This is a genomic window from Leptospira levettii, assembly GCF_002812085.1.
Classification (GTDB): domain Bacteria; phylum Spirochaetota; class Leptospiria; order Leptospirales; family Leptospiraceae; genus Leptospira_A; species Leptospira_A levettii.
On sequence record NZ_NPDM01000004.1, the window covers coordinates 1 to 115,343 of the forward strand.

The window sequence follows — 115,343 nt, forward strand, 5'->3', positions numbered from 1 at the left end:
AATCGCTCGATCGGCTTGACCATATTACAATATACACGATTACGATCGTGTATGTCATTGAAAGCGTTGTTTGTTAACTTACATGTCGTATACAAATGTTGGGAAAAGCCTTACCTCGAAAGATGTGAGGCTTTTTTTATGCCCTGGGGTTTGACTTATAAATTCCGTGGTTACCAAAGCGGAATGTATTTCCATCGGAGGCGTAGCAGGATTGCGAAGCTCGCGAGTCTGGGCAGGAAGCCCAGTCGAGCAGGAGATGGGAAAACATGAAGCCATGGCCAAAGCTCGCCAGTCTGAACAGGAAGTTCAGCTGGCAGGAGTCAGGAATAAATTCTACTGCTTTTTTTATGCCTATTTTTTCTTTTTAAAGGCGACTATGCTTTATGATTCCATATTGATAAAACAAATTCGTGTCCTTTTTGGATTTCTAAATACAGCAGAAGGGCTATGGCCATATGCAGATCGAAACGTTCTACTGAAATGGGCTGAATCAGAGAATCCAGCAAGGTGGGCGACTTCCGTAAAATTTGCACTTGTATGGTAATTTCGTGCTGCTATTTTTAATCGCAAACTTAGTATAAATTTCCTAACAGAAGTTAAAAGTGTTTCTTTGAATATATGTCGAAATCTATCTTCAGATAAATTTACTATATCTGCTAAAATTTTTAGTTTAACTTCTTCTGGTTGTGGTAGGTATGTTTGTGAACGAAGGTATTTTGCAACTGTGAAAATCCTTGGATCCAATTCTTCCGGTGGTTTTTGTTGTAAAAGTGAACCAAACACAGAATCTACGAGTAATTTTAAACAGCCTAATACTTCCTCATTTGGTGATTTTTCATCTAATAATACATCTAGTATTTTTTTTAAATAGGGAATCTTTGTAGAATCAAAAAATTGAACACCGTCTTTAATATTGCCAGAAAAACGTTCAAACAAAAATGAGTCCGGATCAATATAAATATTTATTATATGTGTATTCTTTGAAATTTGATAATAATTTGTATTAGGTGGTAGAAATACTCCTGTATATTCAACATAATTTTCATTTGATAGAAATATTTTTGAAGGTAGATCAACCGAAAAACAAAGCGATGCTGAATAAAGGCTATGCATCGTAGTGGTTTCTTCCCATGCCGCATAAAGAACCTGGGTGTCCCAAACGTATAATGAGTTTCTCCTTTTCATTGAATGTGGTGCAGTTTCCAAATCTAAACTAAGATATGATTATGTAAGTGTAAAATAAAGCCAAATTGGTATAGTTATGAATTAAATTTACATAAATAGCCGAAACATTCAAAAATAATCAACAATTTAAAGCCGAAACATTCAAGCCGAAACACCTAAATTTCTGTAACCTTCAACAATCGATTTATGTTCACTTTGCTTTTTCATAAAATTTGAAATCAGTCAGAGTTTGTTCTTAAATGAATAGGAAAGGTTAAATGATCAGGAATAGAAAATTGAACAAACACCCGATAGGTTCTATCTTTCAGTACAAATCTCTTTGATCCAACATCGAAGTCGTAAATTAAAAAAGTTCATGAAACGAAATTATAGGAAGTTAACAGTATGAAAAATTCAATAGGTATAAATATAGATTCAAATGGAAATGGTACATCGAAAACATTTGGAGTTGGACCATATTCAATCCTTAAGGAAGAGGAAGTTTTCGTAAGTGCACTATTTGCTGGTCAAGGAAACGATCCAATGGTTGAACTTCTTGCAAGTTTTGAGGAAGAAAGTGAATCATCAGATTTTTTTGTAACTTTATTCAAAACAATTGATAATTGTATGGACTTAGTAAGGAAAGATGGTGACACCACTTACTTTTCTAATGGTTTTGCATTAAAAGAATGGATGTTAGATCCAACTTTGATTCCTACCGAAACGATTTTAAAATCTTCTTATTATAGTGGGCCTTTGATCTTCGCAGCCCAAGCATCGCACTTATATCGTTTTATAAAAGAAGGACATTGGAATCTACTTAGAAATTCTATAGGTGGAATTTATGGTCATTCCCAAGGAATATTTGCGGGATTATTGTTTTCCTCATCTCCAAATAAAGAAATCTTTTTAGATAATTTTCAAAAAACTTTTTCAGCTTTATTCTTTCTGTTATTCCGCAGCCAACAAATCTTTCCTGAGTTAGATATTGACCCAAATACACTTCGCCTTTTTGTAAAAAAAGGAGAAAAACCTTCACCTATGGCCCAAATCATTTTTAATGATGGGGATGTTGAAATCACTGAAATTTTAAATGAATTCAACAAAAATCAATCTAAGTCAGAAGAAGTTCATATTGGATTAATGAACACACCTAACAGTAAAGTTTTTTGTGGATCACCTGAATCTTTACTTAAATTTAGAGACGAATTGACACAGTCCGGAGTTGATGCTGTGAAAACCTGGAATTTCATAACATCCTCAACTGCATTTCATTCACCTTTGTTAGAATCTGTAGTAAACCTTGTACAAACTGATTTTAAAAAAGTAGGATTCGCTCCCAAAACAAATGAGATAGAAATTCCTTTGTATGATACCCGAGATGGATCAGACCTACGCGATTCAAAAAAAGATTTAAAAACTGATTTAGTAGCTATGGTTTGCACAGACCAACTGAATTGGAAATTAACATTGTCATCTCTTTTAAAAAAAGATGGTAAACATATACTTCTATCTTTTGGGCCGGGTGAGTTTATAGAAAAAATAACAAAGAGATTTTTAAGAGATAAATCCTATTTAATTCAGAATCTAACACATAAAAGTCGGTTTATTCAGTTCGCAAAAACTAACAACTTTGAATTTCCTAAAGCTTGGAAAAATTATGCACCAGAATTAGTAAACCTTCCTAATGGGGCAAAATTTGTTAAAAACAAATACTCGCTTTGGACTGGTCGACCGCCTGTGTTTGGTGGTGGAATGACGCCAAGTACTGTCGAAGCAGACATTGTGATTGCAGCAGCTAAAGAAGGATATGTAGTTGAGTTAGCTGGTGGAGGGCAAGTCTCCGAAGGTATTTTTAGATCAAGGGTAGAAAAAATAACCAAAGAACTTCCGTTGGGAAAAGGTTTTGTCATCAATCTTTTATATCTCGATCCTTATTTATGGAATTTGCATATACCTCTAATAAAAAAATTCAAATTGGAAGGTGCTCCGATCGAGGGTATTACCATCTCTGCAGGTATACCAGAACTCAATGAGGCTGTAACCTTACTTACAGAATGGGCAAAAATTGGTATTTGGTTGAATTCATTCAAACCTGGCACAATCGATCAAATTAAAAGAGTACTATCAATAGCTGATGCACTTCCTAATTATAATATACTGATGCAGATTGAAGGTGGTGCTGCAGGTGGACATCATAGTTGGGAAGATCTAAACACTTTAGTTTCTAAAACATACGAGGATATTCGTAAACGTTCCAATATCATCTTGGCTGTGGGAGGAGGCATCGCATCCCCTAATGATGCTAAATTATGGTTATCTGGTGACTGGAATCAAAATACAAAAATGCCAGTGGATGCAGTATTTTTAGGTACTCGTCTTATGGCTGCATTAGAATGCAAAACTTCATTACCCATTAAAGAGAAGTTAAAGGAAATGGTTGGTGGAAATGATTGGATGAAATCCAAGGATGGAAATGAAGTAGGTGGAATCATTTCTGGAAAATCTTCACTTGGTGCGGATATTTATTATGCATCCAACACTTGGACAAAACTCTCAGAATTAGTAGAAGGTTTAACGAAAGGAAAAGATCCGGTTTTCGCTAGAGAAAGTATTACAGAAAAGAAAGCTGAAATCATCTCACTATTAAATTCCACTGCTAAACCATACTTTGGAGATCTTTCAAACCTTAGTTATACAGAAGTATTGGAAAGGTTTCTATTTTTAACTTGCCCTGGCGATAGATTGTTACCTAGCGAAGGAAAATGGCCAGACGATCCTTACATTGACAAGAGTTATAGGGTTAGACTTGAACAGCTCGTCTTAAAATTTGAAGGTAGATTAATAGATTCTGATACAAAATTATCCATTTTAAACAATGATTCCGTTTTGGACGATCCATATGAATTTCTAAAAATTTGGAAGAATCTTTTTCCAAATGGACAATTCACAATCCTTTTGCCCGAAGACCAAGACTTTTTCTTGGAGGTATGCAAACAACCAGGTAAACCAGTAAATTTCATTCCTCTGTTAGATGAAAATTTACTTCGATGGATCAAATCCGATTCATTATGGTATTCTCATTGTGTTGGAATGGATCCTGATCGTTGTGCATGGATCCCCGGGCCTTTGGCTATTCAAGGTATCAAAAAAATAAATGAACCAGTCGTTTCAATTTTTTATGAATTTATTTCTGAGTTAGGTGATAAAGATAGTCCAACTAAAAATATCGAATGGTCTGAATTTACAAAAATAACCAACCCATTAACACAGGAAAATAGAATACAAATTGAACATAATGATTCAGTCACTGAGTTTTGCATACCTACAAGTGAGGAGATAACTGGGAGTGATTGGGTAAAATATCTATCACACCAAGGTGGGGGTTTTTTATCCATTTTACTTGCATCAAACAGGATCTATGGAGGTGTGGCTGACCAAGATATGTGGTTCTCACCCAATGAATCTAAAAAATTTACAATTGAAAAGGGAGCTATCGGTGAACTAATACAAATTCGTTCATTTTCTCATGATGGAAAGTTTATCAATGTTTCCCTAGACTTAATTAACCAGAATACAGCAGAACTCAGTTTATATTTCCAACATCCAAAAGAACAAAATCAAATTCCATTCAAAAGGAGATTCTTGTTTGGTGGTGGCCCCAAAACATTAGTGATTGAAGATCAAATTTTTGCGAACGAGGAGATGAGAAAATTTTATGCGAACGTATGGGGTATAAAATCAGTTCCAAATGTGATCGAAGACTTCCATTCATTTGAAAGTATGAGAACTTTTGAAAAGGAGTGGTTTACTGAATATAAAGTCACAGAAGAAAACATAATTGAGTTTAGAAAGGCAACAAAGGATCTATTTCGTAAGGATCTAATCGATTCTAACAAAAAACTTTCTCCTATTTCGATGGGAGTGGTTTTTTCATGGGAAAGTACCGTACTTCCATTGTTATCTTATTCGTCTGCGGATCTTTTTAAACTCCTTCATTTTTCACAAGAATTTCATTGGAAACCTGAAGCTTCATTGGTTGCGGTGGATGATGTTATCAAAACTAATTCAAAAATTTCACGAGTTAAAAAATTAGGAGAATCAATCATTCTTTATGTAACAGGAGTGATGTGGAATTATGAAAATGAAATAGGATCCTTCGAAACTGGGTTTCTATTAAGAAATCAGAATGAAAAATTTGTCCAATTTGATACAACTCCACTTGAACAATCCATAGAATTTATTTCACAGGCTGAGATTGATGTCTTTCAACAACTCATTTGGATTAACTTAAATATTAAACCCGATACTCTTCGAGTCGGAGATAAAATTAGGTTTGTCACTTCAGAACGAAGGATCATCGCAAACGGAACCGAAACCTTTCACTACATCATTGGAAATATCTTCCAATCGAATGGCCAAATGAATGAGGTTCTTCTGGGAAGTTTCAAAATCGATGAAAGAAGAAATCTAAATGAAGATTCAAGTTTGGATCGATTTTTTAAAGTATTCCGCGAGGCAGAAGGTCTTGTCGCGCTTCCAAAAAAATACAGAATTCTATCGGAAGTTTTTACTGCCCCTGATTCTATGTTTCCCTATTCTAAAGCTTCGAAAGATGCAAATCCAATTCACACGGACATTCGATTTGCGAAAAAAGCAGGTTGGGTGAGTCCGATTGTCCATGGACTTTGGACATCTTCCCAGGTCGTCAATTCTCTAGTTCGGAATGTTTGTGAAGGAGACTCATCACGTTTTGTCTCTTTGAAAGAAAGTTTTGAAGCACCTGTCTTACTTGGCGAAGAACTTCGATTAACTGCATTTCATATTGGCCAGAAATCTGGGAATATGGCATTAGAAATTACTTTGGAAAATAAAAATGGAGAAACAAAACTTCGTGCTGAAGCCTTATTAAAACCTCTTAACACAGCGTATGTGTTTACAGGTCAAGGTTCACAATCCCAAGGAATGGGAATGAAACTATTGGAAGAGTTTACTGAAGCTCGCGATGTTTGGTCTTTAGCGGAAAGAGTTGCTACAAATGAACTAGATTTCTCCCTTTTGGAAGTTGTTCAAAATAATCCTACATCACTTCATTGTGGAGGGAAAAATTGGGTTCATCCTAAGGGAGTTTTAAATCTCACACAATTCACTCAAGTTGCCCTTGTCGCAAAATCGCTTGCAGATTGGGCAATTCTAAAGAAACGAGGATTTTTAAATATAGAATCCCCATTCGCAGGTCATTCGTTAGGTGAATTCTCTGCACTTGCAGCACGAGAATTTATTTTGCCTGAGAATGTATTTAAAATCGTTTTTAACCGTGGTTTGAATATGCAAAGTTTAGTGGCTCGTGATGAGGAAGGAAAAAGTTCCTATGCAATGAGTGTTGTGCTAGGCAATAGGCATGTTGGTTTAAATGAGGAAAAAATCCTAGAGCTAGTTGATGAAGCAAAGTCTGAATCTGGCCTCCATTTAGAAGTGGTAAATTACAATATTCGAGACAAACAATATTCAGTAACAGGGAATATTCAAGCTTTAGAGTTACTAGAAGAAAAATGTAAAAAATTTGTTCGTGGGAAAAAAACAACAATACGATTAGAAGGTATTGATGTGCCTTTCCATTCTCGAATTCTTATTAACGGTGTTGATGAGTTCAGAAAAACATTACAATCCAATATAGGAAGCGAATCGCCGTTAACTGAACTTGACGGGCGTTACATTCCAAACTTAATTGCAAAACCATTTTCTCTTTCAGATGAATTTTTACATGCAATACTTTCTAAAACAGGAAGTCCCGTTGTCGAAAGTTTACTCAAACCTTCATACAATGATCGAAATACCAATGAAAGTAGACGGCTTGTTCTGATTGAGTTACTTGCGTTTCAATTTGCAATGCCAGTCCAGTGGATCGAAACGCAAGAAGCCCTTTTTGGACCATTGGCAACCAAACGTTTGATCGACATTGGTGCAAGGGGAGATCTTGCGGGAATGGCTAGGCAGAGCCTCAAAGAGAGACGGGATTCGTCTACCTTCCAAATCCTTCATGTAGAAGAAAACCGAAATGAAGTTTTTTATGAAAAGGAAGATGTGCCAGAAGCAGAATGGAGTGAAGCTCCTTCCGTTGGAAAGGAGGACATTGAAGTTCCCGTAGCCATCCAAAAACAAAATACGGAATCTGTTGTCGGAAACAGTCCGACGCTCGAAATTCCGAAGCAGAATGTTAACAATCAAATACATTCACCTGTCATAAAATTTTCGAAAAAGGATGCCTTGTATTCGATTTTGGCATTGAAGGCAAATGTTCGGTTTGATGAAATAGCAGACTCTGAAACGATTGATGATTTGTTAGGTGGGAATTCATCTAAACGTAACCAAACTTTGGCCGATATTGGTGTTGAGTTTAAATCGACTTCACTTGATGGAGGACATGAAAAATCTTTAAAAGATTTAGTAAAACTTTTAGAAGAACAAACTTCCTATCACCAACCAGGACCTTACCTTCGTGCAGCATTTGATGAAAGCATAAAAAAATTCTTTCCAAGTGATTTTGGTAGAAAAGAAATTTTTCAATTCTTAAAAGACGAAAGAATGTTAGATGAAGAAGGTGTATTTTTATTTTCCATATACCTTCCTTTTTTCATTCGCTCAGGAGATTCTCTCCGAAATGGAAATTTGAGTTCTATCGGTCTCAAAAATCGGCTTTCTAACGCAGCGGAAGTGACAAAGTGGTTAGACCAAGCCGTTGATTTATTCGCAAACTTAAAAAACGTTCAAATTCCTAGAAAAAAATCTGAGTCTTCGCATTCGGCTGGTTCTATGGTGGATTCATTGGCTCTCGAAGCCTTGGAACGGAAATATTTTGGAATTGAAGGCCTTTTTTCAAAGTCCATTTCAGATCTCCGCCGGCATTTGCTCGATGATGATCCATATTCAGAATACTTGGTTAAAGATTTAAAAACCATTGAAGAAGCTCGAACTCTCGTTTCGGATGATATCCAACCAATCTTTTCTGAAAGTAAAATAGTAATTTTTAAAAACTCAAAACAGTGGGCTAAAAAGTATTTATTGAAACAGACTGCAGCATTTTTAAGAAGGGATTCAAAAGAGTTTTCAAAAGAGGATCTCGTCTATTTACAAAATCACAATTCAAAAGAACTTTGTGATCATATTGTATATTGGCGTTCGCAGTTTTTAGAAAAAGCTTCTAAGGCGAATTTAAAATCAGATACTGAGTATTTTAAATCTGTAGGTTTAGAATATACCAAACTTCTGGATAACCTCAGTTCACAATCAAATCCAAATCCAGTTTACCAAGCTCCAAACACAACATTAACACCTTACCTCAAAGTAGGACTCGATGGAAATTTTATTTGCGAGGAAAAAATAAACCAAATCGATCCAGAAGATTTTCCAAATGAGCGCCTAACGCTAAGTGGAAGTGATGATTTTGGTTCTTCTTTTGCAGAAAATGAAACTGTCACAAATGAGTTCAAAGAAGTACTGAAGACAATTTTAAAATCAGGAATATCTTTTGAGAACCAAAAGGTTTTGGTAACAGGTGCAGGCCCAGGTTCGATTGCTTGGGAAGTGGTGAAAGCTTTTTTAATGGGCGGGGCAGATGTTGTGCTCACAACAACATCTTATTCGACAAAACGAGTCAAACAGTTCAAAGAATTATACCAAATGTACGGTGCAAAAACCTCAAGATTAGAAATAGTTCCATTTTCACAAGGTTCATTCGAGGACATCCGGTCACTTGTAGGTTACTTAAAAGCTAAAAATTGGCATCCAGATTTTTTAATTCCTTTTGCTGCGGTGGGTGAAGAAAACGCGGCTTCCAATTTGGACCAATCTTCGTTAGTTTCTGTTCGAGTCATGCTTATTGGTGTTCAAAAACTAATCGGTGAGTTAGGTGCACAGAGAAAAAATCAAAAGGAATCGAATTCGAAACTCAAAGTAATTTTACCTCTTTCCCCAAACCATGGCATTTTTGGGAAAGATGGACTCTATGCTGAAACGAAACTGGGACTTGAAACTTTATACCGAAAAAAATTCTCTGAGGCAAATGAATGGGGAAATTCCGTTCGTATCCTCGGTGCAGTGATCGGATGGGTTAGAGGAACAGGGCTTATGGGAGCAAACGATTTATCTGCTCCACTACTGGAAGCAGAATGCAATATAAAAACATACTCACGATCGGAGATGGGTTTGTTACTCACAGGATTTGCAGCCTGGAGTCTACGCAATGAAACATTAGAAGTGGTGAAGGCTGACCTCACTGGAGGGCTTGGTAAGGTAAAAAATTTAGTATCAACTTTATCAAAGATACGTACCTTTCTAAATTCACAAACCAAACAAAACATTGAAGTACAAAGTCTTAAACAAAAATTGAGTTTGGAAACAGATTCTAAAAAACTAACAAATGTTTTACCAAAACATGGGCTAAAATTTCCAGAGATTCCAACGGAGGAAGATCTCTCTAGTTACCAAACAAATAGAACTACTGAAGTTAAAGATTTAGTATGTGTTGTTGGTTATGCGGAGGTTGGTCCTTTTGGAGGCTCCATGACCCGTTGGGAACTTGAAAAGTCAGGAGTTTTATCGCTAGAGGCTTGTGCCGAACTCGCATGGAGTTTGGGTTATATCCAATACCAGATGGGACCAAATGGAAAGGTTTGGACAGATACAAAAACTGGGGAACCAGTATTGGAATGGCAAATTAAAGAGAAGTATGAAGGGGAAATTTTAAGTAGTACTGGTATTCGCATAGTAGATTCTGAAACCTCACCGTTTGATCCAACAGAAATATCAGTATATGCAGATGTAGTGTTAGAAGATGATCTAATATTTCCAATCGCTAGTAAAGAAGAAGCTTTAGAATATAAAAATGCTGATCCAGAAAAAACTGAAATTTATTTCAATCCAACTTCAGAAAAGTGGACAATCAAACGAAAAAAAGGTTCGGTCTTAAAAGTAAAAAAATCTGTTGGAATCAAGCGACGGATAGCAGGTCAAATCCCTGACGGTTGGAATCCTGAAAGGTATGGCATCCCTAAAGATCTCATCCACCAAGTGGATCCGATTACAATCTATAACTTGTACTGTACATGTGAAGCTTACCTCAGAGCAGGTATGGATCCATTTGAATTATTTGACTACATTCATCCAAGCCAAGCTGGGTCTAGTGTTGGTTCAGGTATGGGTGGGATGCAAAAAATCAAACGAATGTTTCTAAACTTTCGACTTGGTGAAGATAGGCAACATGATGCACTTCAAGAATCGTTGATCAATGTTGCTGCAGCATGGGCTATCACCTCTTATGCGGGACTGTATGGCACTGTGATCACACCTGTTGCCGCATGTGCAACTGGGGGAGTTTCACTTGAGATGGCTCGGGATAATATACTTTCAGGAAAGGCAAAGTTTATGATCGCTGGTGCCTTTGACGATACCCTCGAGGAAAGTATGATTGGTTTTGGGGATATGAACGCAACTGCAAACAGTTTCGAAATGGAAAACCAAGGCATTGAAGCATCAGAAGTATCAAGGCCTAACGACAGCCGAAGGAATGGGTTTGTGGAAGCACAAGGCGGAGGAATTTTACTTTTGGCAAGGGGAGATGTGGCCTTAGAAATGGGGCTTCCCGTCTACGGAATCTTAGGTTTTGCAGGGTCTCGTACGGATGGAATTCACACATCAATCCCTGCGCCAGGAATAGGTCTTCTTTCTCTTGCTGCTGACTCAAATGAAGAAAGTTCTCCGATACAATCTGCTTTGGCTTCCTTTGGATTGTCAGGTGATGACATTGGATTTGCTTACAAACATGACACATCAACCAAAGCAAATGATAAAAATGAAAACAACCTCTTACAAAAGATGATGTTGAAACTAAATAGAACTCCAGGTAACAACCTTCCTGTAGTTTCGCAAAAATACCTGACAGGACATTCCAAGGGTGGAGCAGCTATGTGGCAGTCGATTGGGGTGCTACAAACACTTGAAGAAGGAATCATTTCAGGTAACAGAAATTTGACGGATGTAGATACTGACATGGATCCGTATACTTTCATCAACTTCACTGATGAGGCGATTCAATTTGGGAAGGGGCATTTTAAGGCGGGTATATTAACCTCCCTTGGGTTTGGTCATATTGCAGCACTTTGTCTCTTTTTACACAGGAACTTCTTTTGGGTTCATTTGTCACCGGAAGAAAAAGTAAGTTATGTTAACAAATGTATCGAAAGAGGTAGGTTTGCGATCACACGTTACCATGAAATTCGTTTGGGTAATGGAACTACTTTGTACAAACGTAAAACCCAATCATTCATTCCACAGGAAGACGAAGAAACTGCCTTATTAGATGCAACATACAGAAAAACTACCAAGAATGTTACGGTCGGTAGTGTAAAATGAAAAGTTCCTATTCGATTGGTATGGATATGGTGTACATTCCAGAATTTGAATCTTACTTAAAAGATCCTGGGACAGCTTTTTTTGACCAAACATTTACCGATTGGGAGAAACAAGCAGCAAATTTGAAACAAACAAAACAGCGGGCAACATTTTATTCAGGTAGATATGCCGCTAAGGAAGCATTTCTAAAAGCTCTGGATGGTAGTTGGTTGCATACCAAACCAACGATTTCATTTAAGTATTCTGAATTGGAGATTCGAAACGATGATTTTGGTAGGCCATATTTCCGTTATTATGGCTCACTTTTAAAGACTATTTCGGATCTCCAAATGGAATCTGTTAAACTATCAATAACGCATGTACATGAGTACGCAGCATCCCAAGTTTTAATTGAATTTTAGGAAAATAAAATGGTTCATAAAAATATTATATTCAATAACAATAATACATTAGATTTAACACATTTTGAAGACATAGAAAGAGTTAGATCAGAACTTAAGAAAAGTGATCCAAATTTAGGATTGAATGTTGCCAAACAAACTTCCGAAAGAAATGGTGTTTTAAAAAAAGTACTCATCGCAAATAGAGGAGAGATCGCGAAACGATTTATACTCGCCTTACAGGAAGAAGGCATACAATCAGTTGCGGTAGTTGCTGATCAAGATAGAGGTCAATCTTGGTTTGAATTTGCAAACCAAGTGATCTACATAGGTGAAGCAAGGAACTATGCTAGTATACCAGTGATCTGCGCTGCCATTTTAGAATCCGGTGCAAATGCAGTGTATCCCGGTTATGGATTTTTATCAGAAAATTTTTTATTCGTAGAACGCCTTCTGGAAGTAGAAAAATTCTACGATCACCGTATCACTTTTATGGGCCCAAAATCTTCCGTTATGCGAAGAGTGGGTAATAAATTAGATGCGCGCCGATTAGCAGTAGAAAATGGGATTCCACTTTTTTTAGGTTCAGGTTCTATCGAAAGTGTGGAAGAAGCGGAAGTGGAAGCCAAACGCATTGGATTTCCTGTCATCATAAAATTGGATGCTGGTGGTGGTGGAAAAGGTATGTTAGTTGTTCGTTCCGTGGAAGAATTACCCCAAGCAATAGAAAGTGCAAAACGGATTGGTCTAAATTCTTATGAGAATGATACCTTCTATCTTGAAAAGTATATAGAAACACCAGCACATTTTGAAGTTCAAATTTTTAATGGAGTTGCCATTGGAATTCGGAAATGTGCCGTACAAAGGAGAAACCAGAAAATTATAGAAGAATCTGGAGAATCTTTTTTAGATGATCATGTCCAGTTACAATTACTTTCCAACGCAGAAAAGTTTTCTGAAATTTCTGGATACTCAGATGGTTGTGGTGCGGGCACTGTAGAATTTTTATTAGACCGAAACTCAGGTCAATTTGGATTTTTGGAGATGAACACTCGCCTCCAAGTTGAATACACTGTAACAGACCAATCCTTAGGAATCGATTTAGCTAAGTGGCAAATCTTTTTATTCGATGAAAGATTCAACCAAATCCAATATGATACGGTAAAAAGAAAACGGTTTGGAGATAGAAACCATTCTGTCCAATGCCGTATTTATGCAGAAGACCCTTTCCAAAACTATTCACCGTCTCCTGGAAAAATCAAAGAGTTAGAATTGCCAACGTTTAATGGGATTCGTTGCGATTTTGGATTCAAGTCAGGGGATAAAATTCCTGGAGATTTTGATCCGATGGTTGGGAAATTAATTTCTTACGGACGTGATCGGAATGAAGCCATCCAAAGAATGGAAAGAGCCTTGAGTGAACTTTTCATCCGAGGTATCACCACTAATATTGAACAACTTCTAATGATCATCAGGCACGATTTATTTGGAGCCGGTGACTATGACAATCGACTCCTTGATGACAATAAGGAATTAACAATATCTAACACTGATTATCTGGAAGAGGCTATCATCTATGCTTGTTTAGGCGAAACTTTACGGTTATCAGGTAAAAATGTTTCCGAAACATTTCGTGAAAGAGATTTAGTTAAAATACTTTATTCAAATGAAACTTTAAATTCACCATTCCAATTTAAAATAACATCCCAAGACAAAATCATTAAGTTAACAGTACTTAGAACTGGTCTAGGTGAATTTTTAGTAAGTGGGAATACAATTTTGTCAAAAAAAATTCGCATCACACGTTATAGTTCTGATGGGAACCAATTTTTAGCGGAATCAGAAAGTAGATCTATCTCTGTACGAATCGATGTAAAACCTAGTTTTCATTTGATTCGATTTACAAGTAAACTTGATGGGAAATTACATTATGCGAGGATTCAACTCCAGTTTGAATCCGGAAATGTATCAGCAAATGAAATTGGTTTTTTACGTTCACCATTCCAAGGAACATTTGTCAAAATATTCAATGATCCAAAAACTGTTCGTCCTTGGACTGTCGGGAGTAAGATTAAAAAGGATGAACCTTTACTCATGATTTCAGCGATGAAGATGGAAACTGTCTTAAAATCGCCAGTTGATGGGTTTATTGAACACATCGTTGAAGACGGAAATCTAAATAAATTGGTCAGAGGAAAAACCGCATCAGGTCAAATTTTGGGTAAAAGTTTTTCGGAAGGCGAAGTACTTGTGAGAGTAACCCCAAATGAATCCGCAAATCCAAATGGTGATTTGTTCATTGAAGAAACTTCTAGTGAAATTTCAAAGTTTTCCATTCTGAATCATTGGAATTCCATCCCTACTGGGAAAGATACAAATCAAAACTTTAAATTTGATTCTGAATTCAATTCAATCGAATCCCGAAATGAAATTTTGCAGTTTTTTTATTCATGGATTTTGGGTTTTATAAAAGGTGAAAATTCGCATATTAGGATTCATTACTTATTAGATCATCTTAATATAGATTCTATATTAAAATCAACTGAAGAGAGCAAAAATTGGACTTCATTTATAAAATTTGTTATAAAATTTAATGTATCACTCCGGAGTTTATTTTCTTCAGAAATAGGATCTGTACATTCACATCTAGGTGAAATGCAAAGGTCTCTTTTACATTGGGATACAGAAGGATTTGTTCCAAACAAATCCACTTCAAGGTTATTGACCAAAGTCTTTCACCACTATGGAGTTAAGGCACTGACAACCTTTCGGAAAAGACCTGACCAAGGGGAAGCCTTTTATTATATGGTGTCTGCATTTAAAACTCAAAAAGAACAAAGGGAATTATTCGCAAAAATTTTAGAAAAATTAAGTCCACTTGTTCCAGAGTCCAAGTCCACAAGTTTAAATTTGCGAGTTCTTTTGTACTTTGAAGAAAGGGAACAAGAACCAAAATTAGAATCCATCATTCGGGTTATCCTTGGTAGGAGGAGAAATTTTAATTTCGATATTCCAGAAGGCATTAAAACTCTTTCACGTCGTCACCATGAAAGTTTTGCCAAATTTAAAAAGAATCCGTGGTCTCTATTTGAACAACCAAAGTTGGAAGAGTCGGAGTTCATACAATCATTGGATCAGTCTGATCCAAACCTTGGATCGGATTTTCCAAAACAGGTGCAAAACTTAATCCAAAAGAAATTAAATTATTGGAAGAACATGGGAGAAATTCGAAGACTCCATTCACCATTGAAGCATCAAATTTTATTTCATATCCAAGGACAGGGAACATCCACCTATCTTTTGTTTGTGGTTATGAATACTAATTTTTTAATTCCAATTCCGGATAGCGAAGAAAAATTCCATTGTCCTAAATTGGAACAAGAAGCAATTTTTGGGGCTTCGGTTTTACAAGGTGCGAACAATGCCAAAAAGGCTGATTTTTTAAGATTAGAAATGATTTCGTATTCTAACAAAATTCCAAACGCTGATGATAAAAATATAAACAAGGTAATTGAATATGAAAAATTATACAATAGTGCTCATTCTATTTTAGAATTTTTTTTCCATGCAGCATTCTCTAGTTTAACAATTGATATTGAAAGAAATATAAACAAAAAAAGTTTCTTTCAAACCTATTCATTTTTCACTAGAGATGGAAAACTTAGAATTGATAAAATAGGAAAGAATGATATAAAATTTCCTTACTCATCTGAGGCAGATAAAAACGATTCCAAACTATATGAAAAAGGCAAATGGCCTGTAGAAAGGTGGGTCGAAGAAACGTTAGATGCAAACAGTTTCCAAGAAATTTTAATACCAGGTTTGGATTTTTTAGAGAACGACAGCTCCACTGAAAAAAAACAAATCCAAAAGGTAGGAGCTAAAATTTATCTAGGAAAACTCGCTTCTGGTGATGTTTTATTTTTTCTAAAAGACTCTCGTATCGCAGGTGGTGCAACAGGGGATAAAGAAGGAAAAAAATATTTGAGTGCTGCCTACATTGCATATAGAAAAGATATACCTCTTTATGTTTGGAATGATGGTGCTGGAGCGAACATAAAAGAAGGTATGGTTGCTCTCAATCGTGCAGCGGAAGGTTTTTTTATCACTGCACTTCTTACACATAGGGTAAAATCAAAAGAGTTTCGTTCCGCAATTGAATCACATAACGATTCCATAATATCAAATTTTTTGCTTCATTTAGAAACTCTTCCTAATTTGAATTTTAAAAAATATGCGCCAGATGATAACCCTAGCCAGTGTTATGTTGTTGCCGTTGGAGTTGGGTCTTCCACTGGTCTCGATGTTTACGGGTCTTCTCAGGCTTCCATCCAAGTGATTTTAGATGAAGAACAATCTTACCGCGTGCTCACTGGTGCCTCTGTCATTGAATCTGTCACGGGGGAATCTTTGACAAATTATGAAATTGGTGGTGCGAGAGTGATGGGGCATGGAACAGGAACCGTAGATTTTGTCGCTAACGACAAACCCCACTTGATCGCAATACTCTATAAAATACAATCCATACTATGTAACAAAACGGAAAGTCCTTCTTTATATTCGCTTACAAATCAGAATCGAGATGGATCCAAAAATATTTTTTCAGAAAGAAAAATCCAACAAATTGCGGACTCGGGCGAATACCTTTCCATTAAGGCAAATTATTCAGGTTCGGAATCATTGGTTTCTGGACTTTTTTCAATGGCGGGTAATCCGATTATCGCACTTGGACCCCGGACTGAATTTGGTTTTCATTCCATCCAAGCATTAGTCAAAGCAAAAGAATCGGTAAGGATAGCACAGAAAATAAATTCAGGTTTACTCTTAGTTTATGGTTCAAAATGGTTTCGAAGTTCTTATGCTGAAAATAACCAGTCGCTAAGAGTCAGGCGAGACTTCCAAAAACAATTACAAAAGTTTAGTAGGGCACTTATCCATATTGTCAAAGATAGAGAAGGTCTTGCTATACCAGAATTATCTTCCGTTGGTGATGTATGGATTTGGGTAAAATCAGAGGATCTCGAGGAAAATAAATTTCCATCGTCAAAAATTTCTAACCCAGAACATTGTTCAACGATTACGGTGCAATCGGACGAAGAAGCATATTTGAAAGCATCTCAAATATTCAATCTTTTGCATATAAGAGAACTAGAAAATTTTTCGAATCGCCATTCTTATCCACAAATTCCCATTGATTCTTCTGTTGCCTATGATATGGAAAAATTGGTGATTCGTGAAATTTTAGATGATCTTAGTTTCGTTGAATTTTATAAAGAAGACCCAGGTAAAAGTTTGGTAACAGGGATTGGTCGTATCGGCGGAAAAACCATTGGTGTCATCGCTGACCAACCAAAAGACGGCGGAGCACCTGATGCCCAGGGAACAGAAAAATTTAGAATATTTATGGAATTTTTAAACAAACACAAAATCCCCTTACTTATGTTATCCGATTCACCTGGTTTTGTTCCTGGAACCAAACAAGAACGACTACGCATTCAACAAATAGGTGGTGAGTCGTTGGATGTAAATGTCCTCTCCACAAATCCTATCGTGTCAATTGTTCTCAGACAAAATTATGGTGGACGCCAGATCCATGCTTTTAGTGGTTTTTTAAGACCAGCAGTGTCATACCATGCATGGGAGGAAGGAACCCTTGCCGTAATGGGAGCTCATTCAGCCTTCGATTTATTCCAAGGTGCTAAAGTGGCTCAGTTACGAAAGGAAAACAAAGAGGATGAAATTAATTCACTCAGAAAGGACTTTTTAGATTCTTATAAAGAAAAAGCCAAAGCAAAAAATGATGCTCATCGTACAAAGGTTTTGGATGGTGTATTTGGATCAATTATAGATTTACGTTCTATTGTTTTGGATGCATTGAAGACAGCAGAAAAGAAACAAAGTTTATGGATGGAGGGGCTTAGTCACACTTCCAAATGAAAAGGAAGTAACAATGATAAGGCGGCAATATTCATTTATAATCTGATTCCCGAGTAATGGCTGCTTTATCAAGTAGGAAGACCGGGACGTTCGAACCATTCTGCTAGATCACCCGTATCCCATACTTCCGAAACACTTCCACCATTTCCAAAAATACTTCTGTCGATTGTTGTTTGAGAATTTTAATCAGTAACATTAACGCTCGTTCCTGGTTTGTCACTCTTTTGTAAGCGATAAAAAAGGCAATGAGGTCAAGCGGATTCAATTGATTGGCATTTGATTGCCATTTTGTATTCCATTCCTTGCCAAAGTTTGACCGATTCAAACGAAATCTTTCCTTTAGGAATTGGAATAAAAAGGGGATGACTTCTTTTGCACTGAGAGAATTCCAAATGACTTGTAAAGTCAACCATTGGACACGGTTGTAAAAAGGAAGGGAACTCTTTTGGGAAGTCATAGAATAAACTTGTATCTTCTAACGATTCATGACAATGAAAATAGATTAGAGAATCTTTTCTGTTTCCAGTTTTGATCTTAAAACAATTTTACTGCCTTGTTTGATTTTTTGATAAATGGACCAAAACAATTCATTGGGAACAAGTCCGTCTTTGGAAAACTTTGGTTTGATGTGTTTCAAAAGATACATATCTCGCCTTTCCCCGTTTTTATCGACGATTTTTCCTCTATGTTCACATTGGAATAAAAATCGTACTTTGTCATAGGTAGATTGTGAGATATTGATTTCACCAACAATCCCCGAACTTTCCATACGAGAAGCGGTGTTGACACTACTGCCCCAAATGTCATACGCAAACTTAAAACGACCAACAACTCCAGCAATCACAGAGCCTGTGTGAATTCCAATTCGTAGTTCCCAATAGGGAAGATTTAGTTGGGTTTTGATGTCTTTCATTTGGTCCATAAAGGATCTGATCTCAAGAGCTGCAAGGCATGCGTCGATTGGATTTGTGTAGTTTGGATCTGGTAATCCGCCAGCGCACATATAAGAGTCACCAATGGTTTTGAGTTTTTCCAATTGGTTTCTTGATATGATTTCATCAAATTGGGTGAAACATGCATCGAGTTCTGTGATGAGTTCGTTTGACTCCATGTTTTTTGCAACTTCTGTGAAACCTCGAAAATCAGTGAAGAGGATGGTAGCTTCTTCGAAAGATTTTGGTTCACAATACCCATTGATTTTAATTTCTTCAGCGACGGACTTAGGAAGGATATTTAATAAAAGTTTTTCTGATTCTTCGCCTGCAAGTTCTGCTTCCTTTTTTGCTTGCTCCAAGAGGATATAACTTCTATCTAATTCTTCCGCGAGAGGCCTTGCAAAAACATAAACAAGCAGGTAATTGAATAACACCAATGGAAGTGTAACTAGTGTTATGTGAAATAGGCTTTCTCCAAATGCTAATTTTTCTAAAAACTTTGGCATTTGTAATAAGCTAGCAAATAAGATAGAAAAGATTCCTAAATTGGCTAGTTTTTGACTGAATCGAATGGTTCTCCCTGGCAATGAAAATGCACCTAATTTCAATACAGCAAATCCAAGTAAGGTGGTTGGAATGAACAAATAATCAGAAATAGGTGGAATTACAAACCCATGCGAAGGAAAAAATGCAGTTAATAAAAATACTCCTGAAAGTAACACCGATCCTAATGCAACCTTTGATTCCTTTGGTAAGAATATCCATCGTTTGCGGATTTCTCTTCCTACAATGATAAACGCGAAAAATCCAGCGACACCGAGTAGATACGGCACTATGGAACTTTTATGGATGATTCCATAGTCGTAATGGTAGTAACCATTGTGTAGGTAAGGTGTGATCGATAAAACAGAACATAGAATTGAAATTAAATCTACAACTCGTAAAGACTTGGGTCTTTCACTTCCAATTGCTTTTAAAACAAATCGTGATAATATACTTGGTGCAAGTGAAAATATTAAAAAACTAACCTGTGATATACGAAGAAGGATTAAATAATTGAGCTCTAGTTTCGTAGGGATGGATTGTAAATTATAAAAAGCTGTGATGATGAGAGAAAATGCACATAATTGATTGATCTTTGCTTGTGGGTTACTACCTGCTACAATGATTGCCATAAAAATAGCGACAAAAAAAGAAATAGTAGGAGGAAGGGCATGAGGAAACCAATTGTCGTTCAAATAGGCACTATGACTTAAGCCCAATGCCACTGTTCCACTGAGAACAATCAGTGAAAAAGAAACCACACCGAACAAAATGTAAAATAATCCATTTCGATCAAACAGAAGTTCATTTACATCGAGAAAATCGGAACGGAAAATTCCGTAAGCAATTAAGATCAGAGGGATAAAGATAAAAAAGGAACCGGGATACACATTGTACCCAAGTAAAACAGGAGCATTGGAAATTGTCATTAAAAACAGAACATTATAGCCAATGAATAATGATTTATGAATTCGTTTTAATAATATTTTCCATTGGAATGTAAAAAAAGGCAAAACTAAAACAAAGTAACCAACGAGTGGTATGATTCCAAATGGTTTTATGAAATTTGTTGCTTTTGGATACTTTCCAAATTGGTAATCAAACCACTCATTATGAAAACCGAGTCCTTGGAAAAGTCCCACATAACCAAAGATCACACTGATCCAACAAAGATATGTATAATACAAAAATACTTTTTTTCGAGAAAGCGCATAACAAATGTAAAAGTTAGAAGGCAAAATGAGTAGGATAAAGAGATACAACCAATTGTTCAGTGCCAGTAAGAGTTCACGGTCCATGATCCAAGCTCTAAGCGAGAGTACAAGACCAAGAATTCCATATCCAAAAAAGGAAATGGCTACATTGAGAGAAAGAATTCTGTCTTCACCACTGGTATGAAATATCCTACGAAAACTGAAAGCGCTTAAAAAGAAACCAACGACTAGTGAGATAATCCCTGGAATTCCATACGGTAGTTGTAACCAAAAATAGGTCCAGGTGTCTCCAATGGATTCGATATTAGGCAATTGGTAGGTATATTCCATCTATGTATCATCTTTTTGCCTGGTGAAGTCTTTCGTAAAGAAATAATTGACAAATAGAGGTTAACTGTGGCAGAACCTAACCAATTGGAAGTTAAGGAGTTGTCCGTATACAAAACAACCATTTGTTATCTTCATTCTCTAACTGGTGTAATAAGGTTGGACTTAGACTCATCCGATTGTTTTGTTCCTGCAATTCTAAAAACTTTTATGGAAATGGAAATTCCATTTGAAGTGAAACAAATTCCATTGTTGTTTCTCCATACCTTTTCTGGATGGTATCATAGGTTTCCTTAAGTAAGGAAAATGATTTCCCATCCTTTGGAATCAAAACCTTTACATTGATTCCATCACTCTCTGGATTGGTAATATCCGGATAAATGGAAAGGCCAGACTTCGATTTGATCTGTTTTGTTTGGGAAGCGATCGAAGTTACATCTGATCGATACGTTCGTGCATATGCATCCGCCACTAATGCTAAAGAAACCTCATCGATTCCTTCATAAATTGGAATTCCGATTGTTTCATGATTCCAGAAAGACAAATAGTTCTTTGTTGCAAGTAGATAATGATTCCATTTGAATTCGAACTTATCACTGTTATGATTCGGATCCCAGGATTCAACACCGTACAATACAGCAGTTTCAGTGGCTTTTTTCTTTCCAACTAATGTTTCGATTAATGCCAAGGAGATTGGGATGGATGCTGTGACTCCTGAAGTCGTAATCATACGATCGTCATGTACATACCTTTTGTTTTTGGTCCAATTTGTATTTGGAAATGTTTTGATTAATTTATCTTTTGCATACCAATGTCCTGTTGCTTCTCTTCTATCCAACAATCCAGAATATGCAAGTGTCCAAACCCCATCACAGATTCCAATGAATGTGGCACCCATTTCATTTTGTTTTTTTAACCATTTAAGAATGTTTGGATTTTGTGAATTATGAAGAGCAGGAACTATCACAATGTCTGCTCCTTCAGGATGTTCTTTGTCAAATGCGTCAAAAGAAGTTTCCACCTCTACCGACAATGCTGGGAATAGTTGGACCTTTCCACTTACAGGTGCTATAGCGTATAGTTCAGAAATATCTGCTCGTTTCAAAATCCCATACGGAACCAGAAAGTCAGTGAGTTCGGTAAACTCGTTGTCACTTATGATCGTGATGATGGGTTTTTTGTGTTGTGATTTGATTGGAATTTGATTTAAATACTTTTGTTTGGTATGAAAAGGATTGGCAAAGAGGTGAGTGTAAAAAATTCCAAACATAAATATACACAATAGAAATCGCCTTGTGATAGATTGGAATTGTTTTGTTTTACGATTGTTGAATTGGTTTTGTAAAAGGTTTTGGTTCATACAATTCATTATCGCAAAAAATAAATCTTCGGTCGTCCTTCTGGATACAGATGGACTCAGAAATGGATGAAATTTTTTTAAAAAAAATAGACATTCGGAAAATGAAGGAGAAAAAGACCTTATGTTTTTAATTCCTTTTGCTGGTGCAATCGTATCCTTCCTCCTCTTTTTATCCCACTGGCTCGAAACTTACCAAGTGAGAGGAAAACAAAATAACAAGAACAGAAATCCTTCCTATGTTTCTCTTTCCAATTTAGAGAAATTTAATGCAAATCTTCTCTATGACTATTCTTCTGCTCTTTTATTTTTAATTGTATCCTTGGTCCAGTTTCATATGACAGCAGAATTTGCTAATAGCTTTTCATTGTTTCCATATCTATTTGGATTTCATATCCCACTCTTATTACTCATTGGTCCACTTTGTTACCTCTACTTTGAAAAAATGAGTAACGGATCTATTGATAAGGTCCCTTTCATTCATTTGGTACCATCAATTCTGTCAATTGGATTCATCCTACTCCTAAGAGCAACTAACGGAAACGATATAATGAATCTAGGACAATCGAAATTTTGGGGACAAAGTTCGGAAAAATGGATCTTTCTTTTGTTAGGACTCGGTGTTGTTTCCATTTTCTTTTATACGTCTCAAATCTTATTCCAATTCGTCAAATGGAGGATACAATCTAAAGAAGATCTAAAAACTTCATTCCCACCTTTTTTACGATTAATCGTTTATACCACTTCGATCACATTTTTGTTTTTAATTGCTCAAATCTTTTATATGGAAGTATTTTTACTCGCTTGTAGTGGATTATTTCTACTTTTGATTTATATTTTTTTGCAGAGAACAAATCGTTTCGAGATGATTCCGAATTTCGAAACGGAAACTAGTGTTGCCCGTTATAAAGAAAGCAGAACCAAAGGAATCGATATACAACATGTTATCAAACGATTGGATTATTTGATGAATACTGAACATTTATACACTAACGAAGAATTGACATTACAAACTTTGGCGAGTCGTTTAGACTTAGATTCCCATCAACTGTCTGAAATTTTGAATCATAACTTAGGGATTGGCTTTCGAAATTATATCAATGAATTTCGATTAGAAACAGCGGCAAAACTTTTAAAGGAGAATCCTGGAATGACAATCATAAGTATCATTTATGCTTCCGGATTTAATTCTAAATCGGCATTTCATACTCTTTTCCAAAAAAAATATGGAGTCACTCCACAGGTTTATCGCAAGAATTTTCTTTAATCAAAACCAAATTTGAATTGCAAAATTGATCTTTTCGGAGGCAATCATTACCGCTAACAAAGTAGGAGATCTCTCTATGGAAACACGGTTTTTAAAATGGGCTGAAATACTTGATTTTCTGATTTTAATTGGTTCAAGTGTAACGTTGGTAGCTTGGATCTTCGGTGTTCCCTTATTTTACCATGCAGACGGACCAGTGCTTTCCATTTTTACTTCAATTTCCCTTCTTGTCATTGTTAGTTTGCGATTAGCAACTCGGCATTTTCAACTTTGGCCATTTACAGCAAATTTGGCATTTCTCATGATCGTTGGGGGAGGGAATATCTCTTCCATATTGATGTTGTTGTCTGCACCTGCCGTACACATCAACCCTAAGTCAACACTTGTTATGACCTCAATTTCCACTTCCATTGGACTCATTTTTTTTAGTTTTTACGAGATTCTTTTGTATTTAAGGAGAACACCAAATCGATTTTGGATTTTGGATGATATTCTGATTCACCTAGCGCTTGTTCCTGGAGGACTTAGTTTAATTGGTCATTTATTTCAGAATCCAAACTATTTAAGTATGTCAATCGACCCAAGGGTTGGGATCTCTTTATTAGAAATGGCTTTTATGGCTCTACTAGCTCTCTCCACAGTACTTTCGAATCCAAATTTGTTTCTTTGGAAATTTTTAAAATCTGGCACTGCAAACCAACTCATATTTGTTGGGTTGTTTGTGAATCAATATATAGCTCCAATCATTTATCTAGTGTTAATGCATGATGATTGGAAATCGGGAGATTTTGGGCCAGAACTTTTTATCTTTTTTGGTGGAGTGATTGCAACGTTAGGATTTTTGTTATTCCAGGCAAAATTAGAGGAAAACAATTCTTTGCTAAGAAGTGGAATCAATTGAATCGATGATTCCAAAGTATGGGTTGTCAAAATGTGTGAGCGTGATTATAGCTAACCCCTTTATCCAGTAGGCATTTGGTCTTTTTGTAACATTTGTTCAAAAAATCGTTTGAGCCCAAATAAGAACAAAAACATAAACATCCATGAAATGAACCCCGTAACGAGCCTCTCACCACCGAATAACCAATGATAGTCGTGAGGAATTGGAGAAACAAAGAATGATTGCATTTTGACAACGTACACCCAACCTGCATGAATACCGATCGGCAAATAAAGGGACCTAGTATAAATCCATGCATAAGACAGAGCATATCCTACTAAAAACAATCCTATGAATTCCGGAATCAAGATAAGTATATCTTGGATAGGCCGGATAAAATGTGTGATCGAAAAAAACAAACTTGTAAAGATCGCTGCTTTTTTCTCACCCCATTCGACAACAAAGGATTGAAGAAGATAACCTCTAAAGAATAGTTCTTCAACAAAACCAATACAAAATACAGAAAGTAAAAAATAGAAAGAAATCAAATAATCAAATGCTAAAAATTCTTTGGGTGCCCAAGTTGATACTCCAAAAATTACTTTGGTGGCAACTACAAAACTGAGGGATGCCATCCCAGCTAAAAATCCTAAAAATAAATCTTTCTTTCGTTTTGATATGTTTTCCAATCCAAGAGAACGAATCGGTTTTTTTTCTATCCTTTTGTAAAACCAAAGTAACGAAAAGAATAGAATCACTGTTGTTGTCCGTGATAAAATTTTCGAATAGGAGAAGGGTTTTAATTCAATCTGGGGATTGTTTTCAGCGATACTATTTTGAATTCCATATAGGAAGAAACTGATGATGAAACTAACGCTGATTACTAAAGCAAAAAAGTATGTGAATTTTTTAGATGTTTGCATGGGATTCAAACGTAAAGAGGAATGGATTTCGATTTTGTATAGCATTGTTTTGAAAGAAGGAAAAAAATTGGAATGTTTTCTCAATTCCGGATCGTAATCATTGCTAGGGCAACGACTGAATTTTGTTCAGAAGGAGAAAACCAAACAAAGGTTTGTTTTTAATTGAAATCTAGAATGAAACATGGATCAATCCAACCATCACAACATTCTTTTCGGGAAGTGTGATGGTAAAGGGATTGGATCGTTAATTGGGGATAAAGATGGACTCGGCTTCGTTTTGTGATCCTCCTCCTGGATTTAAACAAGTGTTCTCACTGTAAGCAGTTGAAAAGCCACCTTCATCATAATAATTACGTGTTGTTAATCCTTGGTCACCTGGATATGTACAACGCCCTGATCTTGTTGGGTTATAAACTGCCATTTGTGCATCACAGTTATTAGCCGTTGCAGGTCCTAATCCCATAGTATCATAACATAAGTTAAATGTCCAACCACTGTATGTTAACTTGGCTGAGCTGGATGCAACAACTCCACTATTGGCAATTTGCATATTGTATGTACCATCGAAACCACTGATGTGTTTGACCATAATGTAAACAGTTCCCGCATTTAAAGATACTTTGTTAAATTCTGCACCAGTTCTTCTTTTTTCAGCAAAAGGGATTGGATTACCACCGAGGGAAGTGAAGTAATATAGGTCTAGATCGGAAAGATTATGACCAAAGGTATTAAACACATGGTTTGCAGTTGTCGCAGTAATTTGGAAAAAACTTTTATTATCTCTTCCGTCAATAGGACGGAGTAGGTTGACTGGTTGGTTGATAGACCAACTGAGAATAGGTCGATACCGAACTTTGATCGAAAATAGTATGGTTCCATTCTTTTCGATCACAAAATCAACTGCTTGGTTTTCTGTAATCCCAGGAATGGTTGGCATCGTGAATTGAATTGTATCGGAAGAAACAGCGGAAACACCCGTTGCCGTGACGCCACCAATTTTGAGAGTGATCCCTGATAATTTCCCGACAAGTTCACTGTTTTGTAATTGGTTTTGGGAGCCAGGATAACCTAAGTCCAGGATGACATCATTTGGTGTTAGAAGGTAAAGGCCAAGAATTGTTAATTCTGTATCAGAATTTTCTTTTTTTCTGCAACCTATGAAACAAAAGAGAACGAGGATGATGGAAATGAACCGCATAGTATATACGATGTTATATGGTACAAAATAATAAGTAAATTCATAATTTAAATTATTTGAATGTTCTTTTTTGATTTATTTATTTGAAAGTATTACGTAGCGATTTTGATGAATTGACTATAAACAATTTTCACAAAAATCAAAGTCGTTCGTTTTTGGATAGAAATTGTATCAGAAGATTAATTTTCATCATTTTTTATTACATGATTCGCAAAATGACACATTTTAATACAATTGGTATCTCCTAAATGGTATATATTATAAGATTGGAATACACATCAGAGTCACCAAATGTGAATTGAAGGAATATTGTTTGGTATGCCTACTGGCAACTACGCCAATAGCTGGTTTGGTGATAGATTCTTTTTGAACAATTGAAGGCAAAAAGCCACAAACATCGAGTTTGCGGAATTCCCCAAGCAACTTGCTTGCGATAATTTACATTCCCTTTTAGATTTTGATACGAAACAAATTTTGGTTAGATTTTGTAGGGAAGGGAAAATTAATACCGAGCTATTATTTTGGGATCACTAAGTTACATGTTTTGACTCTATCCTTTTGTTATCGTGAACAAAGGAAGGATAAATTGCCAGGAGGAAGGAGTCATGTTTCCGAAACCTAAAACACATGATCCGGAAGATCCTTTTCCAATTTGCCTTCTTCATGGTGACAATTGAAACTCTTACTAAAAATCGAAAGCGAAAAAGAACTTAAAATTGTTTGTAATATTTAAATTTTGTCTTATAGAATATTTTTTTAGTTATCGTTTTAATAATTTAAATCCAATTTCTCTCCCTAATTTTTGAAACATAGCTAGGTTGATCCAAAAGAATGCAAATTCTTCCATGAGCGCAAATTTGTCATTCCCACCCACATCATAACAATCGGCAAATCCTAAATCCAGTGTGAGTTGTTTTGCGATCTCTTTACCACTTCTTGAATCACCAGCCATAAACATATCGAGGTTTGTATCACCATATTTTGGATTGAGTAGATTATTGGCACCAGTTGTATTAAAACATTTCACAACATCTTTGGATTGTGTGTGTTTCAGAATGATTTCTGTCGTCGATGAGTGTAAATTGGAGGGTTCTTTTTGGACCATATTCATTGTATCGATGATGATTTTTCCTGTTGTATCACCTAACGATTTTACGACATTCAAAGTTTCTTTTGCGGGCGTAGAAATCACTACCACGTCAGATTGTTTGACAGCTACTTCGATGGCACAAGCAGTAATATTCGGAAGTGAGAGAAGTTCTTTGCCTTTAAAATTCTCTGGATTCCGAACTCCCAAAAAGATTTGATGGCCCTTTTTTGACCAACCCATTGCCAAAGCTCCACCAACATTTCCAGTTCCAATGATTGCAATTTTCATATATAGAACTCCTTCTTTAAGTCTATAGAGGGATTTATTTTTTTAAATTTGCAATTCGATTTGTATGGAAAATAAACAGTTTTGGACTATACCATGTGTAATGGTGATAAACTTACCAATTGGTAGGTAGCTGGAGGAATATGCCTGAATTTAAATACAAAGGAAAATTATATTATAATCCTGTAGAATTTGTGTTAGATTGGATAGGTGGTGCTTGGAAGATGCCCATCCTTTGGAGACTAAGGGAAAAAACACTACGTTATAGTGAGATCAAAAAATCATTAACTCATATTTCCGATAAAATGTTGGCACAGTCCCTCCGCGAATTAGAAGAAAATGGACTTGTCAACCGAAAGGTGTATGCTGTTGTGCCTCCGCATACGGAATACTCTCTTACAGATCTTGGTAAAAAAACAATCCCTATGATCATGTCCTTACGAGAACTTGGCATTACGTTTATGAAAACTTCCGGAGCCTATACAGAAGATTTGGAATCATTTCCAAATGCAAAACCAACCAAGAAAAATAGATAAATCATTACATCTTCTATCTTCAGAAGGAGTAGTCTTCCTCTATAAGATCATCATAGGTGAATGAATCGTATGAAAAAATGATCTCATTGGAACGGACGAAATTGAATTGTGGTGAAAGGATAAGAATGAAAACGGATATACTATATGAACCTTTTGGAATTACGGAATTCCGAGGGAATCAAGAATTGATTATAAAACACATAATCAGTGGCAAAAATGCTTTAGTCATTATGCCTACGGGAATGGGAAAATCAATTTGTTACCAAATTCCTGCATTGGTATTACAAGGAACTTGTATTGTCATCTCACCTCTTATTGCTTTAATGAAGGACCAAGTGGATGCATTGGTGCAAAAAGGGATCTCTGCCACCTATATCAATTCTAGTTTAAATTGCACAGAAAGAATGAAACGGTATGAAGCGTTAAGAGCTGGCGAATGGAAAATGGTTTACGTCTCTCCTGAAAGATTTCAAAAAAAGGAATTTTTAGATGTTTTGTCCAAAATACAAATATCTCTACTGGCAATTGATGAAGCACATTGTATTAGCCAATGGGGACATGACTTTCGTCCTGATTATACCAAAATTAAATGGTTTCGTGAGATCTTAAAATACCCACCCACAATTGCCTTAACAGCAACTGCCTCAAGTCGCGTACAAGCAGATATCATGGAACAAATGGGGTTAAAATCTCATGAAATCCAAGTTTTTGATGATGGATTATTTCGCCCCAATTTGCATCTGTCTGTTTCAGAATGTTTTGATGTGGAAACAAAATACAAACAGTTGTTAGAAGATTTGAAGTCCAAAAATGGAGTTTCTATTTTATACTTTAGTCTCATCCAAGAATTAGAAAATTTTAGTCGATGGTTAGATACCAAACGATTCTCACATTTGGTTTACCATGGAAAACGTTCCAACCAAGATCGAAGTAAAACACTTACAAAATTTTTAAAATCAGATTCTGTTGTGTTACTCGCAACCAATGCATTTGGGATGGGTGTTGATAAGTCGAATGTCAGAAATGTTTTCCATGTACAAATTCCTGGAAGTATCGAAGCATATTACCAAGAAATAGGAAGGGCAGGGAGAGATGGTAAACCTTCAGAGTGCAAATTGTTTTATACAGAAGATGATTTGGCGATCCAAATGGATTTTATAGATTGGCAAAATCCAGATATATCCTACTTAAAAAAGCTCTATTTGTTGTTATCCCAAAAACAAAACCAATTATCCGCTCTTGATTACGAGACAATCCAATCCTTTATGACTTATAAAAACAAATCAGATCATAGGGTACAAACTGCTATCAATTTACTATCACGTGTAGGTCTAGTGTCTGGTGATTTAGAACAAGGAACCTTACAACTGGAAAGTGAATGGGATGATTCACTATTTTCAAAAGAAGAATTGGAAGCTAAAAAAATGGAAGGTGGAAAACGACTCTACCAAATGCTCCAATACACCAAAACAAATGATTGTCGGAGAAAGTTTATCCACCAATATTTTGATTCCCCATTTATTTCATGTGGGAATTGTGATCTTTGTCTAGAGAGCAACTAACTTACTTAAGCTGCCTTAAATAAATCAAAGTCAAACTCACTTGGTCTGTAAAAATATCTAGCTTTTTCTCTGGAAAGAGTTTGAACAGAAGTGGTTACATAAATTTCTTTTGTAATCCCATTTGGAATCAATCGAAACAAATCTCTAAATTTACGAGTAGGTGGAACATTAAATTCCCAGCAGATTTCTTCTTCAATGGCAAGTAAACTTTCAAGATAGTTTTCTGTTTCCCCTATGACAATTGTCTTATTTTCCATTTGTTTAGAAACATCAAAGTATTCTTCTAAAAGTGATTCTACGTAATCCATAATTGACCTCTTCATGAAGTCTATCCTACTGGAAACCTAGGACAAAATAGGTGGGAACGAAAAAAAAATCGAAAAAAAGATAGAATTTTAAATTCTCACATGCAGGATTTTTATCAAATTTCTTGGGACTAGGTGCTTTCATGTTATCCATTCGTTCATTCATTTATGGGATTCTTTTTTTTTCGATTTTGATTTCTTCATGTTCCTCTCCACCTACACAAATTTCAGAAACTCCAACCCTGGAAAAAGAGAAAGTCATCGAACGGAATTGGTCTGTGAATCCGATGTGTTGCAAACTCTCTGCAGAGTTTTTGGGAGTGGTGGTACTCGATCAAATTTGTGTAAGTGAAACAGAAACAAAATTAAAACTCCATACAAAAGATTGGAAACGAGTATGTGTTCTGAAGGAAGGAATGGTTTTTCGTGATGAGTTAGGAACCAATTACCCATTCATAAAATCGGAAGGTGTAGATTTATGCCCAAAGCGGACAAAAATGAAAGACACTCCATTTTATTTGGTGTTTACGAGTATGTCATCTGAGTCCAAGTCATTTGATTTAATTGAAGACAAAAACGCAAAATTTGCGCACAAACCATGGACGTTTGAAGGTGTTGATCTCCGTCAGTGCCAATGGCAGTAGAGATAAAATCCAGTTTTGGTTCCCATCCAAATGATTTCCCTTTGGGGTGAACCAAAACAGTTTAAAATTAAAATTACATTTTTTTAGAAAAAGCGGAACACCAACCTTTCGTTGCCACAACACCATTTGTTAAGATTGAACATTTTCCCCAACCTTCATTGAGTTTTGTAAATTGGGCACATTGCAGACAAACTTGGTTTTTGGCTTGTGGTTGTTTCCTTTCTGGATACAAATTAAAATCAGTATTCTTTGCATCATGGTGAAAACCTAATGCCTGTGCGGTGGGATCGTTTTCGGATACTGGTTTTAAGCCATCTGGTGGATCCGAAATTTTTTCTTCGTTTATTCCTTTTGCAAATAGATTCCACTCTCCCCCTAAAAGGAAGAGAGCGGACGCAAGAACAATGGAACGTTTCAGAAATCGTTTTCGTGTGAACGGTTCCATGTTTTATTTCACATCAAATCGATCGGACATCATCACTTTGTTCCATGCGGAAACAAAATCTTTCACAAACTTTTCTTTAGCATCATCCGAAGCATACACTTCAGCAACTGCACGAAGTTCTGAGTGAGAGCCAAAAATCAAATCAACAGACGTTGCAGTCCATCGTTTTGATCCTGTTTTGCGATCGAGACCTTCATACAATCCTTCTGTTTGTTCTGATTTTTGCCATTTGGTAGACATGTCGAGTAAGTTCACAAAAAAATCATTCGTCAAAACTCCTGGTTTCGAAGTGAATACTCCATGTTTAGATTTACCGGTATTTGCATCTAATGCACGCATTCCGCCAAGTAATACTGTCATCTCGGGGATTGAAAGTGACAACATGTTTGCTTTGTCGACTAACATCTCAGTTGGTGACATATAATTACCTGGTCCGTAATAGTTTCTAAAAGCATCTGCTTTTGGTTCTAGTACCGAAAAGGAATACTCATCAGTTTGTTCCAAACTGGCATCTGTTCTACCTGGGGTGAATGGTACAGATACTTTCACTCCTGCTTTTTTTGCTGCTTCTTCGATCGCAACATTTCCAGCAAGAACGATGAGGTCCGCAAGAGAGATTTTACTTCCTGACTTGTTGAAGTCTTCTTGGATTTGTTCTAGTTTGTTTAGAACTTTTGTTAACTCTTCTGGATCATTGACAACCCAATTCTTTTGAGGTGTTAGGCGGATCCTTGCACCATTGGCACCACCTCGCATGTCCGTACTGCGGAAAGTAGATGCAGATGCCCATGCTGTTCTGACAAGTTGTGGGATTGTCAGTCCAGATTTTAGGATTTTTCCTTTCAGGATTTCAATTTCCTTTGTAGTTACCAATTTATGAGAAACTGCGGGCACAGGGTCTTGCCAAATCAAAGCTTCTTTTGGAAGGTCTTTGCCTATGTATCGAGAGAGAGGACCCATATCTCTGTGAGTTAATTTGAACCATGCTTTTGCAAATGCGAGTTCAAACTCTTTCGGGTTTTCTTGGAAACGTTTTGCGATTACTTTATAACTTGGATCAAATTTTAATGCCAAGTCGGTTGTAAACATGATGGGAGCATGGCGTAACGATTTGTCATGAGCATCTGGAACCATGTTTGCACCGGCTCCATCTTTTGGAATCCATTGGATGGCACCAGCTGGACTTTTTGTTTGTACCCATTCAAAGCCAAATAGATTGTTTAGGTATTGAGTTGTCCACTTAGTAGGGTTTGCCGTCCATGCCCCTTCAAGACCACTGGTAATAGTGTCTTCTGCGTTTCCTTTTTTGTAATTGTTTTTCCAACCAAATCCTTGTTCTTCGATCCCAGCAGCTGCTGGTTCTTTTCCAACATGTTTGGATGGATCAGCTTTACCGTGAGCTTTCCCGAATGTATGTCCACCTGCAATCAGTGCGACTGTTTCTTCGTCATTCATTGCCATTCGGCCAAATGTTTCACGAATATCTTTAGCGGCTGCTAGTGGGTCAGGATTCCCATTAGGCCCTTCTGGATTGACATAGATAAGTCCCATTTGAACGGCAGCGAGTGGGTTTTTTAATTCTCGATTGCCTTTGTATCTTTGGTCTTCCAAGAATTTTTTCTCAGGACCCCAATAGACTAAGTCTGCTTCCCAATCATCAGTTCTTCCGCCAGCAAATCCATAGGTTTTGAATCCCATCGACTCTAGTGCGACGTTCCCTGTTAACACCATGAGGTCTGCCCAAGAAATTTTTTTACCGTATTTTTTCTTAATTGGCCATAACAACCTCCTTGCTTTGTCGAGGTTTGCATTATCTGGCCAACTATTGAGTGGTTCAAACCGTTGTTGTCCACCACCAGCTCCACCACGCCCATCAGAAATTCGATAGGTTCCTGCACTATGCCAAGCCATACGAATGAAAAAAGGACCGTAATGTCCATAATCAGATGGCCACCAATCTTGGGATGTGGTCATCAGTGTTTTGATTTCTTGTTTTAAGGTTTGGATGTCCAATTCCTTGAACTCTTTGGCGTAATTGTATTGCCTGCCCATCGGACTTGACTCTGCACTGTGTTGGCGGAGTGGTGCCAAGTCCAAGCGTTCTGGCCACCAAAATTGGTTGGATGTGTTTTGGCGGTCCATCCCTTGGGTCTCTTTGGTGTCCGCGGCTCCGATTGGGCTAAGGAACAACACAAGGAGAGCGATTGTGAAACGTCTGAAATTTCTCATACTGACCTTCTCTTTCTAGATTTAGTATAGAATTAGATTTAATCTAATTTAGGAGGCAAGCAAAATTTTTTAGATTCAATCTAAATTTATACATGGAATTGTCGTTTTTCGGGCATGAGGCAAGGTGATTGGCTCTGGTCTAACTTCATAAGCCTCGTTCCTTCGGGTTTTAGGAATGGAAGGTAAGTTTGTCTTTCCAGACTTTTGCTCTCTCGAAGAGTTTTTCCTTCCTATCTTTTTGCATTCGGTGTAAATTTCCCACGAGGACAGCAGTGCGAGGGTTTTTGGAAAACTCTGATTGATGGGCTTCGATAAACGACCAATACAATCCATCCACAGCTTCTTCCCATTCTCCTTTTGGAAAGCTGCCCATTTTTTGGTAATAGTTCGATCCGCATATGTATGGTTTGGTGGCAAAAACTCCGCCATCACTAAAGAGGGCCATCCCATAAACATTGGGTCCCATCACCCAATCAGACGAGTCAATGAACATCTCCATAAACCAACGGTAAGCTTCTTTAGGATGGATTTCGAATAACACCATTAATGATCCCAGCACCATCAATCGTTCAATGTGGTGTGCATATCCATACTTTGTGCACTTCTTAATCACAAAATCGAGAGGTGGAATGCCAGTATTACCATCAAACCAATGTTGTGTGAATTTTCGTTTGTGACCAAAATGATTTTTTGATTCTTGGATCTCTCCAAAATTTTGATCGATTCCCCGAATGAATTCTCGCCAACCAATGATTTGGCGGATGAAACCTTCCAATGATTCAATAGGGATTTTATATTTCTTTGCGTGATCTAACGTAAGTTCTACAACTTCCTTGGGAGTTAATAAACCCACGTTTAAAAATGGAGTGAGTACCGAATGTTGTATAAACGGAAAGGTTTGTGAAAAAGCATCTTCATATGGACCAAATAAATCTAATCTTTCCTTAAGAAATTGATCTAACCAATGTTTAGCACCATTACGAGTTGTTGGTAACCAAAAATTTTCTGTGTTTCCGGGATGGTTTGGAAAATGATTTTCAACCAAATGGAACACTTCCTTCTCTTTGTTTGTAAAATTGATTTGGGGTAAATTGGGAGCTTGGTAGGATTTTGGAAGTTTTTTCCGATTTTCTGTGTCAAAACTCCATTTCCCACCAATCGGTTCTTTTTTATCATCAACTAACACATGTAATGATTTTCGTTGTGATTCATAAAAAGTTTTCATAAATGGTTTTTTATGAGTTAATAAATAGGCTTCAAAATCTTTGCGTTTTGTCAGAAACATAGGAGATCGATGTACGATTCCTTTTACATTTGCCTTTTGGAGTAACGAAAGGATTCTCTTTTCAAAAAATCGATCTTCGATTTCAAAGTAGTGTAATTCAGCAATGGATTCTTTTAACAGAAAATTTGACAGCTTTACTTCATAGGAATCGGAATTTACATCCAAAGGTTCGTAGTGAACCAAAAATCCTAATCCTCTTAGTTCTTCTGCATAAGCTCTCATTGCTAAAAAGAAAAATAATATTTTCTGTTTGTGAAACTGGAAGTACGTACATAATTCTTTGTCTTCGCGTATAAAAACAATGTACTCGGAACGTTTGTCTTCGGGGATTATCGCATCTAAATCGAAAAGTTGGTTTCCAAGGACGAGAAGGGCTTTTTTCATACATTGTCTATTTTTTAGACAAAACTGTTTGTAAAATTGAGAATCGAAATATGGGAAAAGTTCTATTCTAAAAAGAAAAATCAGGTATAGTAAACGAGTGAGTTATCAAATCATCATTGGAAAAAAAACATATCAGTTCTGTGACTTAAAAGAAGTTTTGGCAAAAGCATCTCCTCTTCGTTCTGGAGATATTTTAAGCGGTTTAGCAGCAGAAAACCAAGAAGAGAGAATTGCTGCACAAATGGTATTAGCTGATATTTACTTATCAGAATTTTTAAATATCGAAATAATTCCAGCAAACAAGGATGAGGTGACGAGACTCATTTTAGAATCACATGATCATTCTGCATTTAAGATGATTTCCCATTTGACGGTAGGCGGATTTCGGGATTTTTTACTATCGGAAACAACTGATTTACCTGTTTTAGAATCCATTCGAATGGGACTCACTCCCGAAATGGTTGCTGCTGTTTCAAAACTCATGTCCAATCAGGATCTAATTTTGGTTAGTCAAAAAATCAGAATTATCACAAAGTTCCGAAATACAATAGGATTACCAGGGAGGTTATCGGTTCGTTTGCAACCAAATCATCCCACCGATGACCCGAAAGGAATTGCCGCAGGTATCTTAGATGGATTGTTACTAGGTAGTGGAGATGCTGTGATTGGAATTAATCCTGCCACTGACCATGTGCCCACTTGTATCACATTATTAGAAATGTTAGATACGATCATCCAAACATATTCCATTCCAACACAATCCTGTATCCTCACTCATGTTACCACTTCCATGCAAGTGATGCAAAAAGGAGCACCACTAGACTTAGTATTCCAATCGATAGGCGGAACAGAAGATTTGAATCAGAGTTTTGGGATCAATCTGTCTCTCTTAGCAGAAGCAAAAGATATGGCATTGTCATTGAAGAGAGGAACGATAGGCAATAACGTAATGTATTTTGAAACAGGGCAAGGGAGTGCTTTGTCAGCTGGGGCACATCATGGAATCGACCAACAAACATTAGAAGTAAGAGCTTATGCGGTTGCTCGGAAATTTTCTCCCTTACTTGTGAATACTGTCGTTGGTTTTATTGGTCCTGAGTATTTATACAATGGAAAACAAATCATTCGAGCAGGATTGGAAGATCATTTTTGTGGGAAACTTATGGGGTTACCTATGGGAGTTGACATTTGTTATACGAATCATGCTGATGCAGACCAAGATGATATGGATACATTATTAACTCTGCTAGGAGTGGCAGGGTGTAATTTTATCATGGGGATACCTGGTGCTGACGATGTCATGTTATCCTACCAAAGTACTTCATTTCATGATGCATTGTATCTAAGACAAGTGTTGGGACTAAAACCGACCCCTGAATTTGAGGAATGGTTAGTTCAGAAAGGAATTTTTTCCAATGGAAAACAATTTTTACCCGTTGAGAATCAAATTGTCTCTTTGTTTGAAAAAGACATGAGGTTGGATTGAGTATGTCAAATTTAGATCGATGGAAACAATTCACACAAGCAAGGATTGGGCTCGGAAGGTTCGGTGTTTCAATTTCCACCAAAGACATGTTAAGGTTTAGAATGGACCATGCAAAGGCAAAAGATGCAGTGGTACAAGAACCATCTTGGGATCCTATTTTTGACCAGCTGAAATTATTCTCAAAGTTATATGGAATCCAACACCAGTTTGTCAAAAGCCAAGTAACTTCTAAACAAGAGTATCTATTAAGGCCTGATCTCGGCAGACGGCTTTCGGAAGAGTCGAAAATCAAATTGGATTCAAGTGAAAAAGGATTTGATTTGGGTATTGTTTGTGTGGATGGTTTGTCTGCAAAAGCAATCGATGAAAACTTACTTCTATTTTTAGAAGGATTCCTTTCAAAGATCGAAACATTGCATCTTAAACTTGCGCCTTTGGTTGTTGCACAATGGGGGAGAGTTGCGATTGGAGATGAAATTTCCGAGATTTTACAATCCAAAATTTGTTTAGTGATCATAGGAGAAAGGCCAGGGCTTAGTTCCTCTGATAGTCTTGGACTTTACCTTACCTATGAACCAAAAGTCGGAAAAACGGATGAAGCAAGGAATTGTATATCCAATGTCAGACCACTTGGATTTCCATTGCCATTAGCCTGCGATAAAGCGATTTATCTAATCCAAGAAAGTATTTCTCAAAAACGCTCTGGTGTTTTACTCAAAGACCAAATGCCAAAACCAAAACAGTCGATTGACATGAAAGAGGATCTTTCTAAACTGAAATCATTCCGGGAGGAATGAGGTGAAACTCCTCAGCTGACGGTGCAACCGTGAATTTGAAAACGATTTGATCGGATTCAAAAAGTCGGATCTTCCCACAAATGAATCGCCCGTAAACGATCATTCGTTCCTTGTTCACATTAGGGTCCCGGACAAATTCGCCGGATCACCCAATTTCATTGTGTGATTCTAAATGATTAGGAGTCACCATTTGCAAGAAAATAAACCAAATAAAAATCCAAACCAAGATTCAAATCAATGTTTCCAAGAGTCAACGGTCAAACATGAGGAAAAAATTTGCCCCAACTGTTTGCGAATTTTTGAATGTAAGGTTGGTTCCATTCAATTGTGCCAATGTACAAAGGTTCAATTGACAAAAGAAGAAACCGAATATTTGGCAACTCAGTATGTAGATTGTTTGTGTTTCCAGTGTATGGAGACATTGGCATTCGAATACCGAGTGAACCAGAAGTTAGTTCGATTGCCTTGGAAAATATAAATCTTGCAAATGAATGTTACTACTTGGAATGGGATTTGAAAAAATCCCACATCACATCATTGGCGATGATCGCTTTTGTAGGTGATCCACCACCTAACAGAAAAGAAGGTTTTTTCCCACCTGGCCAAGAATGCCCACCATCTTCTGTAACACAAAGTTTCACTGTCACTCCGTCTTTGCATTCGTGATACTCTTCACAAGTAACATCTTTATTTTGTAAAACAATTTTCGGGGTAGGATTACAAACATTCAATTGAACCCATTTTGATACAGTTTTCGGAACAGAAACAAAATCTGTAATGAGTGATCTGTCAGGGAAACTGGAACCCGCGCCACCATAAAATAAAACCTTATCATCATTTTTCGCATGAATATGGAAAATGGAAATTGGTTTGGAAGGTTTACAATCTATTGTATTATCAGTTCCTGCTACTGCTGTGATCCCAGCAAATTGATCCGTCATTGAGCAAGCAATCTGATAAGACATCATCGCTCCATTTGACATTCCTGTAGAATAAATTCTTTTTTTGTCGATGTTCATTTGTTGCGTTAGGTGGGAAAGGATTCCTTTTACAAATCCCAGATCATCTACATTCGCTTTTTTTGATTCTCCACAACAATTCCCTGCATTCCATGTCGCAAACTTTCCAGATTTGTATAAACTATATCCATTCGGAAATACAACGATGTGCCCTAATTCTTCGGATTTAGAAATCTGATGGTAAAACTCCTCTTTGGATTGGATTTCCATATCACCTCCTCCTCCGTGGAAAACAAATAATAGTGGAACACTAGAATTTGGATGATAACTTTTGGGAACATGGATTTTATAATAACGAAGCATCTCTTGGTGAATGGTTGAGAATACATAATCACCTGGATTTGTGATGGGCTCTGCCAGATTCGTAATGGCATTCGGAGCAGGCAAATCACTGATTTTTTTCTGGAACTTTTCTTTGAGGGCAGAACGTATGTATCCTCGTTCACATGAAGTCATGGCGAATACACAAATTGAAATAAAGATGATGGAATGGAATCTTTTCCGAAATGGCATATGTTTCTCCCAATTGAATTTAGATGATGCCTATCTGACCATATAGGATACAATAGAATGAAAACGTTACAAAACTATTTTTTCCCGAGGTCTACCTTAGAGGGATCAAATATTTGGTCTTGGACTTCCATCAGGATTTCAAATGAACGGATTCTTTTTTCTGTGTCGTACACAGAAGATACGACTATCAATTCATCTGCTTGGATCTCTTCTTGGATTTTGTTTATTTTTTTGACAATGTTCTCTTTGGTTCCAACTGCAGAAACGGATAACATTTGTTTTGCCATTTGTTTCTCTTGTTCGGACCATAAGTCATCCATGCAAGATACTGGAGGTGGAAAAGGAGCACGTTTATTTCTAAGTATGCCAAGAAATGACTGTTCGACACTTGTAAACAAATGATTTGCTTCTTCTTCACTATCAGCTGCCACAACATTCATTGCAATCATGGCATAAGGAGATTGTAAGTATTTTGATGGACGAAATTGTTTTTTATAAATTGTAACTGCATCTTTTAAGTAGGTGGGAGCAAAATGGGATGCAAATGCAAACGGTAAACCAAGTAGTGCAGCGAGTTGAGCTCCAAATAAACTAGAACCCAAAATCCAAACAGGAACATTCGTTCCATAACCTGGGATTGCATTCACCATTCCTTCTTTTCTGTCAGCAGATAAATATTCTAAAAGTTCTTTGACATCTTCAGGGAAATGTTGCGATGCCATAGGGTCTCTACGTAATGCGCGTAAGGTGAGTTGGTCTGTTCCAGGAGCTCTGCCTAACCCTAAATCAATCCGGTTAGGATATAAACTTTCTAATGTTCCAAATTGTTCGGCGATTACGAGTGGGGAGTGGTTTGGCAACATGATGCCACCAGCTCCTACGCGAATGGATTTTGTTTGTTCCGCTAAATGACCGATGACCACTGATGTTGCAGCACTAGCAATGGAAGGAAAATTATGATGTTCTGCGATCCAAATCCGATGATAACCGAATGTTTCTACTGCCTTTGCCACACGTACACTATTTTGAATTGCTTCTTTAGTTGTCTGGCCTTGGTTGATAAAAACTAAATCTAAGATTGAAAGTTTCACGTATGATATCACATTCCCAGAAAGAGTGATTTTCTGTAAATTTAGAAAAATTTGTAGAACAGATTCATTAGAAAAATCAAATACGCTTGTTATGTGAAGTGACTTTGTTTTTTTATGGAAAATGAAATAAAATAAATCAAATGGATATTGAATTTCGTCTAAGAAATTCTTAAGAAAATCAAGAAAGTAAACCTATCAAAAATTCCAAAAGTTTCATGTCTCGTCCAAATCCAAAAATTCCAAAAGATTTACAATACATAGCAAAAGATATATTTATTTTTGAATCAATGAATTCCAAAAAAGAAGTATTACCTTTTTTTGCGGATGGTTTTCCAGGTCTTGTTTTTTTTCATTCAAATGCTCCTGTAAAAGTCATTGTAGGTAAACTTTCCAAAATTATGGATCCTGTATTCATATACGGTCAAACATTGGATCCAATTCAGATTGAAATAGAAGGCCCATATTTTTTTGTGATGGTCCAACTGTTCCCAAGTTTTGTTGAGGCATCCTTTAGAATTCCCATTGCAGAACTAACTAATTCGTGTTGGACAATCCAAAAATCGGAATGGATAGATGAAACAAAATTTTATAAGGCAATACAACAACATTCAACTACCTTGGCAGAAGAAGCAATCTTAGAATATCTTTGCAAAAAGTCGATAGGTTTTTTGCCTGATTTGATTTTACATTCTTGTTTACAAACAATCATCGATACTAACGGGAATTGTGAAATATTTAAGATCGCAAATGATTTTAAAATGTCGGAACGTACCTTGCAACGGAAATTCCAAAATTATGTTGGACTCACTCCTAAACAATTCGCAACAATCATTCGTTTCCAAACTAGTTTGTTCGAAATGAATGCAGGTAAAAAATCAAAATTAACTGATATCGCATATAATATTGGGTATGCCGATCAATCTCATTTTATCAGACAGTTTAAATCATTTACAAAAGAAAAACCATTTCAATTTAGAGAAAAAAAATGATGCAGTGTCGGGTTTATCCAATTTTTAAAATGATTTTTTTTGTATGCTATGTTGATGAAACCATTAAATTTAATATTAGGTTCCAGTGGAAAAACTGGAAGTAGAATCGTAAAGAAACTTAACCAATTGAATATTCCGATTCGGTTGGGATCAAGAAAATCTAATCCTTCCTTTGATTGGGAAAAATCTGAATCTTGGGAAACACTGATAAAAGGAGTAGATCATATTTACATTTCCTACCAACCCGATTTGGCAGTTCCAACATCAATACATCATATACAAACATTAGTTGATCTTGCTATAAAATGTAAGGTTAAACGTCTCGTACTACTGTCAGGTAGAGGTGAACCTGAGGCAATCACTTGCGAGAAGTTAGTGCAAGGATCTGGATTGGAATGGACAATCTTACGTTCGAGTTGGTTTTCTCAAAATTTCAGTGAAGGTATGTTTTTGGATGCAATTTTACAGAGAAAAATCATTTTTCCGAAAATCAAAATTAAGGAACCATTTATTGATTTGGATGATCTAACAGATCTAGCTGTCGACTCTCTTGTAAATCAAAAACATGTTGGAAAACTTTATGAATTAACTGGACCAACTCTTTATAGTTTTGAGGAAACTTTTAGCTTCATTGCAAATGAAATCAAGGAGTCGATTCCTTTTGAGGAAATTCCGCTAAAGGATTATATTTCAATGTTAGGTGATTTTGGTTTATCCAAGGAAACGATTTGGCTCATTCAATATTTGTTTGAAACTGTATTAGATGGTAGGAACGAATTTATTCAAAATGATTTTGAAATTGCAATGGGAAGAAAACCAAAAGATTTCAAATATTATGCAAAAGAAACAGCAAAATCAGGAGTTTGGAATTCTAAATTTTGAGATAAAAAAGGGAATGGTGATCGTCCATTCCCTTCCTTAAAGAAATCATTCGTTCGGGTACCCTCCGTAAGTCATCTTACCGATGAGGTAAATTGGGCTTTTTCCTTCTACTAGAATCCTTTGGTTTAACTTTGATTGGAGTTCTTGTAAGGTAGCAGTTGGATATGTTGTGTTTTCTTTGTTCACAACGAGTGCATAATGATAGGAAGAAGATTGGTTTTCATCTAAGTCCAAATCATCCCAAAGGTATAAAACATTTCCAGATCCTATTTCCCGTTTTGGATCAGCCGTGATCACAACTTCGTTTGGCTGGTTTGTTGGAACATTTGGTATAGGACTCGTATACAATTTTTTTTCAGTCATCACGATGACTTTAGAAGGATCAAAATGTGGTGGTAGATAAAATTCGGAAGGTGCATCTGAATTCCGTCCTCTCCAGATGACGATCAAAAATCGTTTGTCTCCAAATTGTTTGGCTTCATTGTTACCTGGTTTGATAGCGGCCCAAGAAAACATTTTGTTCCAAGTATCATACCCAATTGCATTGTAATGACTTGTTAATAGTCGACCTTGTGATTTACGCACATAAGCTCTAGTGATGACAAATGGATCGACATTCAAACTGGTTCCATAATTTCCAACCACAGAAAAGTCTTCATCATTCCATGCATCCTTTGTTGTAATGAGTTTGTTTGGATTCCCGTTTTTGTATTCTGCATGGTGGTCATAATAATAATCCCAATGCCACTGAGTCCCTGATACAACAGGATTATAAAAATCGGCAAATCTTGTTTTTGTCGATTGTTCCTTGTCGGAAATTTCCATAGCTTGGTATACAGCATTGATCATACGAGGTGTGTCTTTGGCTCCAGTTCCTTTTAACCACATCCCAAATTCACTTAGAAACATTGGTATTTTTAAGAATCTTGCTTCTGTTCTAATTTCATCTAAGTATTTGAAATAGGTAGCATTGTCGATTCCAGTTAGATCTGTTCCCATCCTCCCTGCGTCGTAAAAATGTGAATTGAATACAAACCCTTGTCCAGGAGGAGTATTTAAATGTCCCCCACCAGTAGCAGGTGCAATCGCAGAACCAATATTAGTATTCCAAAACACAAGTGGTTCCGCAAAAACCCATTTGTTTGCCCAACCGTTTTGGTTGAGGATGGTTCTAATTTTTTGGTACATGGGCCAAAGTTTCTCATTATCCCATCGTTTTGGGGTTAGACCTTCCATTCCACCATCCACTGGTTCATTAAATGGATCAAGCCCTATAACGTAAGAAAACTCTTCTGGTGATAATTGATTTTTGATATAAGAAACAGTTTTTTCAATCTGCCAAAGGTATTCCGTTTGCATATAACGTACACCAGAAGGAGTATTGATTGGAGCGTTATTCCAAAAATTTCTAAAGGCTCTTCTAATTGCTTCGTTTGTTAAATTATTTTGACTCCAACTAGCACATACGATACCGCAGTATTCCTTTGGATAATTTCCATTTTTAGTAATCCATAATGGTGCACCATTTCCCGTATGCCATGAGTTCTGATTGAATAAGTGTCTTGAGAATAAATCTTGGTGGTAATCAAGTAGAACGTAAATATTTTTCGAAGTTACCTTTTTAATTTGAGAAATCACTTCATCCAAATACGAATGATCTATTTTATCTACTTCTGGATGAACACCTTCCCATGCAATTGTGTAACGAATGATATTGGAACCAGTTGTCTTTGTTAATCCATTCATTGCAATTTCGATATCATTTGTATTTTGAAACGGTTTGAAACCATGTTCGACTAATTTCACATTCCCAGATACATTAAACCCTCGGAATGTTGTTTCGCGGCCAAGTCCATCAATCCAAATAGCATCCGTGAAATTTCCAAATGATTTATTGGAAACAAATAACTCTCGTGTTTCTGTAGAACTGAGGTAACTCAGATCATGAATCAAATTTGTAGATTCTGTAATGGACTTATCACCACCCAATGTCTGAGCACCAAAGTTTGTTTCCGTTTGGGATGTCTCTACAAATGGAAGCAGGAGTTTATGTCCTTCGTTCGATGGAGCACAAAACAAATATAAGGTTGCCAGTAGACAACAAACAATTTGCCTCCATTTAAAGTTTCGTTTGATTCGTTGGTCCATACTTTCCTCTCTCTTCTATCTTTGCGATTAGGTGACAGTTCCCCGATAATAGCCGACTTGTGTCGAGTAAAAAATGACATAGAAATACCATAAATTTTGCGGAACGTTCTTGGGGTACTCGTTAAAAGGGACGGAAAGGTGGGTTTCTGAACATTGGTCAAATAAAACCCGACTATTGTCGATTATTTTCTTGCCATATTTTTAACATCGTTTAGACTTAAACCCCAGATTTGACCCAAGGGTTCCTTCGGCAGATAGAAGCGAAAAAAAGTATGATTGAGAAATTTAGATTCGGAGAGAGTATATGAAATCCCAAATAAGTCCCTTGGTTCGCGTGAGTGTATCCATCGTGTCCTTTCTTTTTGTTCTGGCTTGTTCAGACAAAAAGCCGTCCCAGTCCGCCATACTTGGTTTAGTTGGAACAAACCAAATGGAACAATCGAATGGTATGAATTCAGATCTCAATTCTGGTTCTGGCCTTAGTCGTTCCGTAGCTCCAAGTCTTGGTTCTTCTCCCTATTTAGTGGGTGTTGGAATTTCTGACATTACTGGTCCTGCAGCAGAAGTTGGCATGATGGGATTTGCAGAAACTGCACAAAAGACGGAAGGGATTTATATGCGCCTTTGGTCAAGAGCATACATCATTGGTGATGCTTCCAAACGTGTTGTGTTTGTTAGTGCTGATTTAGGAATGATTTTCCAATCCATCAAACAAGCAGTAAGCAAAAAAATTTCTACAGATAGTGAACTTGCACCATATTATTCAGAAGCCAATGTTTTGTTATCTGCAACTCACACACATAGTGGTCCAGGTGGTTATTCTCATTATTTTTTATACAATGCGACAACTGCAGGTTTCATAAAAGAAAACTTTGATGTGATCGTAAATGGAATTTACCAATCAATCAAATTGGCACATCAGAATTTAGTTCCAGGAAATGTTTACATTAACCAAGGAGAACTCACTGATGCGAGTAAAAACCGATCTGTTGAAGCATATGATAAAAATCCTGCTAGTGAACGTAATTTTTATTCATCCAATGTCGACCAAACAATGACACTATTAAAATTAGTAGCTTCTGATGGAAGAGAACTTGGGATGGTAAACTGGTTTGCTGTTCATCCAACAAATGTTGGACCTTCAAACAAACTCATCGGTGGAGACAATAAAGGATTGGCTTCTTATTTGTTTGAGAAAACAAAGGGAACTAACTATTCTGCAAACCAAACCTTTGTTGCTGCTTTTGCTCAGTCAAACGCAGGTGATGTAACTCCAAATTTATGGGGACCTGCTGATGGTGTGAATGATTATGTTAGGCAGAACATCATTGCAGATAAACAATACCAAAAGGCAATCAGTTTATACCAATCTGCAAATACCCAATTGACTGGATCTGTCGATTTCAGACATACATATGTTAACTTTTCAAATTTATTTGTGAGTAGCGTAGGAACCACAACTTGTCCCGCAGGTATGGGTGCTTCTTTTTCTGCTGGTAGTGTTGAAGACAATGCAGTCTCTGTTGATTTTTTTGATGAAGGAACAACTGTCGATTCCTTAGATTGGAATACAAATACTGCCGATGCATTCAAAGCGAGTTTTCTTGGCGGGGCACTCGGAGTAATTTGGCCAACTTCAGTGAGTGAATCATATAAGTTGTGTCATGCGGAAAAACCAGTCCTCATTCCAACGGGAGTGGCAAGTTTTGATGGAAATCCTTGGACACCTCCTGTCATTCCGATTCAAATTGTCAAAATCGGAAATTTATCTATTTTAGCGATTCCTGCTGAAGTCTCAACAATGGCTGGGAGAAGGATCCGTTCTCTCGTAAAGAATATAATGCAAAACGATTATACGGTCATTTCAGCACTAGCCAATTCATACACTTCCTACCTCACGACAAGAGAAGAATATTCTTCCCAACAGTATGAAGGTGCATCTACACAATTTGGACCACACACACTAAAAGCGTATGAACAAGAATTTGGAAAATTGGCATCCGCTTTACGAAATGGTGAATCTGTTCCTAGTGGCCCAACCCCAGCTGATTTGACAAAAAACCAAGCCACATTCCAAACGGGAGTTGTATTTGATGATGTCCCTTTATTTAAAAGTTTTGGAAGTGTTGTCACACAACCCTCTCCTAGTTATGCAAGTGGATCTAAAGTAACAGCTGTTTTCTGGGGTGCTCACCCAAAAAACAATATGTTAATTGGAAGTAGCTTTGTTGACATTGAACGACAAAACGGTTCGACATGGACAGTAGTTGCCCGAGACAACGACCCATCTACTACTTATCGCTGGCAACGTGATGGAGTCGCATATTCGAAAATTACAACATCCTGGGATTCTACTTCGTATCCAAAAGGAACTTACCGAATTCGCCATCGTGGACACTGGAAATCGGGTTGGACTGGTGCCATTAGCGCCTACCAAGGAGTGACAAACAATTTTACAATCCAATAGGAATATCTGAACAATCACCTCGCCTGGCCCAGCAATGGGTCAGGATTTTTTCTTCACAACGGGATTGACTAGGTAAGATTCCGAGAGATGATCGTACTATGGATAAATTGGTAGACGCATCCCTCTCTCCTGACCTTGCATCAAGGCCGTTTAAATTCACAAGTAAACAGGGAAGGAACCGTCGTGCCCAATTGTTATCAATTGCCTTTGAACTCTTAAAAGAAAAAAAACCAGAAGAGATTAGTTTTGCGGATATCTGCAAAAAAGCCAAAATTCCGAGACCTTCCGCTTACCATTTTTTCCCCAATGTTGAAGCAATTTTCCATGGAATCCGTTTGTTACATTCGGAAGGTATGGTTGAAAAACTCACCGCCTTAAAAAAGGAAACCTTCAAAACATGGAAAGAATACATTGAAAGATCCATCGATGTGGCTATTGAAGTCACAAATTCTGAGATTGCCTTTCCTAGGTTAATCTATGGGTATCGAATGAGTAATCCGGATATGAGGTTAGTTGGTCAAGAGTTAGATATAAAACTAGCTAATCTCACCAAACAAGGCTTAATTGATAGATTCCAATTACCAAATTTAGATACACTCGACCAAATATTTGGTGTTGCTATCTCAATTCCTGATTCTTTGTTAAAACTCTCTTATCGTACCTATGGAGACTTTACGCCTTGGATGGTTGGAGAAGCAAAAAAAGCCACAATATCCTACTTATTAAACTATTTTCCTGAAGTTTGTGAACCAAGAAAATAACTAGGTTTTCATGCCATTATATGCGTATTCGGTAACAGTTTGGATAAACTTTTCCATCTCGTTTATATCATTTTTCATTTGTAATCGACCTTCCAAAAACAACATAGCTATACCGTGAATCATTGCCCAAGAAGCTAATGTTTTTTCTCTGGTTTGGCCTTTTTCTAAATGACCTAAGTTTTGTCCCATTCTAATAATTTCGTGTAACTGGCGATAGGTTCTTCTTGAGACTGAAGACAAAGTTGGGTTGAGGTTTGATTCAACTCCCATTCCACCAAACATAATCCTTGCGAATTGGCGATTATTCATGATAAACTGAAAATAAGTCCACCCAAGTGCGCGGTAACGACCTTTGAAGTCTTGTTCTGTTTTTTCTAATTCTTTTTGATAGGATTCAAAGTATTTTTGAAAACCAATCTCTGCGATTGCAGAAAATAACGCATGTTTGTTTTCGAAATGATGGTAACTTGCTACATGGCTGACACCTGCTTTTGCGGCAACCTTTCGTAAGGAAATTTCCTCCAAAGAAGTAGTTTCTAATAATTCGACACCCGCTTGGATCAGAGTCTCACGAACATTAACGCTGTTCATTTTGTTCGGGCGCCCAACTCGTGTGATGGTTTTAGCTTTCGCTTTTCTTTTTTTTGCTACCATTTTTTGCCATTTTGGATTGTTTTCTATCTTCTGACTACCAGTTATTTACCGTTGGTAATTTAATACTTGTTTCTAAATTTGAATATATTACCGATGGTAAATTAATTCGTTTTTTGAGGAAGTTTTATGAGTACAGCCTTTACACCGATCCAACTAGGAAATGTGACAGTACCCAATCGATTTTTAATGGGTTCTATGCACCTAGGAGTAGAAGGAGAGACTGGGGTTGCCCATCGAATGGCTACATTTTATGGCAAACGATTCGAAGGTGGAGTCGGAATGATTGTCACTGGTGGTATCAGTGTCAATGAGGAAGGGAAGGGATCAAAATCATTTTTTCAATTTTTAGACCCACTTCACGCAAACGAACTCAAATTACTTAATGGAGCCCTGAAAGGAAAAGGGGTAATGTGTGCGCAGTTATTTCATGCAGGTAGATATGCATTTGACCGAAACTGTGTCGCTCCATCTGCCATTAGGGCACCAATCAATCGTTATGTGCCAAGAGCCTTAACCGAAGATGAATGTTGGAGAACAATCGAAGATTTTGGCCGTTCCGCAAAAATCGCTCATGAAGTAGGGTTTGGTGCTGTGGAAATTATGGGGAGTGAAGGTTATTTATTAAATCAATTTTTTTCACCCGTTACAAATCACCGTGATGATTATTTTGGTGGTGATGCCAAACGTAGAATGAATTTTTCGATCGAAGTGTTACGAGCTGTTAAAAAAAATCTTCCAGAAGGATTCCCCATTATTTTCCGTATGTCGGGCATTGATCTGATACCAGGGAATCCAAGTTTTGAAGAAGTGATTGGTTTATCGAATGCCTTACGTGATGAAAATGTGACAGCTCTGAACATAGGTATTGGATGGCATGAATCTAGAATTCCTACCATTAGCCAACTTGTACCCCGAGGAGCATGGGTTCCTATCGCACGTCGTATCAAAGAACAAACTCCAGGCGTACCAATCATTGCTTCCAATCGTGTTAATGATGCATCCACGATCGAAAAAGTATTTTCCGAACAAAGTGTAGATATGATTTCAATGGCTCGGCCGTTTTTAGCTGATCCATTCATTGTTCAAAAATTAGCAAACGGACATTCCGAACGAATCAATACTTGTGTGGCTTGTAACCAAGCATGCCTCGACCATGCATTCCAGGAAAAACATGTTTCCTGTATCGTGAATCCAGTCGCAATGAATGAAGATAAATATAACTTCAAAAAAACAACAAACCCAAAAAACGTTTTAGTGATTGGAACAGGTCCTGCTGGTTTGGAGGCCGCAAGAGTGGCAAAAGAATTAGGCCATGATGTAACCATCTTTGAAAAAAGAGACCAAATTGGAGGTCAGTTCCAATTGGCGTCTCATATACCAGGTAAGTCAGAATTTAATGAAACCATTCGTTATTTCAAAAATGAACTGAATGCAATCGGAGTTAAAATCCAATTGAACACCGAAGCAACAATCGAAAACATCAAAGCAAAAAACTCCGACGTAGTTATCTTTGCAAGTGGAGTGATCCCGAGAGAATTCCATTTGAAAGGATTAGAATTATTGCCTCATGGAAGTTATGCAGATTATTTAACTGGTAAATTTGTTCCTGGAAAAGCAGTTGCTGTGATTGGTGGTGGTGGGATTGGTGTGGATGTTGCTCATCGTTTAACAGAAGAAAACGATCCAACACTTGAATCTTACAATCAAAAATATAATATAAATTCATTTACAAATGCAATGATCCAAACTGCAAAAGCAAAACGAAAGGTAGGAGTTTTTCGTAGGAATGGAAAACATGGCGCAGGATTAGGACCTACCACATTTTGGGCTCTAAAACAAGAGTTAGAGTCAGAAGGAGTTGAGTTTTTCCAAGGATTAACGTATAAGGAAGTTACAAAAGATGGACTTATTGTTGTATTTAAAAATGGAGAAGAGTTTTTATATCCTTGTGATTCGATCATCTTATGTGTTGGTCAGGAAAAAGAAGATTCATTGTATGAACAATACGTAAAACAATCTCCAAATCAAAAACTCATTTTAATCGGTGGAGCAAAGGATGCTAAAAACATTGATGCAAAACGAGCGTTTTTCGAAGGATTAGAAGCAGCTTATAACATTTAAGGAAACAAACATGATCGCAAATAACTATTTTTCAGATGATAAAGACTTACAATTAATTTATAACCAACTCATTGATTGGGAATCAATCGTAAAAGAAGCAGAAGGTGAAGATTTTATTGATCATAAAGTTTATACTGAAAGCAAAAATAATCGATATGAAATGGCACCTTCTTCCTTAGAAGAAGCCATGGAATTATACACTTCCAGTTTGGATGCAATGGGAGATTTTTTTGGCAAAGATGTATCTCAAAAATCTCAAATTATGGATCGAAACGAATTAAAGTATGAAAATGGAAAGGTAATCTTCCCAAAAGAAACCGTTGAGATTTATGAAAAATTTCGGAGTACGGGTCTTATGGGTTACTCACTGCCAAGAGAAGCAGGTGGATTGAATTTTCCTGCAACTGTCGGTGCATTTTATGCGATGATTATGGCGCGTGCGGATGTTGCTTTTTGTATGACAACAACACTCTTAAATTTAGCCCAAATAGTATCTAGATTTGGAACCGAAGAACAAATTGAAACCTATGCAACAAAGGCAGCAACTGGTGAGTGTTTATTTGCAATGTCACTCACAGAACCTGATTTTGGGTCTGACTTAAATAGTGTTAGGACAATTGCTGTCAAACAAGAAGATGGAAGTTATCGTTTAACAGGTACAAAACGATTTATTTCGCAAGGATGTGGTCTTGGCGACTATCCTGCACTTCTTTTGACACTTGCAAGAACAGGTAAACCTGATGGTGGTGCTCGTGGGCTTTCTGTTTTTTTGGTCAAAAGTTCTGACATCTCCATTGCTGGAATCGAGAAAAAAATGGGCCTTCATGGATCACCTACTTGTGAGATTGTTTATGATAATAGTTATGGGGAAATTTTGGGAGAAGAAGGTTTAGGACTCACTCGTTATACCGCTGGAATGACAAATTTTATGAGGCTTGTGAGTGCTTCAGGTGGTTGCGGTGGAGGAGCTGCTGCTTATTATGAATCCCTGAAGTATGCAAATGAAAGGAACCAATTTGGAAAACCAATTTATGAGATTCCCGCTGTCTATGAGATGGTGCATAAAATCAAACGCGAAACGAATGCTATGCGACTTCTGACACTTGAGACAGCTCGTGTGATTGATATGTACCAACACCATCAAATACGTTTAGAAAAACAATGAAAACCAGATCGTGACATCAGAAAGGATGAAAAAGTAAAATATTGGTCTACACTTGCTTCCATTTTGACTCCTATCGCAAAATATTATAGTTCAGAAGAAGGTCATAAAAATACAAGCATCGCTGTACAGGTCTTTGGTGGCGCTGGTTATACAGAAGACTATGATATTTCTAGAATGTTTCGTGATTCAAGGATCAATACCATTTATGAAGGGACTTCCCAAATCCATGTACGTATCGCAACAGGTGCAATCCTTGCAGGAATGGCAGGTGATGGAAATTTTAGGAAGTATCTCAATTCACTAAAAGCAGAGATTGGATCTCCATCTACATTTTTATTGGAACAGGAACGTGTATTGGAAGAATCAATTCGAGTGATGAGAAACATCCAAGAAGAAGTAAAAAAAGAAACAGTAGCTGAAAACTTAATGATACAAATGGCAAGATACCTCTGTAGTTTGTTATATGAAAAATCAATTTCAAAAATCAAGGATTCAGATTCCAAAGAAATTTGGCAAAAAGATTGCCGTGCTTATGTCATTGATAGTGCTGCTACCGCTCAGTCTTGTCTCTACCGAATCCAATACTTTGATTGATCTAGTATTGAAACTTTTTACTTAACGGTGGTTAGAATCCTTTCGACTGTCTCCAATATCCTTTGGATGGTGGTTGGATCACCATAACCACCGGCGGTTGTAACAATGACCATATCCATACTTGGGAAGGCGAAAATGAGTTGCCCACCATTCCCAAGTGCAACTGACCACGGAATTTTTTTCTCTTCCAAAATGGTTTCTCCAAGCCACCATTAGTATCCGTAAAATAGTGATTTTCCATCCTTACGGAATATTTTACCTGCGAATTGATTTGTTTTTTGAGAGAATCATCTAACCATTGTTTTGAGACAATCTGTTTTCCTTTCCAATTTCCTCCGTTTAAGACCAACCTTCCCAATTTTAACATATCCCTTGGTCTTAATCTAAGGCCTGCATGGGCAAGTGCTCTTCCATTTCTGTCCTCTACCCATTCAAAGTTGTGGATTTCTAATGGAGTGAATAACCATTCTTTCGCTAATTCTTTTAAGGATTTGTTTGTTTTTTTTGTTAGAATATCAGAAAGAACAGACGTTCCTCCTCCATTATAATTAAAAATAGTCCCTGGTGTATGGATTAAGTCACTGTCAAAAAAGAATTGGGTTAAGTCTTTTTTCCAAAGAAGTCGTGTTTCATCACTGAATAAAAATCCATACCTCCATTCTTCCCAATCAAGTCCACTACTCATTGTTAGAAGGTATTTCCATGTAATGATTTGTTTGGGATCATTTTTTGGAATTTGTAATTCTGGATAATACGATACCACTGGAACATCCACTCCATCGATTATTTTTTTATCGATAGCAATGCCAAATAGCAAAGAAACTACGGTTTTGCTAACAGACCTTACATCATGTAATGTATTTGAATCAAACTGAGTTTCCCCGTCGAAAGGAAACCTTGTGCCGTAGCGTTTGTTAAACGGATGGTCGGCTCTTGTATTGTAGACTTCGGTTACGATTTTACCATGCCTTTCGATGAGAAATGAATGAAATTCGCTGTCTTCGGAGCCAATTTCATGTACATACCCACAGAACTGATTTTGATCAAACTCTGTTTCTAGGTTTGTTGTAATTTGCCATTCACGATCTAAAATGGGTTTCGGGCAATTTTCAGTTTTTGTTGGTCCCGAATGGATGGTAGAGTAAACAAACGTTAGGATGAAAAGAGTGATTTGGGGGTAAGATTTATTAAGTTTCATTTTGAATGCGATGACAAGTTACCCGAAACCATAAACAAACAAATGTCGTTAGGGAATCACAAATTAGAATTATTTTTAAAAAAAGGAATCGGTTAAAATTTTAATGAAGGTGTTGACTTGTTTCCAAAATGGGGTAACAATTCGGCAGAGGTTTTTTTATGAAAAAAATTCTAAGCTTATTTCTTTGTTTCACTTTCCTTGTGACAGCTTCAGTCATTGCCCATGACCATGAAGGCAAAGGAAAACATCCTATGGCCGGTGAACATTTTAAAAAGATGGATACCAATGATGATAAAAAAGTGTCAAAAGAAGAATGGCAAAAATTCCATGATGGTTTTTTCCAAGAATTGGACAAAGATGGTGACGGTTCTGTTTCTTTAGAAGAATTAAAAGAGAAACGAATGGACCAAAAAGAGAAAATGAAGGATAAAGCCAAAGAAAAGAAAAAACAAGGGAAAGAAAAAGACCAATCCAAAGATTCAGAGTGATCTAATTCCTTTTTCGTGGAGGATCGTTTTTTGTTACCTATGGAATTTTCCAAAGGGGAAACAATGAGTCAAACGGTTCTCCATTGGAACGAATGGTGAATCACATTTGTTCCGAAGTTTTAGAAATCGAAATCAATTCGATTGGCAAAAAGAAACCAATTTGATCCCTTTCACTCATTTTTTTGAAACCTTTCTTTCGATTGACCTTCTTACAATATAAGAGTGTGATACAAGCAGTCAAAACGAATGAAAGCCAAAAAAGCGAAAGCAAAACAGAAACCTTCTCCTAAAAAACAAAAACCAACATCTAAAAAACGTTCGACTCAAAAAACGATTTCTACGTCGAAACAGTATTCGAATCATAAGAGAACAAATCGTCCGTACTTCTCTGAACCTACGTCTGGGAATGAGGAAAACCTTCATCCCATGAAAGAACTGATTGATACAGTACATGAATATTCCATCGGCCATGAAATCGCCAATGCAGTGACTCATGGAATTGGAGGGGGCTTAAGCATTGCTGGTCTTTCTTTGTTATTGACGATGGCAGTTTTGTATGGAGATGTTTGGCATGTAGTGAGTTCCGCCATTTATGGAGCAACTCTCATCATTTTATACTTAGCTTCTACTCTTTACCATGGAATATACCACACAGCCACAAAAAAAGTATTTAAAGTGATCGATCACGCATCCATATATCTCTTAATCGCTGGTACATATACTCCATTTACGCTTGTTAGTTTGCGTGAGAATTCTGAATGGGGATGGGTATTATTTGGTTTGATTTGGATCCTTGCACTCATTGGAGTTGTTTTACTATTACTATTCCCTGGAAAGTATAGTGGCCTTCGTGTAACTGTATATATCATAATGGGTTGGCTTGCCATCTTCGTGATGAAAGACATCCGAGCTGCCATTGGAGTCGGTGGAATGTCCTGGTTAGTCGCTGGTGGACTCAGTTATACATTTGGTGTGATTTTTTATCTATGGGATCGTTTGCCAATGAACCACGCGATTTGGCATCTTTTTGTTCTTTCAGGGAGCATTTGTCATTTTTTTGCGATTTTATTTTATGTCATACCCTCAGTACCAAAATAAAAAATTGGTTTGTCAAAATATTTCGAACACATAGAATTTCCCTTCTTCTCTGCCATACGGTGGAAAAGTAGGAGAATATATGAGAACATTGGTCACGTTTAGTTTTGCCTTGATGGTTTTGTTTTCATCAACGGCAATCTTCGCTGAGGATTGTTTTTTGTGTGGGAATGGAAGCACAAATGGATGCCAACAATGCCGGGGAAAAGACCGCAAAGCTTGTGAAGAAAAAGGATGCAAAATCTCCGGAACTGCTTCTTGTTCTACGGCAGCAAATGTAAAGGTTTGTCAATCGGATCGAGTGTATACTGATTTAACATTCGGTGGAAATAAAAAACAAGTAAACCATTCTCAATTGAAGATCAATTGATCCCGATGGAATCCTACCTAATTTGAATTAGGTGGGATTCCAAATTTCACTTCATCTCTTTGTTACATCAATCACTACATTCCCCTTTTTATGACCAGCTTCTACATAATGATGAGCTTCTACCATTTCTTCTAAAGGATAATGCCGATCAATGTAGGTTTTGTATTTGCCAAGATTGGTTAAAGAAACAAGGAAATTCAAATTTTCTAATGTTTCTTTTATCGGTCCAAAATGAATTTTTTTTCTTTTGAAAAGTGATAAACAAAATGATTCCCACATTTGGCGAAAGGTAGCTCCTACTAAAACTAAATTGCCACCTTCCTTTAAATGTTTTAAATTTTTATCAATCGTTGTTTTACCAACACATTCAAATACGATATCGTATTTGTTATTTTCTGGCAGTGAAAAAAATTGATCGTAATCAAATGATTCATCAGCACCTAAAGATTTTAGGAGTGGTATATTTTCTTTACTACATACAGTTGTAACAATTGCCCCGAAATGTTTAGCAATCTGGATTGTTGCAGTTCCTACCGCACTTGATGCTCCGTAGATCAGGATTGTCTGTTTTGTATGAACATTACATTTTTGAAGGAAATCAACTGCGGTAAGACCACCAAAGGAAAGAGTTGCTCCTTCCGCAAAACTGATTCCAGAGGTAAATTTTGTGATCGTCGATTTTTCAGAGACACAAATGTATTCTGCATACGTTCCCATCTTCATTCCTGGTGAACCAAGTACCTTGTCTCCAACTTGAAATTTTGTAACCTTTTTGCCAACGGCTTCGACGATTCCCGAAAAACTGATACCTAATACAACAGATCTAGGTTTGAAGATTCCGAAAAACAAACGAACTATTTTTGGATCTGGTTTTCGTAGTCTCCAGTCAGCAGAATTGACTGATGTATTCACGATCCGAATCAAAATTTGATCCTCTTTTGGTTTTGGGATTTCCCATTCTTCTAGTTTTAAAACTTCTGGTGGACCATATTTTCTATTTGTGATGACTCTCAATGGGAAAACTCCTGCAGATGAAATTAACTTACAGTGTAAGCCTGTCAAGGAAATATATTTCTATTGGAACGATGAAAATTTTAATAAGTAGTGGATTTTATGATGAAGGAAGGTTAAAATATATCATCAAAACTGAAATAAAATAGGGAGATCAGTGGATTGGCTATCCAAAAAAAGATTCAAAAACCAAGGAAGTCACTTTCAAAAGAACTTTTGATTGAAACATCAATCTCTTTTGCGGACAAATCAGGAATAAATTCCTTGTCCATGAGAAACCTAGCAACTCTGTTAGGTGTTGAAGCCATGTCTTTGTACAATCATATCCAAAACAAAGATGAGTTGTTAGACGGAATGGTTGAAAATTGTGTAAAACATTTCACCTTTCCTAAAGTAGGTGGCTATTGGAGAAAGGAGATGAAAAAACGTGCAAAATCTGTGCGAAAAATCCTCCTTTTACACCCATGGTTGACGATGTTACTTGTTTCAAGAGTGAATGTAGGAGAAAATTTACTTAAATATTTTAATGATACTTTGGGTTGTTTGGTGGAGTCTGGATTTTCCTATAAACAAGCAGACCAAATGATCATTGCCATTGATGCCCATATTTATGGTTTTACATTACAGGAATTAAATTTTCCGTTTAAAACAGAAGAGTATTCGCAAAAAGCCACTGAATACTTACCAATGATCCCAAAAGATCAGTTGCCATACTTTTACCAACTAACAAAAGATGTGGCAACGAGGAAATATAATGGAAAACATAATTTTGAATTTGGGTTGGACTTAATCCTTGATGGATTCCATCCAGATCCCAAATCTTAATTATTTAAATAGCAAATACTGTTTGGAAGGTGAAAAAACTAGCATTTGGTTTGAAATCATACCTGTGATATGGATCTGCCTGGTAAGGATTATTTTTTTGGTTTCGAATTGCATCTCCTGCATATAGGGAACTTGCTCCAAACCAAAAAGAGACGTTTTCAAATGGTGTAACGATATAAATCAAATTGATTTCTGTCGCGACATGTTTTCCTAATTTTGGCCGATTCGGATTGTAAGCTTCCGTGTTATAAAAATCTTCCGTTGATGCAGTTTCACCTGTTGCCTTACTTCCTGTCACATAGTTATTGTTTTCATAATAACCATCTTGTAATTTCGTTTTGTAGTACCAGTGAGGGTTGATGATAAACGTTCCCCATTTTGGAGATTCGTATTTGATGTGAATGGAATAATCTTTTATATTTTGCCAAAACACTAAACCCGAATTTCCATTTCCTGCAAAAGGAATAGCGCCTCCCGCCATCCTTCTTGTGGCAAATAAAGGGTTGTAAGTGGCAACACTTCCATCATTTCGATTCGGATCTCCAGAAGCTTGCACATACTGTATCCCAATTCTAAATTCTTTTACCGGAGTATAACCTAACTGAGCTGCTACGATATTCGCCTTATAACGTACCGGATCCGAATAAGGAGGTGGGGCACCCGTTGTTTTATTGGTTTTTAAAGCACCGTTTTGGTTAATCCAATCAGGTGATACTCTTTCTCCATTAAATCCCGTTTGCCACGCCGCTTCCACCATCCAGTCAATTCCAGTTTCTTTTGGTAAAGAATTACTTTTCGTACGGTTTGTTAATCGAAATCCTGTTGTATTCAATTGGTCAGGATCACGGTAATAAATTTCAGATCCATATGGAGTGGTATTAGTTGCCTTTAACCTTTGTTTGTATAGGGTAAAGTTATATACTTCTATCCCCAGCCATTCCCAAGGTTTGACGCCGTAATGGACACCATAATAGGATGCATTCCCAGGACCATTTAAACGAGTTGAATTATTGGACACCATACTGTTTGCATTGTTTTCGGAACTGACAATGGCACCAAACACATCTAAGGTTTGTTTTTGGACGGTTAGAGTTGCCCTGACAGCATCAAAAGAGTTCCCATTCAAACTATCATTCCGTGCACCAAGGATCCTTCCATCACCGAAGTCTAAGATTTGACGTCCAGTTCTGACTCGAAACATTTGGTTTGTGGTTTTTAGGTCCAAAAATGCTTCTCTAAATCCAGTAAAATTGTTTAAAGCGACTTCTCTTTGTCTTGTTGTATCAATTGTTGTTCCTACATTTGAAATCACACCAAGTTTTTGATCAGCAGTACCAGTTGTGATTTCACCTCCCCATAACCTAACATCTTGGAAGGTGAGTTTAAATGTGATATTCGGAGAAACATCTCCAATCAAATAAAATTGTGTTTGGTTTGTCACCGTATTTCTGTTATCCGCCGTAGAACGATCGAAGTCGGTATTGTACAAAGAATCTGCTTTGGGACGTAATCCAAATCCCACTCGGAAACGATCTGCAAACCACAAACTTTTGTTCTCTTGGATGGCTTTTTTTTGTTTGTTGGTGATCTGGAAATTTTTGAAGTATTCTCCGGAAAGATTCCCTTTCATGGGACTTACATACTCAGCTGGTTCTTCAGGTACAACTTGTGTTTCTTTTAGTTGTTCCTGAGGAGGTGATACCTGTGGCGGAGCGGGTGGTGGATTCTGCGGTTCCGGTGTTTCCTTTTTAACAGGTGTAATGAACTGAGCTTCGATTTCTCCTGTACCAAAAAAGAGAGTGGTGCTGATGAGTAGTCCGATGATTAGTTTATAAAATTGCATGTACATTTGGTACTCCCGTGATTTTTGCCAGTGAACATGAGACCTTAGCTGTTTCCTATCCATAAATTTCCAGATGCGTAGGACACCTAATTTTAAAGTTGGATTTTGTACAGTTTATTGAAGATTTTGGATACTATTTTTTTAGTCTGGAAAAGAGACATACTCATGGTTGAAAATTAGGCAAAAGCAGGAAAGGATCGTAAAACTACTAATATTTGGTTTACTCCACTTTTGTTCCCAAAAATCATTCTCTTAGTTGTTTTTTATGTTAACTTCTAATTCCGCCTATTTTTATCCTTTGCTTGGAAAACATACAACCGAAGCAGAAATGAAGTGGTTGGACTCGATTCCGAAAGACAATCCAAATGCACTGATGACTGCCTTTGTCAAAGCACCAAGGTTTCTCTCAAAAACCATCATACAAGAAGAGTTAAAAGATCAAAATTTAATTCCAAATCTACCTGGGTTTCAAGTGAACAATTGGAATTTGGTTCGTTTAAGTCGTGTTTGGTTCTTAAGTTTTCTAGTAACTCTCTCTAAAAACGAATTGATCGAAAAAATTGAGACCTTATTTGATACTGCGGAATTAAATGAATTGGTTGCCTTGTTTTCGTCCTTATCCATTCTCCCATACCCACAAGTTTGGTTGCCGAGAGCAACGGATGCAGTTCGATCCAATATGGGATTTGTTTTTGATGCAATTGCTTTACATAACCCTTTCCCATACCATGAATTTCCTGAATTAGCTTGGAACCAATTGGTTTTAAAAACAATCTTCAATGAAAAACCAATTCAAATGATTTATGGATTGTCACAAAGAAAAAACCAAAACCTAGCAATCAGTCTAATTAGTTTTGTGAAAGAAAGGTGGTCTGCGGGAAGGGATGTCCCTCCCGAGATTTGGCAATTAATGGTACCTTATCTTTCAGAAGGTGAACTCTACCTTGTGGAAACTTTATTCAAATCACGTAGAGAAGAAGATGTGATCGCAGCTAGTTTGATTTGTTCACAATCAGAATTGAAATCTTTCCAATTATTACTAACAAAACATCCAAAATTCCAAGAAGAGATTCAAAATGGGAAATGGGATTGGTCTAAATTAGGAAACAATCATTAATTTTTTATGTGTGAAAAACAATCAGATTTAAAAACAAATCCTTCCCATTTTGAGAATCCGAAAAAAACAACAGATACACCTACGCACATGGATTTGAAATGGGATGAATATAAAGATAAAATCCAAGGATTTAAATTTTTTGATCCTCATATTCATATGGTTTCGCGGACAACTGATGATTACCAAAATATGGCACAAGCCGGTATCGTTGCCGTCATTGAACCTGCTTTTTGGGTAGGACAACCCCGCACTGGACTTTCAAGTTTTAAAGACTATTACAGTAGTCTTGTGGGTTGGGAACGGTTTCGATCTTCTCAGTTTGGAATTAAACATTATTGTACCATGGGTCTTAATTCGAGAGAAGCAAATAACGAACGATTGGCGGAAGAAGTCATGGAGATTTTACCTCTTTATGTTTATAAAGAGGGAGTAGTAGGGATTGGAGAAATTGGATTTGATGACCAAACGGAATTAGAAGAAAAATACTATCGTTTACAGTTGGAATTAGCTAAAGAAGCCAAATTACCAGTACAAATCCATACTCCTCATAGAGATAAAAAAAGGGGAACTGAGAGGAGCATGTCAATCGCCATCGAACATGGATTAGATCCTTCTTGGGTCATAGTGGATCATAACAATGAAGAGACGGTTAAATCAGTGTTAGACCAAGGGTTTTACGCTGCCTTCACAATCTATCCATTTACAAAAATGGGAAACAAAAGAATGGTATCTATTGTAGAACAATATGGTGCTGAAAGAATCATGATCAATTCAAGTGCGGATTGGGGGATATCAGATCCACTTGCCATTCCCAAAACTGCTGCTCTTATGGTAAGCCGTGGGATACCAAATGATGTTATCCGTAAGGTGACATACGAAAATGCAATCGAAGCATTTGCCAAAAGTGGTCAAATCCAAGTATCTGATTTTGAATTGAGTATTCCTTCAGATCCAAATGAAAAATTCCATGGGAATTCTGTTTTGCGAGGTGGGCAACTTCCCAAATGGAATCAAAACTCTCTCTACATCGATTAAATGAATTTTAAAAGTTACCTCATCTTACTAAGACCAGCAAATCTTGTCACAGCAGTCGCAGATATTTTAGCGGGTATGGCCATTGTTTCTTTTCCTTGGGTGAAGGAGGGTGGTTTATTAATCCTTGCTAGTATTTGTTTGTATGGTGGTGGTGTTGTCCTCAATGATTATTTTGATCGGAATATCGATTCAATCGAAAGACCGGAAAGACCTATCCCGTCGGGAAAAGTATCTGCAAACCATGCATTGTATTTGGGAATTTTTTTGTTTTGTTTGGGACTTCTTTTTTCTTTCCTATACAGTGAAATCAGTTTTATCATTTCAATTTTGATTGTCGTATTTGTTATTACTTACAATCGTTTTGCGAAACATCATTTGGTTTTGGGTCCTATCGTAATGGGATTATGCAGAGGCCTTAATTTGGTATTAGGTATGACAATCCTAAAATCAATTCCATATTCGCTTGTGAGTCTATCGGTTTTACCGATTTTTTATATCGCCGCTATCACATCCATTAGCCAAAATGAAGTTTTTGGAGGTGGCAAAATTCGGTTTTATGTAGCAGGATTTTTGTATCTGGCTGTATTTTGTTCCCAAACAATCTATTCCATTTACAATCACACCATCCTTTTTACTTTGCCTTTTATCACACTACATTCGTTGATTTTATTCCCAACACTATGGCGAGTGATCCAAAATCCTTCACCAACTTTGATCGGGAAGTCCGTAAAAATGGGAGTATTAACGTTAATTCTTTTGAACGTTAGTTTTTCTGCCGCTTCAGGGGTGATACCAATTACAATTCTCATCCTTTTTTTGTTACCTTTGTCATTTTTAATCGCAAAGTATTTTGCAGTCACATAACAGAGATAATGGTAAATCAATTTAAAAGGATTCAATCTGAGTTTCAAGTATCATATCGATACGAAGTATTTTTCACAAAACATTTGTTTGCTTTGGAAAATTTAGTTCTACAAAACTTCTTTGGATTACAAGAACCAGAAGGAGTCAAAAAGAAAGTTTTGGTAGTTGTAGATGAAGGAATCCTTGTACATCAAAAACATATTTTGGAATCCATTCATTCCTATTTTGAAACAAATGTAACATCTGTTCAATTGGTAAAAACGATTTTGACGATTCCTGGAGGAGAAAATTCCAAAAACCAAAGTGAATCATGGGAATTGGTTTCCTCCGCCATCAGTGAGTATGGAATTGATAGACACTCTTATGTTATGGCCATTGGAGGTGGTGCTTTTCTTGATATGGTTGGATTTGCAACAGCGGTATCCCACCGCGGGATTCGTTTGTTAAGAGTTCCGACAACTGTGCTTTCCCAAAATGATTCGGGAGTAGGGGTTAAAAATAGCATCAATTACTTTGGGAAAAAAAACTTTTTAGGCACATTTGCACCACCTATTGCTGTTTTTAATGACTCCTCGTTTCTTGTTTCTTTGGATGAGAGAGATTGGCGTTCTGGGATAGCGGAAGCTGTAAAAGTATCTTTGATTAAAGAGGAATCTTTTTTTTGTTGGATAGAATCGAATGTGAATTCACTCGTGAACCGAGACATGGATGTGATGGAACAGTTAGTGTATGACTGTGCAAGGCTTCATATGGAACACATTCGCAGTGGGGATCCCTTCGAATTTGGATCGTCAAGGCCTTTGGATTTTGGACATTGGTTTGCCCATAAATTAGAATACCTTTCCAATTTTTCAATTCGACATGGTGAAGCAGTGGCGGTGGGAATTGCACTTGATTCGATCTATTCATTTTTGTGTGGTGATTTAAAAGAATCAGAATATTTGCGTATCTTACGTTTGTTATTGGGGCTTGGCTTTACATTCGATTTCCCCATTTTACTGGAGAAAGGAAAAGAAAACTTAGAAATTGCTTTAGAAGAGTTTAGAGAACATCTTGGGGGAAAACTCACATTGCTAATGCTAAATGGAATAGGGAAACCGAAAGAGGTTTATCACATGGATCAATCAATCTTAATGTCTGCTTTTGAAACTTTGGTCAATTTCCATTGAGAACAAAATTTGGACATGTAACCTATTGTTCCAATATCCATTTGGGAGAATCATGGGAAGACCATTTTGAAGAATTAAAAACCTATCTACCTAAAATCAAAACACAATTTTCACCGAATGAACCTTTTGGAATTGGCCTTCGATTGTCAAATGAAGCTTCGGTAAGCCTTAGCCAATCGGATACTCTATTCGAATGGAAAAAATGGCTCAAACAGGAGTCGATGTATGTGATATCAATCAATGGATTTCCGTATGGAGGATTCCATTCCGAAGTTGTGAAAGAAGGTGTTTATCATCCGGATTGGTCAACTCTCGAAAGGTATGAATATACAAAACGGTTGTTTTTTTTATTAAATGAAATGTTACCAGAAGGCGAAGAAGGAGGTGTTTCCACGCCTCCACTTTCGTATCTCTATTTTGATTCCAATGAAACGGATTTAGTCAAAAGAAAAAAAAATTGTACTCATTACATCATTCAAACTTTAGTCGACCTAATCCGAATCAAAAAAAAGGAATCACGAATCCTACACTTAGACATTGAACCAGAACCTGATGGTTTCCTCGGAACCTTTGTTAACTTGGTGAATTGGTATGAAAATGAACTTTTGCCAATGGCAATACCAATCTTAAATCAAGAATTTGGATTTGATGAAGGAATTGCCATCCAAAATACCAAAGAACATATTCGATTTTGTTTGGATGTATGCCACCTAGCAGTGACACACGAGATTAATGATGTTTTATTTTCAGAGTTAAAACGAACTGGAATCAAAGTGGGTAGGATCCAAGTGAGTTCCGCATTGAAGGTGGATTTTTCCGAATCGATCGAAGGAAAACTCAAATTATTAAAACCATTTGATGAAAAAAAATACTTACACCAAGTTGTGGCAGTGAAACAAAATGGAACAAAACTTTCGTTTAAAGATTTAGGGGAAGCGATTATGAATGGTGCAGAGTTGGGTGAAGAATGGAGAATTCATTTTCATGTTCCGATTTTTTTGGATTCTTATGGTGAGTTTTTGTCTACCCAAGAAGAATTGCTTACGGTTTTGAAGATGCAGAAACAATTCCCTTTTACAAATGTATTAGAAATTGAAACTTACACTTGGAATGTCCTTCCGACACCATTACAAATTTCTCTAGAATCCTCCATTATAAGAGAACTCGATTGGTTAAAAACAAATTTGAGTGAAAAGAAGAACTAATCCCAAATGAAACAAATAAAAACAAAATTCCAAAAAACCGTTGTCATCAATATAGTAGGGCTATCGAAATCTGTCATTTCAGAACACACTCCCTTTTTGAAACAATACCTCACATCAAAAAATTATACACTCATTGAACCAATGTTACCTGGCGTCACTACGAGTGCACAAAGTACCTACTTAACTGGAAAATGGCCAAGTGAACATGGAATTGTAGGAAATGGATGGTATGACCGGATCGATTCAGAAGTGAAATTTTGGAAACAATCCAATCATCTGGTTTATGGAGAAAAACTTTGGGAAAAAGCAAAAAAAATAGATCCAAAGTTTACGTGTTCCAAAATGTTTTGGTGGTACAATATGTACTCATCTGCAGATTATTCTGTAACACCGAGGCCACAATACCATGCAGATGGAGTCAAAGCACCAGATTGTTATTCCCATCCACCTGAATTAAGAGAAGAGCTACAAAAAAAATTTGGAGCTTTTCCTTTATTCCATTTTTGGGGACCAAATGCAAATATCCAATCTACAAAATGGATTAAAAACGCCACTCTGTATGTGGATGAAAAGTATGATCCTAGACTCACGTTAGTTTATTTACCCCATTTGGATTATGGGTTACAAAAGTTTGGTTCAAACGTTTCCAAACTTAAAAAAGAACTATCAGAACTGGATCAGATTGTTAAAGAGTTAGTGGAAACCTATCAAAAGAAAAATGCCAAAGTGATTTTACTTTCTGAATATGGAATTAGTGATGTTCACACGCCCATTCACATCAATCGTATTTTAAGAGAAAATGATTTGATACAAGTAAGAAAGGAACGTTGGTACGAACATTTAGACCCAGGTGCATCTCGAGCTTTTGCAGTTTCCGATCATCAAATCTCACATATATATTGTAAAGATGGAAAATCCGTAGAACTCGCAAAAAAAATCGCCAAACAAATACCAGGTGTTGAGTTAGTCCTAGATAAAAACGAACAAAAAAAATACCACATTCATCATGAAAGATCAGGGGATCTTGTTTTAGTCGCAAAAGACGGCTATTGGTTTACTTACTATTATTGGATGAACGACAAAGAAGCTCCAGATTACGCCCGCTTGGTGGACATCCACCGAAAACCTGGGTATGATCCCGCAGAACTCTTTTTAAACCCGAGTCAAAAATTTGTAAAATGGAAGGTAATTTGGACATTAATCAAGAAAAAACTTGGTTTTCGTTACTTAATGGATGTGATCCCTTTAGATGCAGACTTGGTAAGAGGTTCCCATGGTGGATTTCCAAAGAGTCCAGAATTTTACCCTATTTTTTCAGCAGAAATCCCTCTTCCTAAGAAAAATATTTCTGCTATAAAAGTGTACGATTTCATCTGGGAGCAGATGACTTCTGAGATTTAAATGTTTGACTCGTACCTTTATAAATCATTTTTTTTAATTCAGTGTCCGTAGAAGATATCAAAATTGTAACATACTCGAAAGGGGCAGCCATTGTTGTCCAAAATTCCGTCAATACTGGGAATTTTTTCATCGTTAAATCGGGCCGAGTTTCGGTAGATTCCGAACACATCGTTGTTGACCATGAACTTGCTTATTATGAAGCGGGGGATAGTTTTGGTTTGGTTTCAGCACTCACTGAACATAGGTTCCTTGTCACATTATTTGCTGACACAGATGTAGAACTGGTGCAAATTCCAATCCGCTTACTTGGTTCTTACCTAAAAGAACGCAAAGAACTTGCGATGAAAATTTTAGGCCTTTATTCTAGAGAATTAAGAACCCTTCAGAAACATCTATCAAAAGCAAATAAACCAGCGGACCGTGAATACCATCCTGAACGATTGGTACAAAATGCACGGACTTATCTTTCTTGGCAAAAACCAAATCTTGCTGCTTATTCTCTGCAAGCCTTTCTCAAATGGTCCAAAGAAAACAATTCCACAGACAATGTACAAGAAGCATCCGACTTATTTAGGTCAGTTGCATCTTCCTACAAGCCATTTCCTTGGGACAATATGCAGTCTACTTTGGAAGCAGGCGAAGTTCTTTTTGTGGAAAGTGAAAAGAGTAATGAGATCTACGTTGTGTTAGAAGGGAATGTAAAACTATTTGGAATTGTACGTGGATTTGAATACGTCATCGATGTCCTAGGGCCTGGTGAGATTTTCGGTGAAATGTCCCTTATTGACAATGCTCCGAGGATGGCATCAGCGATCACAGAAACCAAGAGCAAAATCCTAAGAGTGACTCCAGAGAATTTATTCGAGTCAGTTGGGCCGTCTTTACTGCAAAAGATTTTTGAAAGTATTGCACGGCGCATTTGGTTTTCCCACCAAAGACTGGTCATATTACGTTTGAAAACACCAGTCACCAGACTATACGCATATTTGTACAATTCAATCCGTGACCAGGACATTCGACTCGGCCGAAATTTAGATGTAAGTTTATCCACTCCGCATACGATTTATATCCAGATGGAAGAGTTGTGTAATATGTGTGGGATCATCAAATTAAAACAGGAAAGTATCGATGAATTCAAAGCGGATACAAACCTAGTCATCGAACCCAACCGCATTACCATCAAAAGCAGAAAACGTTTGGAAGAAAAATTGGGCCACTTCAAATCAAAAGAGGGACAAATTGTTGCTTAATCCTTCTAAAATTTGTATCAATTTTTCAAATCTGTGATTTAGTTCGGTGATGAAAAAGTTTTTCGTGTATTCCCTTGCTCTGTTTTATATAGTCGCAGGCACAAACCATTTCTTCTCTCCTGAGTTTTACCTGGAAATGATGCCTGACTATTTACCTTTTCACGAATTACTCAATGTCACCAGTGGACTTTCTGAAATCACATTAGGCCTACTCGTTTTATACGAACGAATGAGAAAATTGGCATGTTATGGACTCATCCTTCTACTCCTCGCGATTTACCCTGCAAATATCAATATGTTATTGGAAGCGTTAGACGGAAAGGACTTTGGAGTTCCGATTTGGGCATTATATGTTAGGTTACCATTCCAATTTTTGTTTATTTATTGGGCATGGGCCGTTCGTGATTTCAAATTGTCTGAATCTACATAATTAAAAATTAAGGTTCTCAGATCGAATGACAAAAGACTTAAAACGGAAACCAAAAGAAAGTCCTAAAAAAATTGGACAATGGACGTTTTTATCAAATCATGCTCACGTACTCATTTGTTTGAGTAAAGACCCCGAAATGCGTCTGAAGGATGTAGCAGTGCTTGTTGGGATTACGGAAAGAGCTGTACAAACCATCGTGAAAGACTTAGTGGATGCGTCTGTATTACAGAAAAGTAAAGATGGGCGTCGGAATCAATACATCATCCAAACGGATCAGAAACTGAGACACCCTGTCGAAGCCAATCACACTATCTCCGAACTTTTGAAATTAGGAAAGTAATTCCCAAATCTGTTACGATGGGAATTCACTTTCTATCTTCAATACTTCCTTCACAATCCTTTCATTCGTTGGAACTGGTAATCCGATTTTGATTGCCTCATTTACGACTTCGCCATTGATAAATTCAATTTCTGTTTTTCGTTTATGATCTAAGTCCTGGACCATTGATGTTCTGATTTTGAAATACTTTAAACCTAAAAGGATAAGAACCAAATGCCGAATCCAAAGGGGCAAGGATCCTTTTCCACCACCAAGTTTTTGAATGGGAAAGGAACCAGGAACCACTCCTTCTTTAATCTGCAACTTGGACATCAGCTCTTTGATTTCAGTTAGAACTGTGATTGCTTGGTCCCTCCCTTTTTTGATTAGAAATAACTGTCCCAAACTCAATTGTTTGGAAGCAGCGAGTCCATTGATGATGGAATTGATAGCGAGTTTATGCCACCTAAACCCGGTAATGTGCTCAGTGAGCACAACGTCGATCCAAGGTTCTAGAGACTTTTTCCAAATCGAATTTGGTTTGGTTTCGTCCGAACCACCAAGTACTAAACTACCCGGATTGGATTGAAAGTAGATTCCACTTTCTAACACTTGTGTGTTCCATCCAACAACTCCTGAAATGATTTTGTTTTTAAGATCCTGAAAATGTTCTTCGGGTAAGCCGTTTTGAATTAAGATCCATTTCCCATTTGGTTTTAAATGGTTTTTTGTAAGTGTAAGGTATTCGTTTAATAATTGATTTTTGCAACCTAATATGATGTAGTCAAATGTTTCAGTGTTGTCTTGAACCAATGTTAAATGGTCTTTTAAGTTTATTTCGGTTGTATCACCATTTGGTCCCTTAAATTGGACAGGTTTTTCTTGTAAGGAAAAAAGTCTCTTTTGGTCTTTGCAAAGGATTGTATAAGGAACTTTGTTTTGGTGAAAGGCATGTATTATGGTTACTGTAACTGAGCCAATTCCACAAATTGCAATTGAAGGATATCCATCGTTCATATTTAAAACGATTCTATTTCTTCATAAAGAAAAATCTTCTCTTTTTTATTGACTCTTTTTTGAAATTCAGTAAAAAAGAAATCCATTAAAAGGGGATCTAGTATGAAAAAGATTCTGATTCGTATTTTACCATTGTTGTTAGTTGGTTCCGTAATTGGGAATTGTGTTTACTCAGAGTTACGTACTCCGGGACTTGCAGCGAACATGACTCAGTATGTTATGAATTCTGATGATTACCAAATCATTGGTCCAGTGGAAACCCAAGGTGAATTTGTAACTTGGTTTTTAGTGGTTTTAACAGGTGAAACTGGTTACAGTGATTTATTAAAACAAGCGAGAGAAAAAGGTGGAGATGATATCATCAACTATCGATTTGAAATTAGACAAAAAAGTATTTTGCTTGTTGTTTGGAATCGAGTGATTTGGAATGCATCTGCAATTGCGATCAAATACAGAGACAAAATTAAAAAATAAAATTAGGAACCCAAGCAGGGGGAAATTTATTTCCCTCTTAAGGTGATGACAAGTTTTGCATTCTGAAGTTCTTTTCCAGTTTTCTGAAAGTAACTTTCCTTTAATTCTTTGAGAACCTTTTCTTCCAAGGAATCATTGAGTTCAATGTCTACAATCTCTCCGGAAGATTCGTCCAGAGCATGGTGGTGGACACCAGTATTCGAATCAAAATGAGTGACTCCCGACTTCAGTTCTAACGTACCAAGCAAACCTTTTTCAGCGAATAACTTAAGGTTATTAAAAATGGTCGCCCGTGACGCATGGGGAAAGTGAGTATTCACCAAATGGAAAACTTCTTCGGCAAACAAATGTTGGTGCTTCTCAAGGAGTAGGTGGGCCATTTCCAAACGTTGGGAAGTGGGACGTATTCCGTGTGATTCCAAAAGTTCCTTTGTTTTTTGGTAACTTAAATCCATTACCATTGCAATCTCTTTCCCTACCTGATTTTGTCAATAATTAGACTAAGTCTAAATACGAAAGTCGACAGTTTTTCTTAAGAATTTGTCCCCAACTTGTGGAATTTACTACAAAGCGACTGTACCTTCCCGAGACTCATTGTTTTTTTCGTAAGGTATCGGAAATCCTTACTCTCAGAAATTTGAAAACCAGTGACATCTAACATTTGTTATACAGTTATTTAAGGGATAATTGAGTCTTTATGATTTTTAAGTGAGTGGGGATTCAATTTGTGAATCTGCCAAGTGTAAAAAAATCCTTGCACTTCCCGAGAATCACATTTCAATCCTCTCGGTGTTCCAACCCAGTACCATGATGAAGTACCTTTTGTTTGTATCCTTGTTTAGTGTTTCCCTTTCGGCGGAAATGATTCCATTAGAATCAGGTTGGACATTCCAATTAGATGGTGAAACCAATCCCAAACAAATTCAGGTAGGAATTCCACTTGTGGAACAAGGTTATAAAGTTCCTCTGAAAGGAAAATACCACCTAACAATTCCCATCACAAAATTACCAGAATCCTCATTATCAGTGTATTTAGATCGTGTCCATTCCGCAGACCAAACTTTTTGGAATGGAGAACTTATTGGTAAGACCGGCGGTTTGTCACCAAATTATTATGCGTATTGGCATAAGGTTCGTTATTATGAAATTCCAAATTCAATTGTATTGTTAGGTGATAATCATCTTGAAGTAAAAATTGAATGTAGGGAAACCCAATTCCGTTGTGGATTGTTCAGGTCAACTCCAATGTTTGGAACTCAAAATGAGATCAAAGACAAAATGATTTATGAGGATGTAAATCAGATTGTGATGGCTGCCTTGTTTTTCGGAATTTTTTTACAACAAGCCATTGGGTATGCTTTAAATCGGTCATCTAAATCAGGATTGTATCTTGCGGGAACTGCAATTTTTTTTGTCTGTTGGCGTTTGCCTGCTTTAAACAAAATTCACTTTTTAGGGATCAATCCTGAAGTATTGGTTAGGTTACTTTTCTTTTGCCAATTTATCTTTCCCGTGTTTATCATGTTATTCGTTCATACCTTATTTGAACGAAGGATAACAAAGATTGCATTCCTTACATTTTTTTTCGATTCAATTTTAGCATTGATTCAACTATTTGAACTCAATCCAGACGTTAGATTCTATTTTGTGTATGTTTGGTATATTTTACTTGGAATTAAAGTACCAATTTTAGTCCAACTCTTAGCCCGAAATTATAATAAAACACCAGAAGCGATAGTTGTGTCTTTAGGTGCTCTACTAGCTACTTTTTTTGGAATTGCAGATGTATTAACAGACTTCATTACAGGAAAAAATGCATACTTAACCCAATATGGTATATTAACCTTTTTATTTTCTGGAGTTCTTGCCATTGCCTTACAAAGTTCGAGAACTAAAAGAGAGTTACGTAATTTAAATGAATCCTTGGAGATGATTGTTACTCTCAGAACACAAGAATTACAAAAACAATATAAACTTTTGCATGATGATCTTGTGATGGCAGCAAGTCTGCAATCCAAGTTAATTCCACCCATGGAATTTCAATACCAAACATTGAATGTCGCCTCTATGTTTATGCCTATGGAAAAGATCGGTGGGGATTATTTTGATTACTACATTCATGAAGACGGTTCGCTTACTTTTTTGTTATGCGATGTTTTAGGGCATGGAATAGCTGCTGCCCTTATCGCAGGTATGCTCAAAGTTAATTTTCTGGAAATTGCCCCAAAAATCAAAGATCCATCTCAATTTTTAAATGAATTAAATTTAAAGATGTTACCAGTTGTTGAGAAAAACTACATCACAGCAGTGGCAAGTCATTTTGATCTGAAAAATCAAGTGTTTCAGTATTCTGTTATGGGGCATCCAAGTCCATTCCACCTAAATCGAAAGGAAAACACGTTAGAGGCATTAGGTGGTCGTGGGCCAATCATGGGTTGGAAAAAGGATGTGTTTTTAGAAACATTTACACAGCCATTGTTACCTGGAGATCGATACTTTTTTTATACGGATGGAATTACAGAAAGTCATAACCGAACAAAGGAAATGTTCGGAGAAGCCCGATTACGATCGCAACTTTTAGAAGGAATTGTATTAAGTCCTAAGGAACTAAACGAAAAAATCAAATCAGAAATCAAAAAATTTACTTTTCGATTGTCAGATGATGTAACTTACTTTACGATCGATTTCCTATGAAATTGGTTTTCCAAAAAATTGGGTTACGTTATTTGCTCAACTTAGGAGTGAATCACCAATTGGACCTTCAAACTTCGGTTAGGGTGCAGTTGGCAAATTTAATTGCCATTTTGGGAATTTTATCCAATATCCAATACTCAATATTGTTCGTCATCGCTGGTGCACCGAATGTTTGGATCATGAACTGCATTCATCTTTCGGTGATTACTATATTTTCTTATATTCTATATTTGAATTTTAAGGAACAGTATTCACTTGCTAGGATTTTATTAATTTTTACAATTTCAATTCCATTGGTATTTGTTTCTTTTATTAGTTTTGGAAATTCGGGTGGTTTTTATTATTATTTTTTGGTATTTGCTTTAGCACCGTTTGTATTATTCTCTTATGAAGATAAGTTTTGGATCCTTCTTGTATTTCTGACTAATAATCTGTTTTATATTTGGTTTGAATTTTTTGGAACACCAGGAAAATTCCAAGAAGGCACATTACTCTATGATCCTAAAATCCAGGAATTGTTCCGAGTCAATTCGGTTGTATCTTGTTTATTCTTTGTTGCCCTTATCATGTTTTATTTTTTAAGAAACACGAATCGTATCCAACAAGAGATGATACGAACGAACCAACATAAAGATCGAATTTTTTCGATTTTAGCACATGACTTAAAAGGTCCGATCGGAACGATGAATTCCTATTTAGGATTTTTAAACGAAACATTACCAGATCGTGAAGAATTACTAGTGGCACTTAGAGAATTAAAAAAAAGTACAAATCAATCTTACTTAGTCTTGGAAAATTTACTTGATTGGGTAAGGAATGAATCCAAAAAAATTCCCACTCATTTGGAATTCATCAACTTATATACTGTGACCCAAAATGCAAAAGATATTTTGGAATTACAAGCTACAGATAAGGGAATCCAATGGCAGATCCAACTTTCAGATCCATTAATGGTCTATTGTGATGAGAGAATGATTAGCACAGTCTTACGAAATTTATTTTCCAATGCGATTAAATTTTCTCATCCCAAAGGTACTGTTACCATCACCAGTGTAACTGGACCAAAATATCTAGACTTGAGTATTGTCGACATGGGAATTGGAATGTCTAAGGAACAAATCCGGCAAATTGGAGAAGGGAAACCATTTCCAACAGCATTTGGAACCCAAGGTGAAAAAGGAACTGGGCTTGGCCTTTTAGTTTGTACTGAAATGTTACGGAACCAAGGATGTACGATGAATGTGACAAGTTCAACAAATCATGGGACAAAAATCACGATTAGAATTCCTAACTCACCGTAAATTAGTTTCTTTTTTTTCAAACCACATGTCCAATACAATGATATGTGGCCTCAAGTTTATTTTAATTGGTTAAAAAAATCATCACCCACTGGTGAAGTGGAAATTTACCCAGAATTATCTGACTCCTACGAAACAAATTTACCGAATGTTTTTGTGATTGGAGATTTAACAGGTGTTCCACTTTTGAAAATGGCTACAGAAAGTGGGGTGAAGGTTTGGAATTATATTCCTAATTTTAAAAATGATCGTTACGATGTGGTGATCATTGGTTCGGGTCCCTCTGGTGTGTCTTGTGCCATAGAAGCAAAACGATTGGGTAAAAAGTATATCGTTTTAGAATCAAATTTACCCTTCCAAACCATCCAGAGTTATCCCAATGGAAAACCAATCTTTGCGGAACCAAGTGGTTATCTTGGAAGTTCTGCAATCAAAATTGTTGATACAACAAAAGAAGGTCTTTTAAAAGATTTAAACCAGTATTTAAAACAAAATCCAATCCAAATTCAAACAAACCAAAGAGTCATTCACATCCAAAAAGACCAAATTGGATATACTTTGGAAACAGAATCTGGCTCTCAATACCAAACGAACTCTGTAGTGATCGCAATGGGTAAATCTGGAGATCCAAAAAAATTAGGGATCAAAGGAGAAATGGGATCAAATGTTTTATACCGATTCATTGATCCAAAAGACACCAAGGACCAATCCATTGTCATCGTAGGCGGAGGAGATACTGCACTAGAATCGGCCATCATGTGTTCTGAGTATGCAAAAGAGATTACACTCATACATAGAGGAAATGAATTCAATAAAGCAAAATCTGAAAATGTAAAAAAGGTCTTAACTCTTTCGTCACAAGGGAAAATTAAAATCCTATATGACGCTAGACTTACAGAAATTAACCAAACGAATGTTTTTGTTCAAAAAAAAGATTCTGCTCTCAAAATTAAATCAGATCTAGTATACATTTTGATTGGTAATTTGCCTCCGCTTCATTTTTTTCAAAAAATTGGTGTTAAGTTACAAAACCAAAAGAATTTTTTGGATTGGTTGGGATTTTCGAGCCTAATGGGATTTGCATTTACTGCTTATTTTGGAAAAGCCTCTTTTTATGGTCCGTTTTGGTTTTCCGTAGTGGCATCAATATCTGCGCTTTATTCTACGTTGAGTTTGATTTTATATGCTACTATTTCACTGACAAAAAACAAACTAAAGTTTGATGGTTGGAAAATTTTTAAAGTTACCTATTTCCTTTTTGTATTTTTGTATTTTTTGTCAGTATATTTTTTGGCAACTTACCAACAGTTTCAATTGTTTGGCAAATATCCTTCATTCCATTATACATTATTGTATTCACTTACAATTTTGATCTTTGGAATTAGAAGGATGATGGTTCGAAAAACACAATACATCTTTTACCAGACATTATCTTTAATTGGAATCCAAATCTTCTTTTTGTTTTTATTGCCTGAATTGATTTTGCCAAAGTTAGGTGATCTTGGCTATTTAGGTACTCCAGAAGGATTTATTAGAACAGAAATTTTTCCTTCCGATGCATATTGGAAAGCGTATGGATTTATTTTAGCATGGCCTCTCAGTATGGGTGTCTTATATGACGGTGGCATCACTAACTTTTGGTTAGTTTATGGATTATCCTTTAGTTTTGTATTCATTCCGCTATTAGTATATCACTACGGGAAAGGTGTCTATTGTGGTTGGATTTGTTCTTGTGGTGGACTTGCCGAAACACTAGGGGATGAATACCGACAAAAAATGCCACATTCTAAAACAGCTTATGGATGGGAACATACTGGACAATACATTCTCTTTCTCGCATTTTTACTTACATTTCTAAAACTTTTGAGTGTATATGGGAAGACCTTGTTCCCATTTTTAACATTAGGAGAAATGATTGCCGATTCTATCAAATTGTATTACGACATTTTTGTCGATATTGGTCTCGCAGGTGTTGTTGGGGTTGGTTGTTATTTTTTATACTCTGGCCGAGTTTGGTGTAGGATGTTTTGTCCGCTTGCATCACTTATGCATATTTATGCGAGATTTAGTAAGTTTCGTATTTTTTCTGAGAAAAAGAAATGCATTTCATGTAATATTTGTACAAAAAATTGCCACCAAGGCATCGATGTGATGGGTTATGCGAGTCGTGGGATTCCAATGGACAGTGTACAATGTGTGAGATGTTCCGCTTGTGTTTCTTTGTGTCCAACTGATGTTTTGAGTTTTGGAAAACTAAATGGAAATCAAATCGACTTTGATCTCCTGGATGCTAAAACTAGGAAATAAGAATCTTGAAATCGATTCGAGATGACATTCTTTATTTATTCCTAGAGGGGATAAAAGCAGCAAGTCCGAAGGAATTGTTTCAAGAATTTAGTAAAGAGAACATGGACGTGGTGGAAAAACTATCTGACCACTCAAAAAATCAATTTGTGTTCTCTTTAGGTAAGGCAGCATATTCAATGGCTGAATCTTTCTCTGATTTATTTTCAGTTAATAAAGGTTATGTGTTAACGAAATACAATCATTTACCGTTGGAACTCTCTGAGAAGGATAAGGACAAGGACAAAATTTGGACTTATCGAGAGGCTTCTCATCCTTTGCCCGACGAGAATTCAATTCGGTATGCTCTCGAAGTTTTAGACCAATTAAAACAATTGGGTAAGAAGGATCGACTCGTGGTTTTACTTTCTGGTGGAGGATCAAGTTTATTTGAAGTTCCGATTGATGGACTGTCTTTACAAGAGCTTATAAACATTCAGAATCAATTATTAAAGAGCGGAAAATCCATTCAGGAAATTAATTCTGAAAGAAAAAAGTATTCGAAGGTGAAAGGTGGAAAACTTTTAAAGGAATTAAACCAAGATTTGGAAGTGTATACCTTGGTCATTTCAGATGTAATCGGAGATGATCCAAATTCAATCGCTTCAGGACCTACCTACCCGAGTCAAAATTATTTTATCATAGGAAATCTCACTCGTTCTATCCATCGAATTTTAGAAGAAGGGAAAAAATTAGGATACCAGACTAAATTGATTAGTGATACTTGGTCGGGTTCTTCTGAAGAGACATCGTATCTTTTTGAAGAGGAATTTAATTTAGCCTTAGATTCACCCAAAAGCCAAATGATTGTGTTAGGTGGTGAAATGGTTTGCCCTGTTTTGGGTGATGGGATTGGTGGACGAAACCAAGAAACAGCACTTCGAGTATCACTATTACTCAATGAACATCCTACGGAACGGGAATGGACATTTTTGTCTGGTGGTACGGATGGAACTGATGGTCCAACCGATGTTGCAGTTGGAATCGTTGGAAACGATTCCATTCATAAGATGGAAAAGAAAGGTTGGAATCCAAAAAAAGAATTACATAATTCCAATTCTTATCCAATCCTTAAAGACATAGACGCGTTAGTATCCACTGGACCTACTGGCACCAATGTGAATGATATCTTAATTCTGTTAGTTGGAAGTGCGAAATCCTAGTTTCCTATTTTGGCTATTCCAATAGAGCTGAAAAATTGGGTTTTGCCACCGGCTTTTACCAATTTTTGCATCAATTAATTCATCATCTATTTTTTTCAGAATGTTCACATGGTCCTTCAAAAACCTCCATTGGATCTCTTCCTTTTTTTGCATGGAAAGTGATTCTTTTGTCATTGAATAAATGGAATCTTGAAGTCCAACGAGTGTAGGAACTAGAATGGATCTTACGCCTTGGTAATCAAAATTAGATTTTCTTGCTATGGATTCATGTAACCACCATAATGTGTCCGCATAGTTCCCATTTGAATCCAAACTAGACGCATTGATGAAGTTTTTTGTTCCAAAAAAGAATGGTTTGAATAAACTCAAACATGGGGTAGAAGTTCCTGTGTAAAAAATTCGTAACGGATCTTGGTTAGTTTCGGAAGTATCCCACTCGACAACCAAACTGCCATTTGTTTGGTTAGGTGTTGTTGGACCCGTTGCATGTAAACAGAGTGACTTCATAGACGAAAAACATGGTTCAAAATCATTTGAATCAATAAGATGTGTCTTTAAAGTTTCAATTGCCAATTTTGAATCGTAAGTAGAATGAATGTTTTGAAATCGTTCCGCAGTTTTTTCGTGTAAACTCCTTCTTTCATGGCAATGGCTCATATAAGTGTAAAAAGAATCACTAAAATAAGCTTTGAAGGAAAAATCTTCTTTGGATTTATATTTTAATTTTTCAATTAAATTCGTAGAACAATATTCGAAATCTGTTTCAATTGTTAACCCATTAGAAATTGCATAGTAAGAATCAATTTTTTTTGCTACCCAATATCGATCTGCTGTTTCTAATACATAACCATCTGTTCTGTCTGCGATGATGAAACTATTGTGATAGAAAAAAGATTTGTTTTCGTATCCACCACAAGCGTCCTGACCATAAGTTTCTAAAAGTTCCGTAATTAAAAATAAGGCATCTTTTGCTGTTTTTGACCTTTCTAATGCCACGCGAATTAAATCCATACCCGTTAAGCCATTATTCTTTTTAAGAATTTTGAGATTAGTAAATACAGCTTCGTTCCCAATACAAACCCCAAATTCATTCACGCCCATTTCGGCGCCCCACATATGGAATGGTTTGGATAAAAACACTTCATAAGTAACGGATGTTTGTGGAATTTCAATGAAAGTGGTTTTTAAAAGTGAGTCTTTTGGGTACTCCATTCGGGGCATATGGAGAATTGATTGGGCTTCATTCGGTTCTCTATCTGAGTTCTTCGCAAAGATTCTTTTTTGCGTTTTTGTAAATTTTTCAGTCGCAAGAGATGTATCGCACATTCTAGAATGTTAATCTGAAATATTAAAAATTCAAACCAAAATTCGAACCAAAATGCAATCAATACCAAAACAAATCTCCGAATACATCAACATGGGTCTCTCCCTAGACATGGTAAAAAAGAACCGTTCAGTCTATGGGGCAAATGAAATTAGTTCCTCCAAACGAATTGGTTTCCTTCATATGTTGTTTGGAGTGGTCACAGAACCAATGATTCTGCTTCTCATTTCCATTAGTATCGTTTATTTACTTTTGGGAGACCGAGGTGAAGCCTTGCTGTTGTTAGGTTCAGTGATCGGAATTATTTGTATCACATTCTATCAAGAGAAAAAAACAGAAACTGCAATTTCAGCCTTACGTTCTTTAGCAAGCCCACGAACAAACGTTATTCGAGATGGAAAAATCATTCGAATTGAGGGTAAAGATGTTGTGTACGGAGACTTACTCATTCTGAATGAAGGAGACAGGATTCCCGCCGATGCTGAATTATTATCAGACCGATTGTTTTCGTGTGATGAATCATTATTAACGGGAGAATCGATACCGGTGAATAAGGGAATAGGACAATTGGTTTATTGTGGTGCACTTGTTGTTGGTGGGGAAGGTGTTTGTAGGGTAATCGCAGTTGGTAATCATACTGAAATTGGTAAAATAGGAAGAAAGATTGCGGACGAAACAGTTGGAAAAACATTGTTGGAACTTGAGGTAGCGAGGTTAGTTCGAAATTTATTTCTCGTTGCTGCGGGATTATGCATCTTACTTGCTCTTTATTTTGGAATTGTGAAATCCCTTTGGTTACAAGGATTATTGTCTGGGTTAACACTGGCTATAGGGTTAATGCCAGAAGAATTGCCGTTAGTAATGACCATCTTCTTTGCTTTGGGTGCTTATCGGTTGAGTACTAAAAATGTATTGGTGAGAAGATCATCAATCATTGAAACTTTGGGTGCTGCAACTGTTTTATGTTCTGATAAAACTGGCACAATTACAAAGAACAAAATGAAAGTTGGAAAAATTACTACAATAGATAGTGAAGAAAATTTAGAAAAAATAAATGAAGTTTCAGACCTTTCGAAATCCATTTTACAAATTGCTTACTTTGCATCAAAACATCCGAGTTTTGATCCTATGGATATTGCGATTACTGATTGTATGAACCTTTTTCATCAAAATGGTGATTTTTCATTATTATCTATAAAAGATTTTCCGTTAACTCCAGAACAATTAACAATGATTCGAGTTTTAAAAGAGGAAAACGAATATTCATGTTATGCGAAAGGATCTCCTGAGGCAGTGTTTGAGTTATGCCAATTAGATTCGGATCATTTGAAATATTGGACAAACAAAACAAACGATTTAGCAAAGGAGGGGTATCGAGTACTTGCTGTTGCAAAATCTAAAATACCTTTGAAAAATATTCCTGAAGAGCGAAACACCGCTCAGTATGAAATTTATGGATTACTTTCTTTTTTGGATCCAATTAGAGAGATTGTACCAAGTGCGGTAAAAACTGCTTATGAGTCTGGAATTCGTGTGATTATGATCACAGGAGATTATCCAGAAACAGCAAAGAATATTGCGAAACAAATTGGCTTAAAGAATTCAAATTTAGTGTATACTGGTAAAGAGTTTACCAATTTAGAGGACCAGGAATTTAAGAAAGTATTAAAAGAATGTAATGTATTTTCTAGGGTTAGTCCAGAGGATAAATGGAAATTGGTTAGGTTTCTAAAGTCTGAAGGTGAGATTGTAGCAATGACAGGAGATGGAGTTAATGATGCTCCTGCATTACGAACTGCAAACATTGGTGTTGCCATGGGAGAACGGGGAACAGATGTCGCAAGGGAAGCTGCAGATATTGTTTTGTTAGATGATTCCTTCTCTTCTATATTGGAATCTGTTCGGATTGGTCGGCAAATTTTTGATAATTTAAAAAAAGCACTTGGGTATTTAATTGGCGTACATATTCCGATCGTTGGAATCACTTTTTTGCCAATCTTATTGAATTGGCCAGTTGTCGTACTTTCTGCGATTCACATTGTATTTATGGAAATGGTAATCGATCCAACATGTACGATCGTTTTTGAAAAAGAAGATGCGGAATTTGATTTAATGAGACGGAAACCAAGAGTATCTTCGGAACCTCTATTGGATAAAGAACTGTTCATTACATCATTAATCCAGGGAGCCTTTTCTTTGGCGTCAGTTGTTTCTACTTATTGGCTTACTCATATGTTTTTAAATCATGATTCGAACAACCAAGTGGTGAGCACTGCTTCATTTGTAACTTTAGTATTTTCAAATCTGTTTTTAATATTGGCAAATCGTTCTTTACATGAATCGATGTGGAGTCGTATGAGAATTCGAAATTCGATGATCAATATTGTTTTTGTAGGAACCATTACAGTGTTACTTCTGTCGATATATTTGCCTGGAATGAACACATTGTTTCGATTTGTTCCACTCAATTTTCTACAATTTTCTTCAGCGATACTGGTTGCTTTTATAGGAGTTTTGTTCTATGATATAACAAAAGTATCCGTTTCAAAATGGTTTCGAAACGTCTAAGAAGGTATTTGTAATTCTACTTATGATTGAACTAATTTTTCCTAAAAAATATTCGGCGTTATGTTTAAAGTCTGCTTTTTTTGGTTTTTTTGCTCACACTGGTTTTGTAAGAGGTTTACAAGAAATTGGATTTAAGCCAGCCATTGTCACTGGATCAAGTTCTGGAGCTATGATTGGTGCACTATATGCTACTGGAAGAGAGATGGTGGATTTTGAATCGGTTGTATTGGGCCTCAAGAAGAAAGATTTTTGGGAAGGTAATTCCTTAACCTTACTAGGTCGTCTCTTAAAAAAAGGATGGAATCAATCTAGCGGAGTTTTGACAGGGAAAGCAACTCGTAAAATCTTATACCCATACTTGGGTAATAAAAAGTTTTCTGAATTGCCTATTAAATTGGGGATTGCAGTTTCTAATTTATCAAAGAACAAAAGAGAGTTAATCACTGAAGGGAATGTATTAGATGCGGTAATGGCATCCATTGCTTTTCCATTCCTTTATGAAGTGCAAGAATTCCAAGGCCAAGAGTTTTTAGATGGCGGTATTGGTGATGGAGAACCTATTAAGGAATTAATTTTAGATCCAAGTATCGATCGAATTGTCATCCATCAAATTAACAATCATAGGCCAGTCAGTAAAAACATGATGAAGCGAGCATTAGATGCTTCTGTGCAAATCATTGAAACAGAAACAGAGGATTTGAAAACACTTTTAGCAAAAGAGAAAGGGAAAAAATTAATCCGATTAGAAACTAATACTCCTTATTTATCTCCGAATGATTTTTCGAAAGGTAAGTTTGCTTTAGCAGAAGGGCGTGGTACGGCTTATAAACATAAAGCTGAGATTTTAGGAGATATGGAACTGCCCATATTTGGATTGTTTAATTAAAAATTTCTATTATGGATAGCCAAAGAAAAATAAAAGTCTTAGTTGTAGAAGATTCAGTTGCTTCTTACAAGGCTATCGTATCTGTTTTAGAAAATTTTGGATTCAATGTCACATCGGAAAGGGTAGAATGGAAAATTGAATTTGAAAAGTCCATTTTAGATAAGTCCTGGGATCTGGTGATTTCAGATTATTATTTACCAGATTTTGATGGTAAGTATGTAATTCATCGCATTAAAGAATTAAATCCTGAATTGCCTATCATACTCGTTACGGAATTCGTTCCTGAAGAAGCTGCTTCTGAGTATTTAAATTTAGGCGCAGCAGAATTCCTTCCTAAATCATCGATTATCAAACTTCCATTTGTCGTCAATCGAGAGTTAGAAGCTCTTAGGTTAAAACAATCTCAGAAAAAAGCTTGGGAAATGTTGGTTCATGGAGAAGAGATATTAACTAGATCACAAAAGATTTCTCATTTAGGGCATTTTGAAGTTATATTTCCTGAAAATAATACCCTTTGGTCATTAGAGTTATATCGAATTTTGGGTTATGAGTTTAATGAAATTCCTTTGATGGAAAAAGTATGGAATTTATTAGATTTTGATGAAAGGAAAAAAATTGAATCAATCTGGCAAGAAGTAACAAGAGAAAATACTTCAAAAGAATTCTTATTACACTTAAATACGAAACATGGACGCAAAAAAGTAAATTTATGGTTGGAAGCAGAACGATTTGATGAAAATCGTTTTCGTATTTTTGGGACTATTCACGATATTTCTGATGTATCTGATTTAGAAAATTCTATCCAATTCAATGAACAATTATTCAAGGGGATCTTTAATAATTCATCACAAGCTATTTTTTTGTTAGATCTGCAAGGTCACATTATACGAATGAATCGGAATTCTGTTTTATCCTTCGAACGTAATGAATCTGATGTTCAAGGATTGGAATTGATTAGTTCTATTTTCTCCGAATCAAATGAAGCTTCTATCAAAAAATTAACTTATGGAATGAAATTGGCATTAAAGAATCAAACGTTTGAAGTGTTTGTATCTTATCGATTGAGAGACGGAAGAGAAAAATACTTTGATTGTGATTTTTATCCTTTAAATGATGCTAGTGGAAAAATAATATACATAGTATTAGAAGCCAAAGATATCACCGAAAAAATTGTATTAGAAAGAGCTTATGCACAAGCGCAAAAATTGGAAGCTTTGGGTACGTTTGCAGGTGGGATTGCACATGACTTTAATAATCTGTTAACACCTATGATGGCGTATATTTCCTATTTGAATGCGGAGTGGTCAAAGGATTCTTCAAATGAAATGATCGAAAGGTCACTTCCTGCGATCGAAGGTATTTCCAAATCATTAGAACGAGCAAAAAATTTAATCCAACAAATATTAACTTATTCGAAAATTGAACATGTTTCTTCTAAACAATTAGATTTGCGGGAACAATTGTTGCAGGTATTAAATGAAGTAAAATTTGTTTCTGCTAATAAGGTGACTCTATTTACAGATTTAGGAAACGAAGCTGCATTTATTGAAGCAGACCCAATCCAGATTTTTCAAATTTTATCAAATTTATATGAGAACTCGTTATTTGCATTACAAGATTCACAGAATCCTAAAATCACAATTTCACTATCAAAAGTATCATATGAGAAATCAGAACTATTTCATGTTGGTTTTTTGAAAAATACTGAATATTGGAAATTGAGTTTTATTGATAATGGAAACGGGATTCCTAAGGAAATATTGGAAAAAATATTTGATCCATTTTTCAGCACAAAAGGTGGAAAAGGGACTGGACTTGGTCTTTCCATCATTTATGGAATTTTAGCCAAAATGGGAGGAACCATATTAGTTGATTCCAAAGTAGGTATTGGCACTCAATTTGATTTGTACTTCCCAGCTTGGAAAGCAATGGTTTAAACTATTGATCGCATTAACCGCATCTGCGGAGCTCGAAACAAGAGAACAGACCAAAGCAGTCGGGATGAATGACTTCGTATCCAAACAGTTTCATCCAAATGATCTTTTAAATCAACTTCACTATTGGCTTGGAACATAGGCGATTAGTACCATTCACTCCAAGTCGATATCCGTATCCAAAGATAATGCTAAAATGGTTATATCATCATCAGATCGTTTGGTTTTTTGGAATTTTTGAACTTCTTCGATTACGGTGTCACAAATGTTTTGTGGATGTTTTTTTGCAAGAGTCTTGATTAAATTATAGAAACGTTCTTCGCCAAACAGTTCACCAGTATTGATGTTACGTGCTTCGATGACTCCATCTGTAAATAAAATGAAGGTTCCTTCTTTGGGGAGAGGGAAACTTTTTTCGATCATATCTGATTTAATAAATTCATTTATAGCTCTACCATAACTTGTATAGCTAGTAATATTTCCTTCTCTGTCTAAATGGATTAAGGGTAAGTGGCCTGCATTTGCAATGCGAAGAGTGTTTTCTTTTGGATTGATATATACGAAAAATGCACTTAGGAAATGTCCAGATAATGAACTTAAGAGAGATTTTCTTATTTTTTCAGCAGCTAATGCTGGTTTATCGAGAGTATCATTCCAAATTTCTAATGAAACTTTGGTCATAGATGCAATCATCGCTGCTGGAATTCCGTGCCCAGACACATCACATAAGAATAAACCAAGTTCATTTTCTTTTACGATGATTTCAACAAAGTCTCCTCCAATATCTGTTGCGGGTAAATATCGAAAACCAAGCGGGTATTCTAGTGCATGAGTTCTTTTTTTAGGTAATAATCCATTTTGTAATTTCTGAGCAATTTTAAGTTGTAGATCAATTTCTTGTTTTTGCTCATTTGACTTTCTATATTCAGATACCCGCAACACGAGTGCCAGAGAGAGAAAAAATACTTCCATTGCTGAGCCTAATGGCAATGAATACGATGCAAAATGAAATGGATTGAAAAATCCTTGAACACTGAAAATATAATAGGATGCTCCAATCAGTAATGATCCAAAAGCCAGAAGGAATAAAATTACTTCTATTTTTCTCTTACTTTTAGATAGAGTCATAAGTGAAATAGTGATAGTAAACAAAAGGGATATGGTAACGAATACAACTGTTAGTTGCATGAAAAATCGTAAATCCAAAACCGAAAGGGTTGGGATAACGATTAGTAATAAGATAATGTAACTCGACGTTACTTTAAATAAGTTTGTAAATATATGTTTCGTTTCTAAAAATTCTAATGTAAAAAGTAATCCGAAGATCGATGAAGAATAAATTGTAATGGGGAATAAATAATTTTTCCAAGTATTTGAATTTCCGAATTCTAAATATTGGATAAATCCTGTTGAGTATGTGTTTAAGAATAATACTGTAGCAAGATAAAAGAAAAAGTAAAAAAATTTTTTATAGCGAAGGGTATGCGCCAAAAAAAGACTGAAAAGGAACATCATAAAACCTGCTCCAAAATAAGCAGCGAAGAATATATCTTGTTTTTTGGAATATGCGATAAAGGTTCTCGAATTATAAATGGAAACAAAACTAAAGATAGGATTGTCCGATCTGATCTTTAAATAAATGGTCCTTGTTTCATTTGCTGATAGTGTAATCGGGAAAGCAGATAAATGGGAATAAATTGGCTTATTCTTTTGTAATACTTGTTCTCCTGACCATTGTGTGTTCCACTTTCCATTAATTTCTGTATGCAATTCGAAGAGATCCACGACGGGATTGGAAAGATGTAAAAAGAAAGTGTGAGGAAAGTTTCCATAATGGATGAATGTCACTTTGATCCAGACTGGATTTTTGGATCTTGGGAATGAAATTACATTTTTAGGGTTGGGTCTCCAAACCGTTTCCAGTTTTAAAATTTCATCTAGGGTAACTTCTGGATTACTTGGGATCGTAAACTCAAAATACCTTCCAATGTCCCTGTAATTGTTCGTTTCCTCGATGGAGAGTGGTAATGCTCCCACTGGGAATGCGCAAAGGAAAAGAAGGGCAAACCAGCATGTTTTTTTGAAAAAAGGCACTAAAATCCCATCTCCTTCCGTTGTGATCCAAGTTGTTTCCAAGGTTTTGGTCCCAATCTTTCTGCGAACTTCACTAGAATTGGACGAAGAATGCATCATAGAAAGCCCTTTTCAAAAAAAACTTGTAGTAAGAACGTAAAATTAGCAGTCTAAGCCTTAGAGTGCTAAAAGTGAGGAAACACTATGAAACAATATGACTCAAACGTCCAAGGAGCCTTGGACATTGCACAGACAGAAGCAATTCGCAGGCAAAATACAGAAATCACACCTTACCACTTGGTTTGGGGGTTTATGACCTTGCCAACTTCTGTTTCAGGAAAGGCGTTACTGAAATATAAATCTACAGTTGATGAATTTTTAAAGAAACAAGCACGGGCATCAGGAGAGATTCCATTCGAATCACTTCGGACATCTCCAAAACTTGCCCAATGGTTCACCATGGCATCTTCTAGAGCCGCAGAGAATGGAAGGGAAGAATTGAAGGAAGCAGATTTTCTAAAATTTTTACCTCAGATTTTACCTGAGTTAAAGATTAATTATGAAGATTTGAACATCAAAGAAACTGATGAAGAAGTACCAAACTTTCTTGTGAATCTCAATGATTTGGCGAAAGAAGGAAAATTAGATCCTGTCATTGGCCGTAGTAAAGAAATCAGATCAGTTATGGAAATTTTGGGAAGAAGATCCAAAAACAACCCGGTGTTAGTTGGGAGTGCTGGAGTTGGAAAAACTGCGATCGTTGAAGGTCTTGCGGAACAAATTGTAAAGGGAAGAGTCCCCGATGTATTAAAAGGGAAAACTATTTATTCTCTTGATATGGGTCAATTAATGGCTGGAACAAAATACAGAGGTGAATTTGAGGAAAAACTAACGGCACTTTTGCGGTATATCAAAGGACAAGCTGGTGAGGCAATTTTGTTTATAGATGAAATCCACCAATTGGTAGGAGCTGGAAAAACAGAAGGTGCAATGGATGCAGCCAACTTATTGAAACCAGCATTGGCAAGAGGTGAACTCCACTGTATTGGCGCAACGACAGGTGATGAATTCCAAAAGTACATTCTTGGTGACCAGGCATTAGAAAGAAGATTTCGTGCAGTTCCTGTAAACGAACCAAGTAAAGAGGATGCCATTGAAATTTTAATGGGAATTCGTGATAAACATGAAATTCATCATGGGATAAAAATTTCTGACGAAGCAATTTATGCTTCAGTCCTTTTGTCTGACCAATACATCACTGATAAGTTTTTACCAGACAAAGCGATTGATTTAGTGGATGAAGCTGCATCGGCTTTGAAACTTTCCGCCGAAGCAATGCCAACAGAACTCGTGGAACTAGAGAGTGAAATCCGATCAAAAAAAATCTTCGCTCAGGTAGAAAAGAAAAATGAGGATATTCTCAAGGAAATTGAAGTTTTAGAGAAAAAGTTCCAAGAAGGAAAACAAGTTTGGGAAAAAGAAGTAAATTCATTGAAACAAATTGCTTCGATTAAAAACAAAATAGATCGAGTGAAATTTGATTTGGATGCTGCGCAACAACGAGCAGATTATACAGAAGCTTCTCGATTGAAATACGCAGTATTACCTGAATTGGAAAAAGAACTAAGTGGATTTCAAAATAGTTGGATCTTAGAGCGAAATCATATCGCTGCTGTGATTGCTAGGCAAACAGGGATTCCAGTGGAAAAAATTCTAAAAACCAAACAAGAGAACTTACTCCACTTAGAAGAAGATTTAAATTCAGTTGTGTATGGTCAAAAAGAATCAATTCGAGAAATTGCCGATACTTTGTTAACTTCTTATGCAGGTATCTCTTCAGAAACAAGGCCTCTTGGATCTTTTTTGTTAAAGGGTCCAACTGGTGTTGGTAAAACTGAAACAGCAAAGGCAATTGCGAAGTTTCTATTTGACCAAGAAACCAATTTGGTTCGTTTAGATTTGAGTGAATACTCAGAAAAACACTCCGTTGCGAAACTGATTGGTGCTCCTGCTGGGTACGTTGGTTATGATGAAGGTGGAATATTAACAGAAGCTATTCGCAGAAAACCTTACTCAGTTGTGTTATTCGATGAAGTAGAAAAAGCACATCCCGACTTTTCCGACATTTTACTTCAAATTTTAGATGAAGGTAGGCTCACCGACAACAAAGGTAGAACCATCAATTTTAAAAACACGATTGTGATTCTGACTACCAATTCAAAAAATATTGAAGCGGACTTCAAACCAGAAGTGTTAGGAAGGTTGGATGCAATTTTAACCTATCATTCGTTGGATTCTTCCATCATGGAAAAATTGATCGAAAAACAACTACGTTTGTTAAACGAACGATTGAAAGTGAAGGGAATCTCTGTCGAACTTTCGGAAAGTACAGAACATATTTTGAGGGAGCAGGGGTTTGATCCAAAATTTGGAGCACGACCACTGGGTAGTGTCTTCAATCGAATTGTGAATCGACCTTTGGCGAAGGCGATTTTGTCTGGAACTTTAGCGGAAGGAAAATACCGAGCAGATTGGAATGGTGATGATTTACAATTTGCTCCGATCCCAGAGTTAGCTGGACTCAAAAAATAAATCCGAATCTAAAATTTGAACCCTACCATGGAAAACCTATGGTAGGGTCTTTTCGTCTAAGTCATACACATGTCTGAACTTAAAATTACTTCAACAATTGTCACAAACCAATCGATTTCCGTACCGTTACTTGGCTTAGGAGTTTGGAAGTCTCGCCCCAAAGAATGTTATGAAGCAGTGAAAGCCGCCCTGGAATCAGGTTATCGTCACATTGATACTGCTGCTATCTATGGAAATGAGGCAGATGTAGGGAAAGCTATTTTAGATAGTGGTATCCCTCGAAGTGAGATATTTTTAGTCACAAAATTATGGAATGCAGACCAAGGATTTGATGAAGCTCTTAAAGCCATAGATGTATCATTAAATAAACTTGGAACCGATTACGTAGATATGTATTTAATCCATTTTCCTGTTTCTGGGAAACGAAAAGATTCTTGGAAAGCCTTGGAGAAAATCAAAAAAGAAGGGAAGGCAAAGTCCATCGGAGTTAGTAATTTTATGATACCACACTTGGAAGAATTATTACAAGATTCCCAAATTGTTCCCGCTATGAACCAAGTAGAATACCATCCATTTTTACAAGACTTACCTTTAAAAGAATACTGTGAAAAAAATAAGATCCTATTAGAAGCATATAGTCCTTTGGCACATGGACAAAAATTAGAAGATGAACGGGTCACAAGATTAGCGAAAAAGTATAATAAAACTAATGCGCAAATTCTAATTAGGTGGTCTTTACAATCTGGAAATGTAGTGATTCCAAAATCAAAAAATCCAATTCGTATCAAAGAGAATGCAGATGTGTATGATTTTACTCTAACTCCAGAGGATATGAAAGAGATCAATCGTTGGAATGAAAACTTTAGAACTTGTTGGGATCCAACGACGGTTGTTTAGAATCCCTTTTTGAAGTTCTATTTTTTTTCAAACACTAGGACAGCAGATTGCCTGTTGTCTTTAGTTCCTAAAAAACCGTATCCAAAGGGGAATGGTAATATTTGGTCGTTGGTCTCTTTGCTTAGTTTGATTAATTCTGGTTGATTTTCTGGAGTCACTGCTCCCGATAAATTCCAAGATTTTTCGTATCTTCCAAACATACTTCGTTTCCAAGATTCTTCTGGAAACAATCGGATTGGAAATCCAGATTCGTCTTGTACAACAAATGTCGCATTTTTAAGAAGTAAATCACGGAAAGATTTCCGTTTTTCACCATGAAAGAGGTACTCTGCTGATTTTGTGAAAACACCGATCTCACCTAGATTGGAAAAATATTCATACAATCCATCGCCAGGAATGCCTTCATTGCCAATTAAGAATATTTTAAAATATGTAAGTGATTCCTTTTTGTTTAGTTTGGTGTCATATAAAAGTAAGCTGAATCCTTTGTATGTGATTCCGTTTCCAGAAATTGTTTCTTCTTTTGAATCCAGAATTTCTTTACCCATTCGTTTTAAAAATGCTACAAAAACGGGATAAGCACCATTTAATTCTTTTTTCTTCGTTTCCTCTTTCATTTTACGATATGTAAAATAATTTCTGCCAGCTAAATGATCGGATAGATTTCGTATCCCAGACTTGACAATTGATTTCTCTTTTTCCGACAACTCACTGTATTTTGTTGGGTATCCTGGATCTTCTAATCCGAAGAGTATGTAGTTTTGGCATTGAGGAAAAAAGGAAAATAAATTTAATACATCAATTCCACTAAATGGATAAACAACAGTTTTAACATATGGATGGTAGTCTTTTTGTTTTAAATACTCAGCGATCAAATCTTTAGTAGTGATCAATTTGTTCCAACTAGTATCCATTTCTTTTTTATGGACCGGATCATCAGTTGATAATCCCGCCCATTCGGAAAACTCATTTGATTCCATTTGAGTTACACTTGGTTTGTTATTAACAACTTGGCACTGCAAAGAGAATAATAAAATGCATAAGAATAATTTTGGATTCATAAATTAGAAACTCGAATTCTGAAGGATAGATACTGTGGATAGATTTTGATTCCTATCAATTTCATATATCTTTTTTCGTAAGGAAGAATGTGAGAAAATAGGTAAAAAAAAACCGGCCCGGGAAACCCCGAACCGGTCAATGGTTCCTAAAAAGAAAGCCTGTTTATTTTCATTCGCCTACGGCGATGTCTCCGTCCCCTTCGGTAGAGAAACTTACGGGTTGTTTTGATTTTGTTTCTTTCGTTTCCTTTGGATCTCTCTCAATCGATTTCACTTCGCGTGTTTGGATCTTCGCTTGGTCGAGTAATGGCAATCCATTGAGATCTCTCACTTGGTTTTCAATTTTAAAAGCAATGTCTGGATTTTCTAAGAAGAAGTTCCTTACTTGTTCCTTACCTTGGCCAATTTTTTCACTATTATAAGAATACCAAGATCCGGCTTTTGCGACTAGGTCATGGCGAACTGCCAAGTCAATGAGTGAACTTTCACGATTGATACCATTAGCATACATGATGTCAAATTCCGCCTGACGGAATGGAGGTGCACATTTATTTTTGACCACCTTCACTCTTACACGGTTACCAACTGGTTCTTCTTTTTCTTTGAGTGTTTCAATGCGACGAATGTCGAGTCGGATCGATGCATAGAATTTTAATGCATTACCACCAGTAGTGGTCTCAGGACTTCCGAACATCACCCCAATTTTCATACGGATTTGGTTAATAAAGATAACAGTTGTACTAGATTTGGAAATGGTTCCTGTTAATTTACGGAGCGCTTGTGACATGAGTCGAGCTTGCAGACCCATATGAGAATCACCCATATCCCCTTCAATCTCCGCCTTTGGTACGAGCGCCGCAACAGAGTCGATGACGATGAGATCAATTGCATTGGAACGAACGAGGGACTCGCAGATTTCAAGTGCTTCTTCCCCATTGTCTGGTTGGGCGACGAGAAGGTCGTCTACGTTGACACCTAGTTTTTTTGCATAAGATGGATCAAGTGCGTGTTCTGCATCGATGAAGGCAGCAATGCCTCCTTTTTTTTGCGTTTCCGCAATGGCAGATAAGGTAAGAGTCGTTTTTCCCGAAGATTCTGGACCATAGATTTCAATGATTCGACCAGATGGAAAACCGCCGATCCCCAAAGCAATGTCGAGGTCCAAAGATCCAGTGGAAACTACATTCATCTCAGCCATACGTGTGTCGGCACCGAGACGCATAATGGATCCTTTTCCAAATTGTTTCTCAATTTGGCCTAGGGCCGCATCAATGGCCTGTTTTCTTTGGTCGGTCTCTTTGTCTTGTGCTTTGTCAGCTTTCTCTTTTTTCATGAATCAATCTTTCTCCTAAGTCGGTGTTCCGAAAGACTAGGTAGGGGACTTGGCCAGTTGGTTTTAAAAAATCCGTCTGACTCTCTCAAGGATGAACCCATCCCTTCCGAATTCCACTCTTTTTCTCTTCCGAAGTGACTCCATTATGCATTAGGCCTGGGACAAATTAGGAAGAGTGGGGAATTTTTCTGGATTATGTCTTTTTTTTTCCGTTTTCAACACTAAACAAAATGTAAGTACTTGTATAGTATTTTTTTAGAGAAGGAGAAAGAAAACTTAGCCGATAGGTTTCTTGTATGACCCTGCCAGCCCTCGAAGTCCAAATTCCCGAGCATTTTCCCCAAGTAATGGCGGATTTATTTCGCAGTTACCGCACTTACTTAAAAATTGAAAAAAATTATTCAGAGCATACCTTATTTGCTTATTTACGAGATTTGAAATTTTTCTTTGAGTTTTGTCTCAAAGAAGAAATTGATATATTGAGTGTTGATGTTTTGGACGTGAGGGCTTACTTTTCTGATTTAAAATCCACTAAGAAACAAGACAAACGAACACAAAGTCGCAAACTTTCATCGTTACGTACGTTTTATAAATTTTTATTCAGGGAAGAAAAAATTGGAGCCAATCCCATCTTACAAGTGAGTTTTCCCAAAACCAAAAAGAAATTACCGAAAAATTTTACACCGATTGAAACAGAAGACATACTGGATTATGAAGATCCTGAAAAAAAGGAAGTCCTTGGAAAAAGGGACAAAGCCATTGTGGAAGTTTTGTATAGCACGGGCCTTCGTGTGTTCGAATTAGTCAATGCAAAGTTAAGCGATTTGAATGAAGAGTTAACATCACTTAAAGTGATGGGAAAACGTAGAAAGGAACGCTTTGTTTTTATTGGACCTGAAGCAAAAGAAGCGCTGAAAGAGTATTTGGAAGAAAGGGGAAATGGTGGTCCCGATGAAATCTTTTTAAACCAACGTGGTGGAAAATTAACAACTCGTGGGATTCGTTATATTCTAGCGGAACGTAGGTCTGTGATGGGTATGGAAAAAGCAATTACTCCTCACAAGTTTAGACATACCTTTGCTACTGATTTATTGAATGCAGGTGCTGATATTCGCGCCGTACAAGAGTTACTTGGTCATTCTTCTTTGTCATCGACACAGGTGTATCTAAGTGTTTCGAGAGACCGATTGAAAGAAGTGTATCGAAATGCGCATCCGCACGCGAAAAAATGAGCGCGCGTGAATATAGGTTCCCCGCCCTGAATTGGGTGGGGTTCTAGACCCGCCACCCAATACGTCCTCTCTATCACAAAACCTGAATTTCCTCAATCCAAACTCTACTTATCAAAAATAAATTTCAAAAAAGTTCGTAGTTTCACGAATTCCAATTGAATAAAAATAATGCTAACCTTATAAAAATATGATTTCGGTAGGAGACAAATTATTAGATCCTTTGCAACAGTTTCCACTAAAGGAACGAAAGTTTACAAGAACTCGCACTAAACTAATCTCTGGATTTTTGGAATTCCTGTTTTAGCATTTCAATTGAGTGAAAATTTAGAATCACTTTGGCTAGAATCTTTCGATTTTATTTGGTTAGGTGCAGGAGGAAGGATTCAAAAAATAAATAAAAAGGTGAGTAGGAAATGAATTTATTATCGAATCAATGGTTTTTACTTTTAGTAAGTGGAATCTTTTTGGGATTCACAGGCATGAATTGGAATATTTCCATTTTTGCCTGGTTTGCCTTTGTTCCTCTATTAAGATACGTTCGTTTAGGTTTTTCTTTTAAGTTACTTTTCCTTAGTTTGATTTTAATACAAATTTTTTCTACAATGCGCATTGTAAGTGAACCTTTTCATGTTTGGATCGCCATTATATCTGGTATCCAAGCTGGAATTGTATTTTCACTATTACTATGGATTTGGAACTTAATTCGTAAACAATATGGAATGATCGTTTCGCATATTTTGTTTTTTTCATTTACCTGTACAATTTTAGAATGGATTGGTGCTTATCATTCAGACCTTGGTGTTTGGGGAATGTTAGCAAATAGCCAATTGGGAAATTTGGTTTTATTGCAGTCGGCATCTTTATTTGGAGCAACTGGCGTTAGTTTTGTTCTTTATTTGTTTAATGGAACTTTTGAACAAATGTTAAGTGAACTTTTGGATCAGAAACAGATTTCAAGATCTACTCGTTTGTATATTTCGTTCACTCTAATTTTTGTGGTGAGTTTATATTTTTATGGAACATTCAGATTGAGTTTACCAATTACTGGGAAACAGATAAAAGTAGCCACTATCACAACTAAAATGGATATCCAATCTTTATGGAAAAATCCAGTCGAAAATAATAAAAACACTGAGTTAACAATCGAGAAAACTAAAATTGCTGCCAAGGAAGGAGCAAAGATAGTTGTTTGGAATGAAGGTGCAGTTCTTGTTTCAAAAGAAAAGGAATCAGATCTTTTGAACTCACTTGTTTCCATGGCAAAAGAAGAAAAGATCGAATTGGTAGCGGCTTATATCATCCAAATCAAGGATAACGAGTTTTTTTTTGATAATAAATTAGTATGGCTTTCGAATCAAGGGCAATTGAGGCAAACCTATCATAAACAATTTATTGTACCATTTGAACCTGTTTCAAAAATACACTCTGAAATCCAATCGATTGAAACAGAGTTCGGAAAAATGTCAGTTGCGATTTGTTATGATTTCGACAGTTTGAAGGTATCAGATGTTCATTCCGAATCTGGGTCAGGTATCACTTTAATTCCTTCATCTGATTGGAAAGGAATCAATCCATTCCATACAGAAATGGCAACCATTCGCGGAATTGAAAATGGGTCATCTATAGTCCGTTCTGCGAGGAGCGGATTATCTGGAATATTTGATGCCTATGGTAGGGCCAAAGGAACACTTGACTACTTTGAAGAGAATGATGGAATTTTAGTTTCCTCAGTTTCAACCTCGAAAATAAACACCCTTTATTCTCAATTTGGCAATTGGATTGTTGGAATAGGATTGTTTCATTTTGTTTTTTCGGGTTTTCAAATACTTCGAATTGTCAGAAAAAATAGGATAAGAGCTCAAAATTAGGTTAAAACCCTGAACATTAGAAGATTAGAAATTTTCTAAATAATTGATTGAACTAAAAATTCCCGATTATATCATTTGGAGTTCTGTATTTCTCAAATTGACTTTTGCGAGATACAAAAGGATGAATGATGACACTCATAGCAGACAAATCCATCTTACTTGTGGAAGATGAAGCTATATTAGCTCTCTATGAAAAAAACCAGTTGGAGCAAGGTGGGTACAAGGTGACACATGTCCCAAGTGGTGAAAATGCAATTCAATTGGTGATCAAGGATGAAAATCCCTTTGATTTGATTCTTATGGACATTGATTTGGGAAAAGGATTGGATGGAACAGAAACTGCCACACATATCCTCAATCATAAAGAAATTCCAATAGTCTTTTTATCTTCCCATACAGAAAGGGAAATCGTAAAAAAAACGGAAAGTATCACTTCCTATGGTTATGTGGTAAAAAATTCAGGTTTCACTGTATTAGATGCATCAATCAAAATGGCCTTCAAACTTTTTGAGGCAAATGAACTTACTAAAAGTAAAAAAGAACATTTAGAGACCGTATTACACTCCATTGGTGACGGAGTGATAGCGACAGACAGGGATGGCAAAGTCATCAGAATCAATCCAGTTGCTGAAAAATTGACAGGTTGGAGCCATGAAGATGGACTCGGACATGAGATCAATGAAGTCTTTAATATCGTCAATGTCAAAACTCGTAAAAAAGTTGAAAATCCAGTAGAGATCGTTTTAAAAACTAATTCAGTCGTCGCCTTGGCAAATCATACGGTTTTGATTTCAAAAAATGGATCTGAGTTTCAAATTTCTGACTCAGGTTCGCCTATCAAAGATTTAAATGGTGATACAAAAGGAGTTGTTTTAGTTTTTCGAGATATTACTGCCGAATACAATGTACAAAGCCAAATCGCCAAACAAGCAAATATGTTGGATAATGTTTTGGATGCGGTGATTGGAACTGATTTTACTCAAAATATCAATTATTGGAATAAAGCTGCAGAAAAAATTTTCCTATGGAAAGCAGAAGAAGTGTTTGGGAAGAATATTATAGAAATCTTAAAGACAAAGTATAGTATGTTCTCCAGCCAACAAGTGATCGAAAAAGTAAATTTAGAAGGAAGTTTCATAGGGGAAGTTGTCCAAGAAGCAAAAGATGGAAGTATCAGAAATATTGAAATCAATTTAGTTCTTTTGAATGATGAATCGGATCTTCCAACTGGTTATATATTTGTTGCAAGAGATATTTCTGATCGTTTAAAAGCACTCAATCAAATTCTTGAATCAGAAGCAAAATTAACACAGATCATCGATTCAGCAATGGACGCCATTATTAGTATCGATACTACGAAAAAAATCGTTTTGTTCAATGGTGCGGCAGAAAAAATGTTTGGTTATGAATCGAAAGAAATCATTGGAAAACCATTAGACCAACTCATCCCTGAAACCTTTCGGAAACAACACGATAATCATATTGATCAATTTGGCAAAACGGGTGTTAGCAGAAGAGCAATGGGAGCATTGGGTCAAATTAGTGGGCTTCGATTCAATGGTGAAGAATTTCCAATTGAAGCTTCTATTTCCCAAATATCTGTAAATGGTGAAGCTTTATATACTGTAATTTTGAGAGATGTAAGTGTACGTAATATTTCAGAATCTAGAATCCAAAGATTGTTACATGAAAAAGAAAATATCCTGAAAGAAATACACCACCGTGTAAAAAATAATATGAGTTCTTTGTTTACCTTACTTACCTTACAAGCAAGGTCACAAGATAATCTTTCCGTCCAAACAATTCTATATGAAGCTGCGGGACGAATCAAAAGTATGATTGTATTGTATGATAAACTCTATCATTCAGAAACAGACAATAGTGTTTCCATTCAGGATTATTTTCCTTCCATCTGTACAGAGATAGTTTCTATTTTTCCTAAAAATGTGGAAGTGAAACTTGATATCTTGCAAGATACAATTGAGTTAAATGCAAAATTACTTTCCTCTGTTGGAATCATCTTAAACGAACTCATTACAAATTCTATGAAACATGCATTTTCCGAAACTGCAATGCCTGAAATCCGAGTCAGAATTTTTAAATCACAGAATCAATTGGTTTTGGAATACTCTGACAATGGCATTGGAATCCCTGATTCCATTTCATTTCAGAACACTCCTGGTTTTGGTTTACAATTGATTGGTATGCTTGTAGAACAAATCGAAGGGAAGATTCAAATTGAACGGATCAATTTTCCAAAGTTTGTATTAGAGCTTAAGATTTAAATTCTTACTTTTTTGAAAAATCATTTAGAATATTAGTTTACCTTCTATTGGATTCTACTTCTATTCATTCATGGGCAAACTTCAATTTTTTGTCGTTTTATGTTATGCAATTCCTGTTTTAGTGATCCTATTTCCAATTGGTCTGACATTTTCTTATCTATTTAAGATTACAAAACTAGATCGATGGTCCAACCGAATTAACAATTTTTTAGGATATTTTTGGTACCGTTCTTTTTTCATTTTAACTGGTAGAACACTTGATTTTTCGCAAGGAGATTGGAATCCAAATGGAAACAATCGTTTTCTCATTTGTAACCATACGAATGCATTAGAAGTACCTTTGATTGTTTCCTTACCGTATCTCACCAAATCGAAAGATGTTCGACTTTCGTACTTAGGTGGTGATATCATCCAAAGGTATAAAATCATTCCACTCATGATGCATAAAACCATAGTGGAAGCAGTTATTTACTCAGAAAAAAAACCAAATTTTCGAAATTTTAAAACTGATGTTCTTCGCGTTTTAAAAACTAGGTCCATTTTTTTATATCCGGAAGGGGAACGAACTTTTACGGAAGAAATTCAACCATTCCAAACAGGAGTGATGAAAATTGCGTATAAATTTAACATTGATTTAGATGTGTTTGTTGTCAGTGGTTTTATGGGATATTCCAGTTTGCCAGAATACCAACACCTAACAAAATCAAAAACGATATACTTTCACTACTGTGGTTCAATCTTAGCAAAAGATTATCCAACATTTGAAGAATACCTCGCTAAGGCAGAGACTTTAATGAAAGAAAAAAAGCAGATATTGGAAACAAAGGAAAAAACATCCATTCTACAAAATTAAAAAGAACTGGTTTCTTAAGTGGTGGGGAAACCTAACTTTTCTCGACCATTTGAATCATTCCTTCGGTTTATTTGCCAATCGTGATATTTACATTCGATGAAAAATCATAACTTCTGTATTTTTTCCCTTTTTCAGAATGACCAGATCACAAATTCTAGTACCAGAATTCTCTCTACAAGTACAGGTGGTTGAACATTGGTGATGGACAACATTCGTTTCGGACGAACCAATGAATCTATTTCTTTTTTTATTCGATGGTCACTGATCATCATGACAATCGCTGGTATTGTGGGAAGTATCTCTGCTTTCTTTTTACATGCATTGGAATTTGTTTCCAAGGTAAGAGAAAATCACGTTCAACTTTTATACTTTTTACCATTAGCAGGTTTATTCATTGGATGGTTTTACCACCACTTCGGATCAAAAGCAAATAAAGGGAACAATCTATTATTAGAAGAAATCCATTCGCCAAGTTCAGTAATTCCCATTAGAATGACCCCTTTTGTGTTAGTTGGAACTCTCATCACTCACTTATTTGGTGGATCAGCAGGTAGGGAAGGGACAGCAGTGCAAATGGGTGGTTCCATTGCCCATCAAATTGTTCGGGTCATCCCAATGACAAAGGAAGAACAAGAGAGTTTGATCATTCTAGGAATGAGTGCTGGTTTTTCTGCTGTATTTGGTACTCCTATCGCAGCCGCTATCTTTTCCATTGAAGTGATTTTGGTTGGTTCCTATCGTTGGAAACTTTTTTTGCCATCACTCATCACAGCATGGTTATCACATGAAGTGTGTTTGTCTTGGAACGTGACTCATTCCCACTTTCCGAAAGTTTCGTTTGATTGGAATTTTACATCCTTGGTAAGTATTTTTGTATTGGCGATTGTTTCTGGTTTTGTTGCCAAAAGTTTCATTCATCTCCTACATTTCTTTTCCTCATTCGGAAAAAAATGGATTTTATACCCTCCCTTTCGGCCTATCATCGGTGGAATTATTTTGGTTTGTTTTTTTATGTTCGGATTGAGTTTGGATTATTTTGGTCTTGGTGTAAAAACCATACAAAACGCTTTCATAGAACCGTTACCAAAAGAGTCATTTGTTTGGAAACTCCTCTTAACTACAATTACCATTGGATTTGGATTCAAAGGTGGAGAAGTCACTCCTCTTTTTTTCATAGGAGCTACACTCGGGAATTTATTGGCAACCCTTGATCCAATCCATCTGGCATTATTTGCAAGTGTTGGTTTTATCTCTGTTTTTTCGGGAGCAACCAATACTCCTTTGGCCTGTGCCATTATGGGGATGGAATTATTTGGATATGAATGTGGAATCCTTTATTTGGTCGTAACACAAATCGCGTTCATCATCTCAGGCCACACAAGTATCTATTCCTCACAAATCATAGCTAAAAATAAATTATTTCGCTCTACAAAGGATGTTGGGAAACGAATTTCGGATTTGTAAGTTCACGAGATTGTTTTGTCTCGGATCCTATCGACAAAAAACCTCTGTTTGATGGCGGGATTCAGTTTTCCTTCCATCATCTGTTTATAATTTCCTTCCTAAAATGGGAAAATGATGCAACTCACTCCCATTTTTTTTTTTAAAATGTTTTACCTTTTCTGAGAATATGCCTATTTTGATTTGTTAATTCTCATACAGAAACATTTGGAAACTCATATGAAAAAACTGCTTATCATCATCCTTGTCACTCTCACATTCGCCCAATGCCAAAAATTTTCTTTTGGTCAAAAAGAATCAAAAGATGAAACTGCAGGTGCAGTTGTTACCTTCTTACAAGGCCAAGTGGTCCTGATGAAGGAAGGTAAGGAAACGTTTGCAAGCCTAGGAGATGTCGTAAAACCTGGCGATCGGATTTTATCCAAACTTGGGAAAGTTGACTTACAAACCTACCGCGGTGAAATCATTCGGATCAAAGAAAATTCGGATGTAATATTTCGAGATTTAGCAGGGGACAAACAACCGAATACTGACCTCTACATCTTGGCAGGAAACCTTTTAGTTAAATCAGTAAAATTAAAAGCGAATCAAAATCTATCCATCTCCTCTCCAACAATGGTGGCGGGTGTTAGGGGAACTGTCTTCTCATTTGAATTGGAGAAAGGTTCTGTTCCAAAGGTGAAAGTATACGAAGGAGCAGTTGCTGTTGCCTTTAAGACAGGTCCAAAACTTGTGGAACTTAATGATGGTCTTTCCAAAGAAAACTATGACCAATTGGTGAAAACCTTAGAAGAAAATGAAATTGTCCTTGAATCAGGGGAAACCATGGAAGTGAATCCTTCCCTAAATGAAATGGTTTATATCATCAATGCAAAAATGGCAGCGTCTTCCATCACAAAGGATGAATTAGCTGGTCTTACCGATTTATATAAAGGGATCTCAAAAGTTGAAAGTCCAGTGACTCCCAAAGAAAAAGCAGAAGCAGAGACCCTTGTTTCCATTGATAACTCACTTGTACAAAAACAAGTGGAGAACAAAGCAGAAAACCCAGCTGTTACCCAAGAAATTGTTGAGAACATTGAAAAAGAACACGAGAGCAAACGTAACGAAGCATTAACTAATATTACTACCGAAGCTGAAAAAATGGGACTTCAAAACGAAGAAGACATTCAAAATCATTACAGTGTTTTAGAAACCATTCATAAATCAAATGGAGAAGTTTTATCAGGTGCAGTAGTGGCTCAGTTAGGTGACATTTTTATCGTGCATTCCACCAAAGGAGTTTTCCAACTAAAAGTGGATGATATTGAATACGTAGAATATAAAAATTTCAAAGTGCTAACAAAAACCAAAAAATAATCTATCAAAGCATAGCACGATTCCTCTGAAAAGAGGGTCGTGTATTATGTATCTTCCCTTCCCAAACAGAAAACGCTGTTTATTTAGGCGGGAATTTTCCAAAACAATTACACGAAACAATTTACAAAAATTTCCAAACACATAAGATCGATCCCTATGAGTATACGCCAGAGGGTTTCTCTTTTCATTGCTGGAATTTTATTTGTGGGTTTTACGATACTGACGTCGTTTCAAATCTACAGAACAATCACTGACCTTCGCTTAGAAATCCAAGAAAATGCAAAAATCACATCCGAAAAATGGTCCTTTCAAATCCAAGAACATTTAAATGCGATGATGGGAGTCATTCGTGGTTATCGATTTGCATTGTTTTATGCTTCTCCCCCTAGGGAATCGATGGTGAGTAGCCTTCGTGAAATTTTAGAAAGGAATGATAATATTTTTGGAATTTGGCTTTGTTATGAACCAAATGCTTATGAAGGACGGGATGCTGCTTTTGTGGGAAAACCGGGACATGATAAAACAGGAAGGTTCATTCCCTATCTACATCACACTCCCGATGGAAAAATCAATTTTGAACCCCTTGTTGATTATGATAATCCAAATGGCGCAGGTGATTTTTATCTCCAAGTAAAAAAGACAAATAAAGCCAAAGTGTTTGGTCCTTATGAATACCTAGCTGGTGGGAAAAAAATCCAAATGATTTCACTAGTTGTACCCATTTATCCCAAGGGTAAATTTTTAGGTGCAGCAGGAATTGATTTAGAGATTGGTACCCTCCAGGAAAAAATTGGGGACAACCGGCCATTCCGTGGTCAAGGTTATATCTCCTTTATATCGGATAACGGAACTTATGTGATGTATGGCCAAGACAAAGAAAAACTTGGTAAAAAAATCCAAAACCCAGAACATCTCAAAATATATTTAGAAAAACTGAAACTAGGAGAAATGTTTACCATCCAACATGATGGATACACGGATTATTTTACTCCATTTCATATTGGAAAAGATCCACAATTTTGGGCATTGCAGGTCAGTATCCCAGATTCAATACTCACCGAACAAGTTACAAAAGTAATCCTCAGTTCGGTGACGATCTCTTTACTCATTCTTTTTGTTGTATTGTTTTTCTTAAATTTTGTTTTTAAAAATTTGATTAGTAACCGCTTAAACAAAGCAATCCAATTTTCCTCTCAAATTGCAAGTGGTAATTTATCAACTTCTGCGGACGAAATCAATACTGATGAAATTGGTAGTTTGTTAGATTCGATGAACCAAATGAGAAATAGTTTGGTATCAATCATTGGTGATATCAAACAAACAGTGGAAAAATTGGGTAACCAATCAAAACAAATGGCTTCAACCTCCCAAAACCTATCCGATATTTCTCAAACACAGGCAAGTGCGGCAGAAGAATCTTCAGCTGCCGTAGAAGAATTGTCTGCTTCTGCTGATAATGTTGGTAAATCAATGGAAGAAGCTGTTCTCAAGATGAAAGAAATTGATAAGTCCGTTCTAACACTTCGGGAAGAAGTACAAAACATCAATAAAGAGATGGAATACTTGGCTAAGTTTGCATCGGAATCACGAGAACACGCTTTGGTTGGTGAAACCGCCATGAACGATTCCACAAAAGCGATGGAAGACATTGGTGAAAAAGCGGAACGAATCAGTGAAGTATTGGATATCATAACAGAAATCTCAGAGAAAACGAATTTATTAGCACTCAATGCAGCCATAGAAGCAGCAAGAGCAGGGGATGCAGGACGCGGATTTGCTGTGGTAGCAGAAGAAATTGGTAAACTTGCATTACAAACTGGAACATCAGTGAAAGAAATTGGAGATTTAGTTATTTCTACAAATTCAGCTGTGGAAAATGGAAATCAAAAAGTAACCGAAGCCGCTCAAGTTTTAAATCTATTGAATAATAGGGTAAAAGAATTTGAAACATCCGCAAAACGCGTATTAAATTCAGTTCTCTTGCAGGAAAATAATGCAAAAGACATTGCGCAAAATTCAAATTTACTTACTAACCTAAATTTACAAATTGAAGAAGCAGTGTTTGAACAAAAACGAGCAACAGAAGAAATTTCTAAAACAATCATTAGTATATCCAACGGTACTCAGGATGTTGCCTCGGGATCTGACCAACTAACCATTGTTTCGGCCGAGATCGCTTCACAAGCTTCTTACCTATCCACACAAGTTGAAAAATTCAAATTGAAATAAAAAAAAGCCCACGTAAAAGTGGGCTTCCTTTATAAAATTTCTAATTAGATTTAGAAATCTATTTTGAGAAAAATCTTTTTTCAACTTCGTCTGGAAGTTTTTGACCTGTGAGTTTTGCTCTTTGGACTAGTTCCCAGAAATAACGGTAAGTTGCTCGGTCATGAAGGTCTCCATCATGTTGGATTGGTCCCCAATCAGCATCTTGTGCTTTGATAAGAATATCACAAGCAGTTTGAGTTTCTGCAAAGTTAGGTGCCATCGCATCTAAAATCGATTGGATTTGTGCTGGATAAATTGACCACATACGTAAGAAACCAAATTCATCATGAGCACGTTTTGCATCCTGGTATGTTTGGTAAGTGTTTTTTAAATCCAAAGTTACGTTGTGTGCAGGGATCACTCCATTCATAAGTGCTGCTGCAACCATAGTTGATTTTGCACGTCTTAATAATTCGTGATCAAATTGACCAGGTGACTTCATGCAGGAAGCAGGAATTGCACCATGGTGACCAGAGATAAAATCCATAAGTCCAAAATCCAAAACTTGTAACCATGGAAGGCTTGCGATTTCGAATACATCGTTTAATGCACCGTGAGTTTCAATCAAAACGTGAATTGGGATTTCTCTTTTGATCCCAGCTTTTTTGCAAGCATCTTGGATATAAGTGATTTGTTCTTTCACTTGGCTTGCTTTTGTAGGTTTTGGAATTGTGATATAAGCGATTACGTTTCCAGCACCTGGAACGATGATATCAATATCACCTCTCCAATGTTCGTTGGTATAGTCATGAATACGAACACCACTCATCTTATGTTTGTTGAGTTCAGAGTTTTGAATGCGAACAATCATTTCTGCATGTTCTTTTTCTTTCCCTGTTTGAGCACCGTCTTCACAGTCCATCGTAATGTCGAAAAGTCCGCCAAGTTTGTTTTGTAACTCGAGTGCTTTTGTGATGAGTTTTTCAGATCCAGCGAAGTGTTCACAAGCAGGGATGATAGGGAAAGGTTTTTCTCCTGCAAAGAGAGCTGATTGCGGGTGAGTCAGTGCCATTTAGTATACCTTTTTCGGATTTTTTTACCAAGTTTTGTGAATTTTGCCTGTCGTCCAGGATTTAATGGCAAAATCTGAACTGCACTAAGCCCCATAGAACCTTTCCAGCAATTTTACATGGAAGGTAATTCTCTCAGCATTCAGAAATTTCTGGGCGAACCCTTTGTGCCAAAGGGCCGGGCCAGTCCGGGCTCCGCCTTACGGCTTCGGTCGAAAATCGACTTCCCCTTCCTGTCCCTTTCGCAATTCTGGAAATTGATTTGGATCCAAACGATATTTACACTCCACCAGGCGGACCACCGCCGACCAATCCCAACGTGAAACATCTTTATGAAAAATGGGGGGAAACAAACATCCGTCAGTTAGTTTCCGATTTTTATGATCTGATCCGTACCTCAGAGATCCGTTGGATGTTTAAGGGAGATTGGGATTTGGCAAAAGAGAAACAAGCTGATTTTTTGATTCAGGTGTTAGGTGGTCCAAGTTATTATATCGAAAAATGGGGTCCTGCCAGGATGAGGATGCGTCATTTTGTATTTCCCATCTCAGAAAAAGAAAGGACAACTTGGTTTCAATGTTATGATGAGGCCTTACAAAAATTTGATTTCGATCATGATGACAAAATCGATTTTCTTTACTTTCTGGATGGATTTAGTGGTTGGATGGTGAACCGAAAAGAACCACCAGTGGAAAAGTATTCTGAATCTGATACCCAAGAAAATGGGTAAAACCACTTTCTTACATTTCCTAAAAATTGATATTGAATGTAATTACGAAGTATCGATCGATTTACACAGCAGATATTTATGCGAATCTTACAATGGATTAGTTATGATTTTCTAGTAGTTTTAAGATGACCGCTTTTTGTGCATCGAGCCTATTTTCAGCTTGAGTGAAAATAATAGAACGATCACTTTCCACCATATCTCTCGTGATTTCATAACCTGCATGAATGGGCATGTCGTGCATCACTTTGGCTTTTGTGTGTTTCATCAGTTCCGCATTCACTTGGTAAGGCATCATCATTTGGATCCGTTCTTCTTTTTCTTTTTGAAACTTTGGATCATTAAAAAATTCCATATCCACCCAAGTATCTGTGTAAACATAATCAGCGTTCGACACTGCTTTTTTTACATCCATTTCCCATGAAACTGTGCCTTTTTTTTGCGCTCTTTCAATTGCATTTGTAACAATCGATTCTTTAGAAGCAATTGGTGTAACGAGAATCAAATGGATTCCGAGGGCAGCCGTAATTTCAACAAGTGAATTGGCAACATTATTATGAACTCCAATGTAACATAACGTTTTCTTTTTCCAGTCATTGGGGGAGTCCATTACAATTGTGAGAATGTCTGCTAAGGATTGACAGGGATGAAATAAATTACAACAGCCATTGATAACAGGGACAGTGGATCCAGATTTTAACACTAACAAGTCTTCGTGTTTTTTTAAACGTGCCATAATGATAGCAACATTACTCGAAAGATACCTTCCTTCAAAATCAATATCGGAAAGTAAAAAATTCGATGCCATCCAATCTAAGAATATTGCATGTCCACCAAGTTCAGTCATGCCAGCTTCGAAAGAGACCCTCGTTCTCGTAGAAGTTTTCTGGAACAACATTGCGAGAGAACGACCAGACATATGACCTGAAAAGTACACCCGATTTTTCTTTACATACACTGCAAAGTCGAGGAGTTCCTGGATTTCTCCATCGGACCAATCTTGCCAGGATATCAAATGTTTCACTTGGGACATAGCTTCCTTACAAGTATCGGATTGTATAGTTCCTAAATCGAGAGGAAAGTCTTCTGATTGGAACGAAGAAATCGTTTTTTTATGCTGCTGATTCCGCCATTGATCTTGCGATGATAAAATTCGGTAAAATCAACTCTTCTGCAAATTTGATCCCAAATTGGATTCCATTTTCAGTTTCTTTCATCCAAGCTATTTTTCCTCTGAACGAAATACGAGACCGTGTTAAATCACTTTCAATGACACCAGTGATTTGATCCTTTTCTTTGATTCCAATCTCGTGTTGGATCCAACTACTGACTCCAAGCTCAGAGATGTTACCTATTTTTGTGACCAAAAACTCTGGTTTTTCATTGATGGAAAAAATTTTTAAGACTAGGTCATCCCATTCGATCGATGGTATTCTTTCTGTTCTTCTTGTGTTTAACATGATTAGCCCCCTAACGATTGTATACATTTCACTGCAAAAATCGTGCCAAGGAGCTAGAGTTGGCAATCGGTGGTTTTTTCATCGTTACAGCACGACTATGCCATGCATTTGCCTTTGAATGCCGAATCCTTTAGCATCCCGATCGATAAAAAACCGGAAGAATGCCTTCATTATGCTGAGTTTTTACAGGCAAATAGTGAGTTCCTTCTTTCCTTTTCGATGCATGGAGTATAAATCTCACTTGCCCATATTATTGATTTCTCGGTATATAGCCGATAGAGGAAAGACATGCTTAAACAAATATTTACACCTTTTCTAATGACAGCTGTACTCTTTTCTTTGGTCTTTTGTGGCCCTTCAGAAGAAACAAAAGAAATCCAAGGAAAGGCGAAACAAATCATTGGTGCTTTGCCCGAAAAAATGCCAGGGTCTGAAAATGATTCTGAAAAACTCATTTCACTCGGCAAAAAACTATATTTTGAGAAAAAACTTTCGATGAATGAATCTCAATCCTGTAATTCCTGTCACAATATTGAAGGAAAATCCGCAGGTGTAGATAACCTTCCCACTTCGCCTGGTGCATTCGGCAAGAATGGTGATCGAAATTCACCTACAGTATTAAACGCTGGATTTCACTTTGTCCAATTTTGGGATGGAAGAGCTGCCGACCTAAAAGCACAAGCCAAAGGTCCTATTTTGAATCCAGTGGAAATGGCAATGCCATCCGAAAAAGAAGTACTCAAACGAATCAATGAAGATGCTGAATACCCAAAGTTATTTGCGGAAGCTTTTCCTAATGATAAAGATCCCGTTACTTATGATAATCTTGCGGGGGCAATTGCTGCGTTTGAACGGACACTCGTGACACCTTCCAGATTTGATGACTTTGTAAAGGGAGATTTCAAAGCAATTAGCAAAGCGGAACAAGAAGGGTTTAAGAGTTTTCTTGCTGCAGGTTGTACTTCTTGCCACTCTGGAAATTTACTCGGAGGGAATTCTTACAGAAAAGTAGGTTTAGTAAATGAATACAAAACTGAAGATTTGGGACGTTTTAACGTTACCAAAAAACCCGAAGATAAATTTGTTTTTAAAGTTCCTAGTTTAAGAAACATCACTTTAACTGGCCCTTATTTCCATGATGGAAAAATTGCGACAATTGAAGAAGCTGTTCAAAAAATGGCTTACCACCAATTAGGAATCAATCTTTCTGAAGAAGAAACAAAGAAGATTGTTTTGTTTTTAGGAACGTTGGCTGATAAAAATCGAGCTAACTAGTCGTTTTTCTGAAGATGGTCCCTGATCCCCGAAAGTAGTTCGAGGGATCTTAGGGTCCATTTTTCCAGTGCCCGGTAACGAAGCGCCATCGGGATGGGTTTTAGATAGTTTTTGAAATCCTTTGAGCCAAGTGTCTTAATAACAGACACCATTTGGCAGGCAATCACCCGCAAGGTTGGATCGAATTCAACATGACCAAATTCCAATTGCAAAGCATCGGTAATCCGTTTTTCATAATTTTCCCATAACCGAAGGTACCTTTGTTCCAAAGCAGGGTCATCCATCCAAGAATGAAATCCGGGTAATGATTCGATGAGTTGGTCAGGGTCAATAGACTGTATGAGTGACCAAATGAATTCTTGGAAAGCATCAAAGACAGACTGATTTTCCTTTCGAGACAAAAGACAAAGGATGAGTTGGTCACAGAATTGAACTTCCTCTCGAAAGGCTAATTCTTCCTTTGCACCAAAGTAATTGAAAATTGTTTTTACCGAGACATCGGCCTCATCAGCTATTTCAGGAACTGTGACCTGAGAGAATCCCTTTTTTTGAAACAATTGTTTCGCAACCAGAAGTATCAATTCTTCGGTATTTTGCTTTTTTCGAATTCGCAATGGTAATCGGTTCAACATCTTCTTTTCCATAGTTACTTTTTTTTCCTTTTTGGTCCTAAAAACCTTCATTGCAGAAGGAATTTGAGAAAAGAGTCGTTACATTATTCCCAGAATCCGTTTTCAAAATTCAAAACTGCTTGGTAATGTACCATATAGCAGATTCGAGAAAGATAAATATTACTTGATCATAAATTTAATTTGAATGAATAAATTCAGTCAAGAAAATATTACACTCAATATAAAAATTTATTTGGTGTAAAATCTCCAAAAATAAATTAATTACAAATCCATTGGCTAAATAAATGATTTCTGATTTAGGAAGGAATATTTGGTTAGGGCGGGAATCATGTCCCTTTCCAATAGCCAGCCAGAAAGTTGGGTATCGATTTCCTTATTTCGTAGATCTGTTACAGGAAGGGAATTTCTACTTAGGAAGGATCATTAAAATTGTGTATTCAGGACGATAGAAGGAAAATAATTAGAATATGTCCCATACATATCGTGATCAATTATTTTCTTGGATGAAAACCCATGTGTATCGTTTTTCCGAAACACCCTTTCGCCTTGCCAGTGGATTAGAATCCCAACATTATTTTAATTGTAAGGAGGTAACCCTCCATCCTGAACGATTGGCAATTATAGCAGACTGTTTTATTGATGAAATAATTCCAAAATTAAATGTAGAATTCCAAGCGATCGGAGGCTTAACTTTAGGTGCTGATCCAATAGCATACGCTATTTCTTTGGCTTATGGAAAGAGGGGCAAAACGATTTTTCCACTTGTTGTAAGAAAAGAGTCCAAGGGTCATGGAACAGGACAACAAATTGAAGGATTTTGGAAAGAAGTGAAATCTTGTTTGGTTGTTGATGATGTGATCACAACCGGTGGTTCCACATTAAAAGCTGTTAAAGTTTTGAGGGATGCGGGTATTAGTGTCACAAATGGAATTTGTATCCTCGATCGTGAGGAAGGTGGAAGGGAAAATTTGGAGAAAGAAAATGTTTCCATGGCTTCCATTTTTAAAAAGAGTGAGTTTTTCTAATGAGTGAAAAAAAGACGTTCACCTATGATGTAACATATTTTCGCAAAAAATTACTGAACCGTACTTGGACTATCGTAATACTATTTCTACTATTCGTTGCTTATAATAGTCTGCAAATTCCAGTCGAGGGACGAATACAGTTTTTCACATTATTTGTACCACTTCTGGCTCTTTTCTTTTGGTTTCTTCGAAGGAATTATTTAAAACAAATTGAAATTCTTTCGAGTGGAAAAGTGGAGTTAGAAGGTGGATTACTCAAACAATTTGATTCAAATGGCAATTGTGCATCGATTCGTATCAAGGATTTAGAAAAAATCACATTGGATAAGTTCCGTGGTTATGATCGTGTTATTTTAGAAACGAAGGAAAAAATCCATCCAATTGTAAATATTAAAAATCGAGAGGAATTAATTTCGATCTTAGAGAATATTTCAGGAATTAAAAAAGAGGAAGATTTAACAGACGATAGTTTGTGGAATCGAAAAACTCCTATTTATTTCATACCTAGTATGATTGCCCTATTGATGCTCTACATTCCTATGGTAAAAGTAAAGTTTCCGATTCTAAATCCTGAGTTTCTTGGTTTATTTTTTAATATTAATTTGATTATATACTTACTTTATGCTCCAGAAAAGGAAAATCATATTGATAGTAAGTTTTCTTTAAAACGAAGATTGATCTTTATTAGTTTAGTTGTATTTTTCTTTCAAGTATACACTCAACTTGAAAAAGTGGGTTGGTTTAAAAGTTAATACGATTGTTATATAAGGTCACTGTTTTGAACCAACTCCTTGGCGGATCATATTTAATTTGGCTTGGGCATAACGCCTGAGCTCAATCATTTCGTTAGCATATCGTTTTAATAGATTGTCTTGTTCCATTCTACTCTCCATTAGCTGGATTGTATCTCGGACATATTTGATGTCTTTTTCTTCCTTTAATTTCCCACTTTGTATTAATTTTTTTACAATATCAAATTCATATTTTCTGAAATGAACTCTAAGTAAAAACTCAGTGGAAAAGTTCTCTTTCGCCTTTACCCAATTTGAATCAATTTTCTCCTTTGGTGCTTGGTCTTTTAATTGGTCGATTGCCCTTTTAGTTGGGTCAGTCTCTCTGAAGTTTGCACTATTTGCTAATTCCTCTGCAACTAATACTTCGTCTTTATATATTTCCTGGAGTTTATTTCTTCTCCACTGGTCAGTATATTCGTAACTTTGAGCAGTCAACATCCTTTGAAATTCTTCCAACATCACGGATAAGTTAATTGAACGACCTAAAGGAGTGTTGTTAAATTCTTTTATTTTTGGAAACAATTCTCGAGTGATTTGAAATGCGGATTTTCGTTTGTAATTACTCGCTTCATAAAGTTTTTCCAATGATTCTTCTGAATGTTTTTTTAATTCATTCAGAATGAATGGTTCAGCAAGTACATAAGCATCTTCACCATATACAAACAAATTAGGGTCTGGTGATACAATTGATACTATGAATATATAGTGACTATCTCTAAGTGAAGTTAAAAGTTTCCGAATATCTTCTTCGGTGCGAGCTAGTTGGGATGACCAAACTCTTAAATGGGTATCGGAAGTTGGAATTTTTTCTCGAGATTCTAAATTCTCCTTTCGAATCATTTCTGCGAGATCCAAACAAACTTTAATACTTCCTGCCATGTCTTAAAATTAAGTAAGGTATATTTTTGGTAAAGAATTATTCGTAATTCAACTCTTTTGAAATCTTCATTCTGTAAACAAAATAAAAAGGGATAATCGTTATAATCGTTGCATATAAAAGTATTAAGATCGGTAGATTCGCTACAAAGTGAACTGGGTATGTGAAAATCAAATTCCAACCAAATGCATTTTGGTTAATTCCAAATATGACTATCGGTGAAAGAATTAGGCTATTTAAAATTCCAGAAGTCATTCCAGCAAATAATAGAAATAGAGTTTGGTAGAATAATAATAAAAATATTTGTAAGAAATTCATTCCTATCGCTTTTAAACCAGCTAGAATTCTAGATTTTTCTTTTACATAATAAAAAATTGAGGTGGCTAAGGATAAAAGTGAAATAAGAATCGCTGTAAGTTTTAGTGAATCTAGCACAGAAAACACCCGATTCATCCCTGTTAAATAGAGTTCTTTCACTTTTTCTTGATCCAAGTAAATGAGTTCGTTTTCACTCGCGAGCTGTTTCAATTTAAGTAATGCCTCATCTTTCTTGGATAAATCGGAAATGGTTAATCGAATAGAGTTTAATTCTTGGATTGGAAATAATGATTTGTATAATGAAAAATCCATAATAATAGTTCCTCTCTCGGAGAAAAAATTTTCTTTTTCATCTAGTACTTTTAGGCTAATTATACCTTCATTGGGGGAGTTGACTTTTAATAGACTCTCCTTACAGATTTTTTCAAGATAACATAAGTTCTTTGAAACAAAAATTCCATCTTTGTTTTCGTTTTCTTTAAAGTTTAATACATGTAAAGTGTAATATTTTCCATTAACTATAAATTTGGAATTTATAAAAAATGGTTCAACCTGGCTAAATAAGTTTGTTTTTTCTAATTCATTTAGTAGGTGAATTGAAACTCCCGGTTCACCTGAGTTTAATTTTTTTTCATTAATTAATGAAAAATCAGATTGGTTTTCTTCCTGTATCCACTTCTTTAGCGAATTCTCATAACTTAAAGTCAAACTAGATAATGTAAATACTAAGGACGTTGCTAACATAATCGTAGAGATAGTTAAACCATTTTTCCATGCTTCCATTTCAATTTCTTTCATTGCTAAATGGAAACTGGTTGATAGATTGAACTGTTCTGAAAATTTCGATATCCATTTCACTATTAAGGGAATCGAAACGTAATTTATCAAAATAAAACCAAGTATAACAAGAGATACACCTATTAGTCCAGGTAGAATCTGTTTTTGAATCTTTATGCACCCGATGACAATCCCTAAAAATATGAGAAAAAATGAGAGAAACCATTTTAATTGTAAGGAGAATTTCGGTTTTGTTGGTGCTTCATTCCTTTCCTTCAATAATTCGATTGGTAAGATGTTATAAGCTTTTATTGCATTGAATAATGCACTCAATATTGAGCCAGCAATGGATAAGAATATTCCATATAATACAATCATAATTGGGAATGATCTGTATGATTCTAATTGGGAGGAATCAGTCAATGTTGTAGAAGTTTGAAAAAAATTTAAATTTGCGAATGTGATTCCTATGAAAGTCCCAATGATTCCGCCAATTAAGCCTAAAAGTAAAGCGAGAGTCATAAACAGAAAAAAGTTATTTAAACGAGATCCGCCTATTGAAAGTAAGATACCAAATTCAGTTTTACGTGATAAAAAAATTCCAGTATAAATATTCGAAACCATAAAAAAAGAAATAAGGACTGAAACTAGAGAGATGATTGTTAAATTTATTTTCAAGGAAGCAAGAGCAACCCCGGCTCTTTCTTTGATCTCATCCATTGTTTCAAATTTCCAATTTTGATTTCTGAGCAATTGAGTGAAGTTAACATTCCAGGATTCGAATCTTGCTTCATTTTGAATTAAAATGTTGATTGTAGTATATGTATTTTTTAATTCACAGATTGATTGTAATCGTTCAATATCTGTTACAATGAATAATCCGTTACTCTCTATTGACATTGTATCAGCAAAATTGATCGTTAGGATTTGATTACATAAATTTATGGAAACTTGCTTGTTCTCGTGTTTGATTTTCTGTAGTAAAGAATTGCTAATAAAATACTTAGGGAATTTTTCGCTATTGATTTGATGGTTCGAGTTGTTATTGAATGTAATTAGATCTCTACCTATAATTGGAAAACTTAACGATTGATTGTCAGTAAGCGTTGTATATCCTTTTATGAATAACTCTGGTTCAATATGGAAAACTTCTGGCAAATTTGAGTCTAATGAACGTAATGTTTTTGAATCAACTCTACTGTGCGTTGCATTCGGTACATATCTCCCGATCATATTTTGTGAATTAAAACCAATTGTTTGGTCTACTAAACTTTTTTCAGCTTTCCATCCGTTAATTTGGGTACTGACAAATAATGCGATTCCAAGTGTTATACCAACTAAATTAAAAAACACTTTGCTTCGATTATTCTTCAAATAACCAAAAATGAAATTCAAATATAAATGAATCATTTTTTGATTAAAGATCCATCTAACATATGATAGTTTGAATTTCCTGATTTTCCGATTTCTTCGTTGTGAGTTACTATAAAAACAGTTATCCCTAGCTCAGAGACACATTTTTGGAATAATTCTAAAACTTGTTCGGAAGATTTTGAATCTAGATTTCCAGTGGGCTCATCACCAAAAATAATCTTCGGTTCATGAACAATCGATCTGGCAATCGAAACTCTTTGTTTTTCGCCTCCAGACATTTCTTTTGGTGTAAAATTCCATCGATGGTTTAATCCAACTACGTCCAAAATTTCCCTAGATTTTCTCTCAGCGAATTTTTTACTCTTTCCCGCTAGGAGGAGGGGGATTGAGACATTTTCCACTGCCGTGAGATAGGGAAATAAATGAAAGAACTGGAAAACGATTCCTATTTGGTCTCTCCTGTATTCTGTTAGCTTACCTTCAGATGCGCCTACCATTTCTTGACCAAAAATTTGAACACTTCCTTCATCAGCGGTCTCGATGGCAGAAAGGATATTTAACAAGGTGGATTTTCCACTCCCAGACGGACCCATGAGTGTAACGAATTGTTTTGCAGGAATTTTTATGTGGAGATTCTGTAACACAGGTATTGTGAGGGAACCTTGTTTGTAGCTTTTTTTCAGATTTTTTACATCAACTGCATAATTCATCTTTGATTTGCCAATTTCACCAATTTGTCTTGAACCACTTCCTTATAATAGGACAGTTAAAAGCTCCATTTGGATCGGAAACGGAGAGTGCCAGTTTGTTTTTTAGAACCTTTTTTGGGTTTTTAAAAGCAGAGGAATGTCCATTTTGTTATGATTCTAAAATGGAGTAGGGGAACTCTCAGTTTTTTTTCACTCAGTGAAAAAATCAAAAAATTCGTTTGTGAATATGGAACTGGTATGTCTTCTATTGGCTAAGAGGTATTTTGTATCAAATTGCGGCGATCAAATGTATTTTTACTCTTAGAGTATTTAGAAAACAATACTTTCGTTCGTCCTAATTTAGTTTAGAAGAACTCCTAAAAAATCAAATGATTCTCTATCTAGGATTTAAATTTTGGTCAACTTATGTTAGAAGATAAACGTATATCGATTTTGAGATCTTTCGTTGTTGGGATTGCGGCTTTGTCACCACTCCTCATTCTAATCATAACTAACGAAGATATTTTATCTGTCGACTTCCCTATATTAGTTGGTCTTTTTATCCAAGCTTACATAGGATTTTCATCGTTTATGCTTGTCCAATCATATGAACCAAAGGAGAAAAATAAAGTAACAGTTGGTTATGCAGTTTTTTGGTCTGCATTGGGTATTTGTTATATCTCTGGTAAATCATTGATGATGCCGATAGCTCTTGAAATCACCTCATTTTCGACCATTCTGATTTATTCGGGTACCGAATATGGGAAAAAACAAATCGAGAGTTTAGGATCTTTACTTTTAGCGTCAGGTATTTCTGCTTTATTTTTATCTGCTTGGGTGATGTTACCAGATGGTGATAATATTGGAATTATATTATTGTTAATTGGACTTCTAATTAAATCTGGATTCTCTGGTTTTCATATTTGGTTACCTAAGGTAAATGAAGGAGGACCGTCACATGCTCTCGGATCTTTTGCAGGTGTTTTAGAAATATTTCCTTTATTATTATTTTATCGTTATGTCCTACCGAATCAGTTGGATCCAATCATCTATCAAGTATTATTTCCGTTAGCTGCCTTGGGTATATTTTTCGGTGGTATCACAAGTTTTTTTCATAAAGATCCAAAAATATCATTAGCATATAGTTCTATTGAATCACTTAATTTTTTATGGTTATGTTTGATTATAACGGGAATGTTTCAGTTTTCCGGTGATACCGACTTAATGAATTTAAGTAACTCATTTAGGATTTTGTTCTTTCTAAGTTTACTCCATCATTCTTTCTCGAAAACGTTTCAACTTTTTTCAATAGGAATGGTTTCAAGACTTATTAATTCAAACAACAGTGATGAATTGAAAGGTATCGGTAGATTACTTGGAATATCGCCGTTACTATTAGGAGCTGGCACTTTTAGTTATGCTGTATTACCAGGCACCATAGGTTTTGTTTCGGAAGCAACATACTTTTATTTAAATGCCAGGATATTAGATCTACCGATTGGTCGTTCAGTGTTTTTGTTGCCTTCAATGATTTTCATCTTTTTTGGAATCGTTCTCGGTGGATTTACACATATTAAATTGTATATAACAATGTTTTTGTCTATTCCACGGAACAATATGAACTTACTTCCGTTTGGGGATATGCAAAAACGTTGGTTATACATTTCTCTATTAAGTCTCGCCTTTACGATTTATCTATTTCCACTCGCATTGCCATTATTTGTTGAGTTACCCATGTTAAAACCGTTTGCCGATCAACAATTGATCGATTGGTTTTGGAATATTTCTTTTGTAT

General features: G+C 36.3%; 82 protein-coding genes and 1 pseudogene (1 of these 83 running past the window's edge). 52 read left to right on the forward strand and 31 right to left on the reverse strand.

Annotation, left to right across the window (positions count from 1 at the left end; all coding sequences use genetic code 11):
- Positions 1-381 precede the first annotated feature (381 nt).
- Complete coding sequence (locus CH354_RS12755) at positions 382-1,185, reverse strand: helix-turn-helix domain-containing protein (RefSeq protein ID WP_100727770.1); 804 nt, start codon at positions 1,183-1,185, stop codon at positions 382-384.
- A 384-nt stretch (positions 1,186-1,569) separates the two neighbouring features.
- Here CH354_RS12755 and CH354_RS12760 point away from each other — a divergent pair, with 384 nt between their 5' ends.
- Genes CH354_RS12760 through CH354_RS12770 form a run of 3 tightly spaced genes read left to right on the forward strand, consistent with a single transcriptional unit; the run spans position 1,570 to position 17,891 of the window.
- Positions 1,570-11,574 carry a type I polyketide synthase gene (locus tag CH354_RS12760; protein WP_165780943.1) on the forward strand — a complete coding sequence of 3,335 codons (10,005 nt, stop codon included), beginning with the start codon at positions 1,570-1,572 and terminating at the stop codon, positions 11,572-11,574.
- On the forward strand, positions 11,571-11,975 hold the full coding sequence (locus CH354_RS12765; protein WP_100727771.1) for a holo-ACP synthase: 405 nt from the start codon (positions 11,571-11,573) through the stop codon (positions 11,973-11,975). Before CH354_RS12760 ends, CH354_RS12765 begins: the two co-directional genes overlap by 4 nt.
- Before the next feature lie 9 nt (positions 11,976-11,984).
- A complete protein-coding gene (locus CH354_RS12770) occupies positions 11,985-17,891 on the forward strand; it encodes a carboxyl transferase domain-containing protein (protein WP_100728381.1) in 5,907 nt (1,968 codons plus the stop codon).
- Between the two features lie 103 nt (positions 17,892-17,994).
- On the opposite strand, the gene CH354_RS12775 is transcribed toward CH354_RS12770, so the two are convergent.
- From CH354_RS12775 to CH354_RS12785, 3 genes are all read right to left on the reverse strand, one after another.
- On the reverse strand, positions 17,995-18,348 hold the full coding sequence (locus CH354_RS12775) for a hypothetical protein (RefSeq protein WP_243396078.1): 354 nt from the start codon (positions 18,346-18,348) through the stop codon (positions 17,995-17,997).
- Positions 18,349-18,393: 45 nt separating this feature from the next.
- Positions 18,394-20,913: an adenylate/guanylate cyclase domain-containing protein gene (locus CH354_RS12780; RefSeq protein WP_100727773.1), complete on the reverse strand. Its 2,520-nt coding sequence runs from the start codon at positions 20,911-20,913 to the stop codon at positions 18,394-18,396.
- 205 nt (positions 20,914-21,118) lie between these two features.
- The gene (locus CH354_RS12785; protein ID WP_243396079.1) at positions 21,119-22,270 is read right to left on the reverse strand and encodes a DJ-1/PfpI family protein; all 1,152 of its coding nucleotides are present in this window, start codon (positions 22,268-22,270) and stop codon (positions 21,119-21,121) included.
- Positions 22,271-22,391: 121 nt separating this feature from the next.
- Here CH354_RS12785 and CH354_RS12790 point away from each other — a divergent pair, with 121 nt between their 5' ends.
- Positions 22,392-23,534, forward strand: a complete 1,143-nt coding sequence (locus CH354_RS12790; RefSeq protein WP_100727774.1) for an AraC family transcriptional regulator — start codon at positions 22,392-22,394, stop codon at positions 23,532-23,534.
- A gap of 76 nt (positions 23,535-23,610) precedes the next feature.
- Positions 23,611-24,435, forward strand: coding sequence for a hypothetical protein (locus CH354_RS12795; RefSeq protein ID WP_100727775.1), 825 nt, complete (start codon positions 23,611-23,613; stop codon positions 24,433-24,435).
- Between the two features lie 59 nt (positions 24,436-24,494).
- On the opposite strand, the gene CH354_RS12800 is transcribed toward CH354_RS12795, so the two are convergent.
- The 3 genes from CH354_RS12800 to CH354_RS12810 all read right to left on the reverse strand — a co-directional run bounded on the left by CH354_RS12800 (position 24,495) and on the right by CH354_RS12810 (position 27,913).
- Positions 24,495-25,382: a CPBP family intramembrane glutamic endopeptidase gene (locus CH354_RS12800; protein WP_125172450.1), complete on the reverse strand. Its 888-nt coding sequence runs from the start codon at positions 25,380-25,382 to the stop codon at positions 24,495-24,497.
- 199 nt (positions 25,383-25,581) lie between these two features.
- Positions 25,582-26,535, reverse strand: coding sequence for a hypothetical protein (locus CH354_RS12805; RefSeq protein ID WP_100728379.1), 954 nt, complete (start codon positions 26,533-26,535; stop codon positions 25,582-25,584).
- Between the two features lie 760 nt (positions 26,536-27,295).
- Positions 27,296-27,913, reverse strand: coding sequence for an NADPH-dependent F420 reductase (locus CH354_RS12810; protein ID WP_100728378.1), 618 nt, complete (start codon positions 27,911-27,913; stop codon positions 27,296-27,298).
- Positions 27,914-28,053: 140 nt separating this feature from the next.
- Here CH354_RS12810 and CH354_RS12815 point away from each other — a divergent pair, with 140 nt between their 5' ends.
- Positions 28,054-28,446: a winged helix-turn-helix transcriptional regulator gene (locus tag CH354_RS12815; protein WP_100727779.1), complete on the forward strand. Its 393-nt coding sequence runs from the start codon at positions 28,054-28,056 to the stop codon at positions 28,444-28,446.
- 125 nt (positions 28,447-28,571) lie between these two features.
- On the forward strand, positions 28,572-30,008 hold the full coding sequence (locus CH354_RS12820; protein WP_100727780.1) for a RecQ family ATP-dependent DNA helicase: 1,437 nt from the start codon (positions 28,572-28,574) through the stop codon (positions 30,006-30,008).
- 5 nt (positions 30,009-30,013) lie between these two features.
- On the opposite strand, the gene CH354_RS12825 is transcribed toward CH354_RS12820, so the two are convergent.
- A complete protein-coding gene (locus CH354_RS12825) occupies positions 30,014-30,316 on the reverse strand; it encodes a hypothetical protein (RefSeq protein ID WP_100727781.1) in 303 nt (100 codons plus the stop codon).
- Positions 30,317-30,456: 140 nt separating this feature from the next.
- Between CH354_RS12825 and CH354_RS12830 the strand changes: the two genes are divergently transcribed.
- On the forward strand, positions 30,457-30,957 hold the full coding sequence (locus CH354_RS12830) for a hypothetical protein (RefSeq protein WP_207762720.1): 501 nt from the start codon (positions 30,457-30,459) through the stop codon (positions 30,955-30,957).
- 73 nt (positions 30,958-31,030) lie between these two features.
- Here the strand turns inward: CH354_RS12830 and CH354_RS12835 are convergent, their stop codons facing one another.
- From CH354_RS12835 to CH354_RS12845, 3 genes are all read right to left on the reverse strand, one after another.
- Positions 31,031-31,402 carry a high-potential iron-sulfur protein gene (locus CH354_RS12835; protein ID WP_100727782.1) on the reverse strand — a complete coding sequence of 124 codons (372 nt, stop codon included), beginning with the start codon at positions 31,400-31,402 and terminating at the stop codon, positions 31,031-31,033.
- 3 nt (positions 31,403-31,405) lie between these two features.
- On the reverse strand, positions 31,406-33,631 hold the full coding sequence (gene katG / locus CH354_RS12840; protein WP_100727783.1) for a catalase/peroxidase HPI: 2,226 nt from the start codon (positions 33,629-33,631) through the stop codon (positions 31,406-31,408).
- 169 nt (positions 33,632-33,800) lie between these two features.
- Positions 33,801-35,300 (reverse strand): cryptochrome/photolyase family protein, encoded by a 1,500-nt coding sequence (locus CH354_RS12845; protein ID WP_100766502.1) that lies wholly within the window; start codon positions 35,298-35,300, stop codon positions 33,801-33,803.
- A gap of 97 nt (positions 35,301-35,397) precedes the next feature.
- On the opposite strand from CH354_RS12845, the gene CH354_RS12850 reads away from it, so the two are divergent.
- The 3 genes from CH354_RS12850 (at position 35,398) to CH354_RS12860 (ending at position 38,061) form a co-directional block, all read left to right on the forward strand.
- A complete protein-coding gene (locus CH354_RS12850; RefSeq protein ID WP_100766503.1) occupies positions 35,398-36,786 on the forward strand; it encodes an ethanolamine ammonia-lyase subunit EutB in 1,389 nt (462 codons plus the stop codon).
- A 2-nt stretch (positions 36,787-36,788) separates the two neighbouring features.
- On the forward strand, positions 36,789-37,583 hold the full coding sequence (eutC, locus tag CH354_RS12855; protein ID WP_100766504.1) for an ethanolamine ammonia-lyase subunit EutC: 795 nt from the start codon (positions 36,789-36,791) through the stop codon (positions 37,581-37,583).
- 190 nt (positions 37,584-37,773) lie between these two features.
- Entirely contained in the window at positions 37,774-38,061 is a 288-nt protein-coding gene (locus tag CH354_RS12860) for a cysteine-rich CWC family protein (RefSeq protein WP_243396080.1), read from the forward strand.
- Positions 38,062-38,080: 19 nt separating this feature from the next.
- Here CH354_RS12860 and CH354_RS12865 read toward each other — a convergent pair whose 3' ends face one another.
- Positions 38,081-39,115, reverse strand: coding sequence for a CE1 family esterase (locus CH354_RS12865; RefSeq protein WP_100728377.1), 1,035 nt, complete (start codon positions 39,113-39,115; stop codon positions 38,081-38,083).
- 74 nt (positions 39,116-39,189) lie between these two features.
- Positions 39,190-40,206: an LLM class flavin-dependent oxidoreductase gene (locus CH354_RS12870; protein ID WP_100728376.1), complete on the reverse strand. Its 1,017-nt coding sequence runs from the start codon at positions 40,204-40,206 to the stop codon at positions 39,190-39,192.
- 215 nt (positions 40,207-40,421) lie between these two features.
- Between CH354_RS12870 and CH354_RS12875 the strand changes: the two genes are divergently transcribed.
- The gene (locus CH354_RS12875; RefSeq protein WP_100728375.1) at positions 40,422-41,195 is read left to right on the forward strand and encodes a helix-turn-helix domain-containing protein; all 774 of its coding nucleotides are present in this window, start codon (positions 40,422-40,424) and stop codon (positions 41,193-41,195) included.
- Positions 41,196-41,249: 54 nt separating this feature from the next.
- Positions 41,250-42,077: a Rossmann-fold NAD(P)-binding domain-containing protein gene (locus CH354_RS12880; protein ID WP_100728382.1), complete on the forward strand. Its 828-nt coding sequence runs from the start codon at positions 41,250-41,252 to the stop codon at positions 42,075-42,077.
- 45 nt (positions 42,078-42,122) lie between these two features.
- Here the strand turns inward: CH354_RS12880 and CH354_RS12885 are convergent, their stop codons facing one another.
- Complete coding sequence (locus tag CH354_RS12885; protein WP_100728374.1) at positions 42,123-44,225, reverse strand: cellulase family glycosylhydrolase; 2,103 nt, start codon at positions 44,223-44,225, stop codon at positions 42,123-42,125.
- A gap of 304 nt (positions 44,226-44,529) precedes the next feature.
- On the opposite strand from CH354_RS12885, the gene CH354_RS12890 reads away from it, so the two are divergent.
- Both CH354_RS12890 and CH354_RS12895 read left to right on the forward strand, forming a co-directional pair.
- Entirely contained in the window at positions 44,530-46,692 is a 2,163-nt protein-coding gene (locus tag CH354_RS12890) for a neutral/alkaline ceramidase (protein ID WP_100727793.1), read from the forward strand.
- 98 nt (positions 46,693-46,790) lie between these two features.
- Positions 46,791-47,453, forward strand: coding sequence for a TetR/AcrR family transcriptional regulator (locus tag CH354_RS12895; RefSeq protein WP_100727794.1), 663 nt, complete (start codon positions 46,791-46,793; stop codon positions 47,451-47,453).
- Here CH354_RS12895 and CH354_RS12900 read toward each other — a convergent pair whose 3' ends face one another.
- Positions 47,454-48,107 carry a TetR/AcrR family transcriptional regulator gene (locus CH354_RS12900; RefSeq protein WP_100727795.1) on the reverse strand — a complete coding sequence of 218 codons (654 nt, stop codon included), beginning with the start codon at positions 48,105-48,107 and terminating at the stop codon, positions 47,454-47,456.
- A gap of 126 nt (positions 48,108-48,233) precedes the next feature.
- Between CH354_RS12900 and CH354_RS12905 the strand changes: the two genes are divergently transcribed.
- Both CH354_RS12905 and CH354_RS12910 read left to right on the forward strand, forming a co-directional pair.
- Positions 48,234-50,228 (forward strand): oxidoreductase, encoded by a 1,995-nt coding sequence (locus CH354_RS12905; RefSeq protein WP_100727796.1) that lies wholly within the window; start codon positions 48,234-48,236, stop codon positions 50,226-50,228.
- A gap of 10 nt (positions 50,229-50,238) precedes the next feature.
- Positions 50,239-51,987: pseudogene (locus CH354_RS12910) on the forward strand (acyl-CoA dehydrogenase family protein).
- Positions 51,988-52,018: 31 nt separating this feature from the next.
- Here CH354_RS12910 and CH354_RS12915 read toward each other — a convergent pair.
- Complete coding sequence (locus tag CH354_RS12915; protein WP_243396081.1) at positions 52,019-53,185, reverse strand: serine hydrolase domain-containing protein; 1,167 nt, start codon at positions 53,183-53,185, stop codon at positions 52,019-52,021.
- Between the two features lie 158 nt (positions 53,186-53,343).
- Here CH354_RS12915 and CH354_RS12920 point away from each other — a divergent pair, with 158 nt between their 5' ends.
- From CH354_RS12920 to CH354_RS12930, 3 genes are all read left to right on the forward strand, one after another.
- Positions 53,344-53,673, forward strand: a complete 330-nt coding sequence (locus tag CH354_RS12920; RefSeq protein ID WP_100727798.1) for an EF-hand domain-containing protein — start codon at positions 53,344-53,346, stop codon at positions 53,671-53,673.
- A gap of 426 nt (positions 53,674-54,099) precedes the next feature.
- On the forward strand, positions 54,100-54,771 hold the full coding sequence (gene trhA / locus CH354_RS12925; protein WP_409036423.1) for a PAQR family membrane homeostasis protein TrhA: 672 nt from the start codon (positions 54,100-54,102) through the stop codon (positions 54,769-54,771).
- Between the two features lie 79 nt (positions 54,772-54,850).
- Positions 54,851-55,138, forward strand: coding sequence for a hypothetical protein (locus CH354_RS12930; protein WP_100766506.1), 288 nt, complete (start codon positions 54,851-54,853; stop codon positions 55,136-55,138).
- 51 nt (positions 55,139-55,189) lie between these two features.
- Here the strand turns inward: CH354_RS12930 and CH354_RS12935 are convergent, their stop codons facing one another.
- Positions 55,190-56,200, reverse strand: a complete 1,011-nt coding sequence (locus tag CH354_RS12935; protein ID WP_100766507.1) for an NAD(P)-dependent alcohol dehydrogenase — start codon at positions 56,198-56,200, stop codon at positions 55,190-55,192.
- A gap of 219 nt (positions 56,201-56,419) precedes the next feature.
- Here CH354_RS12935 and CH354_RS12940 point away from each other — a divergent pair, with 219 nt between their 5' ends.
- Positions 56,420-56,974, forward strand: a complete 555-nt coding sequence (locus tag CH354_RS12940; RefSeq protein ID WP_243396082.1) for a TetR/AcrR family transcriptional regulator — start codon at positions 56,420-56,422, stop codon at positions 56,972-56,974.
- A gap of 4 nt (positions 56,975-56,978) precedes the next feature.
- On the opposite strand, the gene CH354_RS12945 is transcribed toward CH354_RS12940, so the two are convergent.
- Complete coding sequence (locus tag CH354_RS12945; protein ID WP_100766508.1) at positions 56,979-58,823, reverse strand: alginate export family protein; 1,845 nt, start codon at positions 58,821-58,823, stop codon at positions 56,979-56,981.
- 259 nt (positions 58,824-59,082) lie between these two features.
- Here CH354_RS12945 and CH354_RS12950 point away from each other — a divergent pair, with 259 nt between their 5' ends.
- Genes CH354_RS12950 through CH354_RS12990 form a run of 9 tightly spaced genes read left to right on the forward strand, consistent with a single transcriptional unit; the run spans position 59,083 to position 67,628 of the window.
- Positions 59,083-59,934, forward strand: a complete 852-nt coding sequence (locus tag CH354_RS12950; protein WP_100766509.1) for an EboA domain-containing protein — start codon at positions 59,083-59,085, stop codon at positions 59,932-59,934.
- Positions 59,935-59,940: 6 nt separating this feature from the next.
- The gene (locus tag CH354_RS12955) at positions 59,941-60,969 is read left to right on the forward strand and encodes a TatD family hydrolase (RefSeq protein ID WP_100727804.1); all 1,029 of its coding nucleotides are present in this window, start codon (positions 59,941-59,943) and stop codon (positions 60,967-60,969) included.
- Positions 60,970-61,833, forward strand: a complete 864-nt coding sequence (gene eboC / locus CH354_RS12960; protein ID WP_100727805.1) for a UbiA-like protein EboC — start codon at positions 60,970-60,972, stop codon at positions 61,831-61,833.
- A gap of 8 nt (positions 61,834-61,841) precedes the next feature.
- Positions 61,842-63,002, forward strand: coding sequence for a 3-dehydroquinate synthase (locus tag CH354_RS12965; RefSeq protein ID WP_165780370.1), 1,161 nt, complete (start codon positions 61,842-61,844; stop codon positions 63,000-63,002).
- The gene (gene eboE / locus CH354_RS12970) at positions 62,999-64,207 is read left to right on the forward strand and encodes a metabolite traffic protein EboE (protein ID WP_100727807.1); all 1,209 of its coding nucleotides are present in this window, start codon (positions 62,999-63,001) and stop codon (positions 64,205-64,207) included. Before CH354_RS12965 ends, eboE begins: the two co-directional genes overlap by 4 nt.
- 6 nt (positions 64,208-64,213) lie before the next feature.
- The gene (locus CH354_RS12975; RefSeq protein ID WP_100727808.1) at positions 64,214-65,608 is read left to right on the forward strand and encodes an alkaline phosphatase family protein; all 1,395 of its coding nucleotides are present in this window, start codon (positions 64,214-64,216) and stop codon (positions 65,606-65,608) included.
- A 41-nt stretch (positions 65,609-65,649) separates the two neighbouring features.
- Positions 65,650-66,858, forward strand: a complete 1,209-nt coding sequence (locus tag CH354_RS12980) for a Crp/Fnr family transcriptional regulator (protein ID WP_100727809.1) — start codon at positions 65,650-65,652, stop codon at positions 66,856-66,858.
- A gap of 49 nt (positions 66,859-66,907) precedes the next feature.
- Complete coding sequence (locus tag CH354_RS12985) at positions 66,908-67,288, forward strand: DoxX family protein (RefSeq protein ID WP_207762721.1); 381 nt, start codon at positions 66,908-66,910, stop codon at positions 67,286-67,288.
- A gap of 25 nt (positions 67,289-67,313) precedes the next feature.
- On the forward strand, positions 67,314-67,628 hold the full coding sequence (locus tag CH354_RS12990) for an ArsR family transcriptional regulator (protein WP_100727811.1): 315 nt from the start codon (positions 67,314-67,316) through the stop codon (positions 67,626-67,628).
- Between the two features lie 12 nt (positions 67,629-67,640).
- Here CH354_RS12990 and CH354_RS12995 read toward each other — a convergent pair whose 3' ends face one another.
- Complete coding sequence (locus CH354_RS12995; RefSeq protein WP_100727812.1) at positions 67,641-68,624, reverse strand: ketopantoate reductase family protein; 984 nt, start codon at positions 68,622-68,624, stop codon at positions 67,641-67,643.
- A 102-nt stretch (positions 68,625-68,726) separates the two neighbouring features.
- Here CH354_RS12995 and CH354_RS13000 point away from each other — a divergent pair, with 102 nt between their 5' ends.
- Complete coding sequence (locus CH354_RS13000) at positions 68,727-69,098, forward strand: LIC11742 family lipoprotein (protein WP_100727813.1); 372 nt, start codon at positions 68,727-68,729, stop codon at positions 69,096-69,098.
- Positions 69,099-69,124: 26 nt separating this feature from the next.
- On the opposite strand, the gene perRA is transcribed toward CH354_RS13000, so the two are convergent.
- A complete protein-coding gene (gene perRA, locus CH354_RS13005) occupies positions 69,125-69,553 on the reverse strand; it encodes a peroxide-responsive transcriptional repressor PerRA (RefSeq protein WP_100727848.1) in 429 nt (142 codons plus the stop codon).
- A gap of 352 nt (positions 69,554-69,905) precedes the next feature.
- Here perRA and CH354_RS13010 point away from each other — a divergent pair, with 352 nt between their 5' ends.
- From CH354_RS13010 to CH354_RS13025, 4 genes are read left to right on the forward strand one after another with little or no spacing between them, the layout of a single operon-like run.
- On the forward strand, positions 69,906-71,792 hold the full coding sequence (locus tag CH354_RS13010; protein WP_100728865.1) for a PP2C family protein-serine/threonine phosphatase: 1,887 nt from the start codon (positions 69,906-69,908) through the stop codon (positions 71,790-71,792).
- On the forward strand, positions 71,789-73,093 hold the full coding sequence (locus CH354_RS13015; protein WP_100727814.1) for a sensor histidine kinase: 1,305 nt from the start codon (positions 71,789-71,791) through the stop codon (positions 73,091-73,093). Before CH354_RS13010 ends, CH354_RS13015 begins: the two co-directional genes overlap by 4 nt.
- A 42-nt stretch (positions 73,094-73,135) precedes the next feature.
- Positions 73,136-75,397, forward strand: a complete 2,262-nt coding sequence (locus CH354_RS13020; protein ID WP_100766510.1) for an NAD(P)-binding domain-containing protein — start codon at positions 73,136-73,138, stop codon at positions 75,395-75,397.
- A gap of 5 nt (positions 75,398-75,402) precedes the next feature.
- Entirely contained in the window at positions 75,403-76,596 is a 1,194-nt protein-coding gene (locus CH354_RS13025) for a glycerate kinase type-2 family protein (RefSeq protein ID WP_100727816.1), read from the forward strand.
- Here CH354_RS13025 and CH354_RS13030 read toward each other — a convergent pair.
- Positions 76,573-77,922, reverse strand: a complete 1,350-nt coding sequence (locus CH354_RS13030) for a C69 family dipeptidase (protein ID WP_100727817.1) — start codon at positions 77,920-77,922, stop codon at positions 76,573-76,575. The genes CH354_RS13025 and CH354_RS13030 overlap by 24 nt on opposite strands.
- Positions 77,923-77,974: 52 nt before the next feature.
- On the opposite strand from CH354_RS13030, the gene CH354_RS13035 reads away from it, so the two are divergent.
- Genes CH354_RS13035 through CH354_RS13045 form a run of 3 tightly spaced genes read left to right on the forward strand, consistent with a single transcriptional unit; the run spans position 77,975 to position 83,311 of the window.
- Complete coding sequence (locus CH354_RS13035; protein WP_100727818.1) at positions 77,975-80,488, forward strand: cation-translocating P-type ATPase; 2,514 nt, start codon at positions 77,975-77,977, stop codon at positions 80,486-80,488.
- A 22-nt stretch (positions 80,489-80,510) separates the two neighbouring features.
- Positions 80,511-81,374, forward strand: a complete 864-nt coding sequence (locus tag CH354_RS13040) for a patatin-like phospholipase family protein (RefSeq protein ID WP_100727819.1) — start codon at positions 80,511-80,513, stop codon at positions 81,372-81,374.
- A gap of 11 nt (positions 81,375-81,385) precedes the next feature.
- Positions 81,386-83,311 carry a hybrid sensor histidine kinase/response regulator gene (locus tag CH354_RS13045; protein WP_100729014.1) on the forward strand — a complete coding sequence of 642 codons (1,926 nt, stop codon included), beginning with the start codon at positions 81,386-81,388 and terminating at the stop codon, positions 83,309-83,311.
- A gap of 153 nt (positions 83,312-83,464) precedes the next feature.
- Here CH354_RS13045 and CH354_RS13055 read toward each other — a convergent pair whose 3' ends face one another.
- Positions 83,465-85,501, reverse strand: a complete 2,037-nt coding sequence (locus CH354_RS13055; RefSeq protein WP_243396083.1) for a SpoIIE family protein phosphatase — start codon at positions 85,499-85,501, stop codon at positions 83,465-83,467.
- A gap of 84 nt (positions 85,502-85,585) precedes the next feature.
- Here CH354_RS13055 and CH354_RS13060 point away from each other — a divergent pair, with 84 nt between their 5' ends.
- The gene (locus tag CH354_RS13060) at positions 85,586-87,973 is read left to right on the forward strand and encodes an ATP-dependent Clp protease ATP-binding subunit (RefSeq protein WP_100727823.1); all 2,388 of its coding nucleotides are present in this window, start codon (positions 85,586-85,588) and stop codon (positions 87,971-87,973) included.
- 69 nt (positions 87,974-88,042) lie between these two features.
- Positions 88,043-88,870, forward strand: coding sequence for an aldo/keto reductase (locus CH354_RS13065; RefSeq protein WP_100727824.1), 828 nt, complete (start codon positions 88,043-88,045; stop codon positions 88,868-88,870).
- Between the two features lie 17 nt (positions 88,871-88,887).
- Here the strand turns inward: CH354_RS13065 and CH354_RS13070 are convergent, their stop codons facing one another.
- Positions 88,888-89,931 carry a hypothetical protein gene (locus tag CH354_RS13070; protein ID WP_100727825.1) on the reverse strand — a complete coding sequence of 348 codons (1,044 nt, stop codon included), beginning with the start codon at positions 89,929-89,931 and terminating at the stop codon, positions 88,888-88,890.
- A 169-nt stretch (positions 89,932-90,100) separates the two neighbouring features.
- Entirely contained in the window at positions 90,101-91,264 is a 1,164-nt protein-coding gene (recA, locus tag CH354_RS13075) for a recombinase RecA (RefSeq protein WP_100727826.1), read from the reverse strand.
- A 296-nt stretch (positions 91,265-91,560) separates the two neighbouring features.
- On the opposite strand from recA, the gene xerA reads away from it, so the two are divergent.
- The 7 genes from xerA to CH354_RS13115 all read left to right on the forward strand — a co-directional run bounded on the left by xerA (position 91,561) and on the right by CH354_RS13115 (position 102,551).
- Positions 91,561-92,496 (forward strand): site-specific tyrosine recombinase/integron integrase, encoded by a 936-nt coding sequence (gene xerA / locus CH354_RS13080; RefSeq protein ID WP_100727827.1) that lies wholly within the window; start codon positions 91,561-91,563, stop codon positions 92,494-92,496.
- A 413-nt stretch (positions 92,497-92,909) separates the two neighbouring features.
- Positions 92,910-94,364 carry a nitrilase-related carbon-nitrogen hydrolase gene (locus CH354_RS13090; RefSeq protein WP_100727828.1) on the forward strand — a complete coding sequence of 485 codons (1,455 nt, stop codon included), beginning with the start codon at positions 92,910-92,912 and terminating at the stop codon, positions 94,362-94,364.
- 128 nt (positions 94,365-94,492) lie between these two features.
- Positions 94,493-96,649, forward strand: a complete 2,157-nt coding sequence (locus CH354_RS13095) for a PAS domain S-box protein (RefSeq protein WP_100728899.1) — start codon at positions 94,493-94,495, stop codon at positions 96,647-96,649.
- 70 nt (positions 96,650-96,719) lie between these two features.
- Positions 96,720-97,502 (forward strand): 1-acyl-sn-glycerol-3-phosphate acyltransferase, encoded by a 783-nt coding sequence (locus CH354_RS13100; RefSeq protein ID WP_100727830.1) that lies wholly within the window; start codon positions 96,720-96,722, stop codon positions 97,500-97,502.
- A gap of 201 nt (positions 97,503-97,703) precedes the next feature.
- The gene (locus CH354_RS13105) at positions 97,704-98,966 is read left to right on the forward strand and encodes a chloride channel protein (protein ID WP_100727831.1); all 1,263 of its coding nucleotides are present in this window, start codon (positions 97,704-97,706) and stop codon (positions 98,964-98,966) included.
- A 216-nt stretch (positions 98,967-99,182) separates the two neighbouring features.
- On the forward strand, positions 99,183-100,322 hold the full coding sequence (locus tag CH354_RS13110) for a FecR family protein (protein WP_100727832.1): 1,140 nt from the start codon (positions 99,183-99,185) through the stop codon (positions 100,320-100,322).
- Positions 100,323-100,478: 156 nt separating this feature from the next.
- Positions 100,479-102,551 (forward strand): methyl-accepting chemotaxis protein, encoded by a 2,073-nt coding sequence (locus CH354_RS13115; protein ID WP_100727833.1) that lies wholly within the window; start codon positions 100,479-100,481, stop codon positions 102,549-102,551.
- A 58-nt stretch (positions 102,552-102,609) separates the two neighbouring features.
- On the opposite strand, the gene CH354_RS13120 is transcribed toward CH354_RS13115, so the two are convergent.
- Entirely contained in the window at positions 102,610-103,602 is a 993-nt protein-coding gene (locus CH354_RS13120) for an HpcH/HpaI aldolase/citrate lyase family protein (RefSeq protein WP_100727834.1), read from the reverse strand.
- A 260-nt stretch (positions 103,603-103,862) separates the two neighbouring features.
- Here CH354_RS13120 and CH354_RS13125 point away from each other — a divergent pair, with 260 nt between their 5' ends.
- Complete coding sequence (locus CH354_RS13125; RefSeq protein ID WP_100727835.1) at positions 103,863-104,330, forward strand: globin domain-containing protein; 468 nt, start codon at positions 103,863-103,865, stop codon at positions 104,328-104,330.
- 97 nt (positions 104,331-104,427) lie between these two features.
- Here CH354_RS13125 and CH354_RS13130 read toward each other — a convergent pair whose 3' ends face one another.
- Positions 104,428-105,360, reverse strand: a complete 933-nt coding sequence (locus CH354_RS13130) for an ornithine carbamoyltransferase (protein WP_100727836.1) — start codon at positions 105,358-105,360, stop codon at positions 104,428-104,430.
- Between the two features lie 79 nt (positions 105,361-105,439).
- Positions 105,440-105,787, reverse strand: coding sequence for an LEPBI_I2431 family sigma-54 regulated protein (locus tag CH354_RS13135; protein WP_100727837.1), 348 nt, complete (start codon positions 105,785-105,787; stop codon positions 105,440-105,442).
- A 288-nt stretch (positions 105,788-106,075) separates the two neighbouring features.
- Between CH354_RS13135 and CH354_RS13140 the strand changes: the two genes are divergently transcribed.
- Positions 106,076-107,062 carry a cytochrome-c peroxidase gene (locus CH354_RS13140; RefSeq protein ID WP_100727838.1) on the forward strand — a complete coding sequence of 329 codons (987 nt, stop codon included), beginning with the start codon at positions 106,076-106,078 and terminating at the stop codon, positions 107,060-107,062.
- Here CH354_RS13140 and CH354_RS13145 read toward each other — a convergent pair.
- The gene (locus CH354_RS13145; protein ID WP_100727839.1) at positions 107,059-107,706 is read right to left on the reverse strand and encodes a TetR/AcrR family transcriptional regulator; all 648 of its coding nucleotides are present in this window, start codon (positions 107,704-107,706) and stop codon (positions 107,059-107,061) included. The two genes, CH354_RS13140 and CH354_RS13145, sit on opposite strands and share 4 nt — an antisense overlap.
- A gap of 455 nt (positions 107,707-108,161) precedes the next feature.
- Here CH354_RS13145 and pyrE point away from each other — a divergent pair, with 455 nt between their 5' ends.
- Together pyrE and CH354_RS13155 are read left to right on the forward strand one after the other, a co-directional pair.
- Complete coding sequence (gene pyrE / locus CH354_RS13150; protein ID WP_100727840.1) at positions 108,162-108,719, forward strand: orotate phosphoribosyltransferase; 558 nt, start codon at positions 108,162-108,164, stop codon at positions 108,717-108,719.
- The gene (locus CH354_RS13155; RefSeq protein WP_100727841.1) at positions 108,719-109,471 is read left to right on the forward strand and encodes a hypothetical protein; all 753 of its coding nucleotides are present in this window, start codon (positions 108,719-108,721) and stop codon (positions 109,469-109,471) included. Before pyrE ends, CH354_RS13155 begins: the two co-directional genes overlap by 1 nt.
- 18 nt (positions 109,472-109,489) lie before the next feature.
- Here CH354_RS13155 and CH354_RS13160 read toward each other — a convergent pair whose 3' ends face one another.
- Genes CH354_RS13160 through CH354_RS13170 form a run of 3 tightly spaced genes read right to left on the reverse strand, consistent with a single transcriptional unit; the run spans position 109,490 to position 113,569 of the window.
- Complete coding sequence (locus CH354_RS13160; protein ID WP_100727842.1) at positions 109,490-110,392, reverse strand: hypothetical protein; 903 nt, start codon at positions 110,390-110,392, stop codon at positions 109,490-109,492.
- Positions 110,393-110,429: 37 nt separating this feature from the next.
- Entirely contained in the window at positions 110,430-112,895 is a 2,466-nt protein-coding gene (locus CH354_RS13165; RefSeq protein WP_100728594.1) for an ABC transporter permease, read from the reverse strand.
- On the reverse strand, positions 112,892-113,569 hold the full coding sequence (locus CH354_RS13170) for an ABC transporter ATP-binding protein (RefSeq protein ID WP_100727413.1): 678 nt from the start codon (positions 113,567-113,569) through the stop codon (positions 112,892-112,894). The genes CH354_RS13165 and CH354_RS13170 overlap by 4 nt, the downstream gene beginning before the upstream one ends.
- 405 nt (positions 113,570-113,974) lie before the next feature.
- On the opposite strand from CH354_RS13170, the gene CH354_RS13175 reads away from it, so the two are divergent.
- A protein-coding gene (locus CH354_RS13175) for a proton-conducting transporter transmembrane domain-containing protein (protein WP_100727414.1) crosses the window boundary here: on the forward strand, positions 113,975-115,343 show its 5' portion. The gene runs 374 nt beyond the window's last position; 1,369 of the gene's 1,743 nt are visible here — the first part of the coding sequence; it begins with the start codon at positions 113,975-113,977; the stop codon falls past the right edge of the window.

What these genes read in the sequence shown, in the direction of transcription:
- CH354_RS12765 (WP_100727771.1), top strand. Translation starts at nt 11,571, where the DNA reads ATGAAAAGTTCCTATTCGATTGGTATGGATATGGTGTACATTCCAGAA.
- CH354_RS13095 (WP_100728899.1), top strand. Translation starts at nt 94,493, where the DNA reads ATGACACTCATAGCAGACAAATCCATCTTACTTGTGGAAGATGAAGCT.
- CH354_RS12805 (WP_100728379.1), bottom strand. Translation starts at nt 26,535, where the DNA reads ATGCGGTTCATTTCCATCATCCTCGTTCTCTTTTGTTTCATAGGTTGC.
- CH354_RS13045 (WP_100729014.1), top strand. Translation starts at nt 81,386, where the DNA reads ATGGATAGCCAAAGAAAAATAAAAGTCTTAGTTGTAGAAGATTCAGTT.
- CH354_RS12955 (WP_100727804.1), top strand. Translation starts at nt 59,941, where the DNA reads ATGTGTGAAAAACAATCAGATTTAAAAACAAATCCTTCCCATTTTGAG.
- katG (WP_100727783.1), bottom strand. Translation starts at nt 33,631, where the DNA reads ATGAGAAATTTCAGACGTTTCACAATCGCTCTCCTTGTGTTGTTCCTT.
- CH354_RS13130 (WP_100727836.1), bottom strand. Translation starts at nt 105,360, where the DNA reads ATGTCCCAAGTGAAACATTTGATATCCTGGCAAGATTGGTCCGATGGA.
- CH354_RS12865 (WP_100728377.1), bottom strand. Translation starts at nt 39,115, where the DNA reads ATGCCATTTCGGAAAAGATTCCATTCCATCATCTTTATTTCAATTTGT.
- CH354_RS13145 (WP_100727839.1), bottom strand. Translation starts at nt 107,706, where the DNA reads ATGGAAAAGAAGATGTTGAACCGATTACCATTGCGAATTCGAAAAAAG.
- CH354_RS12900 (WP_100727795.1), bottom strand. Translation starts at nt 48,107, where the DNA reads ATGGTAGCAAAAAAAAGAAAAGCGAAAGCTAAAACCATCACACGAGTT.
- eboC (WP_100727805.1), top strand. Translation starts at nt 60,970, where the DNA reads ATGAATTTTAAAAGTTACCTCATCTTACTAAGACCAGCAAATCTTGTC.
- CH354_RS12975 (WP_100727808.1), top strand. Translation starts at nt 64,214, where the DNA reads ATGAAACAAATAAAAACAAAATTCCAAAAAACCGTTGTCATCAATATA.
- CH354_RS13110 (WP_100727832.1), top strand. Translation starts at nt 99,183, where the DNA reads ATGAAAAAACTGCTTATCATCATCCTTGTCACTCTCACATTCGCCCAA.
- trhA (WP_409036423.1), top strand. Translation starts at nt 54,100, where the DNA reads ATGAAAGAACTGATTGATACAGTACATGAATATTCCATCGGCCATGAA.
- CH354_RS13105 (WP_100727831.1), top strand. Translation starts at nt 97,704, where the DNA reads ATGGACAACATTCGTTTCGGACGAACCAATGAATCTATTTCTTTTTTT.
- xerA (WP_100727827.1), top strand. Translation starts at nt 91,561, where the DNA reads ATGACCCTGCCAGCCCTCGAAGTCCAAATTCCCGAGCATTTTCCCCAA.
- CH354_RS12995 (WP_100727812.1), bottom strand. Translation starts at nt 68,624, where the DNA reads ATGAACGATGGATATCCTTCAATTGCAATTTGTGGAATTGGCTCAGTT.
- CH354_RS13055 (WP_243396083.1), bottom strand. Translation starts at nt 85,501, where the DNA reads ATGATGCATTCTTCGTCCAATTCTAGTGAAGTTCGCAGAAAGATTGGG.
- CH354_RS12845 (WP_100766502.1), bottom strand. Translation starts at nt 35,300, where the DNA reads ATGAAAAAAGCCCTTCTCGTCCTTGGAAACCAACTTTTCGATTTAGAT.
- CH354_RS12930 (WP_100766506.1), top strand. Translation starts at nt 54,851, where the DNA reads ATGAGAACATTGGTCACGTTTAGTTTTGCCTTGATGGTTTTGTTTTCA.
- CH354_RS12780 (WP_100727773.1), bottom strand. Translation starts at nt 20,913, where the DNA reads ATGGAATATACCTACCAATTGCCTAATATCGAATCCATTGGAGACACC.
- eutC (WP_100766504.1), top strand. Translation starts at nt 36,789, where the DNA reads ATGTCAAATTTAGATCGATGGAAACAATTCACACAAGCAAGGATTGGG.
- CH354_RS12790 (WP_100727774.1), top strand. Translation starts at nt 22,392, where the DNA reads ATGTTTTTAATTCCTTTTGCTGGTGCAATCGTATCCTTCCTCCTCTTT.
- CH354_RS12795 (WP_100727775.1), top strand. Translation starts at nt 23,611, where the DNA reads ATGGAAACACGGTTTTTAAAATGGGCTGAAATACTTGATTTTCTGATT.
- CH354_RS12990 (WP_100727811.1), top strand. Translation starts at nt 67,314, where the DNA reads ATGACAAAAGACTTAAAACGGAAACCAAAAGAAAGTCCTAAAAAAATT.
- CH354_RS12915 (WP_243396081.1), bottom strand. Translation starts at nt 53,185, where the DNA reads ATGAAACTTAATAAATCTTACCCCCAAATCACTCTTTTCATCCTAACG.
- CH354_RS13060 (WP_100727823.1), top strand. Translation starts at nt 85,586, where the DNA reads ATGAAACAATATGACTCAAACGTCCAAGGAGCCTTGGACATTGCACAG.
- recA (WP_100727826.1), bottom strand. Translation starts at nt 91,264, where the DNA reads ATGAAAAAAGAGAAAGCTGACAAAGCACAAGACAAAGAGACCGACCAA.
- CH354_RS13035 (WP_100727818.1), top strand. Translation starts at nt 77,975, where the DNA reads ATGCAATCAATACCAAAACAAATCTCCGAATACATCAACATGGGTCTC.
- CH354_RS12810 (WP_100728378.1), bottom strand. Translation starts at nt 27,913, where the DNA reads ATGAAAATTGCAATCATTGGAACTGGAAATGTTGGTGGAGCTTTGGCA.
- CH354_RS12800 (WP_125172450.1), bottom strand. Translation starts at nt 25,382, where the DNA reads ATGCTATACAAAATCGAAATCCATTCCTCTTTACGTTTGAATCCCATG.
- CH354_RS12890 (WP_100727793.1), top strand. Translation starts at nt 44,530, where the DNA reads ATGAAATCCCAAATAAGTCCCTTGGTTCGCGTGAGTGTATCCATCGTG.
- pyrE (WP_100727840.1), top strand. Translation starts at nt 108,162, where the DNA reads ATGTCCCATACATATCGTGATCAATTATTTTCTTGGATGAAAACCCAT.
- CH354_RS12945 (WP_100766508.1), bottom strand. Translation starts at nt 58,823, where the DNA reads ATGTACATGCAATTTTATAAACTAATCATCGGACTACTCATCAGCACC.
- CH354_RS13135 (WP_100727837.1), bottom strand. Translation starts at nt 105,787, where the DNA reads ATGTTAAACACAAGAAGAACAGAAAGAATACCATCGATCGAATGGGAT.
- CH354_RS13030 (WP_100727817.1), bottom strand. Translation starts at nt 77,922, where the DNA reads ATGTGCGATACATCTCTTGCGACTGAAAAATTTACAAAAACGCAAAAA.
- CH354_RS12785 (WP_243396079.1), bottom strand. Translation starts at nt 22,270, where the DNA reads ATGAACCAAAACCTTTTACAAAACCAATTCAACAATCGTAAAACAAAA.
- CH354_RS13100 (WP_100727830.1), top strand. Translation starts at nt 96,720, where the DNA reads ATGGGCAAACTTCAATTTTTTGTCGTTTTATGTTATGCAATTCCTGTT.
- CH354_RS12830 (WP_207762720.1), top strand. Translation starts at nt 30,457, where the DNA reads ATGTTATCCATTCGTTCATTCATTTATGGGATTCTTTTTTTTTCGATT.
- CH354_RS12965 (WP_165780370.1), top strand. Translation starts at nt 61,842, where the DNA reads ATGGTAAATCAATTTAAAAGGATTCAATCTGAGTTTCAAGTATCATAT.
- CH354_RS12950 (WP_100766509.1), top strand. Translation starts at nt 59,083, where the DNA reads ATGTTAACTTCTAATTCCGCCTATTTTTATCCTTTGCTTGGAAAACAT.
- CH354_RS12880 (WP_100728382.1), top strand. Translation starts at nt 41,250, where the DNA reads ATGAAACCATTAAATTTAATATTAGGTTCCAGTGGAAAAACTGGAAGT.
- CH354_RS12985 (WP_207762721.1), top strand. Translation starts at nt 66,908, where the DNA reads ATGAAAAAGTTTTTCGTGTATTCCCTTGCTCTGTTTTATATAGTCGCA.
- CH354_RS12920 (WP_100727798.1), top strand. Translation starts at nt 53,344, where the DNA reads ATGAAAAAAATTCTAAGCTTATTTCTTTGTTTCACTTTCCTTGTGACA.
- CH354_RS13010 (WP_100728865.1), top strand. Translation starts at nt 69,906, where the DNA reads ATGATGAAGTACCTTTTGTTTGTATCCTTGTTTAGTGTTTCCCTTTCG.
- CH354_RS12895 (WP_100727794.1), top strand. Translation starts at nt 46,791, where the DNA reads ATGGATAAATTGGTAGACGCATCCCTCTCTCCTGACCTTGCATCAAGG.
- CH354_RS13160 (WP_100727842.1), bottom strand. Translation starts at nt 110,392, where the DNA reads ATGGCAGGAAGTATTAAAGTTTGTTTGGATCTCGCAGAAATGATTCGA.
- CH354_RS12885 (WP_100728374.1), bottom strand. Translation starts at nt 44,225, where the DNA reads ATGGACCAACGAATCAAACGAAACTTTAAATGGAGGCAAATTGTTTGT.
- CH354_RS12940 (WP_243396082.1), top strand. Translation starts at nt 56,420, where the DNA reads ATGAGAAACCTAGCAACTCTGTTAGGTGTTGAAGCCATGTCTTTGTAC.
- CH354_RS13020 (WP_100766510.1), top strand. Translation starts at nt 73,136, where the DNA reads ATGTGGCCTCAAGTTTATTTTAATTGGTTAAAAAAATCATCACCCACT.
- perRA (WP_100727848.1), bottom strand. Translation starts at nt 69,553, where the DNA reads ATGGATTTAAGTTACCAAAAAACAAAGGAACTTTTGGAATCACACGGA.
- CH354_RS12755 (WP_100727770.1), bottom strand. Translation starts at nt 1,185, where the DNA reads ATGAAAAGGAGAAACTCATTATACGTTTGGGACACCCAGGTTCTTTAT.
- CH354_RS12825 (WP_100727781.1), bottom strand. Translation starts at nt 30,316, where the DNA reads ATGGATTACGTAGAATCACTTTTAGAAGAATACTTTGATGTTTCTAAA.
- CH354_RS13165 (WP_100728594.1), bottom strand. Translation starts at nt 112,895, where the DNA reads ATGATTCATTTATATTTGAATTTCATTTTTGGTTATTTGAAGAATAAT.
- CH354_RS12835 (WP_100727782.1), bottom strand. Translation starts at nt 31,402, where the DNA reads ATGGAACCGTTCACACGAAAACGATTTCTGAAACGTTCCATTGTTCTT.
- CH354_RS13140 (WP_100727838.1), top strand. Translation starts at nt 106,076, where the DNA reads ATGCTTAAACAAATATTTACACCTTTTCTAATGACAGCTGTACTCTTT.
- CH354_RS13155 (WP_100727841.1), top strand. Translation starts at nt 108,719, where the DNA reads ATGAGTGAAAAAAAGACGTTCACCTATGATGTAACATATTTTCGCAAA.
- CH354_RS13015 (WP_100727814.1), top strand. Translation starts at nt 71,789, where the DNA reads ATGAAATTGGTTTTCCAAAAAATTGGGTTACGTTATTTGCTCAACTTA.
- CH354_RS13000 (WP_100727813.1), top strand. Translation starts at nt 68,727, where the DNA reads ATGAAAAAGATTCTGATTCGTATTTTACCATTGTTGTTAGTTGGTTCC.
- CH354_RS13115 (WP_100727833.1), top strand. Translation starts at nt 100,479, where the DNA reads ATGAGTATACGCCAGAGGGTTTCTCTTTTCATTGCTGGAATTTTATTT.
- CH354_RS13070 (WP_100727825.1), bottom strand. Translation starts at nt 89,931, where the DNA reads ATGAATCCAAAATTATTCTTATGCATTTTATTATTCTCTTTGCAGTGC.
- CH354_RS13090 (WP_100727828.1), top strand. Translation starts at nt 92,910, where the DNA reads ATGAATTTATTATCGAATCAATGGTTTTTACTTTTAGTAAGTGGAATC.
- CH354_RS12775 (WP_243396078.1), bottom strand. Translation starts at nt 18,348, where the DNA reads ATGACTTCCCAAAAGAGTTCCCTTCCTTTTTACAACCGTGTCCAATGG.
- CH354_RS13120 (WP_100727834.1), bottom strand. Translation starts at nt 103,602, where the DNA reads ATGGCACTGACTCACCCGCAATCAGCTCTCTTTGCAGGAGAAAAACCT.
- CH354_RS12770 (WP_100728381.1), top strand. Translation starts at nt 11,985, where the DNA reads ATGGTTCATAAAAATATTATATTCAATAACAATAATACATTAGATTTA.
- CH354_RS12820 (WP_100727780.1), top strand. Translation starts at nt 28,572, where the DNA reads ATGAAAACGGATATACTATATGAACCTTTTGGAATTACGGAATTCCGA.
- CH354_RS12760 (WP_165780943.1), top strand. Translation starts at nt 1,570, where the DNA reads ATGAAAAATTCAATAGGTATAAATATAGATTCAAATGGAAATGGTACA.
- CH354_RS13170 (WP_100727413.1), bottom strand. Translation starts at nt 113,569, where the DNA reads ATGAATTATGCAGTTGATGTAAAAAATCTGAAAAAAAGCTACAAACAA.
- CH354_RS13040 (WP_100727819.1), top strand. Translation starts at nt 80,511, where the DNA reads ATGATTGAACTAATTTTTCCTAAAAAATATTCGGCGTTATGTTTAAAG.
- CH354_RS12905 (WP_100727796.1), top strand. Translation starts at nt 48,234, where the DNA reads ATGAGTACAGCCTTTACACCGATCCAACTAGGAAATGTGACAGTACCC.
- CH354_RS13065 (WP_100727824.1), top strand. Translation starts at nt 88,043, where the DNA reads ATGTCTGAACTTAAAATTACTTCAACAATTGTCACAAACCAATCGATT.
- CH354_RS12875 (WP_100728375.1), top strand. Translation starts at nt 40,422, where the DNA reads ATGTCTCGTCCAAATCCAAAAATTCCAAAAGATTTACAATACATAGCA.
- CH354_RS12815 (WP_100727779.1), top strand. Translation starts at nt 28,054, where the DNA reads ATGCCTGAATTTAAATACAAAGGAAAATTATATTATAATCCTGTAGAA.